At 65.3% G+C, this 114065-nt stretch carries 97 protein-coding genes and 2 pseudogenes; 38 read left to right on the top strand and 61 right to left on the bottom strand.

The genetic code is table 11. The annotated features are described in order from the left end of the window. Positions 1–188 precede the first annotated feature (188 nt). Together QTI04_RS00955 and QTI04_RS00950 are read right to left on the bottom strand one after the other, a co-directional pair. Complete coding sequence (locus tag QTI04_RS00955; RefSeq protein WP_286613821.1) at positions 189–1511, bottom strand: DUF1254 domain-containing protein; 1323 nt, start codon at positions 1509–1511, stop codon at positions 189–191. 361 nt (positions 1512–1872) lie between these two features. Continuing rightward, the gene (locus tag QTI04_RS00950; protein ID WP_286613820.1) at positions 1873–2946 is read right to left on the bottom strand and encodes an AraC family transcriptional regulator; all 1074 of its coding nucleotides are present in this window, start codon (positions 2944–2946) and stop codon (positions 1873–1875) included. A gap of 162 nt (positions 2947–3108) precedes the next feature. On the opposite strand from QTI04_RS00950, the gene QTI04_RS00945 reads away from it, so the two are divergent. The 5 genes from QTI04_RS00945 to QTI04_RS00925 are packed head-to-tail and all read left to right on the top strand — an operon-like array spanning position 3109 to position 8911. Continuing rightward, positions 3109–4059, top strand: coding sequence for a fatty acid desaturase (locus QTI04_RS00945; RefSeq protein ID WP_286613819.1), 951 nt, complete (start codon positions 3109–3111; stop codon positions 4057–4059). Between the two features lie 21 nt (positions 4060–4080). Continuing rightward, positions 4081–4245: a rubredoxin gene (locus QTI04_RS00940; protein WP_286613818.1), complete on the top strand. Its 165-nt coding sequence runs from the start codon at positions 4081–4083 to the stop codon at positions 4243–4245. 31 nt (positions 4246–4276) lie between these two features. Beyond that, positions 4277–5866 (top strand): hypothetical protein, encoded by a 1590-nt coding sequence (locus tag QTI04_RS00935; RefSeq protein WP_286613817.1) that lies wholly within the window; start codon positions 4277–4279, stop codon positions 5864–5866. Between the two features lie 12 nt (positions 5867–5878). Further along, complete coding sequence (locus tag QTI04_RS00930; protein ID WP_286613816.1) at positions 5879–7477, top strand: GMC family oxidoreductase; 1599 nt, start codon at positions 5879–5881, stop codon at positions 7475–7477. Positions 7478–7516: 39 nt separating this feature from the next. Next, entirely contained in the window at positions 7517–8911 is a 1395-nt protein-coding gene (locus tag QTI04_RS00925) for an AMP-binding protein (RefSeq protein WP_286613815.1), read from the top strand. 747 nt (positions 8912–9658) lie between these two features. Here QTI04_RS00925 and QTI04_RS00920 read toward each other — a convergent pair. Further along, positions 9659–11089: pseudogene (locus QTI04_RS00920) on the bottom strand (arylsulfatase); the annotation flags it as partial. 449 nt (positions 11090–11538) lie between these two features. Between QTI04_RS00920 and QTI04_RS00915 the strand changes: the two are divergent. Beyond that, positions 11539–12003, top strand: coding sequence for a hypothetical protein (locus QTI04_RS00915; RefSeq protein ID WP_286613814.1), 465 nt, complete (start codon positions 11539–11541; stop codon positions 12001–12003). 139 nt (positions 12004–12142) lie between these two features. Here the strand turns inward: QTI04_RS00915 and QTI04_RS00910 are convergent, their stop codons facing one another. The 6 genes from QTI04_RS00910 to QTI04_RS00885 form a co-directional block, all read right to left on the bottom strand. Next, on the bottom strand, positions 12143–13171 hold the full coding sequence (locus QTI04_RS00910) for a YeiH family protein (RefSeq protein WP_286613813.1): 1029 nt from the start codon (positions 13169–13171) through the stop codon (positions 12143–12145). An 834-nt stretch (positions 13172–14005) separates the two neighbouring features. Continuing rightward, positions 14006–16852, bottom strand: a complete 2847-nt coding sequence (locus QTI04_RS00905) for an ATP-dependent Clp protease ATP-binding subunit (RefSeq protein WP_286613812.1) — start codon at positions 16850–16852, stop codon at positions 14006–14008. A 13-nt stretch (positions 16853–16865) separates the two neighbouring features. After that, entirely contained in the window at positions 16866–17318 is a 453-nt protein-coding gene (locus tag QTI04_RS00900; protein WP_286613811.1) for a PRC-barrel domain-containing protein, read from the bottom strand. 30 nt (positions 17319–17348) lie between these two features. Then, positions 17349–17912: an Hsp20/alpha crystallin family protein gene (locus tag QTI04_RS00895; RefSeq protein WP_286613810.1), complete on the bottom strand. Its 564-nt coding sequence runs from the start codon at positions 17910–17912 to the stop codon at positions 17349–17351. A gap of 28 nt (positions 17913–17940) precedes the next feature. Then, the gene (locus QTI04_RS00890; protein ID WP_286613809.1) at positions 17941–18558 is read right to left on the bottom strand and encodes an HdeD family acid-resistance protein; all 618 of its coding nucleotides are present in this window, start codon (positions 18556–18558) and stop codon (positions 17941–17943) included. Positions 18559–18665: 107 nt separating this feature from the next. Then, the gene (locus QTI04_RS00885) at positions 18666–19337 is read right to left on the bottom strand and encodes a BON domain-containing protein (protein ID WP_286613808.1); all 672 of its coding nucleotides are present in this window, start codon (positions 19335–19337) and stop codon (positions 18666–18668) included. A gap of 573 nt (positions 19338–19910) precedes the next feature. Here QTI04_RS00885 and htpX point away from each other — a divergent pair. From htpX to trxA, 4 genes are all read left to right on the top strand, one after another. Then, positions 19911–20816: a protease HtpX gene (gene htpX / locus QTI04_RS00880; RefSeq protein ID WP_286613807.1), complete on the top strand. Its 906-nt coding sequence runs from the start codon at positions 19911–19913 to the stop codon at positions 20814–20816. A gap of 10 nt (positions 20817–20826) precedes the next feature. Further along, positions 20827–22113 (top strand): NAD(P)/FAD-dependent oxidoreductase, encoded by a 1287-nt coding sequence (locus QTI04_RS00875; RefSeq protein ID WP_286613806.1) that lies wholly within the window; start codon positions 20827–20829, stop codon positions 22111–22113. A gap of 279 nt (positions 22114–22392) precedes the next feature. After that, complete coding sequence (locus tag QTI04_RS00870) at positions 22393–23232, top strand: universal stress protein (protein WP_286613805.1); 840 nt, start codon at positions 22393–22395, stop codon at positions 23230–23232. Positions 23233–23246: 14 nt separating this feature from the next. Continuing rightward, a complete protein-coding gene (trxA, locus tag QTI04_RS00865; RefSeq protein WP_286613804.1) occupies positions 23247–23630 on the top strand; it encodes a thioredoxin in 384 nt (127 codons plus the stop codon). Positions 23631–23658: 28 nt separating this feature from the next. Here the strand turns inward: trxA and QTI04_RS00860 are convergent, their stop codons facing one another. Continuing rightward, entirely contained in the window at positions 23659–24324 is a 666-nt protein-coding gene (locus tag QTI04_RS00860; RefSeq protein ID WP_286613803.1) for an MEDS domain-containing protein, read from the bottom strand. 170 nt (positions 24325–24494) lie between these two features. Between QTI04_RS00860 and QTI04_RS00855 the strand changes: the two genes are divergently transcribed. The 3 genes from QTI04_RS00855 to QTI04_RS00845 all read left to right on the top strand — a co-directional run bounded on the left by QTI04_RS00855 (position 24495) and on the right by QTI04_RS00845 (position 27420). Beyond that, positions 24495–26000: a sigma-54-dependent Fis family transcriptional regulator gene (locus QTI04_RS00855; RefSeq protein WP_286613802.1), complete on the top strand. Its 1506-nt coding sequence runs from the start codon at positions 24495–24497 to the stop codon at positions 25998–26000. A 321-nt stretch (positions 26001–26321) separates the two neighbouring features. Further along, on the top strand, positions 26322–27164 hold the full coding sequence (locus QTI04_RS00850) for a helix-turn-helix transcriptional regulator (protein ID WP_286613801.1): 843 nt from the start codon (positions 26322–26324) through the stop codon (positions 27162–27164). Then, the gene (locus QTI04_RS00845; protein ID WP_286613800.1) at positions 27154–27420 is read left to right on the top strand and encodes a hypothetical protein; all 267 of its coding nucleotides are present in this window, start codon (positions 27154–27156) and stop codon (positions 27418–27420) included. The genes QTI04_RS00850 and QTI04_RS00845 overlap by 11 nt, the downstream gene beginning before the upstream one ends. 323 nt (positions 27421–27743) lie before the next feature. Here QTI04_RS00845 and QTI04_RS00840 read toward each other — a convergent pair whose 3' ends face one another. Continuing rightward, positions 27744–29372 carry an EAL and HDOD domain-containing protein gene (locus QTI04_RS00840; protein ID WP_286613799.1) on the bottom strand — a complete coding sequence of 543 codons (1629 nt, stop codon included), beginning with the start codon at positions 29370–29372 and terminating at the stop codon, positions 27744–27746. Between QTI04_RS00840 and QTI04_RS00835 the strand changes: the two genes are divergently transcribed. Continuing rightward, the gene (locus tag QTI04_RS00835; RefSeq protein ID WP_286613798.1) at positions 29326–29601 is read left to right on the top strand and encodes a hypothetical protein; all 276 of its coding nucleotides are present in this window, start codon (positions 29326–29328) and stop codon (positions 29599–29601) included. The genes QTI04_RS00840 and QTI04_RS00835 overlap by 47 nt on opposite strands. Before the next feature lie 526 nt (positions 29602–30127). Here QTI04_RS00835 and QTI04_RS00830 read toward each other — a convergent pair. Beyond that, on the bottom strand, positions 30128–30559 hold the full coding sequence (locus QTI04_RS00830; protein WP_286613797.1) for a hypothetical protein: 432 nt from the start codon (positions 30557–30559) through the stop codon (positions 30128–30130). A 272-nt stretch (positions 30560–30831) separates the two neighbouring features. Further along, a complete protein-coding gene (locus QTI04_RS00825; RefSeq protein ID WP_286613796.1) occupies positions 30832–31875 on the bottom strand; it encodes an LLM class oxidoreductase in 1044 nt (347 codons plus the stop codon). 202 nt (positions 31876–32077) lie between these two features. Here QTI04_RS00825 and QTI04_RS00820 point away from each other — a divergent pair, with 202 nt between their 5' ends. Then, the gene (locus QTI04_RS00820) at positions 32078–33499 is read left to right on the top strand and encodes a PLP-dependent aminotransferase family protein (RefSeq protein WP_286613795.1); all 1422 of its coding nucleotides are present in this window, start codon (positions 32078–32080) and stop codon (positions 33497–33499) included. A 476-nt stretch (positions 33500–33975) separates the two neighbouring features. Continuing rightward, the gene (locus QTI04_RS00815; protein ID WP_286613794.1) at positions 33976–34479 is read left to right on the top strand and encodes a hemerythrin domain-containing protein; all 504 of its coding nucleotides are present in this window, start codon (positions 33976–33978) and stop codon (positions 34477–34479) included. A gap of 128 nt (positions 34480–34607) precedes the next feature. Here QTI04_RS00815 and QTI04_RS34230 read toward each other — a convergent pair whose 3' ends face one another. Both QTI04_RS34230 and QTI04_RS00810 read right to left on the bottom strand, forming a co-directional pair. Next, on the bottom strand, positions 34608–34820 hold the full coding sequence (locus QTI04_RS34230; protein WP_353506167.1) for an FAD-dependent oxidoreductase: 213 nt from the start codon (positions 34818–34820) through the stop codon (positions 34608–34610). A gap of 126 nt (positions 34821–34946) precedes the next feature. Further along, positions 34947–36167 (bottom strand): alkene reductase, encoded by a 1221-nt coding sequence (locus QTI04_RS00810; protein ID WP_286613793.1) that lies wholly within the window; start codon positions 36165–36167, stop codon positions 34947–34949. Positions 36168–36325: 158 nt separating this feature from the next. Between QTI04_RS00810 and QTI04_RS00805 the strand changes: the two genes are divergently transcribed. From QTI04_RS00805 to QTI04_RS00795, 3 genes are all read left to right on the top strand, one after another. Then, positions 36326–36859: a DsbA family protein gene (locus tag QTI04_RS00805; protein ID WP_286613792.1), complete on the top strand. Its 534-nt coding sequence runs from the start codon at positions 36326–36328 to the stop codon at positions 36857–36859. A gap of 201 nt (positions 36860–37060) precedes the next feature. After that, a complete protein-coding gene (locus tag QTI04_RS00800; RefSeq protein WP_286613791.1) occupies positions 37061–37285 on the top strand; it encodes an Hsp20/alpha crystallin family protein in 225 nt (74 codons plus the stop codon). Positions 37286–37386: 101 nt separating this feature from the next. Further along, positions 37387–38517 carry a low temperature requirement protein A gene (locus tag QTI04_RS00795; RefSeq protein WP_286613789.1) on the top strand — a complete coding sequence of 377 codons (1131 nt, stop codon included), beginning with the start codon at positions 37387–37389 and terminating at the stop codon, positions 38515–38517. A gap of 1121 nt (positions 38518–39638) precedes the next feature. Here QTI04_RS00795 and QTI04_RS00790 read toward each other — a convergent pair. The 3 genes and pseudogenes from QTI04_RS00790 to QTI04_RS00780 all read right to left on the bottom strand — a co-directional run bounded on the left by QTI04_RS00790 (position 39639) and on the right by QTI04_RS00780 (position 41998). Next, positions 39639–39797, bottom strand: coding sequence for a hypothetical protein (locus QTI04_RS00790; protein ID WP_286614140.1), 159 nt, complete (start codon positions 39795–39797; stop codon positions 39639–39641). 14 nt (positions 39798–39811) lie between these two features. Then, positions 39812–39946: pseudogene (locus QTI04_RS00785) on the bottom strand (integrase); the annotation flags it as partial. A gap of 834 nt (positions 39947–40780) precedes the next feature. Next, a complete protein-coding gene (locus QTI04_RS00780) occupies positions 40781–41998 on the bottom strand; it encodes an RtcB family protein (protein ID WP_286613787.1) in 1218 nt (405 codons plus the stop codon). Between the two features lie 552 nt (positions 41999–42550). On the opposite strand from QTI04_RS00780, the gene QTI04_RS00775 reads away from it, so the two are divergent. The 4 genes from QTI04_RS00775 (at position 42551) to QTI04_RS00760 (ending at position 48470) form a co-directional block, all read left to right on the top strand. Further along, positions 42551–43783, top strand: a complete 1233-nt coding sequence (locus QTI04_RS00775; RefSeq protein WP_286613785.1) for an alpha/beta fold hydrolase — start codon at positions 42551–42553, stop codon at positions 43781–43783. Positions 43784–44067: 284 nt separating this feature from the next. Next, positions 44068–46071 (top strand): AAA family ATPase, encoded by a 2004-nt coding sequence (locus QTI04_RS00770; protein WP_286613784.1) that lies wholly within the window; start codon positions 44068–44070, stop codon positions 46069–46071. A 90-nt stretch (positions 46072–46161) separates the two neighbouring features. Beyond that, positions 46162–47148, top strand: a complete 987-nt coding sequence (locus QTI04_RS00765) for a tripartite tricarboxylate transporter substrate binding protein (protein WP_286613783.1) — start codon at positions 46162–46164, stop codon at positions 47146–47148. Between the two features lie 8 nt (positions 47149–47156). Next, the gene (locus QTI04_RS00760) at positions 47157–48470 is read left to right on the top strand and encodes an NAD(P)/FAD-dependent oxidoreductase (RefSeq protein WP_286613781.1); all 1314 of its coding nucleotides are present in this window, start codon (positions 47157–47159) and stop codon (positions 48468–48470) included. Positions 48471–48735: 265 nt separating this feature from the next. On the opposite strand, the gene QTI04_RS00755 is transcribed toward QTI04_RS00760, so the two are convergent. The 6 genes from QTI04_RS00755 to QTI04_RS00730 form a co-directional block, all read right to left on the bottom strand. Further along, positions 48736–49719 (bottom strand): hypothetical protein, encoded by a 984-nt coding sequence (locus QTI04_RS00755; protein WP_286613779.1) that lies wholly within the window; start codon positions 49717–49719, stop codon positions 48736–48738. Between the two features lie 100 nt (positions 49720–49819). Further along, a complete protein-coding gene (locus QTI04_RS00750; protein WP_286602621.1) occupies positions 49820–50062 on the bottom strand; it encodes a hypothetical protein in 243 nt (80 codons plus the stop codon). Between the two features lie 287 nt (positions 50063–50349). Further along, positions 50350–50679, bottom strand: a complete 330-nt coding sequence (locus tag QTI04_RS00745; protein WP_286613778.1) for an XRE family transcriptional regulator — start codon at positions 50677–50679, stop codon at positions 50350–50352. 437 nt (positions 50680–51116) lie between these two features. Continuing rightward, positions 51117–51440, bottom strand: a complete 324-nt coding sequence (locus QTI04_RS00740; RefSeq protein ID WP_286613777.1) for a hypothetical protein — start codon at positions 51438–51440, stop codon at positions 51117–51119. After that, a complete protein-coding gene (locus tag QTI04_RS00735; protein WP_286613775.1) occupies positions 51437–51784 on the bottom strand; it encodes a hypothetical protein in 348 nt (115 codons plus the stop codon). Before QTI04_RS00735 ends, QTI04_RS00740 begins: the two co-directional genes overlap by 4 nt. Before the next feature lie 265 nt (positions 51785–52049). Further along, a complete protein-coding gene (locus tag QTI04_RS00730; RefSeq protein WP_286613773.1) occupies positions 52050–52262 on the bottom strand; it encodes a hypothetical protein in 213 nt (70 codons plus the stop codon). 22 nt (positions 52263–52284) lie between these two features. Between QTI04_RS00730 and QTI04_RS00725 the strand changes: the two genes are divergently transcribed. The 3 genes from QTI04_RS00725 to QTI04_RS00715 all read left to right on the top strand — a co-directional run bounded on the left by QTI04_RS00725 (position 52285) and on the right by QTI04_RS00715 (position 54764). Continuing rightward, on the top strand, positions 52285–53253 hold the full coding sequence (locus QTI04_RS00725) for a LysR substrate-binding domain-containing protein (protein WP_286602615.1): 969 nt from the start codon (positions 52285–52287) through the stop codon (positions 53251–53253). A gap of 108 nt (positions 53254–53361) precedes the next feature. After that, positions 53362–53934, top strand: a complete 573-nt coding sequence (locus QTI04_RS00720) for a carboxymuconolactone decarboxylase family protein (RefSeq protein ID WP_286602614.1) — start codon at positions 53362–53364, stop codon at positions 53932–53934. Further along, the gene (locus QTI04_RS00715) at positions 53931–54764 is read left to right on the top strand and encodes an amidohydrolase (protein WP_286613772.1); all 834 of its coding nucleotides are present in this window, start codon (positions 53931–53933) and stop codon (positions 54762–54764) included. Before QTI04_RS00720 ends, QTI04_RS00715 begins: the two co-directional genes overlap by 4 nt. A 70-nt stretch (positions 54765–54834) precedes the next feature. On the opposite strand, the gene QTI04_RS00710 is transcribed toward QTI04_RS00715, so the two are convergent. From QTI04_RS00710 to QTI04_RS00695, 4 genes are read right to left on the bottom strand one after another with little or no spacing between them, the layout of a single operon-like run. Further along, positions 54835–55620 carry an enoyl-CoA hydratase-related protein gene (locus QTI04_RS00710; RefSeq protein ID WP_286613770.1) on the bottom strand — a complete coding sequence of 262 codons (786 nt, stop codon included), beginning with the start codon at positions 55618–55620 and terminating at the stop codon, positions 54835–54837. Continuing rightward, positions 55617–57149: a 3-hydroxyacyl-CoA dehydrogenase gene (locus tag QTI04_RS00705; RefSeq protein ID WP_286613767.1), complete on the bottom strand. Its 1533-nt coding sequence runs from the start codon at positions 57147–57149 to the stop codon at positions 55617–55619. Before QTI04_RS00705 ends, QTI04_RS00710 begins: the two co-directional genes overlap by 4 nt. After that, complete coding sequence (locus QTI04_RS00700) at positions 57142–57759, bottom strand: glutathione S-transferase family protein (RefSeq protein ID WP_286613765.1); 618 nt, start codon at positions 57757–57759, stop codon at positions 57142–57144. Before QTI04_RS00700 ends, QTI04_RS00705 begins: the two co-directional genes overlap by 8 nt. Next, entirely contained in the window at positions 57759–58988 is a 1230-nt protein-coding gene (locus QTI04_RS00695) for a CaiB/BaiF CoA-transferase family protein (protein WP_286613764.1), read from the bottom strand. Before QTI04_RS00695 ends, QTI04_RS00700 begins: the two co-directional genes overlap by 1 nt. 202 nt (positions 58989–59190) lie before the next feature. Here QTI04_RS00695 and QTI04_RS00690 point away from each other — a divergent pair, with 202 nt between their 5' ends. Beyond that, positions 59191–60159, top strand: a complete 969-nt coding sequence (locus QTI04_RS00690) for a tripartite tricarboxylate transporter substrate binding protein (RefSeq protein ID WP_286613763.1) — start codon at positions 59191–59193, stop codon at positions 60157–60159. Positions 60160–60241: 82 nt separating this feature from the next. Here the strand turns inward: QTI04_RS00690 and QTI04_RS00685 are convergent, their stop codons facing one another. The 4 genes from QTI04_RS00685 to QTI04_RS00670 form a co-directional block, all read right to left on the bottom strand. Further along, positions 60242–61468, bottom strand: a complete 1227-nt coding sequence (locus QTI04_RS00685; protein ID WP_286613761.1) for an acyl-CoA dehydrogenase family protein — start codon at positions 61466–61468, stop codon at positions 60242–60244. Positions 61469–61585: 117 nt separating this feature from the next. Then, positions 61586–62605, bottom strand: coding sequence for a tripartite tricarboxylate transporter substrate binding protein (locus QTI04_RS00680; protein WP_286613759.1), 1020 nt, complete (start codon positions 62603–62605; stop codon positions 61586–61588). Between the two features lie 3 nt (positions 62606–62608). Then, on the bottom strand, positions 62609–63385 hold the full coding sequence (locus tag QTI04_RS00675; RefSeq protein WP_286602602.1) for an enoyl-CoA hydratase/isomerase family protein: 777 nt from the start codon (positions 63383–63385) through the stop codon (positions 62609–62611). A gap of 371 nt (positions 63386–63756) precedes the next feature. Further along, the gene (locus tag QTI04_RS00670) at positions 63757–66615 is read right to left on the bottom strand and encodes a winged helix-turn-helix domain-containing protein (RefSeq protein WP_286613757.1); all 2859 of its coding nucleotides are present in this window, start codon (positions 66613–66615) and stop codon (positions 63757–63759) included. A gap of 171 nt (positions 66616–66786) precedes the next feature. Between QTI04_RS00670 and QTI04_RS00665 the strand changes: the two genes are divergently transcribed. The 4 genes from QTI04_RS00665 to QTI04_RS00650 all read left to right on the top strand — a co-directional run bounded on the left by QTI04_RS00665 (position 66787) and on the right by QTI04_RS00650 (position 70158). Then, a complete protein-coding gene (locus QTI04_RS00665; RefSeq protein WP_286613755.1) occupies positions 66787–67608 on the top strand; it encodes an alpha/beta fold hydrolase in 822 nt (273 codons plus the stop codon). Positions 67609–67625: 17 nt separating this feature from the next. Then, positions 67626–68147, top strand: a complete 522-nt coding sequence (locus tag QTI04_RS00660) for a hypothetical protein (protein ID WP_286613754.1) — start codon at positions 67626–67628, stop codon at positions 68145–68147. Next, positions 68144–69229, top strand: coding sequence for a hypothetical protein (locus tag QTI04_RS00655; RefSeq protein WP_286613753.1), 1086 nt, complete (start codon positions 68144–68146; stop codon positions 69227–69229). The genes QTI04_RS00660 and QTI04_RS00655 overlap by 4 nt, the downstream gene beginning before the upstream one ends. 107 nt (positions 69230–69336) lie before the next feature. Further along, the gene (locus QTI04_RS00650; protein WP_286613752.1) at positions 69337–70158 is read left to right on the top strand and encodes an alpha/beta fold hydrolase; all 822 of its coding nucleotides are present in this window, start codon (positions 69337–69339) and stop codon (positions 70156–70158) included. A gap of 391 nt (positions 70159–70549) precedes the next feature. On the opposite strand, the gene QTI04_RS00645 is transcribed toward QTI04_RS00650, so the two are convergent. From QTI04_RS00645 to QTI04_RS00630, 4 genes are read right to left on the bottom strand one after another with little or no spacing between them, the layout of a single operon-like run. Then, entirely contained in the window at positions 70550–72286 is a 1737-nt protein-coding gene (locus tag QTI04_RS00645; RefSeq protein WP_286613750.1) for a biotin carboxylase N-terminal domain-containing protein, read from the bottom strand. Then, positions 72283–73866 (bottom strand): urea amidolyase family protein, encoded by a 1584-nt coding sequence (locus QTI04_RS00640; protein WP_286614139.1) that lies wholly within the window; start codon positions 73864–73866, stop codon positions 72283–72285. The genes QTI04_RS00645 and QTI04_RS00640 overlap by 4 nt, the downstream gene beginning before the upstream one ends. After that, positions 73866–74642, bottom strand: a complete 777-nt coding sequence (locus tag QTI04_RS00635) for a LamB/YcsF family protein (RefSeq protein ID WP_286613748.1) — start codon at positions 74640–74642, stop codon at positions 73866–73868. Before QTI04_RS00635 ends, QTI04_RS00640 begins: the two co-directional genes overlap by 1 nt. A 24-nt stretch (positions 74643–74666) precedes the next feature. Next, complete coding sequence (locus QTI04_RS00630; RefSeq protein WP_286613747.1) at positions 74667–75644, bottom strand: tripartite tricarboxylate transporter substrate binding protein; 978 nt, start codon at positions 75642–75644, stop codon at positions 74667–74669. A gap of 191 nt (positions 75645–75835) precedes the next feature. On the opposite strand from QTI04_RS00630, the gene QTI04_RS00625 reads away from it, so the two are divergent. Continuing rightward, on the top strand, positions 75836–76525 hold the full coding sequence (locus tag QTI04_RS00625; RefSeq protein WP_286602590.1) for a GntR family transcriptional regulator: 690 nt from the start codon (positions 75836–75838) through the stop codon (positions 76523–76525). A gap of 157 nt (positions 76526–76682) precedes the next feature. Here the strand turns inward: QTI04_RS00625 and QTI04_RS00620 are convergent, their stop codons facing one another. The 4 genes from QTI04_RS00620 to QTI04_RS00605 all read right to left on the bottom strand — a co-directional run bounded on the left by QTI04_RS00620 (position 76683) and on the right by QTI04_RS00605 (position 79118). Then, positions 76683–77222, bottom strand: a complete 540-nt coding sequence (locus tag QTI04_RS00620) for a VOC family protein (RefSeq protein ID WP_286613745.1) — start codon at positions 77220–77222, stop codon at positions 76683–76685. 14 nt (positions 77223–77236) lie between these two features. Further along, positions 77237–77554, bottom strand: a complete 318-nt coding sequence (locus QTI04_RS00615) for a hypothetical protein (protein WP_286613744.1) — start codon at positions 77552–77554, stop codon at positions 77237–77239. A gap of 576 nt (positions 77555–78130) precedes the next feature. Then, positions 78131–78712 (bottom strand): hemerythrin domain-containing protein, encoded by a 582-nt coding sequence (locus QTI04_RS00610; RefSeq protein WP_286613741.1) that lies wholly within the window; start codon positions 78710–78712, stop codon positions 78131–78133. 217 nt (positions 78713–78929) lie between these two features. Continuing rightward, a complete protein-coding gene (locus QTI04_RS00605) occupies positions 78930–79118 on the bottom strand; it encodes a hypothetical protein (protein ID WP_286613739.1) in 189 nt (62 codons plus the stop codon). A 345-nt stretch (positions 79119–79463) separates the two neighbouring features. On the opposite strand from QTI04_RS00605, the gene adhP reads away from it, so the two are divergent. The 3 genes from adhP (at position 79464) to QTI04_RS00590 (ending at position 85529) form a co-directional block, all read left to right on the top strand. After that, a complete protein-coding gene (adhP, locus tag QTI04_RS00600; RefSeq protein ID WP_286613737.1) occupies positions 79464–80495 on the top strand; it encodes an alcohol dehydrogenase AdhP in 1032 nt (343 codons plus the stop codon). Positions 80496–80643: 148 nt separating this feature from the next. Then, positions 80644–83043, top strand: a complete 2400-nt coding sequence (locus tag QTI04_RS00595; RefSeq protein WP_286613736.1) for a phosphoketolase — start codon at positions 80644–80646, stop codon at positions 83041–83043. Between the two features lie 17 nt (positions 83044–83060). Continuing rightward, entirely contained in the window at positions 83061–85529 is a 2469-nt protein-coding gene (locus QTI04_RS00590) for a glycogen/starch/alpha-glucan phosphorylase (RefSeq protein WP_286613735.1), read from the top strand. Positions 85530–85711: 182 nt separating this feature from the next. On the opposite strand, the gene QTI04_RS00585 is transcribed toward QTI04_RS00590, so the two are convergent. Both QTI04_RS00585 and QTI04_RS00580 read right to left on the bottom strand, forming a co-directional pair. Further along, the gene (locus QTI04_RS00585; RefSeq protein WP_286613733.1) at positions 85712–86626 is read right to left on the bottom strand and encodes a DUF2950 domain-containing protein; all 915 of its coding nucleotides are present in this window, start codon (positions 86624–86626) and stop codon (positions 85712–85714) included. 24 nt (positions 86627–86650) lie between these two features. Further along, entirely contained in the window at positions 86651–88141 is a 1491-nt protein-coding gene (locus QTI04_RS00580) for a DUF3300 domain-containing protein (RefSeq protein ID WP_286613732.1), read from the bottom strand. A 345-nt stretch (positions 88142–88486) separates the two neighbouring features. Between QTI04_RS00580 and QTI04_RS00575 the strand changes: the two genes are divergently transcribed. After that, on the top strand, positions 88487–89509 hold the full coding sequence (locus tag QTI04_RS00575; RefSeq protein WP_286613731.1) for a hypothetical protein: 1023 nt from the start codon (positions 88487–88489) through the stop codon (positions 89507–89509). Between the two features lie 38 nt (positions 89510–89547). On the opposite strand, the gene QTI04_RS00570 is transcribed toward QTI04_RS00575, so the two are convergent. From QTI04_RS00570 to QTI04_RS00545, 6 genes are read right to left on the bottom strand one after another with little or no spacing between them, the layout of a single operon-like run. After that, positions 89548–90357, bottom strand: a complete 810-nt coding sequence (locus QTI04_RS00570) for a c-type cytochrome (RefSeq protein ID WP_286602569.1) — start codon at positions 90355–90357, stop codon at positions 89548–89550. After that, positions 90357–91979, bottom strand: coding sequence for a cbb3-type cytochrome c oxidase subunit I (locus tag QTI04_RS00565; protein WP_286613730.1), 1623 nt, complete (start codon positions 91977–91979; stop codon positions 90357–90359). The genes QTI04_RS00570 and QTI04_RS00565 overlap by 1 nt, the downstream gene beginning before the upstream one ends. Then, positions 91966–92526 carry a cytochrome C oxidase subunit II gene (locus QTI04_RS00560; protein ID WP_286602667.1) on the bottom strand — a complete coding sequence of 187 codons (561 nt, stop codon included), beginning with the start codon at positions 92524–92526 and terminating at the stop codon, positions 91966–91968. The genes QTI04_RS00565 and QTI04_RS00560 overlap by 14 nt, the downstream gene beginning before the upstream one ends. A gap of 8 nt (positions 92527–92534) precedes the next feature. Further along, positions 92535–92714: a hypothetical protein gene (locus QTI04_RS00555; RefSeq protein WP_286602565.1), complete on the bottom strand. Its 180-nt coding sequence runs from the start codon at positions 92712–92714 to the stop codon at positions 92535–92537. 12 nt (positions 92715–92726) lie between these two features. After that, positions 92727–94019, bottom strand: a complete 1293-nt coding sequence (locus QTI04_RS00550; RefSeq protein ID WP_286602564.1) for a cytochrome c — start codon at positions 94017–94019, stop codon at positions 92727–92729. Positions 94020–94024: 5 nt separating this feature from the next. Then, complete coding sequence (locus QTI04_RS00545) at positions 94025–94633, bottom strand: c-type cytochrome (protein WP_286614138.1); 609 nt, start codon at positions 94631–94633, stop codon at positions 94025–94027. Between the two features lie 902 nt (positions 94634–95535). On the opposite strand from QTI04_RS00545, the gene QTI04_RS00540 reads away from it, so the two are divergent. Continuing rightward, positions 95536–96138: a hypothetical protein gene (locus QTI04_RS00540; protein WP_286602562.1), complete on the top strand. Its 603-nt coding sequence runs from the start codon at positions 95536–95538 to the stop codon at positions 96136–96138. Between the two features lie 340 nt (positions 96139–96478). Here the strand turns inward: QTI04_RS00540 and QTI04_RS00535 are convergent, their stop codons facing one another. The 3 genes from QTI04_RS00535 to QTI04_RS00525 all read right to left on the bottom strand — a co-directional run bounded on the left by QTI04_RS00535 (position 96479) and on the right by QTI04_RS00525 (position 100885). Next, a complete protein-coding gene (locus QTI04_RS00535) occupies positions 96479–97768 on the bottom strand; it encodes a porin (protein ID WP_286613728.1) in 1290 nt (429 codons plus the stop codon). A 119-nt stretch (positions 97769–97887) separates the two neighbouring features. Next, positions 97888–99912 carry a 4-oxalomesaconate tautomerase gene (locus tag QTI04_RS00530; RefSeq protein ID WP_286613718.1) on the bottom strand — a complete coding sequence of 675 codons (2025 nt, stop codon included), beginning with the start codon at positions 99910–99912 and terminating at the stop codon, positions 97888–97890. A 1-nt stretch (position 99913) separates the two neighbouring features. Next, a complete protein-coding gene (locus QTI04_RS00525) occupies positions 99914–100885 on the bottom strand; it encodes a tripartite tricarboxylate transporter substrate binding protein (RefSeq protein WP_286613716.1) in 972 nt (323 codons plus the stop codon). Between the two features lie 167 nt (positions 100886–101052). On the opposite strand from QTI04_RS00525, the gene QTI04_RS00520 reads away from it, so the two are divergent. Then, positions 101053–101982, top strand: coding sequence for a LysR family transcriptional regulator (locus QTI04_RS00520; RefSeq protein WP_286602555.1), 930 nt, complete (start codon positions 101053–101055; stop codon positions 101980–101982). A 40-nt stretch (positions 101983–102022) separates the two neighbouring features. On the opposite strand, the gene dctA is transcribed toward QTI04_RS00520, so the two are convergent. The 10 genes from dctA to QTI04_RS00470 all read right to left on the bottom strand — a co-directional run bounded on the left by dctA (position 102023) and on the right by QTI04_RS00470 (position 114019). Continuing rightward, positions 102023–103357 carry a C4-dicarboxylate transporter DctA gene (dctA, locus tag QTI04_RS00515; protein ID WP_286602553.1) on the bottom strand — a complete coding sequence of 445 codons (1335 nt, stop codon included), beginning with the start codon at positions 103355–103357 and terminating at the stop codon, positions 102023–102025. An 80-nt stretch (positions 103358–103437) separates the two neighbouring features. Continuing rightward, positions 103438–104784: a 3-carboxy-cis,cis-muconate cycloisomerase gene (pcaB, locus tag QTI04_RS00510; RefSeq protein ID WP_286613715.1), complete on the bottom strand. Its 1347-nt coding sequence runs from the start codon at positions 104782–104784 to the stop codon at positions 103438–103440. A gap of 45 nt (positions 104785–104829) precedes the next feature. After that, complete coding sequence (locus tag QTI04_RS00505) at positions 104830–105660, bottom strand: CoA ester lyase (protein WP_286613713.1); 831 nt, start codon at positions 105658–105660, stop codon at positions 104830–104832. 10 nt (positions 105661–105670) lie between these two features. Further along, positions 105671–106861: a CaiB/BaiF CoA-transferase family protein gene (locus QTI04_RS00500; protein ID WP_286613712.1), complete on the bottom strand. Its 1191-nt coding sequence runs from the start codon at positions 106859–106861 to the stop codon at positions 105671–105673. A 36-nt stretch (positions 106862–106897) separates the two neighbouring features. Continuing rightward, a complete protein-coding gene (locus QTI04_RS00495) occupies positions 106898–107758 on the bottom strand; it encodes a MaoC family dehydratase N-terminal domain-containing protein (RefSeq protein ID WP_286613711.1) in 861 nt (286 codons plus the stop codon). A 735-nt stretch (positions 107759–108493) separates the two neighbouring features. Next, a complete protein-coding gene (locus QTI04_RS00490; protein ID WP_286613710.1) occupies positions 108494–109582 on the bottom strand; it encodes a hydroxyacid dehydrogenase in 1089 nt (362 codons plus the stop codon). 13 nt (positions 109583–109595) lie between these two features. After that, entirely contained in the window at positions 109596–110390 is a 795-nt protein-coding gene (locus QTI04_RS00485; protein WP_286613709.1) for a crotonase/enoyl-CoA hydratase family protein, read from the bottom strand. Next, positions 110387–111277: an amidohydrolase gene (locus QTI04_RS00480; protein ID WP_286613708.1), complete on the bottom strand. Its 891-nt coding sequence runs from the start codon at positions 111275–111277 to the stop codon at positions 110387–110389. Before QTI04_RS00480 ends, QTI04_RS00485 begins: the two co-directional genes overlap by 4 nt. Before the next feature lie 27 nt (positions 111278–111304). Further along, on the bottom strand, positions 111305–112819 hold the full coding sequence (locus QTI04_RS00475; RefSeq protein ID WP_286613707.1) for a class I adenylate-forming enzyme family protein: 1515 nt from the start codon (positions 112817–112819) through the stop codon (positions 111305–111307). 39 nt (positions 112820–112858) lie between these two features. After that, complete coding sequence (locus tag QTI04_RS00470; RefSeq protein ID WP_286613706.1) at positions 112859–114019, bottom strand: acyl-CoA dehydrogenase family protein; 1161 nt, start codon at positions 114017–114019, stop codon at positions 112859–112861. Positions 114020–114065: the final 46 nt, after the last annotated feature.

Raw genomic sequence — 114065 nt, 5'->3', positions numbered from 1 at the left:
CGTGTTGATCAACGGCATCGCCCAGAGGTAGGTCTGCGTCGCCCGTTGGAAGAGGAGTTCTTCACGAAGTGTCTGCGCGGTCTCCTCCGTGGGCCGGCCTTCCGCGAATGGAAGGTCGGCTAGTTCGTCGATGCGAGATGTCTGCGCGTATTTGGTTGCCATGGCTATTCCCCATTCCGCTCAACTACTCACTTCACCTTCTCGACCTGCGGCGGCTGCCATGTGCCGTCGAGGATGGCCTTGTCAGCCCAATAGGCGCGGATGTAGAGCGAGAACGTACCGCTCGGCGCAGGCAGCCAGTTGCTTTCCTTGTCCTTGCCGGGCGACTTGGCGCCGGCATAGAGCGTTAGCGACCCGTCCGCGTTGTATTTGAGATCCTTGCTCTTCGTGCCCAGCGACTGGCGCTTCAGCGGATTGGGGTGGAAGAGATGCAGATCGTTGTACAGGGTGAGCGACCAGAAGCCCTTGACCGGCGGCGTCTGCCCTTTGGCAAAGGTGAGGGCGTAAGCGTTCTGTCCGTTGAGTTGCTCGCCTTGGCTGTCGTCGTCCCGGTAGATGTATTTGGTTTCCTCCGGGCGGTTTTCATACATATTCGACTTGGCGGTGGCCGTGCGATTGAGGTAGTCGGTGCCCCACTTCGCATTGTTCACCGGCGAATTCCAACCGTTGCCGGCGGGACGACCGTTGTAGCGCCACTGGAAGAACGGTGAAATCATTTCAACCTCGGCGGCAACGGCGCTTTCCATGAGCGTCTGCTTGATCTCCGGGTCCTTGGCGGCCGCATCCAGCACGCTGCCGATCCATTTGTAGAGAGCCTCTTCGCCCGGCAGCGGCGGCACGCTCTTCATCACCGCCGGTAACTGATCGAAGAAGGTCTCCGGGTTCACCCATTTGGTCTCGCCTTTGCTCGCAGGCGCCGGGAAATGCGGCAGCTTGCTCCAGTCCTTGGTCTTCATCTTGCCGTCGAACTCCGACACGGGGTAGAAGACGACCTGATTGAGCGCCGACTGGATGGCCGCGTGATCCGCCGCCGTGTCATCCATGAAAACGCGGGGCGCGGTAAAGGCCGACGACGTGGACGATCGCACCACCGCAGTGATCCCGGCGGGCATCTCGCCCTTCCAGTCCGGGCCGACGATCATGTAAAAGCCCGGCTTTGTGCCGTAGGCCTTGCCGATCTCGGAAAACTCGTCGGTGCGCACGTCATAAAGTGCATAGACCCAGAAGCGATCGCCGAACTCTGGCACTTGAAAGACGATCGGTTCCTTGTCCAGCGTGAAGTAGCCGGCGCCATACACGACGTCCTGGTTTGGGCAGGTGACGAAATGCTCATCCGGGCTGATGTAGCCGGTCAGCATGGCGTTCCGGTTGAATCCCACCGGCACAACGCCGCCCAGCAAACCGGGTTCCGGTGCCTTGGAGAAAGCGTCGGCGCGGTTGGCCGCATTGACGAGCGGCCAACCCCAAAGGTAGGCCATTCGCCCCACCGTCTGCACATAGGCCTTGGTCATGGCCGTGCCGAGTGGTGGTCCGGGAACTTCGGCTGCGGCAAGGAGGTCGAGTTCGCGCGTGGTTTCCATGGTCGCGTCCTTTCAGTCGTCAAGTGGGATCGACATGCCTCAGTTCGCCATGGCGCGGGCTACCGCTTCCACCAGCGCCTCACTGGCAAACGGCTTCAACAGGTAACCCCGCGGGCGCCCCGGGCGACAGTGTGCTCCGACCTTCGGCTAGAGTTCAATGGTCGTAGAAGGCGAATGTGTCGGGCCAGCAGGCATGGTCGGCATTGATGCGCTGGTCGGCGCAAGCTGCCTGCAAGCATGAATTCCTGTTGGTCTGCTGGACGGCAACCCCGTGCCTTGGCACGAACTTTGTTCAGGGCTGCGCTTCTTTATCGGGCGAAGCGCCGGCTCTGAAGCAGAGTCGGTACTGGCTCGGGGCCAATCCCTGCCACCGGCGAAAGCCTCGGCTGAAGTTCCCCTGGTCGCTAAAGCCGACCTTCTCGGCAATCACGTTCAGCGATTGCCCGGTATGGCGCAGGTACCAGCACGCGAGTTCGTTGCGGGTCTCGTCGAGCAGGTAGTTGTAGCTCAGGCCCTCGTCCTCCAATCGGCGCACGAGCGTGCGGCGCGACAGCCCCAGCATCCCGGCCATGGCCACCAGGCTCGGCCAGTCGGGCTGGCTGCGATGAAACAGGTGCCGCACTTTCGCGCCCACGCTCCCTGACAGCTTGGTCAGTTCCTCGTCGCCGGCGCTGCACACCCGGCGATGCACCTCCGGGTCCCAACTTGCCAGCGGGTGGTCCGCCACGCTGGTCGCAAATCGGATCGCCAGCATCTTCGCTCGGTACTGCGTGGACCAGACCGCTTGCGGCAATTCCCCGGTCTGCGTGGAGCGCGGCCATGGCAGGCACAAGGCGCACTGGCTGAGTGCCTGTTCGTCGGCGATGCCGCGAAAAATGTTGAAGATCGCGTGCAGCGATGCGTATCGCAAGAAGTGGCCGTAGTCGCCAAAGTCCAGCCGGTCGCTGATTTCCAGCGACACATGGCGTTCATCGCGCACGCAGCGGTATTCGAACATGCGGTTGCGCACCGGCGCATAGCGGGCCACGGTTTCCATGGCGTGCGCGATGCTCCTGCTCGACATGGCAGCCAGGCCCATGGGACCGTGGGCCGCGCCCTGGATGGCCCAGCCCAGGGTGGCGCCGACGTCGGGCTTGTGCAGCGCGTCAACTGCATCAAGCAGCGGCAGGAAGTCCAGCAGCGGCAGCAGGCGCGCCTGCCCGGTGAAAGGACGCGGCGGCGCCTGGCTCAGTGCCGCCGTCAACCTGCTGAAGATCAGGTAGTAGGCCGAGTGCACGCTCGGCTCGAACCAGACGCTGCGCAGCCGGCTGCCGCTGTCGTTGCCGGCCCGTTGGACGCGGCCCAAAGCGCCTGTGGATGTGCTCATTCTGGCACTTTAGGACAAATCCATGGCGCGCTGAACAATGGCTTGCCCGAGGCTGCAATTCGACAATTCGAGACATCGGTGCCCAGGGTGCGGCACCGGCCACAACGGAGACCCACCATGTCGAATTCAACACGCTGCTTGCGTGCGGGGGAGCGCTGAGCCATGTCCTCCAACGCTTCTTCCAAGAACCCGGTGCCCGTGCCGGCGGCCAAGAAGGCCGAACTCTATCGCCTGACCAATCCGGCGAAGGTGGCCTGGCCCACGGTGGCCCTGATGCTCTACATCGTCGTCGGCGTGCTCGCGACCTACGCCGCAGCGCTGACCGGCTTCATCCCGCTTTGGGCCGGCACGCTGCTGAACATCGTGTTCATGTGGCCGGTCTTCCATGTGGCACATGACGCGCTGCACCGCTCGGCATCGAGCAACGTCGACCTGAACGACTGGATCGGCCGCATTGGCCTGGGCATGGTCGTGCCGCATGTGTCGCTGGGCGTGTTCCGCTACTCGCACATGATCCACCACCGCTTCACCAACGACCCGCAGGACCCGGACCATTTCGTCCATGGTTCCTGGTGGACGCTGCCGCTGCGCTGGATGTTCTTCGATGTGTACTACGCCTGGTACAACCTCAAGAGCGGCGACCCGCGCGGCCGCAAGTCGGTCAACGAGACCCTGCCCTACGTGGTCGTCACCATCGCCGTCGCCCTGGGCCTGACCTGGCTCGGCTACGGCCGCGAGGTGCTGATGCTGTGGCTGATCCCGTCGCGCATCACGCTGGGCCTGATCGCCTTCACCTTCCTGTGGCTGCCGCACCTGGACGGCGACGAACACGGCGAACTCCAGCACATCACGACCTCGGCCTCGACCACCAACAACCTGACGGCCGGCACCACCATGCGGATGGGCCACGAGAGCTTGCTCAGGCCGCTAATGCAGTGGCACAACTACCACCTGATCCACCACCTCTGGCCGACCACTCCCTCGTACAACCACGAGAAGGTCTGGCAACTGATGGAGCCCGAACTGCGCTCGCGCGACCTGCGCATCCAGCATGGCTTCGACCTCATCCCCACTCTGCACCCCGGCGGCACCACGGCCGTTGGCGCGTCCTGAACAACCAAAAGGAGACCCGCGATGAAGAAATACCGCTGCGCCTACTGCGCCCATGTGTACGACGAAGCCCAGGGCGACCCCGACTCGGGCATCGCGCCTGGCACCCTCTTCGAAGACATCCCCGAAGACTGGTGCTGCCTCGAGTGCGGCGCCATGAAGTCGGACTACCACCTGATCGAAGGCTGATCACGCCAAGAAGAACCATCGGAGACACGACTTGAAGAAGCTTCTCAAATCACTGCTCATCCTGCTGATCGTGCTGGCCGCCCTGGTCGGCATCGTGATCGCATGGACCGCCCACCGCCTGTCCAAGGACCAGCCGGCCGCGCCGCGCACCCAGTACAGCAAGTACGAGATGGGCGACGGCGCCGCCGACGGCAGCCCCAAGCCGGACGCGACCGGCTATGTGGTCGACAAGGCCGGTCGCGGCCGCATCCTGCCGCCGATGCCGCCGGAAAAGCCCATGGACGTGCACACCGCGGCCAACTATCGCAAGAACTTCTCGCTCAAGTCTTGCTTCTGGCCGGGCCCGCGCGCGCGCAGCGGCGTGTTCACCAACGACAGCAGTTCCTTCGCGATGGAGAACCAATTCCCGGACACGGCGACGACCTATATCCCCACCGCCTTCCGGCTGCCCGAGGGCGCAAAGCTGGTGATCTCGGGCGACTACCCGCACATGCGGCACTGGAACTTCAACACCTACAACGCCAAGGGCGAGCCGCAGAATGCGCTGAGCGACGTGGACATCGACCCGGATGCCGGCTCGTCCAACCCGTTCCGCCCCGGCGTGGCGCGTGACGTGCAGGCTCGCCGCTACACCTTCTCCATCGTCAATGGCACCGTGCCTGCGCAGCGCGCGAAGAACACGCTCTACACGATGGGCCCGGCCGGCCAGGACATCTTCCTGTGGATGCGCAACTACGTGCCCGACGGCAGCGTCGACTATCTCGGCGGCGTGGCCTTTCCCGAGGTCGAGCTGCACCTGGCCGACGGCAAGGTGCTCAAGGGCGACGAGGCCTGCCAAGGCTCCACCAGCCCGATGCGCGGCAAGCAACTGGCCAACTCGGTGGATCCGCGCGCCTGGGTGGCCCTGACGAGTCTGCCTTGGGTGGACACGGCCAACGTCGGCGCCAGGAACGTGCCGGCGCTGCCTTTGCAGGCCTTTTTCAACCGCAAGCAGGTGGTGACGGACCTCTTCCTGCCGGCGCTCAAGCAGGCCGATCCGCCGCAGCTTGGTGGCTGGTGGAGCAACCTGGCCTCGCGCTACGGCTATGCGTACATGAGCCGCAACTACGGCACGGTCTACGTGATGACGGCCAAGATGCCGCGCGTTCCCAAGACCTGGCATGGCGAGGCGCAGAACGCCGCCAACGTCGACATGCGCTACATGTCGGTGTGCACGGCCACGGCGCTGACGGCAGCCATGACGCCCGACTGCATCTACGACGAGCAGCTGCTGCCCACGGTGGACGACACCGGCCGCTACGCCGTCGCGATCTCGCGCGGCGAAGACCGCCCCAAGAACGCGACCCTGGAATGCGGCGTGGCCTGGATCGATGCCGGCAACGGCGACGGCATGGTCAGCGGCTCGCCCGACTACATGATGGTGATCAACCGCAACACGCTGGTCAATCCCGAGTTCAAGCAGAGCTGGTTCGCCGTGACCAAGCCCGGCACCGAGCGCGAGGCCATGGGCGACTACCTGCCCTACATGCTCAACCTCAAAAACAAGGCCAATTTCGAGGCCCTGGGCTGCCCGGTGAACAAGCGCAAGCTGTACGCCATGCTGCCGCGCGCGATCGACTGAACGGAGAGCAGCATGAACATCGGTGAGGTGGACTACCTCGTGGTAGGCGGCGGCTCGGCCGGCTCGGTACTGGCGGCCCGCCTGAGCGAGGACCCGGGCACCCGCGTGGGCCTACTGGAGGCCGGCGGCAGCGGCGACAGCCAGCTGGTCAAGGTCCCTATGGGCGTGGTGGGCATGCTGCCGACCAAGATCAACAACTATGCGCTCGAGACCGTGCCCCAGGCTGGCCTCAACGGGCGTCGCGGATACCAGCCGCGCGGCAAGGGACTGGGCGGCTCCTCGGCGATCAACGCCATGGTCTATGTGCGCGGTCACCGCAGCGACTACGACCACTGGGCCGCGCTGGGCAACAGCGGCTGGTCCTATGACGATCTGCTGCCCTACTTCCTTCGCAGCGAGGACAACGCCTCGCTGCGCAACGAGCACCACGGCCAGGGCGGTCCGCTGCACGTGACCGACCTGCGTACGGGCAACCCCTTCCAGAAGATCTACCTGGAGGCGGGGCGCCAGGCCGGCTTCAAGCTCAACGCCGACTTCAACGGCGCCGAGCAGGAGGGCGTGGGCTTCTACCAGGTGACGCAGCAGAACGGCGAGCGCTGGAGCGCCGCGCGCGGCTACCTGCACCCGCACATGGGCCGCCGCGCCAACCTGCAGGTCGGGACCGGCGTGCAGGTCAAGCGCATCCTGTTCGAGGGCCGGCGCGCCATCGGCGTGATGTGCAGCCAGGGCGGGCAGGAGCACACCATCAAGGCGCGCAAGGAAATCCTTCTCAGCGCCGGCGCCTTCCACACGCCGCAGCTGCTCATGGTGTCGGGCGTCGGGCCGGCCGAGCACCTGCGCCAGCGCGGCATTCAGGTGGTGCAGGCGCTGCCCGGCGTGGGCCAGAACCTGCAGGACCATCCGGACTTCATCTTCGGCTACGCCGCGCGCAGCACCGATTTGATGGGCATCTCGGTGGGCGGCTCGCTGCGCATGACGCGCGAGATCCTGCGCTACCTGCGCAAGCGCGAAGGCATGCTGACCAGCAACTTCGCCGAATGCGGCGGCTTCCTGAAGACCGACCCCGCGCTCGCCGCGCCGGACCTGCAACTGCACTTTGTCATCAGCCTCGTCGAGGACCATGCGCGCAAGCTCCACTTGGCGCATGGTTACTCCTGCCACTTCTGCCTGCTGCGCCCGAAGAGCCGCGGCCAGGTCACGCTGGCCAGCGCCGACATGCGCGACCCGCCGCTCATCGACCCGGCCTTCCTGGCCGACGAGCGCGACCTGGAGGACATGGTCAAGGGCTTCAAGACGACGCGCCGCCTGATGGACGCGCCGGCCCTCGCCAGCCAGCGCCACAAGGACCTGTTCACCGCCGACGTGAAGACCGACGATGACATCCGCGCGGTGCTGCGCCAGCGCGTGGACACCGTCTACCACCCGGTGGGCAGCTGCAAGATGGGAGCGGACGACATGGCCGTGGTCGACCCGCAGCTGCGTGTGCGCGGCATGCAGGGCCTGCGCGTGATCGACGCCTCGGTGATGCCCACGCTGATTGGGGGCAACACCAATGCTCCCACCATCGCGATCGCCGAGAAGGCGGTCGACATGATCCGCGCCGCCGCCTGAATAACTTGATTGAACGATTTTTTCTAAGAAGACAAAACCATGAGCAGCAACCGCAAGCCCTGGCTGGCCAGCTACGGCAGCATGCCCGCCGAGATCGACGCCGACGTGGCGCCCTCGGTAGTCGCCCTCGCCGAAGCGGCAATGACCCAGTTCGCCGACAAGACGGCCTTCCAATGCCTGGGCCAGTCGCTCAGCTACGCCGAGGTCGATCGCCAGTCGCGCGCCTTCGCCGCCTGGCTGCAGAACAAGCTGGGCGTGAAGAAGGGCGACCGCATCGCCGTGATGACGCCCAACTTCATCGCCTTCCCGGTGGCCTTCCTGGGCATCGCCCGGGCCGGCGCCGTGCAGGTCAACGTCAATCCGCTGTACACGCCGCGCGAGCTGGAGCACCAGTTGCGTGACGCCGGTGCACGCGCAATGCTGGTGTTCAGCGGCGTCAGCGCCACCGTGGCCGACATCATCGGCAAGCCCGGCATCGCGCTGGAGGCCGTGCTGACCATCGCGCCCGGCGACGGCACGAGGGCCCAGGTCCCCAGCCCGCCGGTGGACGCCCGCCTGCAGAACACCGTGGCCTTCGCCGACGCGCTGCGCGAGGGCGACGACCTGCTGTTCCTGCAGTACACCGGCGGCACCACCGGCCTGTCCAAGGGCGCGTCCCTGTCGCACCGCAATCTCGTGGCCAACATCCAGCAGTACAAGGCCATTGCCGCCAACACCCTGCGCCCGGGCGAGGAAGTGGTGGTCACGGCGATTCCGCTGTACCACATCTTCGCGCTGATGGTGAACTTCATCACCTACTTCACGGTCGGCGCCGAGAACTGGCTGGTGCCCAATCCGCGCGACATGGACGGCTTCGTCAACGTGCTGCAGGCCGCTCGCCCGACGGTCTTCACCGGCGTCAACACCCTATACGCCGGCCTGGTGGCCCACCCCAAGATCGGCGAGGTCGATTTCTCCCGCCTGCGCCAGGCCGCCGGCGGCGGCGCGGCCGTCATCGAGGCCACCTCGGAGCGCTGGCTGAAGATCACCGGCCGCTTCATCCGTGAAGGCTATGGCCTGTCCGAGACCAGCCCGATCCTGAGCTTCAATCCGGAAAACATCAGCGCCTTCAACGGCACCACCGGCCTGCCCTTGCCCTCGACCGACATCCGCCTGATCCGCGAAGACGGAACCGACGCGCCGCTGGGCGAGTCCGGCGAAGTCTGCGCGAAGGGCCCGCTTCCACCGAAGCGAAGCGGCAGGTGCGTCTCACCGGACCTCCAGGCTCACCTTCTCGATCGTCCCAGTGAATCGGCTCTTGATGCCCGCCACGTAGTCGCCCGAGACGGGCGTGTCATCGTCCTCGCCAACGTCAGCGCCCTCGTCGGGCGAGATGATGAAGGGAATGGTTTTTTCGATCCGACCTTCGGCCACCTTCTGCCCGCCGACCGATAGTGAAGCCGTACCACCTTTGCCGGGGCCGCCGCCGTCATACGCGAAGTCCAGCTTGATGGTTGCTTTGCCGGGTGGAAGCGCCTGGGGAGAGGCCACCGAGTAACGTTCGAGGCCGACCCAGTTGTAGGTGTACGTGGGCCTGCCGTCCTTCAGGTACAAGCTGAAGCCGCCGAAACGCCCGCCTTGCGCGAAGACCACCCCCTCCGCGCCGCCCTGTGGAACGTCGATCTCGGCGGTGATCGTGCTAGATCGGTTCTTCACGTTGATGAACGTGTTCTCCATCATGCCTGTCATGCCGGGGTAGAGCGTGATCGAAGTACGCGATCCCATCAGATCGGGCCGCCCGGCGATCGCCGCATTGAAGCGCTCGACGCTGCGGTCGTCGATCGGAAGCACGTTGTACTTCGCCGCCTCTTTCAGGAAGACGGTCTGCATCTGCTTCAGTTTCGCCGGCTGCGCCGCAGCGAGATCGGTGGCAAGGCTGTAGTCGTTGCGCGCATCGAAGAGCTCCCACGTGTCCTTGTCGAGCGTCGCGCGCGGCTTGGGCTCCCACGGCGCCCTGTGCACCGTGCGCGCAAGCCAGCCGTCGTGGTAGATGCCCCGGTTGCCGAGGATCTCGAAATACTGCGTGGTCCGTCGGCTCGTGGCTTTCGCGTCGTTGAGCGTGTAGGCCATGCTCACGCCCTCGAAGGGCTTCTGGACCGTGCCGTTGACAGATTTCGGAAACGGCAACCGTGCCGCTTCGAGCACCGTCGGCGCGAGGTCGGTGATGTAGTGCCACTGCGTACGAATTTCTCCCTTCGTCTTGATCCCCTTGGGCCAGTGCACGACCATGCCGGTCTTGGTGCCGCCGTAGTCGCCCGCCACCTGCTTCGACCAGGCGAATGGCGCGTCTCCGGCGATGGCCCAGCCGGCGGCATAGTGCGGGTAGGTTTCCGGGCCGCCCCACTTGTCCAGGTTCTGCAACTGGTCTTCAACGGCCTCCGGGACGCTATTGAAGAAGGTGATTTCATTGAACAGACCCGTTGCACCACCCTCGGCGCTCGCACCGTTGTCTCCAGCGACGTAGATGAAAAGCGTGTTGTCCATCGCGCCCAGGTCCTCGATCGCCTTCACCAGCCGCCCGATCTCGTAGTCGGCCTGTTCGGCAAATCCGGCGAAGACTTCCATCTGGCGTGCAAACAGTCGTCGCTCGTCGGGCGTCAGCTTGTCCCAATCCTTGATGCCGGCGGGTTTGGGCGCGAGCTTCGTTCCAACCGGCACGATGCCGAGCTTGATCTGCCGGGCCAGCGTGTCCTCGCGGTACTTGTCCCAGCCCTCATCGAATTTGCCCTTGTATTTATCGGCCCATTCCTTCGGCACATGGTGCGGCGCATGGGTCGCGCCAGGGGCGAAGTACATGAAGAACGGCCGGTCGGGTGTCATCGACTGCTGGAACCGTGTCCAGGCGATGGCCTGGTTCGTCATGTCGGTCATGAAGTGGTAGTTCGGATCGGCGGGCAACTCGACCCGGGCCACCCCGTCGTACAAGAGCGGCGACCATTGGTTGGTCTCTCCGCCAAGAAAGCCGTAGAACTTCTCGAAGCCCGACTGGGTAGGCCAAGTTGTGTAGGGGCCGGAGATGCTGGTTTCCCAGGTCGGCGTCAGATGCCACTTGCCGAATGCAGCCGTGTTGTAGCCATTCAGGCGCAGCATGTCCGGCAGAGGCGCGACGCTCGCTGGACGGATGCCAGTGTTGCCCTCGAACGCGGTCGCGAGCTCCTGGATGGCGCCGGTGTTGTTAGTGTGATGATTGCGGCCCGTGATCAACGCCGCCCGCGTGGGCGAGCACAACGCAGCGACGTGCATGCTGTTGTAGCGCAAGCCCCCGGCGGCGAGCCGGTCGAGCGTCGGCATGGCAATCGCACCACCGAAGGTGCTCGGATGCCCGAACCCCATGTCGTCGAGCAGAACGATCACGACGTTCGGCGCGCCCTTCGGGGCTTTCACCTCGAAACGGGGCGGCGCCTTTGCGTTGCGCACGTCGACTTGGGTGATGGGCGTGCGCCGTGGCTCGGCGATCGGAAGGACCGCCCGGTCGAACGCGCCCGGTGACGCCTTCTGTGCCGCAGCGATGCCCGCGAGGCTGAGGCCCAGCGCGAATGCTGTCAACGCGCAACGCAGGCTGTCCCGTTTCATCGGTGTACGGCCCCCGGAAAAATCGTCATTCGACTTTCTCATGGTGCTTCCTCCAAGTTCGGTCGTGTTGCCGGCCGATGTGGCGTTCCGCGAACTACTTGCGGACGACTGCCGCGCCATTGAATGAGCACGGTCCGTTCATGATGAGTTCCTCTCCAGAAGCCGGTCTTTTGCAATCGACCGGCACAGCTTTTTGAACAAACTCACCCTCGGCTAGACGATCGCCGAGGTCAGCACGGATAACTGTAGACCTTGCGCGCACAGAGCGCACCATTCCCTTGCGGGTAGTAGACGGCGAGCATTCCGAAGTCCATAGTGGATGCGAGAGATAACCGTGCTCTCGAGCCATCGTCGCCATCGTCGCTGACGAATTCAGTTGCGGTTCGGGTGAAGTCGAGCGGCGGCACTGACGTGACGCGCTTCGCCCTGATTGATAGGAGGTACACGAAATGAAGCAACGAACCCTGTGCTGCCTGGCGTTGGCAGGTCTGTTAATTTCCGCAGCCAGCGCACAACAGTACGTGTACCCGGCCAAGGGCCAGAGCCCGCAGCAACAGAAGAGTGACGAGGCCGCCTGCTATTCGTGGGCGGTCAAGCAGTCCGGCTTTGATCCAGCCAAACCACCTCCGCCCGCGCCCACGGCCAAGCCGCCGACTACAGCGACTGGGACGACTCCGGGGGCAGGTGCTCGCGGCGCATTGCGCGGTGCTGCTGTCGGCGAGATCGCCGGCGGAGACGCCAGCGCCGGCGCGGCGGCGGGTGCGGTGGCGGCGCGCGGGCAAAGCCGCCGGCAGAATGTGGCGGCAGCGAATTCGGCCCAGCAGCAGCAGGCGTCGGCCACGCAGCAAAAGCAGGCTTCGTTTGCCAAAGCTCGCGCCGCATGCCTAGAGGGTCGTGGCTACACGGTCAAGTAAGGCGCGGCTCAGGTTGAGGCATTCGACCAACCATGCTGATGTGATGCGGGCGCAAAACGTTGGGCGCGTCCGCACGCGCCTCGCGGCGCCGATTGCCAAGCTTCAGCCGCGGGCACATGCCCCAGCAAGACCTGCACCGTCAGTGGTAAAGGATCATGAACCCGACCACAAGCATCGCAAGGAACAGCGTTTCGCTAACCATCAGCAGGATGGGCCTCAAGCCCACGGTGGCGAAGTCCTTTAGATGCGACTTCATGCCGATCGCGGCCATCGAGATCACCAGCAGCCAGGTCGACAGCGTCTGGAGTGCGTGTTGCAAGGCCGACGGGATCCACCCGGCGCTGTTGACGGCGACAAGCAGCGCGAAGGCCACAACAAACCAAGGCAGCAACGGCGGCTTCTTTGCGCCCGCCGGTCCTTCGACACGGTGCGAGCGGTACGACAGCGTGATGACGAGGATCACCGGCAGCAGCATCGCGACGCGTAGGAGTTTGACGATCGTCGCGACGTCGCCGGTTTCCTTGGAGATGCCGTAGCCCGCGCCCACCACTTGCGCCACGTCATGGATGGTGCCGCCGAGAAAAACGCCGGCCTGCGCGCTGCCGAGGCCGAGCGCAGACACGATCATCGGATAGAGCACCATGGCCGCCGTGGATAGCGTGCTGACACCAATCACCGTGAAGATCGTGGCGCGCTCCTTGAAGTTGTCCTCCGGATTCGTGGGCATGACGGCTGCGATCGCCATAGCCGCCGAAGCACCGCAGATGGCTACTGCACCGCCCGTCAGCACGCCGAACCTGGTGCGGTAGCCGAGCAGCCGTGCCACGGCGATTCCGAAGCCGATAGTTAATACCACCGACAGCACGACCATGGCGACCGGCATCGCGCCCAGGGCCGTGATCTGCGCCAACGTGATGCGCACGCCGAGCAGCGCCACGCCGATGCGCAGCAGCGTGCTGGCGGAAAACCGGATGCCCGGGACGCATCGCCCCTCGGAGGAGAGGAAATTCAGCGCCATGCCGAGCAGCAAGGCGAAGAGCATCGCCGAGGCGCCGTAATGTTCGGCGAGCGACATGGCGGCCACCGCGACAACCACTGACATCAGGATGCCGTGGAAATTCGTGCTGGCGGGCGCCCGCCAACCAGCCAGCGTCGGGAATGCATTCATCCGAAATACCTCGTAGAGGGATTGCCGCCGCCGCTGGCGGACCGCCTGTGTGCATGGACCTTCGACGGCCTGTGCATTCGAATATCAGGCGTCTTGCGAGTCCGCCTTGGAACTGCGCATGAGCGACTCGTAGGAGAGTGCCAGCGCTTTTTTCGAAGGCCTCAAGCGCTCGTCAATCTGCCTTGACCTGCTGGACGCCGGTCGGCGGAGTCAAGGTGAGGAACTTCCGCTATGCAGTCCCGCCCGGTCGTATCGGGGAGGGGCGCGACTGGCGGCTCATGGCCGGTTGCTCCGGTTCGACAAGCCCACGCAGATGTCTGCAACGGGCACGATGCAGCGGTTCCGTCCTGCCCTCGCCATCGGCTGCTATCGCTGCGGAGCCGGCGTCGTCAAGATCGTCTCGCTTGGCGGCACGGTTCCTTTGCGGTCTTTCAGCCGCGACGCTTCAGTTGGATGTCTCAGCGTTTGCGGTCATACAACATTGACCATCGAATGACTGCTGCGCCGTCGAGAGCGACTTCAGGAAGGGACCTGGTTAAAGGGAACTAGGCGGACAGCCGCTGGCGCGCCAATTCGGCGAAGTAGCGTGCCCCAACGGGCAAGATGGTCGTGGTGGAGCACGACATGCGGGTCGTGGCGGCGTGCGATTGGGCGGCCGGAACGCCTGCGCATGTGGCCGATTCGACAAGCAGCCTCACGGCGCGCTACCTCGCGCCGGTGCTGCACGGTCGGTCGTGAAAGCTAGCAGATCGCTCGACGACAGCGCGGCACCGCACGCGTTCACCATAGTTGTGTGCAGCATGCGCTTAACTACGCCGTTCCAGCCGTCGTCGCTCAGGCCGTCACCGTACCAGCCTCCGTACCGGCCTCCGCCCCCGCTTCCGCCTCTGCTTGCGCTTTCGTCTTCGTCGCGTCGGCACGCCGCTTCGCGCCCGGTACCGTCCCGTCGGACACCTTGTCGATGCGAAGCGCCTTCTGAACCGGGTCGTAGCCGAGCTTCACGCTCTGGCCCGCCGACACTTCGCCCTTGAGCATGGCGGTTGCCAGCCGCGATTCGACCTCCGAGCGCAGCTTGCGCTTGAGCATGCGGGCGCCGAACTCGGGGTCATAGCCGATCTCCGCCAGGTGGTCGACCAGCGAGTCGTCGAACTCCAGCTGCACGTTCTGCGCGGCCGCCGTGCGCGCCACACGCTGCAGCTGCAGCCCGACGATGGCATGAATCTCCGGCCGGCCCAGCGCGTGGAAGACCACGACCTCGTCGACTCGGTTCAGGAACTCGGGCCGGAAGTGGTGGCGCAGCAGTTCCATCAACCGGTCGCGCAGCGCCGGGTACTCGAGAACTTCGCGATCTTCGGCCTTGAGGTTGCGCTGGATCACGTCCGACCCGAGGTTGCTGGTGGCGATGACGATGGTGTTGGTGAAGTCGATCACCCGTCCCTTGCCGTCAGTGAGGCGCCCCTCGTCGAACAGCTGCAGCAGGATGTTGTGTACCTCGGAATGCGCCTTCTCGATCTCGTCGAGCAGCACGACGCTGTAGGGCCGGCGCCGCACGCGCTCGGTGAGCTGGCCACCCTCCTCGTAGCCCACGTAGCCCGGCGGCGCGCCGACCAGCCGGGCGACCGTGTGCCGCTCGGAATACTCGCTCATGTCGATGCGCACCAGCGACTCCTCGCTGCCGAAGACAGTCGCTGCCAGGGCCTTGGCCAGCTCGGTCTTGCCGACGCCGGTGGGGCCGAGGAAGAGAAAGGTCGCGGTCGGCTTGCCTGCTTCGCCCAGGCCGGCTCGCGCCAGGCGCACGGCTTCGCTGACTGCATGCACCGCCTCCTCCTGGCCGACCACGCGTTCCCGCAGCCGGTCTTCGAGCTGGAGCAGCTTCTCGCGGTCCTCGGTCGTCAGCTCGGACACCGGCACGCCGGTCAGCGCCGAGACGATCTGCGCCACATCCTCCACGCTCACTTCGGAAGAGCTGGTGCCACGCCGCTTCTTCCAGGCCGCAGTGGCGTCGGCGAGCTTCTTCTCGTCGCCCTTGATGCGGTCGCCCAGGTCCTTGGCCTTGTCATATTGCTTGGCCGCACCTGCGGCGTCCTGCTCCTGCCGCAGCTTGCGAACGTTGGCCTCGATGTGCTGCAGCTCCTGCGGCCGCGAGCTGGCATAGATGCGCACCCGCGCCGCAGCCTGGTCGATCAGGTCGATCGCCTTGTCAGGCAGGAAGCGCGCGGCGATGTAGCGTGCCGAGAGCTTGGCGGCCGCCTCGATCGCGCCTTCGCTGATCTTCACCTTGTGGTGCGCCTCCAGTCGGTCGCGCAGGCCGCGCAGGATCTCGATCGTGTCCTCGATGCTGGGCTCCGGCACCATCACCGGCTGGAAGCGCCGCTCCAGCGCTGCATCCTTCTCAATGTACTTCTGGTACTCATTGAGGGTGGTCGCGCCGATCAGGTGAAGCTCGCCGCGCGCCAGCGAGGGCTTGAACACGTTGGCGATGTCCAGTCCGCCCTCGCCGCCGCCGGCACCCGCGCCGACGATGGTGTGCAGCTCGTCGATGAAGATGATCAGCTCGTCCTGCCTGTCGATGATCTCGTCGAGCACCTGCTTGACGCGCTCCTCGAATTCGCCGCGGTACTTGGCGCCCGCGACCATGCTGTTGACGTTGAGCTCCATCACCCGCTTGCCGCGCAGCACGTCGGGCACCTGGTCCTGCACGATGCGCTGCGCCAGGCCCTCGACGATCGCGGTCTTCCCGACACCGGGTTCTCCGATCAGCACTGGGTTGTTTTTCTTGCGGCGCGCCAGCACCTCGATCGTCGTTTCGATCTCCTGGGCGCGGCCGATCACCGGGTCGAGCTTGCCCTGTCGGGCCAGTTCGCTCAGGTCGCGGCCGTACTTGTCGAGCGTCGGCGTGCCGCTGCGCTGCTTGAGCTTGCCTTCCTCGGCACCCTTGCCGACGACCTTGACGACCTTCTGGCGCAGCGACTGCGAATTGAGGCCGAGTTTGCGCAGCAGTTCGCCGGCAAAGCCGTCTTCTTCTTCCACGAGGCCGATCAGGATGTGCTCCGGCCCGACATAGCTGTGGCCAAGTTCGCGCGACGCGATCATGGCCTGCTCAAGGGCGCTCTTGGCGCGCGGCGACACACCGATCTGCGGCGTCTCGCCCTTCACGACCTTGCGCTCGCCGCGGGGCGCGTTCTCTTCGATGTTCGACCGAAAATCCGCCTCCGACAGTTTGTAATCGCGCAGGATCTCCTGAACGATTTCGTTGTCGAGCAGCGCCAGCAGCAGGTGCTCGGTGTCGACCTCGTCCTTGCCGTACTCCAGCGCCTTCTCGGCTGCGACCTGGAGCCGATCCATCGCCGCTTCGTTCAGGAAGCTGCGCAGGTCCACCGCCTCGCGCGAGCGCTGGCGCCGCGGCGCGCCGGCATGTGGCCGCGCCTTGTCGCCGCCTGCGCCGCGTGCGCCGCCGGCGCCTGGCGACTCGCCGAACAGCGATCCGCGATCGCCGAAGAAGCTCTGGAACTCGTCGAACAGACCGCCGCCGAACAACGACTCGAGCGGCGAGCGCCCGAGGGCGCTGCCCATCGTCTCCGCATAATGTTCGTCGCAAAGTGCGACCTGGCGGGTCTTGCCGCCTTCGCGCAGGGTCAGTTGGGTGGAGGCGGGGCGTCCGCACACGTCGCACTTGGCCATGACTGCTCCTTCTTCAGGCGGTGTATTCGAACTTCGGCAGGGCCTTCAGTTCGTCCTTGCTCGCCTTGGGCAGCACGGCCTTCGGCGCGATGTGCGTGAACTGACGCACCGGAATCGCAACCAGGTGCTTACCCATGCCGAGAAAGCCGCCGACGTTCACGATCGCGGTCGAGAGGTTGCCGTCGGTCGAGACCACGAGGTCGTCAACCTTGCCGATCTTTTCGCCCTTCTCGTTGTAGACATCTTGGTGAAGCAGCTTCGAGGCGCGGTAGCCGGTGGCGACCAACTGGGTTTCGGCGATGGTCACGCCAATCGTGGCCTTCGCAGCCACCGGTGCCGGGGCTGCCTTGATGACCGCTTCCTTCGGCGCCGCGGGGTCAGGGGCTGCCTGGCCGCCGGCGAGTTGCGTCAGGCCGAGGCCGAGCATTGCACAAGCGATGGTGGTGCGAAGAAGTTTCGTGTCCATGATGTTTTACTCCGTAGGGGTTGAAGGGAATCACTTGATCTCGAGCTTGCGCGAAGCCTTGGTGTCGCCGGCCTTCTTTGGCAGTCGCAGCGTCAGCACGCCCTGGTCGAAGCGTGCCTCGGCGTGCTCCAGGTCCACGCCATCGTGCAGCGGCAGCACGCGCTGGAAACTGCCGAAAGCCCGCTCGAGCGGATAGCAGGCCTGCCCGACCCGCTTGGCATCCACGCGCTTCTCGCCGCGCAACACTAGGATGTTGTCTTCGACGTCTATTTCCAGGTCCTTCTTTTCCATGCCTGGCAGCTCGGCCGTGAGGCGCAATGCGTCGCCGTCGTCGAAGATGTCGATGCGCGGCTCGAACACGGCCGGGCCGAAGTCGCCGAACCACCCGCTTGTCCCGCCGAATGCGCCGCGCAACGGGCCCGGCAGCATGTTGAAGGGGTCCAGCGCCTGCAGCAGCTTCGTCGGTGCGGGCCACTCGGTGGACGAGCGCGCCTGCGACGAAGCCTCGCCGGTGGCGCCGCTGTCGGCAGGCCGCTCGGCGGCGCCGCTTCGGTTGAACTTGAAGGGAAACCACTTCTGTGAATCGAGTGTCATGTTCGAGCTCCTTGTTGAGACTGAAGACTCAATGGCTGCCCACTGCGAGCGGCGCGTGCGTCGCGGGTTCTTTTGCTGCCCGTCGGATGTGCAGGCCCATGCCGAGCAAGAGCACGCCGGTGAGCACCGCATGCAGGCTGATCAGCCACACGAGGGTCAGCGCGCCAGCCCCGGGCGCCGCGATGACCAGCGCGCCGAACACCAGCGAGACGATGCCGCTCAGCACCAGTGGCCACCTGGCGCGCAGCACGCGGCGCAGGCGGATCGCAAGCGCGATGTCGAGCGCACCGGTCAATACCGCGTTGACGCCCATGATCAGCACCAGCACGAGGGCGGTCAGCGCGGGATAGACCAGCGTATAGACGCCGGCCCCGACGCTCACGCTGCCCAGCAGCAGAAGCAGCCACCATTGCCGATCGCTGCGCCGCCTCACGAAGGCGGCCGCCACCGAGGAAAACCCGCCCACCAGCGTGTAGGCCGCGAACATCGCCAGGAGCAGGATCAGCGTCAGGCCCGGCCACGCGATCGCGAGCACCCCGAAAAGGATCGCGAATGCGCCGCGCAAGATCAACATCCAGGACGCCGCGCCGTCGGCTTGCGTATTCGATGACTCGTCATTCGCCCCAGGATCTGCATTGGTCGACATCTGAATGCTCCTTCGTATAAGTCGGTGGGAGGATCGAGGCTAGAGCGCCGGCGACGGCCTGTCTTGCCCGATCCTGCCGTTCGTACCGCAAAGGTGCGGAGCCAGACTCAAAGACCGATCGTGATGCGGTTCTCGACCGCGCTGACGCCCGGCGCCTTCCAGGCCGCGCGCTCCGCTTCCTCGCGCTCGGCCCAGGCGCGCACCCTGCCCTTGAGGGTCACCTTGCCACCGTCCACCTCGACCGTGATCCGCGCAGCGTCGGTCTGCGCACTGCGTACCAGTGCCTCCTCGACCTGCTTCTTGATGTCCGAAGGTTGCGCCTTGGGCTTCATCTCGATCAGGTTGCTGACGCCCTTCACGCCGGCGAGATTGCGCACTACCCGCTCGGCCTGCTGCTTCTTGTATTGCCAATCGACCGTGCCCTTCAGCGTGACCCAGCCCTTGGAGACGGTGACGTCGATCTTTTCCCGCTCCAGCAGAATGTCCCATTGCAGGGCGCGCGCTGCGGCGGCGGCAATATCCGAGTCGGTGCGCTCGTAGCTGGAACCCAGCCGGACCTCGATGTCGTTGGCCACAGCCTTCACTCCGCGCACGCGATGCGAAGCCTCTTCCGCGGCCCAGCGCTTGGTGTAGGAATCGACATAGCCGGTCAGCGTGACGACGCCTTCTTTTACGGCCACGCCGATCTCGTTGGATTGCACGCGTGGTTCCCATTTCAGTTCGGCCAGCACCTCGTTCTGAATATCGACGTCGGTGCGGGCAGCGGTAGCAACAGTCATGATTGATCCTCTATCTGTTCATCCAGCGCCCGCTAGGGAAAAGCGACTTCCATCCGACAACCACACGCGGGCGCAATGGCGCGAAAGTCGGTTGCTTGAAGAATAGGTCGGCAGAACGGCCCGGTCTTGCTCAGACCTGCGCAGCTATGTCGCGGGACTGCGCGCAACGAATCAAGCCACTGCCGCGCATTCATCCTGAAGCTGCGCGGCGTGAGGCCGGTATGGCCGCCTGCCCGTTAGAGATGCCGGGGCTGCCGGTCGCTGCTTGATCATGCGGACGCAATGGAAGGGGCTCATCGACCTCTTGATGCCGAGGCCTCGCTCGGTGACCTGCCATGCGGCCTTCGCTCGCGATGCCATGTGCTTGAAATGCGACGCACTGCCCAGCGCCGGACTTCGCCAGCATGCGCAGGAATCCGGAAGACGACTGCGGCCACTGCGCCTTACGCTGACCCGTCGAGAGTCAATCATTGGAGATGAGGAGCAGGCATGCCGAGCCGACGATTCTCGAATCCGACGAGACCCTCGCTTCGCAGTACCGAATGCGCCGAACCCCACTCAAGGAGAAGCCCGATGAAGCGTCTGTTCCTCTTCCTCGCCACCAACCTCGCGGTGATGATGGTGATGTCGGTCACCGTGCGGCTGCTGGGCGTGGACCGCTTTCTGACTGCCGCTGGGTTGGACGTCGGCACGCTGATGATCTTCTCGCTGGTGATCGGCTTCGGCGGTTCGTTCATCTCGCTGCTGATGTCCAAGCAGATCGCGAAATGGTCCACCGGCGCTCGGATCATCGAGCAGCCGCAGAGCACCGACGAGGTCTGGCTGCGCGACACCGTGCACGCGCTGGCGCGGCGCGCGGGCATCGGCCAACCGGAGGTCGCGATCTACCCGGGTGCGCCCAACGCCTTCGCGACCGGTGCCTTTCGCAACGCATCGCTCGTGGCCGTGTCGACCGGCCTGATGCAAAGCATGAACCGCGCGGAGATCGAGGCGGTGCTGGGCCACGAGGTGTCCCACGTGGCCAACGGCGACATGGTGACCATGACCCTGGTCCAGGGCGTGGTCAACACCTTCGTGGTGTTCTTCGCGCGCATGGTCGGCTACCTGGTCGACAGGCTCGTGCTTCGCCGCGACGATGACGAACACGCCGGCGGCGGGATCGGCTATTACGCGACGGTGTTCGCCTGCGAGATCGTGTTCGGCATAGCGGCTTCACTGATCGTGGCGTGGTTCTCGCGCCACCGCGAGTTCCGCGCCGACGCGGGGTCGGCACGCCTCTTGGGAACACCGGAGCCGATGATCCGCGCGCTGGGCCGTCTTGGCGGCATCGAAGCCGGTGAGCTGCCGCAGTCGCTGCGGACGCTGGGCTTCGCCGGCCTGCCGTCGTGGATGCATCTGTTCGCCAGCCATCCGCCGCTGGAGCAGCGCATCGCAGCGCTGCAGGTCAGACATGGAAGCCCCGTGCCGTGGGCGAACTGAGGCTTCGATCATGGCCTTCAACGATTTCAGAGCCCCGCCGTCGCCGGCGGGGCCGGCGCTGGTGAGGATTTACGGACGGCTGGGCAATGCCGCCGCCTGGGCTATACGCGACTTCCTGCATCGCAGCGACGTGCCCTTCGAATGGATCCCTCTGCCGAGCGACGACAGTGCACGCAGCAAAGCGCAGGTCGACCACCTGCACGATGCGCGCCTGCCGGTCTGCCTCTTCCCCGACGGCACACGCATGGAATGCCCGACGATCCGGCAGATCACCGAAAAGCTCGGCTGGTTCAGGAATCCGTCGCGCTCGGAATACGACCTGGCCATCTACGGCGCCGGGCCGGCCGGCCTGAGCGCCGCGGTGTACGCCGGGGCCGACGGCCTGTCGACCGTTCTGGTCGAGCGCCTGGCGGTCGGCGGCCAGGCCGGCAGTAGTTCGAAGATCGAGAACTACCTGGGATTTCCGCAGGGCATCAGCGGCATGGACCTCGCGGAGCGCGCCCGCGAGCAGGCGTGCAAGTTCGGCGTCGAGATCCTGCTCGCCCGCGAAGGCGTGCGCGCAGAACTGGAGCCCGGACGCGGCGTGGGCGTGCTCGAGGACGGCACTCGAATCGTCGCGCGCGCCGCGATCTGTGCCACCGGCGTGGCCTACCGGCGGCTCGGACTGCCCAACGAGGATCAGTTGATGGGCTCCGGCCTCTACTACGGCGCCGGCGCCAGCGAGGCACCGCTGGCGCGCGGCCAGCATGTGTTCATCGTCGGCGGCGGCAACTCGGCCGGCCAGGCGGCGATGCATTTCGCGCCGCACGCGAGCCGCGTCAGTGTGGTGATCCGGGACGCATCGCTGAAGGGCACCCTGTCGCGCTACCTGATCGACCGCATTACCGCCAGTGCCAACATCGAGGTCCTTCCGCGCACGGAGGTGAGTGCGCTGCACGGCGATGCCGCGCTGCGCGAGATCACGTTGCGCGACATCGCCACCGGCGCCGAACGCCGCGTTGCGACGCAATGGCTCTTCGTGTGCATCGGCGGCGAGCCGCAAACCCATTGGGCGGAATCGATCGGCATGGAGCGCGACGAGGCAGGCTACATCCTCACCGGCCCTGATCTGCTGCAAGGTCGCCGGCGCCCGCCGCGGTGGCCGCTGGACCGCGAGCCGTACTTTCTAGAGACCAGCACCCCAGGCGTTTTTGCGGCCGGCGACGTGCGGCACAACGCGGTGCGCCGCGTCGCGTCGGCGGTGGGCGAAGGCGCGATGGCGGTGGCCTTTGTGCACCGCCATCTCGACGCCAGCTGAATGTCGCCTTCTTCACGCGTCATCAGCTGCCAATAGGCCCGCCGCAGTCGTCACCCCCGAAATTGGACACGAATCGCAGGCCGCAGGAAGACGCGGCGCAGGTGCGATTCCTATGCTCGACCCATCACATCTTTGACCTGCACTCTCAAGGAGACCCGATGAAGACAATTTCCTTCGTCGTCGCGCTGGCCCTCGCCCCGTGCGCACAGACAGATACCAGGACCTCATCCATGGATACGGACGATGTGCCCGTCGCGGCAGCGCACCGGGAGCAATGACATGGACGGCTACCAATCCATCCTGGTTCACCTGGATGCCTCGCCGCGCTGCGCGGAGCGGCTCGCGATGGCGCGCAGGATCGCGCCGGCCCACGGCGCGGCGACCCTGATCGCGCTGCTGGCCGTCGAGCCGCGCTTGTTGCCCTTGCCGCTGCGCGTCGATGTCGAGGCCCTGGCCGTGCCGATCGTGCCCCAGATCGACCCCGAGCATCGCGACTTCGCCCGCACCCTGTTCAACGGCGCCCTGGCCTCCGGCGATCCGGCCATGACCTGGGCGGAGGTGCCGGGCGATCCGCCCGTCTGGGGCACGGCGCAGGCCTCGCTCTATGTCGATCTGATGGTGCTGGGCCAGCATGATCCCGAAGAGCCGCGAACGCGGGACGTGCCGAGGGACTTCGTCGAATCGGTCGTGATGGAAAGCGGTAAGCCGGCCCTGGTGATTCCGTATGTCGGGCGTTATCCGGCCGTCGGCCAGAACGTGCTCATCGCATGGAAGCCCACGCGCGAATGCGCCCGCGCCGTTGCCGGCGCGCTGCCGCTGATACGGCGCGCCAAGCGCGTGCACGTGGTGTCCTGGGGACCGGACAACTACGGCCCGGCGGAGACCACCTTCGGCATCGTGCGCGCGCTGCGCTGGCATGGCGTCGAGGCGTCCGCGAACCGCTACCCCGACGAGCCGAGTGAGCTGGGCGAGCTGCTGCTGTCCCACGCCGCGGATCAGGCCAGCGACCTGCTGGTGATGGGCTGCTACGGTCACCATCGCATCCACGAACTGCTGCTCGGCGGCGTGACGCGGACCGTGCTGCGCTCGATGACGCTGCCCGTGCTGATGGCGCATTGAAAGAGGGAGGCCAGATGTCAGCAGTAATCCATGCAGGCGAACGCGATTTCGAATCGACGCTCGCCGCGCAGCAGAATCCGGTGCTGGTCGATTTTTCGGCCTCCTGGTGCGGACCGTGCCAGGCCATGGCGCCGGCGCTGGAGTCCTTCGCGGAGCGCCGGCGTCAGGAACTGGCCGTCGTCAAGGTCGACATCGACGAGGCGCCGTCCATCGCGGCGAAGTATGCGATCCGTTCGGTGCCCACGCTGATGCTGTTCCACCAGAGCCAGAAGCTGGCCATGCAGCCGGGGATGATGAGCGAGTCCCAGCTCGCCGCCTTCGTGGACCGGCACCTACCGCGCAGACCTGCCGTGGTGCAACAGGATCCAGGGCGCCCGCAGATCGACCTGGACTGGTGACGAGCCTGCTGCGCCGGAAGGCGGGCCGTCAGGACGCTTCCTTGCGCGCACGAAGTTCGGTGATGAATTGGTCCGCAGGTGTGAAGAAGGGGTTCTCGTGCAGCACGCCACCGAGGATGATGACGGGGTGCGTGCGCAGGACGTCTGCCATCAGCGCCGCACTGGTCTTCGAAAGGTCGTACATGCACACCACGGTATCGCGCCCTTCCGGCACCACGTCGTTGAGGCGGGCTTCGTACTCGAGGAAGTCTTCCACGCCCGGCCAGTCTTCGCCAGCCCATTCGGCGTGTCCGGTGATCCGCGAGATCGGGGTCTGCGCATCGCCCGAGATATGCTGCTGGATGAAGCTGAGCATGCGGGGAACGTCGAAGTGCCCGTCACGCAGGTACATGTCGAACACCGAGTGGACCTCGAGCTTCCCCTCGCGCTCCTTCTGCGCGACGTCGATGCCGGCCGCATAGAGCTGCCGCAGATGTTCGTCGCGAAGCAACGGGTCGACGATCTGGCAGGCCCGATCGCCCCGCTCGAGCCCTTCCCTGATGAAGGGCATCATGATGTGATTTTCCTCCTCGGCGGTGCGGAAGAAGGCGCAGATGTGGCGGTACTTGCCCAGTGTCGAGCCTGCGATTTCCATGGCGACCTGTTCGCCCTGACCGGACGACGAAGCCACGAGGCCTGTGAAACTTGAATCCATGATATTTCGTCCGGGTTTTCTTCGACATTGGCAACGTACTTCAAACGGGGCGCCGGCGCGAACGGTCGGACGCGGATCCTCGAAATCTTTTAGCACGTTTCTATAAAAGAAAGTGCACTTTCCGGGGTCAATCCATGCCACGCTCGCTGGTTGCCCTTGGCTCGCAGACCATGGATGAAACCGCCATTGAAATCCGCCGCCTCCAGGACTGCATCAGCGGACTGATGAGTTTGCTCGCGCTGCCGTCCCTGTGGGACAGCCGCGATCCGATGTCCATCCTGCGAACGTTACTCGAGATGCTGGCGCGCATGCTGGACTTGGACTTGGCGTACGCGCGGCTGGACGGCGAGGCGACTCCGATGCTCGAGCTCGCACGCAGCGAGCATCTGCCCGACATCGCCCGACGTGCGGACGAGGTTGGCGCAGTCATCGAACCGTGGCTTCTGGCACAGCACCCCGGCATGCCCTATGTGGTGCCGAATCCGTTCCAGCAAGGCGATCTCCGCGTCACGCACCTATGGCTCGGGGTCAAGAAAGAGGTCGGAGTGATGCTGGCCGCCTCCCGGCGCCCCGGATTTCCAAGCGCCACCGAAACGCTGCTGCTGCGGGTGGCTGCGAACCAGGCGGTCGTCGAACTGCAGCGGGCACAACTGGCGGCCACCCGACAGCGCGCCGAGGCTGCGGAACGGCTCAACGACGAGATCAAGGCGCACAACGCCTACCTGCGCCAGGAAACCGAACAGCCTTGGGGCGAGATCGTCGGTCGCAGCAAGTCGCTCGCAGAGGCACTGACGCTGGTGGAGCGCGTTGCACCGACCAACGCATGCGTCCTCGTCCAGGGCGAGACCGGGACCGGCAAGGAGTTGATCGCGCATGCCATCCATCGGCTCAGCCGCCGCAGGCAATATCCCTTTGTCCGGCTCAACTGCGCGGCCATCCCCACCGGGCTGATCGAAGCCGAGTTGTTCGGACATGAAAAAGGTGCCTTCACCGGAGCCGTCGGCAAACGCATCGGGCGCTTCGAACTGGCCGACAAGGGCACCATCTTCCTCGACGAAGTCGGCGAGATTCCGCTCGAACTGCAGGCCAAGCTGTTGCGCGTGCTGCAGGAACACGAGTTCGAACGCCTGGGAAGCGCCCACACGCAGAAGACCGACGTGCGCCTGATCGCGGCGTCCAACCGCGACCTGGCGCAAATGGTCGCCGCCCGCACCTTTCGCGACGATCTCTACTACCGCCTGAAGGTATTCCCGATCGAAACGCCGCCGTTGCGTCATCGCGTGGACGACATCCCCGTGCTGGCCCAGCACTTTCTGCAGGTCCACGCGCGCGCCAACAACCGGTCAATCACCACCATTGCCCCCGAAAGCCTGGCGGCGCTCAGCCGGTATTCCTGGCCGGGCAACGTGCGTGAACTTTCCAACTTCATTGAGCGCTGCGTGATCCTCACGCAAGGCGCCACGCTGGAAGTTCCGGTCGGCGAATTGAAGCCTCGCCCCAATGCGGAAGATGCCTCGGACGAAAGTCTCGAACGCATGGAGCGCCAGCATATCCTGCGGGCCCTGGAAGAATGCAACTGGGTCATCGCCGGCCCCGCCGGTGCGGCCGCCAAGCTGGGCATGAAGCGCACCTCGCTGCAATCCAAGATGCAGAAGCTCGGCATCACGCGCAACTGACGAGCTGCCGGAATGCCGGCAGCGGTGACGGAGGGCCGGCAGCCGCGTGTCTCATCAAGCGAGTCGCGAGCGCGGTCCTGCTGGCCCAAACCCTTGTCACGCCTCGTGATTTTGCAAAGCAGCGCGTCATTCGCCCGCGCTTGCGACATCGGCACGTCCCTTGCGAGATGAACAACATGCCTGCCGTCGGCAGCGCAAGAAACAGATGCAAAAGGGGGCCCCATGCTTGCAGGAACCCACACCGAAAACGACGGCTCGTTGAGCGTCCATTTGCCGATGCGGCCGTATCCACCGCCGCCAGGAACTGTGTGCGAGCCGGTCATGCGCATTGCGCGTCTGGGTGCAGCGGACCTCGGCAGCGTGCGCACACGCAATTCTCTCGACATCCTCGTGCCGAAGGAAAGCGGGAATCTGTTCACCACCCATCGCATGGAGGCCGCGCGAGACCGAACCGCTTACGTCCGCGCGCCGCTGGTCGCTGTTGTTCCGCCGGCGCTCCCTCATTCGCTCGCAGACAGGCCCGGCTCCAACACGCTGATCCTCAGCATCGCAGAGCCCTTCTTCAACGAGACGGCCCGTGCCGCGCTGGGCAGCGACGAGTTCAGCTTTGTCGGACCCCATGCAGCGGCCGATTCGCTGATCCGCGAAGTCGCCGACGCTGTCGGCCGGGAATTCCCGAGCCTGGACCGGCTGACAGTGAGCTTCCTGAACGCATTGGCCGCTCTGCTGGCTGCGCACATCGCCAGGAACTACGTGGCTGCGGGACCTGCGAAGGCCACGTCCCCCGGCGGATTGGCGGCCCACAAGATGCGCTGCGTCCGCAGCTTCGTTGCCGAGCATCTGGGCGAGACGATCCACGTCGAACAGCTGGCCGCTGAAGTGAATCTGAGCCCCTTTCATTTCGCGCGGATGTTCAAGCAATCGACGGAACAGTCGCCGCACCTGTACATCCTTCTGCAGCGCATCAAACGCGCCAAGGAGCTCCTGGCCGGCACCGACTCGCCGATCATCGAAGTGGCCGCTGATGTGGGCTTTCGCACGCAAGGCCACTTCACCGGCGTCTTTCATCGCTACACCGGGTTCACGCCGAAGGTATTCCGGACGAGCGCGCGCGAGGCGTCGAGCCGGCCCACTGATCCATCAGGAGACAGCCATGACCAATGAAACTTCCATGCACAACGCCGTCGCGTTCGAGCTGCGGTTCCAGTCGCTGTACCAACTGGGCCGCGCGCTCGCGTTTCCCTGTGATTGCGTGGGCAATGTCGACCTCGATCATTTCAGCGAGCGCGTCAGGAACAACTACCTGTTCGCTAGGGCGATGATGGGGCGAGAGTACGGGTGGCCGCGAGTCACCCCCTGCCCGGGCACGCATGGCGCAAGCGATGACAACAGTGGCAAGGGCAGCGAGCCCTCGCCCTGACCGCCGGAGCTCGTCGAGTCGGCCGAAAGCTCGTGACGGCCTTTATCGTAGTGCCCCGGCGGTGCTCATCGCGCGATGGGAGAGTACGGCCGACCTTCGCACTGGCAGTCGCGCAGGGCCTCCTTGGCGTGCAGGGCGACTAGGCCGTAGAAGGTCAATTCGGGCCGAAGCGTCACTGGTATGAGCATGGGAACATGAATGTGAGCCCGATCGGGCGCTCCGCCAAGGGTCAGTTTGATCAACGTATTGCAGGCCAGGTACAGGCATTGCCCGGGCACGCGGCGCGCCTCACGGGGCCGAGCAGGTCAAAAAAAAGTTGGCCATTAGCAGGCTGATTCGACAGGGGCCACGTCCTGCGCCCATGCCAACGCCGACAGGTGCGCGGCGTTCACCTTCTCCGCGCTCATGAAGAGCGACTCAGACAAATGCGCCGCCTCGCTGCCGCCGACCTCGCAGGATTCAGCCAATGCGATAAACGGTCCATACACGCCCTCGCGCTTCAAGATCGCGAGCTGAACCGATTCGGAAAGCTGGACCTTTTCCAGGACCTCTTCCAGGGAGACACCGAGCAAGCGATCGATGAGTGAAAACATGCCGGCTACGAACAGGTTGTCGGCCTCGTCCCGTGGCACTATCCCCTGGCCCATCAGCTCGACAAACCGGCCGCGGATGATCGCTTTCTTTGTCATGAACGCCGCGCAGCCCTTGTTGCTCGTCGCCAGCAACACCGAAAGCCATCGGAACAGCGGCGAATAGCCGAACATGGCCACCGCGTGGCGGAGCGACTGGATCTGGACGCCGATTCCGATGCCGGGCGAATTGATGTGGCGCAGCAGGCGGTAGGTCAGCGCGGGGTCATGCTTGAGGGCGGCTTCGATGGTGCGCAAGTCTTCATTGCGTCGGATCGTCTGCATCAGGCGGACGATCAGCATGGATTCCGGCTGCAGGATTGCGCCCGCTTCCATTGTCGGGACGATCGCTTCCCTGCCCTGCACGAAGACATCCAGGCGGCGCGCGGCGCAAGCGTCGAAGTCCTGCCAGGTTGCCATGTGCGTGGCGATCGGCTGAATCATCGGCGTCCCCAGCGGCTGTTCGCGCCGGATGTTCGTGACGAGTTCGGGATGGCCGTCACCCACGTCCACGTAGGTGATGATGGAGCACAGCTCGAGGTCTTCAGGCAGCACCTCGGCGCCGCATAGCATGAAGCCATAGCCCTGCGTGCGAAGGTGCAGCAGCGTCGACCGGATGCCCACATCCATCAAGTCGTCGAGACCCATGCACAGGACGACGTTCTCCGGTGGCAAGGCCTGCAGCTCATTCAGCAACAGCCCGTCGACCGTCATGTCGAAGAAGAGGGCAAGCCTGCCAAGACCCCAACCGGTCTTGGGAGGATTGAGGTTCGTCGCGGCGCAGGAGAGGATCGCCCGCAAGCTCTCCAAAGCGTTCGGCTCGCCGTGGGGTAATGCCATGCGCCATGCCAGCTTGAAGCCCTTGACACGCTTCTGTGCGTCCAGCAGCAGGGCGTAGGTCACGAAGCCGCCTGACTCGACGTGCATGGCCTCGCTGGCGGCCGTCTCGTTCACCTCGACATCGCATGCTGCGGCCGCGCGTTGGCGCCTGAATAAATTGAATCGCATTGTCTTTGGTGTGAAGAAACCGTTCGATCGCCTGCGTTCCGATTGTTCGCAACCCGGCCTGCGCCGAACAGGGTCAGTCGGTGCTAGTTCGAGCGGGCCAGTCCCTCGGCGACCCGCCTCTCCCCCGAACTGGACCGCTCGAATGCGTTGGAACTGACCCTGTGCGGCCGGTGCCTGGTCGACAACACTTCCTTCCTTTGCGATTCGTTGCCGGGCGCTCCTGATTCGGCGTTGGAAGATTGGAATGAAAACCCCTGAAGTGATGGACATGGCGATCGCCCGCCAATTGATAGAAGTCATGCTCGACCGGTGCAAGAGCGACGATGCATTCGAATCGAATGTCACCGCGCAGGACCGGAGCGCGGTTCAGAAGAGCCTCGAGTCATCGAGGATGCTCATGGGCGTTGCGCATCAACTGATGGTCCAGCCCGAATCCTTGACGGCCAGGGATGGCGCAGAGCGTTTGAAGGCGTTACTCGAGGAAATCAAGATGGCGGCACGCATGGCCTACCAGGCGGGATTACTTTTGACGGGAAGGGACTGAGTGCGATGAAGAATTCTGTCAACACGCGAACCGCGGCGGTTTCAACACCGCAACGGCTCGACGAGCAGAGCCGTGCAGCGACTTCGTTTGCACGAATGGAGGAAGCGCTGCAATACGCAGCCAGCGAATTGAAAGCTGGCCGATGCGTCACGGTTTGGCCTGTTGACGCAGCCGGCTTCAGGTTGGTCGCATGGGACTTCGAGCAGCAGGTCGACGACGAGCACTTCGCGCCCACGGCGCCACTGGAGCTCGACCTCCCGGCCAAACGAGGGGGATCTATCTGAAGCTGAGTGACAGCGGCCGAGCCAATTCTTTGTGCCTCGCAATGGCCGCGCGTAGTCACCTCAAGTTCGATCTGGGAAATTCAAAGTCAGCTCGCGGCAAGTCGAACCGCCAACTCGCCCACTTTGCGGACTGCGGGGAGGAAGCGCCCGTCACCTCCATGACCTAGTTGATGCGCACGCAGTGGGTGAAGCGCCGGTCCGCAAATGCTCGATCGCGACCATTTCGCCCGCACCCGTTCGGCTCAAGCGTTCCTGCCGGCAGCTTGTTGCATTGCCCCATCGACGGCCCGGGCCGAGCCTGTATCCTGGCCCAGCAGCATCAATGCGGCCTGGTGGGCGGACCGCGCCCCGGCGCGGATTTCGTCCACCAGGTCGCTTAGCCGCCGGGCGTGATGCTCGGGCGACCGGTAGACGGGTTCGGTCATGAGGAGCTGTGTCACCGTCAGCAGCCTGGCGGCGGACGTCAGGCAGAAATGAATGGCTGCGCGCTCCTGGGATGCCTTGTTGGCCTCCTCGACCCTGCGGATGACGACCTCCTGCGCTGGCGGAGGCAGTTCGCCTAGATTGGTGGGGCCGGACCAGGGCGCAAATTCATGATCGCCGTAGCGGGCGGCCAGGATCAGTTCGATCGAGTGGAGTGCCCGTTCGAGCTCTAGCATTTCGGTTGTTTTCATCTGACGTATGACTGCCCGCGGCGGCGCGGCGGCCAGATGCCGCGCGAGTGTGTCGCCGCCTCGGGTCAGGCTTTCGATTCTCGGCAATCAAGCGCCCGGCGAACATGACCAGTTGCGGGCAATTCCGACCGGGCCAGATGGGCACTCCGCGTGCAACGGTCCTTGCCCCAACTGAGCCACCGACGGGATCGCCAGGGACCGCGCCGCGCCCCGAGCTTGGTGGCGAGGAAAACGAAGCTGCGCTTTATCGGTGGTCTCCTGAGGCGCACGCCTCAATGCTGCGGCGCGAGCGTTTCGTTGACCTCGGCATCGCTAGGTTCCAACTCGCCGCCAACAGGCTTGTCGCCCTGCGCGTCGGCCAAGGCCGGCAGCACCTCGGTGCCGATCTCCTCGAGCACCTCGGACGCCGGCCGCTCGCCGTACTTGAGGTTGAGGATGACGTGGTTGACGCCGACCACGCGTAGCGAGTCGAGAAAGCGCAGCAGGAAGTGCCGCCCGGCCTTGAACCCGAGATGGATGGGCGTCGGCGGCAGGTGCGGATCGTCGGCGAGATCGACGTAGAGCGATTGCACGAACGGCTTGAAGGCGCCCGGCTTGGCGGCATGGACCTCGCCGCGCCAGCGCGCCACCGTTTCGGCCTGGCGATCGATGCCGCGCGGATAGGTGATCCAGCCGTCGGCATGCCCGGCGATCCACGGCAGCGGCTGCCCGCTGTTTCCGGTGACGAGCATCGGCAGACGTCCGACCGGCTTGGGCACGAGGTCCGCGTTGGCGGCGAGCACCCCGGCCGTCGACGTCAACGTCGGGTACTCGCGCTCCAGCACGCGGCGGATCACCTCGAAGTATTCGCGGAACAGGGCGGCGCGCCGTTCGATGTCGACGCCGAAGGCCGGGAACTCCACCGGTCGGTCGCCCGACGCCACACCCAGCACCAGCCGGCCGCCCGACAGCCGGTCGACCGAGGCAGCGGCCTTGGCCACATGCAGCGGGTGCCGCAGCGGCAGCACGATGGAGCCCGTGGCCAGCGCGATCGTTTGCGTGTGTGCCGCAATCCAGCCGAGGTACACCCAGGGATCGTAGATCTGACCGAGGTCGCCGAAGCTCGGATCGCGCAGCGGCACGTCGCGCACCCACAGGGCGGCGTAGCCGAGCGCCTGGGCGCGCTGCGCAAGCCGCTCCTGGTCGTGCATCGACGCCTCATCGCCTGTGTAGGCCTCTATGGGGAAGAAGACGCCGAGCGTGAGGCGGCCCACGCGGAACATGCGACTAAAGCCTGGCGCTTCGTCGACCGTGGCCATCGAATTGACTTTCAGCATGCGCGCTCCTGTTTGATGGCGCAAGCGTACGCAGGGCGAGGGCGCCAGTATTCCCGATTGCTGCGAAAACTGCCCAAGGACAGCGACATGTGCGGGCGGACGCGAATTACTGTTGTCCGCACCGAAACATGTGGGTGCCTAATGCAGGCGACGCCTTGTGCAAATGGAGCAGCCCCCTTGGCTGACTCGCTTCCTTGAATTCATGAACCTCTATGAACGCTATGCGAACGAAATTGCTGAGCTGATCCGCTCCGGAATGCTGCGGCCGGGCGATCGACTTCCCTCGGTGCGGGCTGCGAGCGCAGCCCGCGGCCTCAGCCGGACGACCATATTTGAAGCCTACTATCTGCTCGAAACGCGCGGTCTGGTCGAGGCGCGCTCCCGCTCCGGTTACTACGTGAAAGGAGACCTTGCCCAGGCGGAAATAACGGCGCCCGACGATTCGAGGCCCAATGGACGAGCGAGGATGGTGGACACTGGCCAGCTGGTCTTCGAGTTGCTGGGTTCAATGAACCGCCGCGAGTTCGTACCGCTCGGCTCGGCGTTTCCGAGCCCGTCGCTGTGCCCGCTCACGCGACTGGCGCGACACCTCGGGAGCGAAATGCGTGACTTCGATCCATGGCGCTTGGTCGAGGACCTCGCTCCGGGCAACGAGGCGCTGCGCCGTCACATCGTATTGCGCTACGCGATGGACGGAATGGTCATCTCTCCCACCGAAGTCGTGCTGACCAATGGCGCGATGGAGGGGCTGAACCTGAGCCTGCAGGCGGTCACGAGGCCGGGGAGCGTGGTGGTGGTGGAGTCTCCGACGTTTTACGCCGCGCTGCAGGCGCTCGATCGACTGCAATTGCGCGCGCTTGAGGTCGCGACCTCGCCGGCTTGGGGCATCGACATTGACGCCCTGGCCGCAGCGCTGAAACGTCATAGCGTCGCGGCCTGTTGGCTCATGACGAACTTCCAGAATCCCCTGGGAAGTTTGATGCCCGATGATCGCAAGAAGGCGCTGGTTGCGCTGCTCGCAGAGCATGAGATTCCGCTGATCGAAGACGACGTCTATGCCGAGCTTTACTTCGGCGCAAAGAAGCCGCTGCCTGCCAAGGCGTTGGACGCCAAAGGCCTCGTGATCCATTGTGGCTCCTTCTCGAAGTGTTTGGCTCCCGGCTACCGCGTCGGCTGGGTTGCGGGCGGACGATTCGCCGCGAAGATTGAGCAGATGCGCCTCATGTACACACTTTCGCCGGCGATTCCTTCAGAGGCGGCCATCGCCGCCTACCTTGACCGTGGCGGCTATGACCGACACCTGCGGCGCATGCGCGCAGCGCTTGCCCGCTATTTGGCTGTCGCCATGGAGGCGGTACAGACCCACTTTCCCGCCGGAACGCGCATGTCAGCACCGCAGGGCGGCTATTTTCTCTGGCTCGAATTGCCCGAGAGCGTGGACACGACCAAATTGCACGCGCTGGCGCGTGAGCGCGGCATCAGCCTGGCGCCGGGGCCGCTGTTTTCCGCCAACAGGCGCTTCACGCATTGCCTGCGCCTGAACTATGGCCACGGCGGCGATCCGCGCTTTACGTCGGCGATGCAAACTGTCGGCCAACTCGCGACATCCCTGATGCAAGGGTGACGGGGCTCAACTCAAAGCCCAGCCAGTCCGGTCGTCCGAAACTTCGATGCTCGCGAGCTCAGCGTTCGAGCTCGACGGGCCCAGTCCAAGCCGCGCTCCGCACCTCGCCAGCAGCCATGCAGGCGCATCCTGCAGTGCTTGAGGTCGCAGAAAGCGATCCGTTGCCTCATGGCAGACCGAGGTGGCGAATGGGGCAGTCGAAGAACGGAATGGAGGAGGACAACTGCGGAGGTCTTCCACCAGATCACGGCCTGAACGTCCACTGGCGCCGCGAAGGCGCAGTGCTTGGCATCGAGGTGGAGGGCAGCAATGGGCCCATCCGATGCCATCTGCAGCCTGTGTTCCAAACACCCTGTCAAGAACAACTCCCATTCCTCAATCGACGGCGGCGATCGGCGACACCCCCAACTGAAATCATGTTGCGGCGCTGCGCCGGACGCAGTAGAAGTACCTCATTGCTCTAAGGGGACAAAGACATGTTGGCAGCTGAGTGTGCATGGGCAGTGTTGCGTGTCGAGCACGCGCGCTTGCGTGAATTGCTCAACCTCGTCGACGACGCCCTGAACGACGGAGCTTGGGCCTGCAGCGGCCCTCAAGCGGAGGCGCTTTCCGCGCTTATCGAACGCTTGCAAGCATTCGACCACACCACGCATCGGCCCAAAGGCGTCGTTCTGGTGCAAACGCTGCGCGGCAGATCGGTGCAGGCCGACGCACTGCTGATCCGCCTCGAATCCACACGCGATTGCTGCGATGACCTGCTTCTGCAGGCCAAGACGAGATTGAAGGCCGCGGCCTCCGGCCCGGCCGGCGTAGGTGACGGCGTTGAAGCGCTGCTGCATGAGCACCGCCGATTGATGCTCGTCCATTTAGACGAAGAAGACTCTCTGCTGCATTCGCAGACAGCGACGCATCTGACGCGCGAGGAATGGGCCGCGGTGGCATCCTCGATCTCGGTGGCTATGGGGCAGGCCAAGGCTTGATCGCAGGTGCTGGTGCCGGTCCCTCGCGTATTTGCGAACCACCCGCTCGCTATGGCCTAGCCCAGAGAACCCGTTGCTCAAATTCTGCATGAGCGCGCGCGACGCTTGCTCTGAGCCTGAACCAGCAGTCAGTGCTCCTCGACGAGGTCCAGGCACATGGCCGCCGCGGTCCCCGCCGCCTCGCCCATGACAGCGCAGGTGGCCATCACCCGCGTAGCGCCAAGCCTGCATGACTCGCACTGATGTTGCGGCCAGCAAAGAGCAGATTGTCGTGCTTGCCATTCGCACCGATGCCATCGGCATCGAGCCTCCTGCGTGCGGGGAATCCCACGCAGGTCCACGCGTGTGACAACGGGAACGCCGCTCGGCTCGCGTTAGGGCCCGGTGCCCTCGAGCGATCCGCGGTCAGACCTTTCCTGCTCTCCGGATGCGCAGGACATCTGGCGCGCCAATCCGCTCGGCTGAGCCTAACGCCAGCTCTCGTCCACGCAAGCCTTGGGCGCCTCGCCGCGCTCCTGCGCTAGGCTGGGGTAGTCCGTGTAGCCCTTCTCGCCGCCGCCGTAGTACGTGGACCTGTCGTCCGCATTCAAAGGCGCGTACGCGCGCAGCCGTTCCGGAAGATCCGGGTTGGCGATGAAGTTGCGGCCGAAGGCAATCAGGTCGGCCCGGCCCTCCCTCAGCCATTGTTCGGCCGTCTCGGCGTCGAATCCGCCAGCGAGCATGAGCGAGCCGCTCCAGGCCTGGCGAATGCGCTGCAGCATCTGCATGGCCGCCGCACTGGGAGGCGTCTTGCTCTCCAGCGCGGCCATGGCCGGGTTGACGACGTGCAGGTAGGCCAGCTTGCGGGAGTTCAGCTCGCACGTGGCATAGGTGAAGGTGGTCAGGGGATCGTCGTCGTGGATGTCGTTTGCCGTTGCCATCGGCGACAGGCGCACGCCCACCGCGTCGGCGTCCCAGACCTGCGTTACCGCGTCGACGACTTCCAGCAGCAGGCGCGCGCGGTTCTCGACCGGACCACCGTACGCGTCGGTTCGGCGGTTGGTGCCGCTGCACAAGAACTGGTCGAGCAGGTAGCCGTTGGCACCGTGGACCTCCACGCCGTCGAAACCGGCCTTGATCGCGTTGCGCGCCGCGCGCTCGTACTGGCGCACGAGGTAAGGCATTTCCTCGGACTGCAGCGCTCGCGGCGTCACGAAGGGCGTCAGCTCGCCTTCGCCCTTGTCGTTCTCGATGAAGGCCATCCCCTCCGGCCGGATGGGAGAGGGCGCGACCGGTGGCATGCAATCGGGTTGCAGCGAGGGATGGGAGATCCGGCCCACATGCCACATCTGCAGGACGATGCGGCCGCCGGCTTCGTGCACCGCATCGGTGACCAGGCGCCACCCCTCTACCTGCTCACGGCTGTGGATGCCCGGAGTCCAGGCGTAGCCCTGCCCCTGCATCGAGACCTGCGTCGCCTCGGAAATGAGCAGCGCGGCCGAGGCGCGCTGCTGGTAGTAGCAGGCGTTCAGCGCCCACGGCACGTTCCCCGGTTGGCGTGCACGCGACCGGGTCAGCGGTGCCATGACGATGCGGTGCGGCAACTGGAAGCGACCGACTCTGATGGACTGGAACAACAGCCGCTGCTCCGCGTCCTGGGGCTCAGCGGCCTGGTTTGTCGCGGCGGGCGACTCGATGGTGGCAGACATAAAGGACTCCTTCTTTCGGGCATGACGAGCCGAAGTGTCGACCCTGGCCGGCGGCGAAACCGGACGCCGCGTGTCCAGGCTTCAAATGTCAGCCGGCCGCCGCCATGGACAGCAGGAAACCGAAATAAACGTCGGCGGCGCGCGGCTAACTTCGGTCCATGAACAAATTCACTGCTCCCATCAACGAGCGCGACCATCTGCGCGGTTCACCGGACGCACCGGTGGTGCTGGTCGAATACGGCGATTTCGAGTGCCCGTACTGCAGTGCGGCCTACGGGGTCGTGAAGAAGCTGGAGCAGGACCTGCCGGACACGCTGGCCGTCGTGTTCCGCCAGTTCCCGCTGGTCAACGTGCACCCGCACGCGCAGCTCGCGGCCGAGGCCGCGGAAGCGGCGGGGGCCCAGGGCCGGTTTTGGACGATGCACGACCTGCTCTTCGAGCACCAGGACGCACTGGCGCCCGCCGACCTGATGAAGTACGCCGCCGCCCTGCACCTGGACCTGAAGCGGTTCGCCAGCGACCTCTCCGGCCACGTGTTCCTGTCCAAGGTCCAGGACGACATGAAGGGTGGGCTGCAAAGCGGCGTCAAGGGAACGCCGGCCTTCTTCATCAACGGCGTGCTCCACCGGGGCGGGTACGACGAGGCTTCCCTGCTCGCCTCGATCATGCTGGTCGCGGCGGGAGCTTCCTGAGCTCCGTTCCCATGGCGCGCGAAAGGGATGCCAGCGGCTGGATGGGGGCGCAGGCCTGCGACCTGATGGACCAACCGAGCGGGTGCACCGCCAGTTCTTCCGTCCCGCGGCGGTGCAGCAGGCCCAGGTGGTCTGGGAGCCGCCGGTGGACCTGTTCGAAAACGAGCGCGAGATCGTCCTTGTTTGGGCGCCATGCCGGGCGTGAGCGCCGAACGCATCCAGGTGATTGGCGAGCCTGGCGCCATCGTAGTGCGCGGAACGCGCCCGGTACCGCTGGTGCCGAGCCTGTCGATGCGGCGGCTGGAGATCCCGTACGGCATCTTCGAGCGGCGCATCCTCCTGCCCTCCTCCGGCATGGAGCTCGAGCCGCCCGAAGTGGAGAAAGCCTTCCTGATCGTGCGCCTGCGCAAGGTGGGAGGAACATGAGCGAAGCGCCGCGCCCTGCATGCCCTCCACCTTGCCTCGGCAAGACGGGGCCTGCACTGGCGCCCTACGCGCAGGGCCGGGCTCCAGGCCTAGGATGACCTATGAAGGACCTGCGATATTTCGACCCTCACCGGCGCGCGACGTGGCTGGAGCTGTTCTTCGACCTGATCTTCGTCGTTGCCATTGGCGACGCCGGCGAGATTCTGAGCGAAGCGCATGAGGGCCACATCGGGGCGCATCAGATCCTGCGCTTCGTGCTGGTGTTCCTGCCGCTGTGGTGGATCTGGGCGGGCCACACCATCTACGCCAATCGCTTTGACACCGACAGCCGCCAGCACAGGCTGTCCACCCTGCTGATCATGTTCCTGCTGATCGTGATCTCGGCGCAGATCTCGGCCGGCCTCCAGGAACACTACGCGCTGGCCGTAGCCTGTTACTGCGGGGCGAGGCTGATCATCGCCGTGATGTACTTCGTCTCCAGGCGCAAGCACCACGACCGTGGTGGCTTCGCGTCGACGGTGGGCACCGTGTTCGCCGTCGGCGCCGCGATCAGCCTTTCCTCGGTCATGCTGAAGCCACCGTGGAGCTACCTGGTCTTCTATGCCGGGATCGTGTTCGACATGGCGGCCCTTTTGCTGCTGAGCCGGAGGTTGCACGTCGTGCCGGCGCATGGGGCACACCTGGTCGAACGAGTCGGTTGCCTGACCATCATCATGCTGGGCGAATCGGTGATCAGCATCTCCGCGGCGCTGGCGGACATCACCTGGATCCGATCCAACGTCATCGCCGCAGTCAGCGGATTCGTCATGGTGTCGGCCATCTGGTGGATCTACTACGACAGCTTCCACTTGCTGGAACACCGCAAGTTGGCGACCGGGCACTCGATCCTCTATTCGCACTTCTTCCTGTTCATCGGCCTGGCGATCCTGGCCTCGCTGATCCGGCATGCGATCCTGGACGATCTCGACCCGGGTGACTTCCGTCAGCTGGCCGCGGTCGGTACGGTGCTGTTCTTCCTGGGCAAGCAATACGGCTACTACATGGAGGTGCCCGAACTGCGGCCTTACCTGCTGTCCAACACCGCGGCCGTGTGCGCCCTGACGGCACTCGTGCTGATGTTGCCGCTCGGGCTCGGCGCCATACTGGTGGGCCTCACGGCGACCATGATCTGCTACGTGCTGCTCAACCTGCGCTACCGCCATCTAGTGCGCGCCAGGCAGGCGGCGGCCTGAGCCGCTACGTGCGCAGCTTGAGGGAGGAGAAGCAGACTTGGGCTGGCCGTAGTTGTGCTGATTTTGTAAAGGTGCACAGCGTTGCTGCAGCGGGCCCTCAAGCGTCCCTGTGTCCGGCCGAAGCGTCGCCGCAGGACCTCGACAGCGTCTGGGGGTTAATGCATTTCGCCCCTGCATTGCTCCCGATCCCGGCCGACGATCTCATCTAATGGGCCCGGCTCGACGCCTCTCGCGCGTTCAACCGGAATACCTTCGGCGTGAACCCGGTGTAGCGATGAAAGGCGCCGGTGAAGTGGCCTTGGGTGTACGGCATGCTCCGAAGTGGCTATTCGTTGCACATCGAAACGCCCTTCGGCGTGCGTGCTTGCCAAAGTCGGTCTCCGCACCATCGCGTGGTCGTTCTGACCAACTATCCCACGCCCCAGATGCGCCGTCGGTGTCTTGATTTGGACGCGGATACGGTCTTCGACAAATCTGGCGAGTTGGAGGCGTTCTTCGACTACTGCAATGCGACGCCACGAGCCGGATGACTTGCCGGCACGCGGGCGCTGGGCGCCGGGTCGGGCGCTCCGGACCTGCAGAGGTTGTCGTATGCCCGACGCAAAGGTCGGCTTCGGGGCAAATTGGACCAAGTCTGCGAATGGCGGGTTGCTCCGGTTCGACAAGCCCACGCAGATGTCTGCAACGGGCACGAACCAGCACATCCCCCACGCCCTCCCTTTCGTCTGCTCACGCTGGAGCCTGTGTGAGAACGGCCGTCATGGCGGTCACCCGCGCCAGTAGACGATCGCCGGCCATGGTGGTCGTCCAGTAGTACGGCGAGGCCGAGATGCTTACTTGAGGTGGAAAGGGCCGTTTACGAATCCCAAGGACCTTCCGGGCGTTTCCAACGATGGAGCACGATCTCGAGCCCATCACCGGACACAAAGGAGCAGTGCCATGGAACAGGTTTGTCGAAATTCCACTCTGTCACATCGAAGCCCTTCGATGCCCGAGGGGCCCCGCCACCGAAAAAGGGCGGTGTCCATACCATCTCGGCCCGTTGCTACCTATGGCGTTTCGAAGGTGAGTGACCGCAATGCAGGGCGAAGCGCCAGTTGTCGAGGCGCGCTCGACGCCGATCAGCCACCAACAGCCGTATTCCAGAAGGCGTTAGCAGCCTTCCCCAAAAGCTCGCTGTCGCGGTAGAGCCTGATTTCCAGAGGGACAGCCCACTCGCTAGTGGCCGCTGCGACCAGGCGCCCCTGGCCAATGTCATCCTCTACAAGCGTCTGCGGCAGCCACGCGATGCCCCTAGGTCGCGCACACGCTTGCTCATTTGCAGATGAGTTCGAATGGCCCAGATCTCCTTCGCTTTCAATGGGGCCTTCTGCCCAACCAGCTTTCCCTTGTTCCACGGGCAATGGTTTGAAGTGACGTGCGCTTCCATGATGCGCTCCTTCCTTGACGGACGGCGTTGGCCGTCCCTCCGTCATGGCCGCGGCCACCCACGGCTGCACGTTGGAGCTTTCAACCACTTCAATCGTAGATCCCGGGAGCGAGCGCCTGTGCGGCCTGGCAGCGGATGCGGTCCTTCCCTACCGCAGGGTGAAGTCGCGCTGTAAGCCGACTCCGGTCGCTCATCAGCGAAGAGCACATTGGCATCAACTGCCGGTCCCAAGGTATTGCAGTCGTACTCCGCTTGCATTCTCCGTGCGACTCCGCTATCGCAAGGTCGAACGACTGCCTTCTTAGCCACCCAAATGGAGGTCAGGGCCCCTTCGGCGACATTCAGCATCGCGAATTTCGCGCCTCTAAGCAGTCGCTCCGCGAGAGTCCCGCGAGAGCCAGGGTGCCGGCCGGCGCCCGAACTCGGTTCGAGCTCGGCGCGATCGACGCCCCACTGCTTAAGGTCTTCAGCACGTCCCACAGACGCCCCCTCAAACCGCGTGGCGACCTGAGGCATGCCTCGGTTTCAACGACCTCGATCTACCTACACAGCGATGAGGTCAAGCGGGCTCGGCAAATGGATGCAGCATTCGCCGTGCCAACCGCGCGATAGCGAAGCAAGACTACGTCGTGCGCAATTGGAACGAGGTGGGTACTCGTCCTGAAAAACGTACCGATGCATGAAAAGGACGATCACTCTGCAGATGAGTTGGACGTCGTGGTCGGCATCGGCGCAGGCAGTCGAGGATCGGCGCGCGCGTGGCGGGCGCGACAACGCTTCATTCTCCATGACCCTCTCCCTCACAAGTGACCAGCAATGAGCGCCACTCGGCGCTCACCCCTTCACACACACCACCTGCTTCAAGGTGTGGACGACTTCAACCAGGTCCTTCTGCGCCTCCATCACCGCATCGATGTTCTTGTACGCGGCCGGAGTTTCGTCGATCACGTCCCTGTCCTTGCGACATTCAACGCCTTCAGTCGCGGCGCGGTGGTCAGCCAGGGTGAAGCGGCGCTTGGCCTCGCTACGGCTCATCACTCGGCCCGCGCCGTGGGAGCAGCTCTCGAAACTGTCTGCATTGCCCTTGCCGCGCACGATGTAGCTGCGCGCGCCCATGCTTCCGGGGATGATGCCCAGCTCCCCGGCCTTCGCGCTGACGGCGCCCTTGCGGGTGATGTACACGTCTTCGCCGAAGTGGTGTTCCTTCTGCACGTAGTTGTGGTGGCAGTTCACCGCCTCGATGTGACTCTGGAAGTTTTTGCGGATCACCGTCTTCGCGGCCTCGATCACGCGCTTCATCATCACCTCCCGGTTGATGGCTGCGAACTCCTGCGCCCAGCCGATCGCGCGCACGTAGTCGCCGAAGTGGCGGCTGCCCTCCTCGAAATAGGCCAGGTCGCGGTCGGGCAGGTTGGCCTGGTGGCGCGTCGCGTCCTGCTTGGCCAGTTCGATGAACATCGTGCCGATGTAGTTGCCCACGCCGCGCGAGCCGGAGTGCAGCATGAACCACACGAACCCTGCTTCATCCAGGCAGACCTCGATGAAATGGTTGCCCGTGCCCAGCGTGCCCAGGTGCTGGATATGGTTGGTCTTCGCCAGCTTCGGGTAGTCGCGGCACAGCGCGGTAAATCCCGGCTCGAGCTGCGCCCATGCGGTGTTGACCGCGCCCGGCGCCTTTTGCCACGCGCCCGAGTCGCGCGCGCCCGGCGAGCGGCCGTGCGGCACTGCGCGCTCGATGGCCGAGCGCAGCGGGCCCAGGTTGTCCGGCAGGTCTTCGGCCACCAGCGTGGTCTTGCAGGCGATCATCCCGCAGCCGATGTCCACGCCCACTGCTGCCGGGATGATTGCACGAATGGTCGGGATCACAGAGCCCACGGTGGCGCCGATACCAAAATGCACGTCGGGCATGGCCGCGATGTGCCGGAAGACGATGGGCAGGCGCGCCGCATTGGTCAGCTGGCGCTTGGCCGCGTCTTCGACCGGCACGCCGCGCGTCCACATCTTGATGGGCACGCCGCCGGGCACGTCATCGTGGAGGTAGTTGGTTTCCATGGTCTTCTCGCATTGTTGAGCACGATGGGGCTCGAGCCCGTGTCACTGCGACGAGCAGGGGCTTGATCGCCGAAGGCGCTGGCGGGCGGTCTGCCATGTCTTCACCCAACCTCACCCGGCATTGGGCCGGGCGTGAGCTGGTGAAATAGGATTTACCCGCGGAATCACGGCGTGAGCCATCCCGGAGACCCCGGGTGCAGGCCAATCGGGCAGCCCTTGAAGTCGTGACGATCGGGCGGCCGAAGTTGGGCTCTTGCGTGCGCACGTGCCGCCGCAGGTCCGTGCCGCGCGCATCGCCGACGAATACAACGGTCGGGTCAACCGACCTCTGCCTCTGGAGGACAAGTCTCAGTGGCCAATCGTGGGCTGGCATGCTGAGACGGCACACGGCTCTCAAACAGACGTGAAGTACGAGCCGTCTCAGTGACTCGCTCGCTACTCGTTGCTGCACCGCACTTTCAGCGCTACCCGAATCGAGAATGGGCCGCCGCAGGCAATCGGGTAGTCGGGTCGCGCCGGAGGCAGGCATACGTTCGGGTTCTAATGCGAGCCATGAGTACGACCTACCGCATGCCCGGGGCAGTTTTGAGCGAGCGCGAGCACTCGGTTCCCTTGGTTCACGGCGACCCGCTGCGTGGCACGATCAGCGTGTTCACTCGCGAGCTTGCTGCACCAGACGGTCTTGATCGCCCCTACCTCGTGTTCCTTCAGGGCGGCCCAGGCTTCGAGGCGGCTCGCCCGACGAGCCCGCCCTCAGGGTGGATGGCGCGTGCCCTTACCGACTTCCGGGTCCTGCTGCTTGACCAGCGCGGCACAGGGCGCTCCACGCCCGTCGGGCCAGTCATCCCAGGGGCAGCGCCTGCCGACCAAGCCGAGTACCTCACGCATTTCCGCGCCGACTCGATCGTGCGCGACCTCGAACTGATCCGCGCTGAACTCGGCGTCGAGCGCTGGAGTCTGCTCGGTCAGAGCTTCGGGGGATTCACCTCGCTCACCTATCTGTCGCTGGCGCCCGAGGGCCTGCGGGAGGTACTGATCACCGGCGGCCTCGCGCCGATCACGAATCGGCCGGTCGACGAGGTCTACGCGGCGACATGGGCGCGCGTGTGCGAGGCGAACCAGCGCTATCACGCGCGATACCCAGGAGACCTCGATCGATTGCGGACGATCCTGCGCCGGCTCGACGAGGAAGATGTCCGCTTGCCCAACGGCGACCGTCTCACATCGCGTCGGTTTCGGCAGACCGGAATGTGGCTCGGCGACAGCGCCGGGTTCGAACGGCTGCACCACCTGCTCGAGCTGCCCTTCGGCTCGGCCGCATTCATGGTCGACGCGCACATGGCGTCATCTTGGGAGCGCAATCCGATCTACGCGACGCTCCATGAGTCCTCGTACGCCGACGGGGGTGCCACCCGCTGGTCGGCACACCGGCTCGCGCCCGAGGAGGCGATGACCGGCGACCTCCTCGGCGCAGAGCACGTCTTCCCTTGGATGTGGGACGACTACTCGGGCTTACGCGCGCACCGCGAGGTGGCGCAGCTTCTGGCCCAGCATCCATGGCCGCGCCTGTACGACGCTGACCGCCTCGCCCGCAATGAGGTCCCCGTGGCAGCGACCGTGTACGTCGACGATGTCTACGTGGAGCGATCATTTGCCGAGGAGACGGCTCGTGGCGTTCGTGGGTTGCGGGCCTGGGTTACCAACGAGTACGCCCACAACGGCCTGCGGGCCGATGGCGAGCGCATCGTGGGTCGCCTGCTCGACATGGCCCGCGGCCGGGCGTGAACCGATGGACGTGGCCTTCGCGTGCCCGGCAAAGGAATGTCTGCAGAGCGCTGGCTAGCGGTCTTCCGTGCTTGCCTTCCTGAAGGGCCGCTGCCGCTGCACTCCTGCCGGACGGCGATCAATGGAGTGGTCTTGGGCATTCCCGGGCTTTTGCTGTATGACGGGCCCTGAACCGTCGACGACGGATTCCGTGCGGGCCGGGCCCCCTTCGGCGTACCCGACCGGCTCGACGTGGACAACGCGGTCTTGCGCCGCATCGCTCACCTCATGGCTACGATAGCGGGATGCAAAGTGCAGCGGGCTCTATCGGCGAGCGGCTGGTCAGTGCCGCCGCGCGCTCCTTCGTTGGCCGCGAGGGCGAGATCCGGCAGTTCGAGAGCCTGCTGCAGGCAGCCCTGCCGCCACAGGCATTGCTGTGGTTGCACGGTCCGGGCGGCATCGGCAAGAGCACGCTTCTGATCCAGTTGCGCGACCATGCCGCTGCGTTCGGACGACGCACGGTTTGGCTTGATGCGGCGTTGATCGAGCCGCAGCAGGCCGCCTTTGTCACGGCACTTGGACTTGACGATCCGCGCGGCCCGGCGGGGGACGATCCCGGTGTGCTTTTCATCGATACCGCCGAGCGGCTGGAACCTTTGCTCGCCTGGTTGCGAGATGCGTTCCTTCCCGCGTTGCCGGGGCATTGGCTGGTCGTGTGCGCGGGCCGCCAGGCGCCTGCTGCCGACTGGCGCACCGATTCCCGGTGGGCAGCGTTGATGCAGGTCACGCGGCTGGAGCCGCTGGACGAATCCAGCGCCCGCTCCTTGCTGACGGCGCGTGGTGTCGACATCGCATTGCATGACGAAGCCCTCGCTTTTGCCCGTGGAAATCCGCTCGCGCTGGCACTGCTGGCCGACCTGCTGGTCCATCCAGGTGCCCCGGCCTCGGTGGTGCCCGCGGAAGGCGAAGTCGTGCAGGCCTTGGTTCAGCGCTTCACGCGCGACGCGGCAACCGGGCGCCAGCGCGACGCGCTTCGCGTGGCTGCCTTTGCGCGCCACACCACGCTGCCGATGCTGTCCGCGGTCATCGGCCCCGACGCTGCAAGCCCGCTTTTTGAATGGCTGCGCGGACTGTCCTTTATGCGGGCCGGTCCGCACGGATTGGTGCCGCACGACTTGGTGCGCGAGGTACTGGTCGCTGATGCACTTTGGCGCGACGCGGCGGGCAGCGAGGCGCTGCGCCGCGCCATCAACCGCCACTGCTACGAATGCATCGCCGCCAGCACGGGCAGCGACAGGTTGCATCAACAGGCCGAGGTGCTCTACGTGCAGCGTCACCAGCCGTTCAAGCAGCCCTTCTTCGACTGGGAGGCGCTTGGGCAGCACCGCGTCGAGCCGGCCCGCGATGCGGACCTCCTCGGCATCGAGGCCTTGGTGGCGTGCCACGAGGGCGATGCGTCGCTGGCGTGGCTGCGGCACTGGTGGCAACGCCAGCGCGATGGCTTTCGACTGTTCTGGAACGCCCAGGGCGGCTGCGACGGCTTCCTGCTGATGCTGCGGTTCACGGCCGACACGCCGGCCTTGGATCGTGCAGACCCGGCCGTCCGGGCAGCCTGGGCATTCGTCGACAGCGAGCGGCCGCTGGCCGGCGAAGACCAACTGGTATTGCTGCGCTACTGGATGCACGCGCAGGCGTACCAGGCTGTGAGCGCCGCCATCAATCTCACCGCCATGCACGTGGTCTCGCACCTGATCACGCATCCGGAGGCCGCTTGGAGCGTCGTCTACATGGCAGACCCGATCTTCTGGCAGCCCCATTTCGCCGGCGTCAATTTCTCGCGTTGTCCGGCAGCGGACTTCCGGGCGGGCGAGCATTGCTTCGGGGCCTTCGTCCATGACTGGCGCTTCGAGCCCGCGGAGCGCTGGACTGCGGGCGACTACACACCCATGCCGTTTGCGCGCGTGCCCGCCGCACGCGCGCCAGGCGCGTTGGCAGAAGCTGACTTCATCGACGCCGTGCGCCAGGCGCTGCGCGATCTCAACGACGACGCGGCTCTGCAGCGCGGCCCGCTTGCGGCTGAGCTGGGCCTCACGGGGGTGGCGCTCCACGAGCGCCTGCGCGAGGCGGTGCAACGCCTGGGCGCACAGCCGCGCGATGTGAGGTTTCGAGATGCGCTATGGCGGACCTACATCGAGCCCGCGTTCAAGCAGGAACAGGCAGCGGCCGAACTCGGCGTTCCCTTTGCGACCTATCGGTACCGGCTTCAGCAGGGCATCGAGCGGGTGGCGGCCATGCTCAGGACCCCCTGAGGATTTCATCAGCGATTCAACCGCGCTTCATCTGGCCGGCGCTGACGACCGCACGTAGCCTTGTCTCGTCGACAACGACGGGAGATCGCCATGAAGCCCGCATTCCCCTCACGCCGCCGCGCGATGGGCGCACTCGCCGCACTGGCCCTGTTGCCGCGTGCGGGCAGCGCCAACACGCTGCACCAGAGGCCGCTTCGCGTGGTGTTCCCCTACCCGCCCGGTAGCCCCGGCGATGTGGTGCTGCGCGCAGTGGCGATGCGGTGGCAGGCACAGACCGGCCAACCATTGCTCGTCGAGCATCGCAGCGGCGCCTCCGGAACGCTGGGCGCCGAGGCAGTGCTGCAGTCCGCGCCAGATGGCCACACCCTGCTCTTTGCCACCAGTGACATCCTGGTGAATAACACGGCGCTGTTTCGCAACCTGCGATACGACGCGCGGCGCGACTTCAAGCCCCTGGCGCAAGTCGGTCCGGTGCCGCTTGTGCTAGCGGTGCCAGTGCATCTGCAGGCGGATGACCTCGTCGCATTCACGGCATGGGCCAGCGCGCGAACCATTGCGTATGGCTCCTGGGGCGAGGGCAGCCATGCGCACATCGTCGGCGAGGCGCTGATGCGCCGACTTGGACTGCGCGCGGTCCATGTGCCCTACCGCGGGCTGGCACCGATGCTGCAGGACCTGATAGGCGCACAGATCAACGCCGGATTCGGCGTGCCGCCGAGCGTTGCGCCGCTCGTCGCGGGTGGCCGGTTGCGAGCGCTGGCCGTCACTGGCGAGGCGCGCAGCGTCGCCATGCCAGGCGTTCCGACCCTGCTGGAATCGGGTTACCCGGAACCCGCGTTCCGCCTGCGCCAATGGGCTGCGTTCATGGCCCGGTCCAGCGTGCCGCAGGGATTGTTGACGCAACTGGAGTTCGAACTGGCCGCCGCCCTCGCGCACGAGAACACGCGCACGGTACTCCTGTCGGCAGGCTTCGAATCCGCACGCGCCGCAGGGCCCGCGCAAGCGCAAGCGTTGATTGATTCCGACCTCGCCGTGGTCCCCGCGTTGATCCGGGAACTCGGCGTCCTGCCGCAGTGAGGCGCGTGATGAAGCCCGCATTTGGCACGGTTGCCGTGGCAGGCGCAAGCATGGCGGGCTTGCTCGCCGCGTGGGTGCTCGCCGCGCATGCGCGCGAGGTGTTGTTGATCGAGCGCGATGCCGTCCGCGACCAACCTCCGCTGCCGCGCAAGGGCGTGCCGCAGGGCCGGCATGCCCATGCGCTGCTGGCCAGTGGCCAGCGCGTACTGGAAGGGATGTTTCCGGGACTCACCGAAGAATTGGCGGAGGCCGGCGCTGCGGTGGGCGGCGGCGCCTTCTTCACCGCCGGCGGCTACCTCGAAGCGGACGCTCGCCAAGGCAGTCTCTACGCCAGCCGCGGCCTGCTGGAAGCAGAGGTCCGGCTGCGCGTGTTGGCGCTTCCAAACGTAACGCTGCACGAGAACTGTCAGGCCGAGCCGCCGCAGCTTGTTCGTGGACGGGTGGAGGGCATGCGAATCACGCGTCTCGATGGCGGTGGCACGGCGGAGTATTGCTGCGAGTTGGTTGTCGACGCCAGCGGTCGCGGCTCACGCATGCCGGCGTGGCTGACGGCATGCGGTTATGCAGCGCCACCCATCCAGCGCGTCGAGGTCGGCATGCGTTACGCAACGCGGCACTTTCGCCGCACGCCCGGCGAACTGGGCGGGCGCAGCTTCCTCAGCGTCTCGCCGACACCGGCACTTCCGCGCGCTTGCGGCGTTCTGGCTCAGGAGGGCGAGCGCTGGATCGTCACGTTGATCGGGTACTTTGGCGACCAGCCGCCAGCCGACGACGCGGGCTTTCTCGCCTTCGCACGCAGTTTGCCGGCATCCGACGCAGCGGTGCTGATCGAAGGCGCCGAGCCGCTGGATGCCATTCACACTTATGCCTTTCCGGCCAACGTGCGCGTGAGCTATGGGCGAATGGCGCGCCGCCCCGCCGGGCTGTTGGTGATCGGCGACGCACTGGCCAGTTTCAGCCCGGTCTACGGGCAAGGCATGAGTGTGGCAGCGCTCGAGGCGCAGGCCTTGAAGTGCTGCCTGGAGGCTGGCATCAAAGGACTCGAAGAGCGCTACTTCAACGCCGCCGCGGGGGTGATCGAAGCCCCGTGGACCATCACCGTCGGCAATGACCGGCAATTGGCGCCGGGTGGCCCCCATGGAAGCATGCCGCAGCGTCTGCGCTGGCGCTGGGTGCAGCACGTGCTTCGCGCCGGTCATCGCGACCGTCACATCGCCGACGCCTTCTTGCGCGTTGCGCGCCTGCTCGACCCGCCGACGGCATTGCTGCGCCCGGCATTGGTGGCGCGGGTCATTGCAGTTGCGGGGGTCATGCGGACTTGAGAATGCGGGTCTCGACGCCGGTGAAAACGCTGTGGGCACGCGGGGGTGGAGCGTTCCCTTCTCACTGGCAGTCAAACGGCCCCATCGCTTATCCTGCCGTCATTCGCAGCACGAGGCGGGCAACCGGCATCAGTCCGTTTGGCGGGGTCAACACAGCATGGACACGAGCTTGCGGAGCAGTCCCGCGAGACGCCGCGAAAAGGAATGGACGAAAAAAAGCCGCCAGGCTGTGACGCGCGGGCGGCCTTCGGAAAGCACCAGGGCTTTAGAACACGACCTTGTCGCCGATCACGATCGACTTCACCCAGGCCTTCTTGTTGGTGACCGTTTCCGAGTCGCCCAGGTTGAAGTCCAGCGCGGGCGTGATGCCGCCAGGAACCTGCGTGGTCGGGTTCTGGAAGTTCCAGATGCAGGCCTTCGGGAAGGCGCCCAGGAACGCGTCCAGGGCCATCGCCGGGCCATGCGGCTGCAACTGGTTGAGCACGCCGTTCAGCAGCACCGGGCCGCCCGACACCGGGTAGGTGTTGGCGCCCGTGCGATACCACTTAGCCTCGCCCGGCTTCACCGAGTAGCGGAAGTAGCCGTCGGCGGTGGGTTGCGGCTCCATGTCGCGGATCAGCGTGATGAGGTTGATGTAGCTCAAGCCATCGCAGTTCGGGCTCACGGTCGTGGTGACGTACAGGTCATCCTCGATGGTGGTGTCGCCGCCCGCCGAGGTGTTGAGCTTCGCCTCGAAGGCGATGCCCGGGTAGTCGGCCAGCGCGAGCTTGTGCAGGAACGAGATGCCGTAGACGGCCTTGTTGCCAAACACACCGTTGTTCAAGCTGCGGCTGGTGGCCTTTGCCTTGGCGATCGATTCGAGCTGCACCGCGTCGACGACACCGCCCTCGCTGACGACCGTCACGGTGGAGTTGTTGTCGGAGAAGTCCACCGAGCAGGCCGTCAGGGTCAGGCCGGTGCGCGAGCAGTCGGCATCCTTCCAGGTCTTGGGTACCGGCGGCGCAGGCGGCTCGACCGGCGCAGGTGCGGGTGCCGGTGCAGGCGGCGAGACGCCATCGTCGGGTGCGGGTGGTGGCGGCGGCAGCTCGTCGGCCAGCACGGGAGTCGGCGCGGGCGCTTGGGCCACAGGGGCAGCAGCAGGAGCAGGCGCTGCCGCGATCGGGAAGGCGCCACCGCCTCCACCACCACCGCCGCAGGCCGCGAGCGACAGCAGGAGCGCCGTCGCCAGGAGAGGTTTTGTAGTTTGCATGTTCATCGTTTTGGGAAGCCCGGGGAAAAGCCCGCCGGAGCAAACCGACACGGGCACGCTCGCGCGCGCCAGGACCGGCTAGAGCCGTGAGCCTTCGTCGTTAGCAGTCGGCGAAGTCCAGTTCGTGGATTTCTTCGGTGGGGTGAAAGCTGCGGCGGCGCGCGTTCAGGAACTCGGCGGTGTCCACGGCCTGCTTGCGCGAGGCGAAGGCCTCGACGGCCGGGCTGGTGCTCAGCCGGTTGGAGAGCCGCTCGATGCGGTCAGCATGGGGATAACGCTCCAGGCAGAAAGCGCTAGGGATCGTCGGATGCGGCATCGGTTGCCAATGAATCGGGGCGGGCAAGAGAAACTCCAGGGAATCAAAAAGTAGTAAGACGGGCTGAGAATGGGCGAAGGGATCGCGCCGGCCAGCGCACGGGCCACCATGCGCTAGCCGGGAAGTGGCACTCGTTCACGAATCGGTCATAGGCGCGGTCCATCGGCAGCCATAGGCGCACGCAAGCAATCGCGGCGAGAGTCGCGGGTTTCACGGTTCAAATTTGTCCAAGACGGGCAACATCGCCCACGCATGCACTCAGCTGTGGTGCATGCGTCGGTGTCTGTCGTGGTGCCCCTGCCGGGGCTCAAGCCTCAGGAGGCTTCGTTGCGCTGGCGGTAGCGCGGCTCGGGCCGCGGCGGTGGCTCGGCGTCCATGTTCCAGCGCGCGCCGAAGCTCGCCATGTACGCCACCACGCGCTCGATCTCTTCATCGCTGAGCACCTGGAATGCCGCCATGAAGAACGCTCGCGTCGTACTGATCTCGCGCGGAGTCTGTCCGCCCGTGTGCTTTCGCCACTGCTCCGGTTGCACCGCGAACAGGCGCGCCATCTCGTAAGCCGAGAGTCCGAACTGCTCCTTGAGCTCCTGGAGGTCTCTCGGCGTCGGCGCACGGTAATCAGTGACCGGGGGCGTGATCCGCATGGGCTTCGCCTGGTCGTCGCTGGAAGCCGTCACTTTGGCTGTGTAGCGCGGGCTGTTGGATTCATCGGTGTACGTCCTTGAAGGGTTGAGGGCGCTGCGTTCACGCTGCACCACAGCATGAATTTTACCGACCCTTTCGGTCGCACACGGGAGTAGTCGACCAAAGTACTACGTGCACTATTTCACGTTGGCGTTGGTTGCATGCGCGCAAGGCGCGTCGCCGCGGCTACGCACCATGCGGGAGAGCTGCTGGCCGATCTTCTGGGCGATCTGCCGACCACGAGTACAGCGCCGGCAGGCAGCTGCATGGGATTGCGGTACTGGGTTGAATGGAGCTCGAACACGCCCCCGCCAAGTGGAGGTGTCGCACGCGGAACTTGATAGGGGGCCGTATCAGCCCAACGCGGCGAAGACAGAGGCTAAGCGGGCGGGCGCGTTCATTCGGGCCTCACATCAAAGTCATCATCTTCATAGATGTGCATGAGCTCAGGGCGCCGCATTTGTCGGCCCTTGGACAGCCTGGCGCGCTCACCCTTCCTGGAGTACTTCGACAGTGCCGCAAGACGAGCGAGTTCCTCGGTGGATTCCTTCACGGTCCCGATGTATCCAACATCGCAAGCGTGTACGAATACCCACCATTCACGCGGTGGAATGCTCATGGCTTGGTGGCGGTTGGGGACGGCTTGCGCATAGCTGAAATCAAAAGCAGAAAGTGCTCGCGAGCGTGCACTCCTTGTCTGGGAATGGCGATCGACGCTCACGATGGCACTGAATTTTGGCGCGAGGAACACCCGGGCGCCCCCTCCTTGACGGGGGGGGCACCTGCGATCGGGCGGTAGATTTGCAGCGGCGGCGTGATCGCTGGATTGGCCGGGTCGTACGACGGCCGCTGACTCATGGGGACTTGGTTCATGAAATTGCCTGCATCGATGGCTGTACCGAAGAGCGCGGAAGGAGTGGGTGCGATACGAACTCTGACAATCGAGGTCTTCTTCGATTTCGTCTGCCGTGGTGCCTCATCGGCAAGCGGCATTTGGACGCCGCTGCGCGCAAACTTGCCGAACTGCGGCAGGACGTGCGTCTCGATGTCTTCTGGCGGTCGCATGCCTTGCTTCCCGACACCCCAGAAGGCGGCGTGCCTTATCAAGCCTTCTACGTGGCACGTCTGGGCAGTTCCAAAGCCGTCATCAGGCGCCGCGCCCAAATGCAGCAGGTCGGCAACGCTGCGGGAGTCCAGTTTGCCCCTGTTCGCCAAACTCCCCTAGCAGTCGTTGGCCAACCGGGAGATCACGCCGAAGGTCAGCTGTCAGGCACGGCCGCGAATTGGTGCTCGCGGCCCTGAACCGACATACGTGGCGTGAATTCCAAAGTCAGCTTCCGCCCGCATTGCTGCCGCGATCGGCAAGGCCGCTCAAGAGCGGCAAGGTGGCATCGTTGGATGGCTTCGTGCCCGGCAGCGCCACTTGATCGAAATTGGCCACCGCCGCCACGTTATGGCTGGCCTCCTCAGAGAAGCAAATCACGGCGCTCTGAGGGAAAGCCGGCATTCGCCCCCCGCTCAAGCGCAGGACAATCGCTCGCATCCCACGCTGCGAGCAAAGTCCCATGCACTCCGGCAAAGCCACCCAGATCCAACTCGACATCACGTCCGATCTTCAGAAGTGGCGCGCGTTTCTCGCCATCGCCGAACTCGGCAGCCTGACGCGCGCGGCACTTTTCTTGGACAGCAACCAGTCGCTACTGAGTCGTCATCTGAATGCGCTGGAACGGGAATGCAAAGCTCGCCTCTTCAACCGCACCGGCCGCGGCGTGGCGCTGTCGGATGTGGGGCAACGCATCTTCCCTCTGGTGAAGGCACTGCTTTCGGATGCGGAGCAACTCGAGCTGGAAATCCACGGTGAGGCGCGTGAGCCCTCCGGCCGGGTCACCATCGGATCACTGCCCTCGATCACCAATCCGATCGTCGGCCGCCTTTTCAAGCAGTTGCGCGATCGTCATCCCGGGATCCAACTCAAGATCCTCGAGGGCTCCAGTGGACAGGTGGAGGAATGGCTGGCCGATGCGCGCGTGGACATCGCCATCCTCTATCGTTACGGCAGCGCGCTGCACGAGCTGGAGCAAGCGCTGGCCACCGTCGACAGCTACCTGATCGGTCCGGCAGGCGACCGGCTGACGAAGGCACCCGAGATCTCCTTCTCGTCGCTGCACGAGTTACCGTTCATCTTGCCGAGCGCGCCCAACGGACTGCGGACAGCGCTCGACGCCATGGCGCGTCAGGAGCACATCACTCTCGCGCCGGCTCTGGAGGCCGATTCGCTTCCGCTCATGCGATCGACGGTCGCCGAAGCCAGGCTCTACACCGTCTTGCCCATTCACGCCGTTTGGACGGAGGTGCAGGAAGGCCGATTGCAAGCCGCCAGGATCGTCTCGCCACCGCTGCAACGGATCGTTTCCATGGCATTGGCGCGCACGAAGGGGCCTGGCCGGGCCGTGTCGGCTGTCGCCTCGGAGATCGTCAGCATCGTGGAAGACAGCGCACGCACCGGCATGTGGCATTTCGGCGGTCCTGCGTAGCCGCCGCCTTGCAAGCGCGCGCATAACAGCGTTGCGGTGCGCGCAGATGCGCCGCCTGCGCTTGTCCCCTAAGCTCGTCGGCAACGATCGATCACTGGAGACACCCGCATGCCAAGAATTTCCCTGCCCGCGCCTGAAACGATGAATCCCGAGCAGCGCGCCGTCTACGACAAGATCATTTCCGGCCCGCGCGGGCGCATCCAGGGTCCACTTCGGGCCGCCCTCCACAACCCGGAACTCGCGGACAAATGGCAGGCAATCGGCGCCCTGCTGCGCTACGGCACCACCCTGCCGCCGCGGCTGTCCGAGATCGCAATCCTCGTCACCGGGCGCGCCTGCAATTCGCCTTTCGAGTGGTACGCCCATCGCGCCGAGGCAGAAAAGGCCGGCATCGAGCCCCCGATCATCGAAGCGCTGCTCGCGCAGACCGAACCGCCGGGCATGTCGGCAGACGACGCCGCCGTCTACCACTACGCGGTCGAGCTCAACCGCCACAATTCGGTTTCTGATGCGACCTACGCGGTCGCCCTTGCACGCTTCGGCGAGCGGACCGTCGTTGAACTGACGGCCCTGGTCGGCTACTACACGATGGTCGCGATGACGCTCAATTGCCACGAGATTCCGCTGCCGGAAGGCGTGGCGCCAGCGTTCCCGTTGCCTCAGAAGGCAGCGCTGCAATGAGCGACGCGGCAAGCGCGCGGCGTGCTGCCGAGGGGTGGGATTGCCACGCCCACCTGTTCGGTCCGTACGATCGCTTTCCGTTGACGGCCGAGCGAAGCTACACGCCACCTGAAGCCATCGAGTCGGCGTATATGGACCTGCTCGCACGACTCGGCCTGGGCCAAGGCGTGCTGGTGCATCCAAGTGCCTATGGCAAGGACCATTCGCTGCTGTTGCACGTGCTGGCCGCGCAGCCCGCCCTGCGCGGCGTGGTCGTGGTGCAACCTGGTGATCCACTGGCGCTTGGCGGCTTGCGTGAGCGCGGCGTGCGTGGCGCACGCTTCAGCCATCGCAGCGGCCCTGGCACCAACTTCGCGGGCAGCGCGTCATTCGACGACCTGTGCGAGTTGGCCCCTGCACTGGCGGATGCCGGCCTGCATGCGGAACTCTGGACAGACTGCAAGGCCTTGCCGGCCATTGCATCGCAGTTGCGGGGATTGCCCGTCCCCATCGTGATCGACCATATGGGAGGCTTCGACGTGAACGCTGGCGTCGACGATGCAGGGTTCCGCACACTGCTCGACCTGCTGGCAACCGGCAAGGTCTGGGTCAAGCTTTGCGCCTACCGCAACCTGCTCGGTTCATCCGACTGGCAAGGGGGCCAGCCGTTCCAGCAGAAGATGATCGAAGCCAACCCCGAGCGTTTGGTGTGGGGCAGCGACTGGCCCCACCTGCGCGTGACGCCCATTCCCGATACCGAGCAATTGCTTTCGATGTTCAAAGCGTGGGCGGGGAGCGAAGCTGTCGCGGACAGGGTACTGCGCATCAACCCGGAAGGCCTTTACCGATGAAAACGCCCACCGCGGCGAGACAGCTTCCACGGGCCGGGCTGTCGGCCCTCGCCGGCCGCGGGAGCCCAGATCAGCGCCCCTCGTAGCGCGGAGCGCGCTTTTCGAGAAACGCGCGCATGCCTTCCTTCTGGTCATCGCTGTCGAACAGCCGTTCGAAGTAGCGGCGCTCGAGCGCAAGCGCGGTCTCCATCGGCACGTCCGCACCGAGACGCACCGCGTCGCGAATGGACTGAACCGCCAGCGGCGGCATGGCGGCGATCTGTCCAGCCAATTCGATGGCCCGCGCAAGCGCTTGCCCAGTCGGAACCAACTCGCTCACGACATTGGCCATGTAGGCGTCGCCGGCCGGGATCGTGTCGCCGGTCAGGCTCCACAGCAGCGTCTTGTAGCGCCCCGCGGCGCGCAGCAGTCGCTGCGTGCCGCCTGCACCGGGCATGATTCCGACCCGTATTTCGGGCTGGCCGAACTTGGCGTCCTCCGCCGCGATGATGATGTCGCAGGCCAGCGCCAGTTCGCAGCCACCACCCAGCGCGTAGCCTTCCACTGCGGCGATCACTGGCTTCGAGAGTTGCCGCACCACGTGGAAGACCCGGTCGGTGTCCAGGCGCACATGGTCGTTCGGCCGCATGGTCGACATCTCGCCGATGTCGGTGCCAGCGACGAAATAACTCTCGCTGCCGGTCAGCACCACGGCGGCAACGTCATCGTCGCTCGCCAGCGCCTCCAGCTGCCCGACCAGGTCGCGCTTGACCTGGAGATTCAGGGCATTGCGACGCTCCGGCCAGTCGATGGTCACGATGCCGACACGGCCTCTGCGCTCGCAGCGCACCACGGGACAAAGGGTCTCGGCATTCATGAGGCGGCCTGCACTTCGCGCTGCAGCCACACCGAACCACGGTAGCGATCCTCACCATAGCTTGCGCCCAGATTGCGAACCGTTCGAAGCACCGTTGCCAGACCGATGTCGCGGCCCCATGCCATCGGACCGACGGGGTAGTTGACGCCCTTTCTCATCGCTGCGTCGACGCTGTCGGCGGAGGCGATGCCTTGGTACACGGCTTCAGCGCCTTCGTTGACCAGCATGGCCACCGTGCGCATCACCAACATGCCGGGCACGTCCGCGAGCTGCGAGACACGCTTGCCCAATGCGCCGAACAAGCCCGCGGCCTTGAGGACGTCGGCGGCGCTTGCCTGGGCCGCCGCGGCGATGGCAATTCGGCCACAGGTGGCGAAATCAAGGGCGAGGTCGAACAGCACCACGGCCTCACCCAGCGTGGCGGCGCGCTCGGTCGCGGTGCGGCCATCGGTCAACGCAAGTACGAGCCCGTCGATGCGCAAGTGGCCATCGCCTGCCGTCCGCTCCAGGCGAATGTCGTCAAGCGTCGCCAACAGATCGACCAGCGGTCGCGCCGGGCCGAGGTCGCCCTCGACACGAACGACCGATGGCTTCCTGTCGGTCGCGAGCTCGTCGATCACGACAGGGCTTGCACCGTCGCGGTAGTCGAAAAAGCCCTGGCCCGACTTGCGCCCCAGCCAGCCGGCATCGACGAGATCCTTCTGCATCAGCGACGGCTTGTAGCGCGGATCGTCGAAGAAGGCTTGGTATACCGAACGCGTGACTGCGAAGTTGACGTCGTGGCCGATCAAGTCCATGAGTTCGCACGGCCCCATGCGGAAGCCGCCGGACTCGCGCATCACGGCATCGAGGGTCGCGGGCGAGGCCACCTGCTCCTGCAACAGCCGCAGGGCCTCGCCATAGAACGGGCGCGCGACCCGGTTGACGATGAAACCCGGCGTCGAGCGGCAGTGCACCGGCGTCTTGCCCCAGGCCAGCGCCGTCGCAAAGATCGTCTGCGCCACGTCGGGCGCGGTGACGTGGCCGCTGACAACTTCGACCAGCGGCAGCACGGTGGCCGGGTTGAAGAAATGCATGCCGACGACGCGCTCCGGTCGCTTCAATCGACCGGCCAGCGCGGTGACCGACAGTGAGGAGGTGTTGGTGGCGACGATGGCATCGACAGGCAACTGGCTTTCCAGCGCCGAGAGCGCGTTGACCTTGGCTTCGAGGTCTTCGTAAATGACCTCGATCACGAGACCGACCTCGGCCATTGCGCCGTCGGGCAGTGTGGATTGAACGCGCTTCAGCACTTCGTCGCGCGCCGCGCCGTCGAGCTTGCCGCGCGCCACCCGCTTGTCCAGGCTCGCGCGGATCATGCCGAGGCCCCGCTCGGCTGCCGCGTCGCTGGCGTCGCGCAGGTAGACCGTGTGCCCGGCGGCGGCGGCTACCTCCGCGATGCCGCTTCCCATGGTGCCGGCACCGACCACGATGACGCTCTTCGTCAGCGGCAAAGCATCGCCGCAGCTTGAGGTGTGTTGATCAGCCATCGACAGGCTCCGTGGACTGGAAGGACGGGCGCGCCCGCAAAGTTGCAAACCAGGCGGCGAGACGGGGCGCCAGCGCGCGCCAGCCCAGGGAGTCGAAGCGGTAGTCGAGATACCCGAGGGCGCAGCCAAGCGTCACGTGGCCGATGGAGAACGGCGCGCCGCCGATCGGGTCGGCCTCTGCGTCGAGCAATTTCAACGCAGCGCGGGTCTTGAGCTCGAAGGCATCCGTCAGCGCCTGCAACGGATGCTCGCGTTCGCGCTCGTTGCGCCACAGGATCAGCACATCGAGCAGGCCATCCCCCAGCGCATGCCAGCGCAACGCCTGCCATCGTGCCTCGCCCTGCACCGGGAACAGCGAACCGCCGGCCTGATCGTTCAGGTATTCGCAGATCACGATCGAATCGAAAAGCGTCGAGCCGTCTTCGCGCACCAGCGTCGGAATCTTCGACAACGGGTTGTCCACCATGAGGGCCGCGTTGGGTTTGAGCATGGCCGCCACCGAGCGCACGAGCTCGAGGTTGTGCACGACGTCGAGTTCGTGCGCGCAGATCATCACCTTTCGCACATAGGGCGACTTGGGTGACCAGTGCAGTTTCATCTTTTCCGTCATCAGATCGCTCCCGCGGCTCGCAGGGAATCGATGCATCCCGGGCTGTAGCCCAGCTCCGCGAGGATGTCGTCGCTGTGCTGGCCGAGCAGGGGCGGTGCGGACTGTGTCTGCAGCGGCGACTCGGCAAAGCGCATCGGGCTGACCACCTGGGGCACGTCGACGCCGCTCGGGTGCGGCACGTAGCGCAGCATCTCGCGCGCCTTGACTTGCGGTTCCTTGAACACATCCGCCACGGTGTTGATGGGGCCGCAAGGCACGCCCGCCTTGTCGAGGGCTGCAATCAGCCGGTCGCGCTCCCACTCGGCGAAGACGTCGCGCAACATGCCCGAGAGTTCGCCGATATTGCGCACCCGCTGTGCGTTGGTGGCAAAGCGCTCGTCGACGATCCAGTCGGGCCGCCCGAACACCTCGCACAGCTTCGCGAACTGGCCGTCGTTGCCCACCACCAGGATCACATCGCCGTCCGCACAGCCATACACGTCCTGCGGCTGGATGTTGGGATGCGCGTTGCCGTTGCGGCGCGGCACCTTGCCCGAGACCAGATAGTTCATGGCCTGATTGGACAGGGTGGCGACCTGCACGTCGAGCATCGCAATGTCGATGTTGTCGCCGACGCCCGTTTCGTTGCGCCGTGCCAAAGCGGCCAGCACTGAGACGGCGGTGTACATGCCGGTCATCAGGTCGACCATCGGGATGCCGACCTTCTGCGGTCCGCCGCCCGGGCGACCGTCCTTCTCGCCGGTCACGCTCATCAGGCCGCCCATGGCCTGGATGAGGAAGTCGTACGCGGGCTGGTCGCGCCGCGGTCCCGTCTGGCCGAAGCCGGTGACCGAGCAGTAGATGAGGCGCGGGTTGATCTCGCGCAGCGAAGCCTCGTCGAGCCCGTAGCGCTTGAGGGTGCCGGCCTTGTAGTTCTCCAGCACGATGTCCGCCTTTGCGGCCAACGCCTTGACGATCTTCTGCCCTTCGGGCTTTTCGAGGCTCACGGTGATCGAGCGCTTGCCGCGATTGACGGCGAGGTAATAGCCGGCTTCCTTGGTGTCCTTGCCCTCGGCGTCCTTCAGGAACGGAGGGCCCCAGGTGCGGGTGTCGTCGCCAGCGCCCGGCCGTTCGACCTTGATGACGTCGGCGCCGAGGTCGGCGAGGATCTGGCTGGCCCAGGGGGCGGCGAGGATGCGGCTCAGATCAAGCACCTTGACGTGCGAGAGGGGGCCCTTGGCGGTGGTCATGTGAAGTCTCCTTTGGATGGAGACAATTCTGGAAGTGCGATGCGTTCGGGGCTACGCCCTCGGCGGCAACGCTGTGATGCGCCGCGGCGCATACCGGCGGCCTGCACTGTACCGGTCCGCATAGCAGGTTTGCGCGGAAGACCGGTGCCACACGACGGCCATGTTCCTAAAGTCCATTCATCACGAACCGGAGACATTGACCATGAATCGACTTTTCAGATCCGCCGCGACTCTTGCCTTCGCATTGGCCGCAACTTCAGGATGGGCGCAGGCCTACCCGACCAAACCGATCCGCGTGATCGTGCCCTTCCCCGCAGGCGGTCCTGTCGACCAGACAGCGCGTGCGCTGGGCTCCCGGCTGGGTACGTCGCTTGGCCAGTCCATCATCATCGACAACAAGGGTGGTGCGGGCGGCCTGCTCGGCGCCGACGCCGTTGCCAAATCGGCGGCGGATGGCTATACGCTGCTGTTCTCCTCTGCCGGCGCACTGGCCATCGTTCCGCACATCGTGCCGTCGATGCCCTACAACCCGCAGAAGGACCTGGTGGCCGTCACCCAGGCACTCAAGGTGCCTGCAGTGCTGGTCGTGGCTGCCAACTCGAAGTTCAAGACATTCGCCGACTTGAAGGCCGCTGCCACGGGCGATGCCAGCAAGATCAACTACGCTTCGGCTGGCAGCGGCACCACGCCGCACCTGCAAGCCGAGTTGCTCAAGCGCGAAGCGAAGCTCAACATGAACCACATTCCCTATCGGGGTGCGGCACCCGCGCTGACGGACCTCATGGGCGGGCAGGTGGACATGATGATGGTCGACATCCCGGTGGTGCTGCCCTTCATCCAGTCGGGCAAGCTGCGCGCGCTGGCGGTGACCAATGCCAAGCGAATCCCGGTGCTCAAGGATGTGCCCACTGTCGGCGAGCTGGGCTTGCCCAAAGCCGAGGCCTACAACTGGTACGGAATGCTCGCCCCGGCTCGCACACCGCCCGAGATCATCAACAAGCTGTACACCTCCGTCGGTGCCGCTTTGCGCTCGCCGGAACTGAAGCAGCAATTCGATCAGCAAGGCGTGGAAGTCGTCGGCAGCAAGCCGGAGGAATTCGGAGCATTCATCTCCGCGGAGTCGGAACGCTGGGGCTCGCTGGCAAAGGCGGTGGGCGCCAAGCTGGAATAGCGCGGCGGCCGAAGGCATCGGCCGAGTCGGCCGGTCGAATTACAGACTTCAGCGCTCGTGCGGGCGCTGAAGTCTTTTCCCTTTACGCTGCTGCCGGCCTCTTGGACAACTCCAGCTTGGCGATGGCATTGCGGTGCACTTCATCCGGGCCGTCGACGATGCGCACAGTGCGCTGGTGCGCATAAGCCTCGGCCAGCCAGAAGTCCTGGCTGACGCCGGCCGCACCATGCGCCTGGATCGCCCAGTCGACCACCTTGCACGACGTGTTGGGCGCGACCACCTTGATCATGGCGATCTCCGCACGCGCTTCCTTGTTGCCGACCGTGTCCATCTTGTGGGCAGCATTCAGCGTCAGCAATCGCGCCTGGTCGATCAGGCAGCGCGACTCGGCGATGCGTTCATGCCAGACGGATTGCTCGGCCAGCGGCTTGCCGAAGGCGATGCGCGAACGAAGGCGGTCGCACATCATCTCCAGCGCGCGCTCGGCGGCGCCGATGGAACGCATGCAGTGGTGGATGCGTCCAGGGCCAAGGCGGCCCTGGGCGATCTCGAAGCCACGGCCTTCGCCCAGGAGGATGTTGCCGACCGGGACGCGGACGTTTTCCAGCAGAACTTCCATGTGGCCGTGCGGTGCGTCGTCATAGCCGAACACCGACAGGTGGCGCAACACGCTCACGCCGGGCGTGTCGCGCGGCACCAGCACCATCGACTGTTGCGCATGGCGCGGCGCGTCAGGGTCGGTCTTTCCCATCACGATGAAGATCTTGCAACGCGGGCTGCCCGCGCCGGACGAGAACCACTTGCGGCCGTTGATGACGTACTCGTCGCCCTCGCGCGTGATGGTGCACTGGATGTTGGTGGCGTCCGAAGAGGCAACGGCCGGCTCGGTCATCAGGAAGCCGGAGCGGATCTGGCCGGCGAGCAGCGGCTCGAGCCACTGGTCCTTCTGCGCCTCGGTGCCGTAGCGCTCGATGGTTTCCATGTTGCCCGTGTCGGGCGCCGAGCAGTTGAACACCTCGCCGGACCAGGAGACACGGCCCATCACTTCGCACAGAGGTGCGTAGTCCAGGTTCGAAATACCTGGCACGCCGCGATACTCGTGCGGCAGGAACATGTTCCAGAGGCCGGCGGCGCGCGCGAGCGGCTTGAGCTCCTCGATCAACGGCGACACCTGCCAGGCATTGCCCGAGCGACGGAATGCACCCATCTCCTCGTAGTAGCGTCCCTCGTTGGGATAGATGTGCTGGTCGAAGAACTGCCGCATCCGCTGCAGCAGGTCCTGTGTCTTGGGGGAGGGTTCGGCAAACATGGTGTGTCCTTCAGTCTTGAGGGCCGCGTCCGGTCCTGACGCTTGCTGTTCAAGATTAGAACGCTGCCGATGGAAAAAAGCCGTCTCGCGTGTGACGAGGCGGCTGGCGATCGGAAATCAGTCGAGGCGCACGCCCGAGCGCTTCACCACCTCCGACCACTTCGCTGTATCCGCGCGAATCAGTGCCGCGAATTCCTTCGACGTGCTGAGACGAACTTCGATGCCGGCATCGGCCATCTGCCGGACGATGTCAGGCGACGACATGGCCGCGCCGATCTCGTCATGCAACTTCGCGACGATGTTGCTGGGCGTGCCGGCCGGCGCGAGCACGCCGAGCCAGAGCGACATTTCGTAGCCGGCCATGCCCGGTGTTTCCGAGATGGTTGGCACGTTCGGCATGGTCGGCAGGCGCTTGCGGCCGGTGAGCCCGAGCGGGCGCACTTTCCCGGTCTTGACGTATTCGACGAAGTTCGACGCAGTGTCGAACATCATCGAAGTGCGGCCGCCGAGGAAGTCGGTCATCGCGGGCGCGCTCCCCTTGTAGGGGACGTGCGTCAGGTCGACCTTGGCCAGGCTCTTGAAGAGCTCGCCGGACAGGTGGCTGGTCGTGCCGTTGCCCGCCGATGCAAAGGTCAGCTCCCCGGGCTTTTTGCGCGCAAGCTCGATGAGGTCGGCCACCGACTTGGCGGGCACGTCCGGATTGACCACGAGCAGGTTCGACGTGTTGTGGGTCAGCGTGATGGGCTCGAAGCTCTTGGCCGGGTCATAGCGCAGGTTCTTGTACAGGCTAGGGTTGATGGTGAGCGAACCCATGGTGGCGAACAGCAGTGTGTAGCCATCCGGTGCCGCAGTCGCCACGGCTTCGGCGCCGATGCCGCCGCCAGCACCGGCGCGGTTGTCGATGATCACGGCCTGGCCGAGTCGTTCTGCCAACTTCTGACCCATGGTGCGTGCCATCAGGTCGGTCGCGCCACCTGCGGGGAACGGCACCACGAGGCGGATCGGCTTGTCCGGATACCCGGTCGCATGGGCAGGCAGGCCCAGCGCCGAGAGCCCGAACAACCCGCAGGCCAGCAGCATCCCGCGTCGCGTCGGGTGCAGGTTGCCCGGACGTGAGCGTGAGTCAGCGGGCGCCATGGCTCAGCGTCCCGTGAAGACCGGCGCGCGCTTTTCCGCAAACGCCCGCTGCGCTTCCTTCGCGTCGTCGGTCTTGCCGATCAGCGCCGTCATGTCCTGTTCGTAGCGATAGCCATCGCGCAGGCTCATGTCCTCGATCACGTTCAGCGTGTGCTTGCCCATGCGTGTCGACACCGGGCTCTTGGACGCGATGGTGGCCGCGATCTCCAGCGCCTTCGGCATCAAATCCTCCGGTGACGTGCACTCTTCGATGATGCCGAGGCGATAGAGCTCGGCCCCTGGTACGCGCATGCCGGTCAACATCATCCGACGCAAGCGGGAGTGGCTGAAGAGCCGCATCGCGTGGCGGCAGCCCCCGAGCAGCCCCACGTCGACTTCGGGCAGGCCGAGCGATGCTTTTTCCGATGCGATCAGGATGTCGCTGGAGGCGGCCATCGCGACACCGGAGCCGAGCGCAGCGCCGTTGATCGCACAGATCACCGGCTTGGCGCATTCTCGGATCGCATGGAAACATTCGCGTGTTCGCCTCGAATGCGCGGGCAGGTCGCCCGGGCCCTTGATGACCGAAGCGCGGCCCTTGAGGTCGGCGCCGGCACAGAACACCTTGCCCGCGCCGGTCAGCACGACGACGCGCACTTCGTCCATCTCCGAGATCCGATCGAGGGCCAGCGTGAGTTCGTCGTTGAGCGTGCGCGTGAGCGCATTCACTGGCGGGCTGTTGAGCGTGAGGGTGGCTACGAAGTTGTTCAGCTCGTAGTTGAGTTGGGTCAGGTCGTCCATGGTCTCCATTTCCGGCGCGAAACGCGCTCGTCTTGTTCGGTGTTGCCAGTCTAGTGACGGGACTCCCTCGACGAAGCCATCCCTCCCACAGAGCTGGTATGCACTTTTCGGCAAGTCGCTTGAGCGGAAACGGAGAGCTCATCGCTCAAAGCTGGCTGTCCAAATTTGGGGTACTGCCAGGCATGTACGACAGCAAACGGCGTTGCGACCGGTTGAATCCGCAGCCATGAGCCGTCGCTCAAGCAGCCTGTACATCAGCTTCAGGACTGATTGCGAACCGTGCGCGAAGGGTGTCGGCACCGCTTTCGAGTCCGTCACCTCGAAATCCGGCCTTTGCCAGCTATTGGGCAAAACTTGAATTGACTTCGCCGCTAGCGCATCGCCTCGAGCAGACGCCTGGCCGCCCGCAGGTCACGCGTGTCGAATCCCTCCGAGAAGTCTTCGTACACCGGCTGCAACAAGCTGCGCGCATCCTCCTGCCGGCCGTCCTTCATCCACACGCCCGCCAGGCCCGTCGCGCATCGAAGCCGCCAGGCCAGGGCATCGTGCTGCCGGGATGTCTCCACTGCTTCGACCAGCAGGGCTTCGGCCAAGTGGCTTGTCTCGGGCCTCCGGCCCATGAGGTTCGCTTTCGCGCGCAGTAACTCCGACAAGGAGCACCGATCCTCGAAGCGCCGGGCGCGCTCGATGCCTGCCGTGGCCAGTTCAATCCCCTCGTCTTCGCGATCGATAAGGCCCAGGGCCTCGCAGACCGCCGAGACGAAACCGGTGTAGTGCAGCACGTAGAGCGCTTCGCCGATCTCGTCGAAGGCTGGACGCAGGTCACGCTCGTAGGCCAGGCCGTCGCCGGCGCCCAGCGCGAGCAGGCCGTTCCACAAGCGTCCGCGGGCCTTCCAGGTCGAGATGCCGTGGCGGCGCGTGGCCGCGACGGCCGCTGCGGCCGCATCCCCCAGCGCGGACGCGCCTCCGGTCAGGACGGTGATAGCGCACAGCCCCTCGGTGAGGGCATAGCAAATCGAAGGCGCGTGGTCGAGTGTGCGTGCGGTTTCCACCGCCTGCCGCGCCGCACGCATGGCCTGATCCGCAAAGCCCTGCAGCCACAGCGTATGCGCCAGCGAGCTCAGCGCAATCGTCTTCTGCTCGTAGATGAAGCGGGTCTGGTGCGAGCGGTAAACCGGCGCCTCATAGCGCTCGGCCACGCGTTGCAGCCCGCTGCGGGCCTCGCCCAAGCGTCCCTGGCAGAGCAGCGACATGCCTGTCATTCGGCTGCCGACAAGGCGGTCGGCCTTGTGAGGCCGCGCGTCGGCCAGTGCCGAGAAGCGCCGGGCCAGCGCCAGGGCGGCCTCGTAGTTGCCGTTGAGGTATGTGACGCTCCACGTCCCCCAGATCGCGCGCAGCCGGTACTCATCGTCGCCCAGCCTCTCTGCGTAGTCGAGCGCGCGCCTGAAGGCGGCGCCGGTCTCCGAGCCGACGCCCTGGTACAGCAGGGAGGCGCCCTTCGCGGCATACAGCTTCATCCGCGATCGGCTGTCCACCACCTCCTCGTCGTCGAGGTGGGCCAAGGCCTGGTTCACACGCGCCAGGCATTCTTCGAGCAACCCGGACAGCATCCACAGCGGTACGGCGCTCGTGGTCAGCGCAACGCCGAGCGAGGGGTCGCCTTCCGGCGAAAAGCTCCAGTTGACCGCTGTCCGCAGACCCTCGAGATGGCCGGCGTACAGGGCGACCCATTCGGCCGTGGGCAGGGTCTCCCACTCGATCTCGGCGCGCACGAAGAGGTCGCGGTGGTGTTGCGCGTGGCGCAGCGAATACTCCCGCAGGACGCCCCGAGCCTGCATCTTCTCTCGCGCATAGACTTGGGTAGTCTCCAGCAGGCGGTACTTCGCGCGGGCCGCACCATCCACCGTGATGAGCGACTTCTCCACCAGTTGCGAGAGATACTCGACCACTGCGGCTGACGGAATGTCCGCTGAGGAAGCAACGGCCGAGGCCGACTCCATGGAGAACGAACCGAAGAAGACGCCCAACCTGCCGAGGACTTCGCGCTCCTGCGCAGACAGGAGTTCGTAGCTCCAGTCCAAGGCGGCGCGCAGCGTCTTCTGCCGCGGCAGGGCGGTCCGGACGCCGCCGGTGAGCAAATTGAACCGGTCGTCGATGCGGTCGGCAACGCCCTCGAGTCCAAAGACCCGCACGCGTGCCGCGGCCAGCTCGATGGCAAGCGGAATGCCGTCGAGATGCCGGCAGATGCGCGCCTTGAGCTCGGCAGCCTGCGCCTTGCCGGCCGACTCTTCGCCACCGGCGGAAGCGGCGCGGGCATCGAAAAGCTGCAGGGCGCCGTAGGCCAGCAGTTCGTCGACGTCGCGGACCTCCTCGCCGGGCACATCGAGCGACGCGACCCGGTAGACGTACTCGCCGTCGACCTTGAGCGCCTCGCGACTCGTGGAGATGACGCTGACGAACGGCCCGGCGCGCAACAGCTTCTCGGTGATCTGCGCCGCGGCGTCGACCAGGTGCTCGCAGTTGTCCAGCACGAGCAGCATGCGTCGATGGCTGATCGCCGAGGCGATGCGGTCCAGCGAAGGGGTACCTGCGCCCTGCGGAAAGCCGAGCGCCTCCGCCACGGTGGCGGGAAGAAACTCCGCCGCCGAAACGGGCCCCAACTCGGCGATCGACACGCCATCGGGAAAGCCGGCTGCCAGGCTACGGGCGGCCTCGATGGCAAGCCGCGTCTTGCCGACACCGCCGGCTCCCACGAGGGTAATCAGCCGGCTGCTCGCGGCCAGCTCGACGATCTCCCGCAGCGCGGCCTCGCGCCCGATCAGAGGCGTCACGCTCACCGGCAGCGCACGCATAGCCGAAGCGACGGTAGACACGGCCTGCAGGCCCTCGGCCTCCGGCACGCCGAGCCCGTCCGCGATCTCGGCGACGAACTGGTAGCCGCGGCCGGCGACGGTTCGGATCACCATCCGGTCATCACCCAGCGCGCGGCGCAGCGCCGAGATCTGCGCCTCCAGCGTGTTCTCCTCGACGATCCGGCCGGGCCAGGCCTGCAGCATCAGCTCGTCCTTGGTGACCACGGCGCCTCGACCTTCGACGAGGGCGATCAGGATGTCGAAAGCTCTGCCGCCCAGGCTGACGGGGCGGCCTTCGCGCAGCAGCTCACGCCGCTGGACAGATACCTGGCAGCGGCCGAATGCAAACGACGGGCTCGGGTAAGCGGCGAGTTTCATCCTAAGAGGGGCGGGGCTGCGCAGCCGGGTGGGCGGAGTTTAAGGGGCGTTGGTGCCCGGGGTGAATGCACAAGGTTTCAGGTGTTTTCAGGTTTCGCCAGCGCGCATCCGGGACACCCAGGAGGTGCGCCGGTACCTTTGCGCCATCGCCCGCTGGATCAGGAGCACGCCATGAGCTACGTCACTTCCCGGGACGGAACAAGGATCTTCTACAAGGACTGGGGCTCGGGCCGGCCCGTCGTTTTCTCCCATGGCTGGCCGCTCGACGCGGATGCCTGGGACGCGCAGATGCTGTTCCTGCTGCACAACGGCTACCGCGTGATCGCGCACGACCGCCGCGGGCACGGGCGCTCGGACCAGCCGGCGGGCGGCCACGACATGAACACCTTCGCGGACGACCTCTCGACCCTGATCGAAGCACTCGACCTGACGTCCGCCGCCTTGGTCGGACACTCGACCGGAGGAGGCGAGGTGGCCCGCTACGTCGGCCGCCACGGCACCCGGCGGATCGGGCGGATCGTGCTTATCGGTGCGGTGCCTCCGCTCATGCTGAAGACGGCCGCGAACCCGGAGGGGCTGCCGATCGACGTGTTCGACGGCATCCGGGCCGGCGTTGCGGCCGACCGACCGCAGTTCTTCCAGGATCTCGCCAAGGCGTTCCATGGCTACAACCGGCCCGGCGCGACGCCTTCGCACGGGGTGATCGATTCGTTCTGCCTGCTAGGCATGCGGGGCGGCATCCGGCCCGAATACGACTGCATCGAGGCCTTCTCAGAGACGGACTTCAACGACGACCTCAGGAAGTTCAATGTACCGACGCTGTTCATTCACGGCGACGACGATCAGATCGTGCCCTTCGTCGCTTCCGCCTCGGCAGCATCGAAGCGCGTCCGGAACTCGACGCTCAAGGTGTACGCGGGCGGCTCGCACGGCATTTGCACGACGCAGGCAGATCGGGTCAATGCCGACCTCCTGGCTTTCTTGGAAGACTGAACTCAAAGGAGAACACCATGCTTGGACTGACATCCCTGGGCGCGATCCACACGGCCATCAGCCTCGTGGCGCTGGCATCGGGCGTACTTGCGCTCGTGCGCCATCTTGAGATCTCGCCCGCCACGGGGCTCGGGCGCGTCTACCTCTGGACCACGGTGCTGACCTGTCTCACCGGCTTCGGCATCTTCCAGCATGGCGGCTTTGGCAAGCCGCACGCGCTGGGCGTTGTCACGCTGCTGGTGCTGGGGCTCGCAGGGCTGGCGACAAGGCGGCGCGTCTTCGGCAACGCCTCGCCCTACGTGGCGACCGTCGGCTACAGCGCAACCTTGTTCTTCCACATGATTCCGGGACTGACCGAGACCTTCACCCGCTTGCCACTCGGTGCCCCCTTGTTCTCCGGCCCCGAGGATCCGGCCCTACAGAAAGCCGTCGGAGCCTGCTTCGTCCTGTTCGTCGCCGGGGCCGCCTTGCAGGTTCGCCGCCTCTTCGGACTTCGCTCGCAAGCCTCGATGCCGGCCGGGCAGGGTGCACAGCCATGAACCCGTTCAGCTGCTTCCTTGCATCCGCCCTGGTGCTGCTCGGCTTGGCCGGCGTGGCGCAGGCGGCCGATCAGGGTCCGGTCCGCATCAGGGTGGAGCCCTTCATCAGCCTTCCCGACAACGTCCGCCATCCCGAAGGACTGGCCTCCAACCCGGTGACCCGTGAGATCTACGTCGCGACCTTCGATGCGCGCATGCCCGAGGCGGCGCGCAACAACCAAATTCTTCGCTACTCGCAGGAGGGTCGGCTGCTGGCCCAGAAGAGCTTCGGGGCCACCCCCCTGACCGGCATCGAGTATGCCGACGGCAAGCTCTACATCCTGAACTTCGGTGCGTCGAAGCTGCAGCGCATCGACGCCGACTTCACCGCCTCGACTCCGGTCGAGGACCTGGTCGAGTTCAAGGCGCTGACGCCGCCTGCACCGTCGCCGAGATCGATCTCGAACCCCGACGGCAGCAAGGACGTCATCACCTTCGGGTCGAGCGGCTTCGCGGCACCCAACGGCATGGTCTTCGACAAGGCGCGCAACCTCTACATCTCCGACTCGTTCCAGGGCGCGATCTACCGCATCGAGCGAGCGACGAGTTGCGCACCATGCGCGCTGCAGCTGCTGTCGCGAGATCCGCTGCTGGCCACTGCCGGCGCCTTGCCCTTCGGCGCCAACGGGCTGGCCTTCAATACCGACGAGAGCGCCCTCTACGTCAACAACGCCGGAGACGGCCGGCTGCTGCGCTTGAAGCCTTCCACCGGCGCTATCGAGATCGTCGCGGAAAGCGTGTTCGGCGCCGACGGCCTGCTGTTCTACAAGGGACTTCTGTGGATCGCGTCCAACCAGGCGGACGTCGTGCTCGGACTGGACGAAAAGGGCCGGACCCTGGTTCGTGCCGGCGAGTTCGAAGGCATCGGCCATGACGGTGCGCCGCGAGGCCTGCTGTTTCCCGCCACCACCGCCGTGCAGGGCGACTGGATGGTGGTCACCAACCTGGCCTTGCCGCTGACCGCTGCCGAGGGCGACGAGTGGGAAGAGCGGGTGACCCGGTGGAACCTGGTCCGCTTCAGGATCCCCGGCGCCATGCACTGACTGCGCGTGGCTTGAAAGCGAAACCGATTTCCCCGCCTCGGCCGCCGAATCCGCGCGCGGCGTCCAAGAGGCTTTCGCGCGGCGACACACCATTGGAAAGGAACATCATGAGCACGATCACGACCAAGGACGGCACAGAGATCTTCTACAAGGACTGGGGCCAGGGCCAGCCGATCGTCTTCTCCCACGGCTGGCCGCTGTCGGCGGACGACTGGGACAACCAGATGCTGTTCTTCCTGGCGCAAGGCTACCGCGTGATCGCGCACGACCGGCGCGGCCACGGCCGCTCGACGCAGACGTGGACCGGCAATGAAATGGACACCTACGCCGACGATCTCGCCGCGCTCACCGCCGCGCTGGACCTGAAGGACGCCATCCACGTCGGGCACTCCACCGGCGGCGGCGAAGTGGCGCGTTATCTCGGCCGCCACGGCACGAAGCGTGTCGCCAAGGCCGTGCTGATCGGCGCGGTGCCACCGATCATGGTGAAGTCGGAAACCAATCCAGGCGGCCTGCCTATCGACGTGTTCGACGGCATCCGCGCCGGCGTCGCCGGCAACCGAGCCGAGTTCTACCGCGACATCACCCTGCCCTTCTATGGCTACAACCGCCCCGGCGCCAAGATCTCCGAAGGCATCCGCCAGCACTGGTGGCTGCAGGGGATGATCGGCGGCATCAAGGCGCACTACGACTGCGTCAAGGCGTTCTCGGAAACGGACTTCACCGAAGACCTGAAGAAGATCGACGTGCCGACCTTTGTGATGCACGGGGACGATGACCAGATCGTGCCGATCAGCGCTTCGGGGTTGGTGTCGGCCGAACTGGTGAAAGGCGCCAAGCTCAAGGTCTATCCCGGCCTGCCGCATGGCATGTGCGCGACGCACCCCGACGTGATCAACGCCGACCTGCTCGCGTTCATCAAAGACTGATCTCCGCGCGTCCGGGGCCAATCATGAAGGCCTTCAAGCTCTCCGTGGCCGCAGTGCTCGGCCTCTTGAGCTCATGGTGCCGCCTGCCGGCGCGGCGGGGCCCAGCTCGCCCACCACCACCGCTCCCACGCTGCGCATCAATGTCGACGGGCAGGAGATTGCGTATCGCGTCATTGGGGCCGAACTGGCGCGCCCCTGCTGCTGCTTAATCGCTTTCGAGGCACCATGGACCAAGGCTGCGATCTGGCTGTTGGAGCTTCCGAACAGCATGTCGCATTCTCAGTGACCAGGCACCGCCTGATCTTCAACCGCGGCCCGACGATCACTGATCGAGATCTCGTCAACGATTCTTCCGTGGGCTTCCGTCTTCGGCCGCACCCGGCGCCGTCGATCAATGGATCTCGGCAACCGCTGCCCCCGCGAGCAGATACGCCCCTTGCTCAGCCTTCAGCGCAATGCGCCCTGCGCGATGTGCCGGCACCAGCATTTCCATCTTCATGGCCTCCATCGTCGCGATGGCGTCGCCCTGGGCGACAGTGTCGCCGTCGGCCACCTTCCACGCTTGCAGCGTTCCGGCGATCGGTGCGGCAACCGATGCGGGGTCTGCAGCCACCGGTGTTTGCGCCGCGGCTGGCGATGCAGAACCGCCCGCCATGGACTGCAAGCCGCGCAGGAGTTCGGTCGGGAGCCCAAGCGCCATGCGGCGCCCGTCGATCTCGATCACGGTGCGCACCAGGGCTGCATCGGGCGCGGGCAGCTCGCTGCGCACGGCGGCGGCCAGGATGTTGGCGAAGTCGGTCTCGATCCAGCGCGTGTGCACCTTGAACGCATCGTCCGATGTGAAGTCCGGCTGCTCCATCACCGCGCGGTGGAACGGCAGCACCGAGGCCACGCCCTCGATGCGGAACTCCTTGAGCGCCCGCCGCGCGCGGGCAATGGCCTGCGCGCGCGTTGCGCCGGTGACGATGAGCTTGGCCATCAGCGAGTCGAAAGTGCCGGGCACCACGGAACCCGACAGCACGCCGGTGTCCACGCGCACGCCTGGGCCCGAAGGCGCCTCGAACAGGCGCACCTGGCCGGGCGTCGGCAGAAAGCCGCGGCCCACGTCTTCGGCGTTGATCCGAAACTCGAAGGCGTGGCCACGCGGCACCGGCGTGTCGGAAATCGACAGCGGCAGGCCATCGGCCACCCGAAGTTGCTCCACCACCAGGTCGATGCCCGAGGTTTCCTCGGTCACGGGGTGCTCAACCTGCAGGCGGGTGTTGACCTCGAGGAACGAGATCGCGCCCGTGCCGCTGAGCAAGAACTCCACGGTCCCGGCGCCGACATAGCCGGCCCTGGCGCACACGTCGCGCGCCGACTGGTGGATGCGCGCGCGCTGCTCGTCGGTCAGGAAGGGCGCAGGCGCCTCTTCGACCAGCTTCTGGTTGCGCCGCTGCAGCGAGCAGTCGCGCGTGCCGAGCACCACCACGTGGCCGTGGGTGTCGGCGATCACTTGCGCCTCGATGTGGCGCGGCCGGTCGAGGAACTGCTCGACAAAACACTCGCCGCGGCCGAAGGCGGTGACAGCCTCGCGCACCGCCGATTCGTAAAGGTCGGCCACCTCATCCATGCGCCAGGCCACCTTGAGACCGCGCCCTCCTCCACCGAAGGCGGCCTTGATGGCAATGGGCAGACCGTGCTGTTCGGCGAAGGCGAGCACTTCCCGCGCGTCGTTCACTGGCCCGGGCGTGCCCGCGACCAGCGGCGCCCCGACCTCCAGGGCGATCTTGCGCGCCTGCACCTTGTCCCCCAGCGCATCGATGGCCTCTGGCGGCGGGCCGATCCAGGCGAGACCGGCCGCGATGACGGCGCGCGCAAAGCCTGCGTTCTCCGACAGGAAGCCGTAGCCCGGGTGCACAGCGTCGGCGCCGCTGCGCGCCGCCACGGCCAACAGCTTGTCGATGTTCAGGTAGGTGTCGGCGGGGCGCTGGCCGTCCAGGCCATAGGCCTCATCGGCCATGCGCACGTGCAACGCGTCCAGGTCGGCGTCGGCATACACGGCGACCGACTTCACGCCGTAATCTGCGCAGGCGCGCACGATGCGCACGGCGATCTCGCCGCGATTTGCAATCAGGACTTTTTTCATGGGGTACCGAATGGGTGGATGGGGTTGAAGCGCAGGCTGGCGCCGATGGGAACCTGCCCCGCGAGGTCGAGGTGGTAGCTGGCAACGGCGCCGATCACCGGGTAGCCGCCCGTGAGCGGGTGGTCTGCCATGAACAGCACGGGCTGCCCGCTCGGCGGCACCTGCAAGGCGCCGAGGGTTGTCCCTTCGCTGGGCAACTCGGCTGCGTTGGCGCGGGTCAATGGCTGTTCGCCGGCCAAGCGCAGGCCGACGCGGTTGGACTGCGGCGTGACCTTCCACACCTGGCTGGACAGCAGCGCCACCGCCTCGGGCGTGAACCAGTCAGTGCGCGGGCCCATCACCACGTCGAGCGTGATGGTCTCGTCCATCGTGGGCAGGTCGGCGGGCGGCTGCTCGTGCAGGCCCACGATGGCGCCGCGCACCACCGTACGTATGGGCAACACGTCACCGGTTGCAATGGCTGCCGGCCCGACACGGGCCAGCGTGTCGGTCGAGCAACTGCCCAGCACCGGCGCGATGGCGAACCCGCCTCGCACCGCAAGGTACGAGCGCATGCCCGCGTGCGGCTTGCCCAGCATGAGGCTGTCGCCGTCGGACAGCGCGATCGCCTGGTAGCCAGGCGCGGACCAGGACGCACCACCGGCGCTGGTGATGACAAGGGGTGCATCGGCACCGGTGAAGGCCACCACCGCTTCGCCGCGGCAGACGAACTCGAAGCCGCCGTAGGCAATCTCCACGCAGGCCATATCGCTGGCATTGCCGACCAGCCTGTTGGCCGCGCGCAATGCCCCCTGGTCCACCGCCCCCGAAGCCGACACGCCCTGCCCCGCCTGACCAGTGCGGCCCGTGTCCTGGAACAGGGCCTGCAGTCCGGTACTGCGGATCTCCAGCGCAGCGCCATGGGGCTCGACAGTGACGGATGCTGCGGGCGGCTGGGTCGCCAACGCGGCCGACGGGCGCGCGGGCCGACTGGCCATGTCGATGAAGCGAACGCGGAATCCCGGTTGCAGCAGCGCCGGCACCTCGCGCCCCAGGTCCCACATCGGCGTGGCCGTCACGCCAATGATCTGCCAGCCGCCCGGGCTCGCCTGCGGATAGACGCCGCTGAAAGGCCCCGCCAGCCCCACCGCACCGGCCGGGATGCGCGTGCGCGGTGTGGTGCGACGCGGCACGTTCAGGTTCGGGTCGCCGCCGCTCAGGTAGGCAAAGCCCGGTGCAAAGCCGGTGAAGGCGACGGTGTATTCGCTCGCCGTGTGACGACGGATCACCTCGTCACGCGAAAGGCCCAGCATCTGCGCGACCTCGTCGAGGTCTTCACCGGTGTAGTCGACGGGAATCTCGATCAGCGTGGCCGCGCGCTCGACCTGCGCCGTGAGGCTGCGCGCGCCGATGCGCTCGACCAGCGCCGCGTGCGATAGCTTCTCGGGGCGATGGCGAACGAGTAGTGTGCGCGCGGCCGGCACCAATTCCTCGATGCCGTCGATGGGCTCCGCCTGCAGTGAAGCCAGGAGCGCCAGGGTCTGCGGCAGGTCGTCGAGTTCGACCAGCATGGCATCGAGGTTGACCGGAAGAAAGCGCATCATCGAAGTGCCTCCGAAGGCGCCGCATCGACAAAGGACTGCACGCGCACACCCGAGCGCTCGAGCAGCGCGCGCACTTCCCGCGCCATCTGGACTGCGCCGGGGCTGTCCCCATGCACGCAAAGCGATTCGGCCTCGATGCGCACCGTGCTGCCGTCGATGGCCGTGACGACACCCTCGGTCGCCAGGCGCAGCATGCGCGCCGCCACCTCGGGCGCGTCGTGCAGCACGGCGCCCTTCTCGCGCCGCGAGACCAGCGTGCCTTGCGGCGTGTAGGCGCGGTCGGCAAAAGCCTCGGCCACGGTGCGCAAGCCGCTGGCCTGCGCCCAGTCCAGCAACGGCGAGCCGGCGAGCCCGACGAGATACAGGCTGGGATCGATGGCATGGATCGCAGCGATCACGTCGCGCGCTTGCCGCTCGTCATGGGCGATCGTGTTGTAGAGCGCGCCGTGCGGCTTGACGTAGCGCACCCTGGTACCCGCCGCGGTGGCCAGCCCCTGGAGTGCACCGATCTGGTAGATCACGTCGGCCATCAGGTCGGCGCTGGCCACGTCCATGTGGCGCCGGCCGAAGCCGGCCAGGTCGGGGTAGGACACGTGCGCGCCGACGACCACGCCCTGGTCGGCCGCGCGGCGCAAGGTCTGCAGGATGCCGGCCGAGTCGCCGGCATGGAAACCGCAGGCCACGTTGGCGCTGCTCACGATGGCCAGCATGGCGTCGTCGTCGCCCATGCGCCAGGCCCCCAGGCTCTCGCCGAGATCGCTGTTCAAATCCATGGTGGTGCTTGCCGGTGCCAGGATTCAGTCGACCTTGATACCCGCGTCGTCGATCACCTTCTTCCACTTGGCGGAATCGTTCTTGATGAGTTCGGTCACCTTCGTCGGCGGGCCGCCGACCACGTCGAGACTCATCTCGTCCAGCCGGGAACGGACTTCCTTCTCGGCCAGGATGCTGTCGATCGCCTGGTTCAGCGTGGTCACGATCTCGGCGGGCGTGGCGGCCGGTGCCATGAAGGCGTACCAGAAGGTCATGTCGAAGTCCTTGCCGCCCGACTCCGACACGGTCGGCAATTCGGGATAGGCGGCCAGGCGCTTGGTGGTCGTCACCGCCAGCGCGCGCATGCGTCCGCTCTTGACCATCGGCATCGCTTCGGGCACGAGCGCCATCATCAACTGCACCTGCCCGCCCATCACCTCCTGCAATGCCGGGGCGCCTCCCTTGTAGGGCACATGCACTGGGTCGAATCCGTTCGCCTTCTTGTAGTACTCCATACCGAGATGGCTGGGGGTCCCTGGTCCGGCCGAGGCATAGCTGACTGCGCCGGGCTTGCTCTTGAGGTACGCGCCCAGCTCCGTCATGTTTTTCGCTGGCACCGACGGGTGCACCACCACCACGCTGGGCACGGTGGCCGCCAGCACGATGGGCGTGAGGTCCTTCTGCGGGTTGTAGGGCAGCCGCGCACCGTAAAGACCCGGATTGACCGCCAACCCGCTGAGTGTGGACAGCAGGATCGTGTAGCCGTCGGGCGCGGCCTTGGTGACGCTGGCGATGGCGATCTGCTCGCTGGCGCCCGGCTTGTTCTCGACCACCACCGCCTGCCCGAGGCGCTTGCCCAGCCGCTCTGCGACCACTCGCGCCAGGGTGTCGGTGGAGCCACCGGCCGCGTACGGCACAACGATCTTGATCGGCTTGGTCGGATAGTCGGCGGACCAGGCCGGCTGGGCACCGGCGACCAGCAGCGCGACAGCAGCTAGAGCATTCAGAGAGGAAAGAGTCATCGGGCGCTCCAGTTGGGTTGGGTGTATGACTCGACCGATCGGAATATCTGGTTGAATCATCGAGAACGAATTGTTGAACAATTCAATCCAGAACGAAAGGCATGTCTGGGGGCAATTTCTAAGTGAATACCCTGTTTTTGTTGAACAATCATGCGACTATGTGCAGCAGGATCTGCTACAAACCCACCCCAATGACTCCGCCCGACACCCCCTCCCCCGCAGCCCAGACGCTGAGCGAACGCATGGCCGAGCAGGTGCGGCAGAAGATCACGCAGGGCGAGTTCTTGCCCGGCCAGCGCCTGTCCGAGCAGGCCCTGAGCGAGAGCCTGGGCATTTCGCGCAACACGCTGCGCGAGGTCTTCCGCATGCTGACCAAGGACGGGCTGGTCAAGCACGCGCCGAACCGAGGCGTGTTCGTGGCGATCCCGAGCATCGCGTCGATCATCGACATCTACCGAGTTCGCCGCCTGATCGAGTCTCAGGCACTGTTGCAGGCCTACCCGCGCCACCCGGCCAAGAGGAAGATGCGCGAGGCGGTGGAAGCCCAGCTTCGCTGCCGGGACAGCGGCGACTGGGTCGGCGTGGGGACCGCCAACATGGCATTTCACATGGCCATCGTCGAGCTGGCCGACAGCGAACGGCTCAACCTGTTGTTCGCCCCGGTGTTGGCCGAGCTGCGCCTGGCCTTCGGCTTCTTGCGCGACGCCGAATTCCTGCACGCGCCCTACGTCGACATGAACCTGAAGATCCTCGAACTTGCTGAAGCCGGCAACTTTGCCGGTGCAGCTGCCGCGCTCAACGAGTACCTGGTGCAATCCGAGCGCATCGTGCTGGCGGTCTACGCCAGGCACGTGTCCGAGTCGGCGGCCACTCGCACATGAGCCAGGCGGCGGCCCAGGGCTCCGGCGGTGCGCCAAAGTGGAGCTGCACCGTCCTCGGTTGACTTTCACCCACCGTTCGTCAAGGTCGGCTGTTCTGTGGGCGAAGGAGCCTGTTGCAAGGTCGAGCACCCTACCGCTTGTCGCGGGTTGCCCGAACTCATTGCTTGAACTCCCGCTCGTGCAGGAAGGAAGCGTGCTTGGGCGCGCGCTTGGTCTTCGACCACTCCTCCAGCATGTCCCACTTCACCGCGTCCAGCCGCCGGATCATGCTCTCCTCCTCGGGGTCGGGGCAGGCCAGTTCGACTCGATGTCCGTTGGGATCGAAAAAGTAGATCGAATGGAAGGCGCCATGGTCAGTGACGCCAAGCACTTCGACCCCGTTGGCATGCAGGTGGTCTCTGAATTCCAGCAACTCCGCGCGGTCCTTGACCCGGAAGGCGATGTGCTGCACCCATTCGGGGGTATTGGGATCGCGGCCCATGGGCGGTTTGGTTGGCAGCTCGAAGAACGCCAGCACATTGCCGTGGCCCGCGTCGAGGAACACGTGCATGTACGGATCAGGCTCCCTGGTGGAAGGGACCTGATCCTCCGCGATAGCCAACACGAAATCCATCTTCAGCATCTGGTGGTACCAGAGCACGGTTTCCTTGGCGTCCATGCAACGGTATGCGACGTGGTGGACGCGATCGATTTTCATCAAAGAATCTCCGTTCAAGAATCGTTCGCGCTTGGTACGCGATTGACGATACCCAATCGATCCAATTCGGGCGTCGGCCTGTTCGCACTCGACGCCTGCATGCCGACCCCGCCATCGTCGCCAAGCTCCACGTCGAGATCACCCGCATCCTCAAGCTGCCCGAAGCCACGGAGAAGCTGGGAGCGATGGGCAGGGACGTGGTCGGCTGCAGCCCCGAGCAGTTCACGCAGACCATCAGAGACGACGCGGTGAAGCTGGGCGCTGTCACAAAGGCCGCGGGCATCAAGCTCGATCGAAGCTACGGCGTGCCAGTTGGAGATGCCAAAGCGCAACTCGACATCGACCTCTGCAAAAGCCCGAAGGAATTCTTCGACTTGAGGTGTTGATCAGGGACAGCGGCTGAGCGGCAACGTCTCAATCCCGGTGCGAACGCTTCCCTTCAAGATCTTCGACGCCCGGTGTCCACCCGCTTGGCTCTCTGAGCGGACGCCGAGAGTCCGAGTTCGGAGGTCGGCCATGGGCGGCCCAAAGCTCCGATTGGCGACTTGCGGGAGCTGTCGTTCGGGGGCTGGCCGCACGAATATACGGAGAAGCGATCCGCACCGAGATGAGTGAGACAAGCCTGGGCCAGGATGCTTCGCAATGAATTGCGTTGCGAAACAAGGATCACCACGATCCGTCCTGCGGCCAGCAAAGCCCTCGTTGGGAAAAATATGACCGACCCCTCGCGTAACGCCGGCAACGGAGCGTCCACAAGGGGCGCCACATGGGCCGATTCCTAGGGGAAACACCAAGCCAGCGCCCGTCGCCGCGACACTCGGCTCAGCGCTTATCCGAGCGGTGATCTCATCGCGACGTTCAGCGCCCCGGGATTCATGCCACACTCGTCACTCCGGCCCCAGCCCCGCTCAGCCGCCCGCGGCCGAATCCTGCTTCCTCTCGCCCGAGGACCGCGCTGCGATCATCCCGGCCAGCCTCAGATAAGTTCGCGTCGGCGTGTCTCCGAACAGTGGGTCCGGGCACGAGGGCGCGGCTCTGGCGACGACCTCCCAGTCCTGCGCAGTCAACAGCAGCCGCGCATGCGGCAGGATCTGTCTTTCCTCCGCGGCAAGGTGATGCCGGTAGTAGGCCAGGTAGAGTGCTGCCGCCGCTTCCACCGTCGCGCTGCGCACATAGGTCTCGCTGATGACTTGGTTCAGGCGCGCGACCAGCTCTTCGCCCGCGACGGCGAGGACACGATGATCCTGATGCAGACGGCTGATCGGCAATTGCATCCGCGGATCGTGCGTCGCGAGGATCGTGAACGCTGCATCTTCGCGTGGATGGTGAAAGCAATCGCCGAACTCGCGCAGGTACGAAACGATCTCAAGCATCAGGGGGTAGTCCGGGCTCTCGCCGTCTCGAAATCTGGCAACCTGCTCCTCAAGGAAGCTGAGGAGCAAGGAAAAATTCCCGTGCTCGGCATGCCATTGCGCGATCTGGCTGGTCATGTTGAACCTCCAAAACTGATGAGCCTGAACGGACACTCTACGCCGCTTGACCGACAGATTCTTCGATCTGCATTCGCGCCAATGCCCGACGCTTGAGCGTCTCGCCACCGGGCCCGAGGCAGCGCCCCGCGACAGTCGCGAAGCCCGGGCCTGCGCTCGCTGGATCCGACGATCGCATCGCTGCGGCACCCGACCGCAGCTTCATCGGAGGGTCGTCCTATCCGGGTATCCCGAACATGACCAATTGGGTCATCGCGTCCACAAGCTCCTCGTTCCTCGGCGAGCCGTCTGGGTTGGCCTCGATCAATTGCCGAGCACGAGTGAGTGCTCTCCTCGCTTCCTGCACGTGGATGCTGTCCTGCTTGCGGTCCAGCTCGGCCAGCATGTCGCCGATAGCGGAAGTCACAGATGCCCGATCCATAAAGGGCTCCCGGCGCGCTCAGTCAGGCGCTCGACAATAGTTACGGCTTCACTTCCAGCCTGGCCAGCGCCAGTACAAGGCGGCGAAGAGCGGCATCGGCAGGCAGCGACCCGTGTCAGCACGACATGCAGGGCGACCGGCATGACCCCATTGTGCGCGGATGTCGCCGTTTCAGTCACTGGCGAGTCGTGCGGAACCTGGCTCCTCGGCCGCCTTTGTACTCAAATGCAACGCTGGCATTTGCCCTGGTCCGCCTGTTGTGCCGCGCGGTGCCGCGATCGACAATTTGATCTTGGCTGCGCTGTTGCCCACAACGTATCGGAGGTCGCAATGCAGATGATGAAAGCTGCAGTGGTCCACGAGTTTGGCAAACCGCTCGTGATCGAAGAAGTGCCGGTGCCGAAGGTGGTACCGGGTCAGGTGCTGGTGAAGGTGGCGGCCTCGGGCGTCTGCCACACCGACCTGCACGCCGCCGATGGCGACTGGCCGGTCAAACCATCGCCGCCCTTCATTCCCGGCCACGAAGGAGTGGGCCATGTGGCCGCCGTGGGCGCTGGCGTGAAGCATGTGAAGGAAGGTGACCGCGTCGGCGTGCCTTGGCTGCATACCGCCTGCGGCCATTGCGAGCACTGCATCACGGGCTGGGAAACCTTGTGTGAAGGGCAGCAAATGACGGGTTACACCGTCGACGGAGGCTATGCAGAATACGTGCTGGCCGATCCGGGCTACGTCGGACATCTGCCCGCGAATCGAGGTTTCTCTGAGCTCGCGCCCATTCTTTGCGCGGGGGTCACTGTCTACAAGGGCCTCAAGGTGCTCGACTGCCAACCCGGCGACTGGGTTGCGATCTCGGGTGTCGGCGGGTTGGGCCATCTGGCAGTGCAGTACGCCAAGGCCATGGGCTTTCATGTGGCGGCGGTGGACATTGACGATGCCAAGCTCCAATTGGCCAAACAGGTCGGCGCGGACATGGTCGTCAACGCCGCCAGCGCCGATCCAGCCAAGGAGCTTCAGCGCGATCTCAAGGGGGCGCACGGCGTACTCGTCACGGCGGCCTCGCGCGCCGCCTTCTCGCAAGCACTGGGCATGTTGCACAAGCGGGGAACCATGTCGATGGTCGGACTGCCGCCGGGCGACTTCGGCCTGCCGATTTTCGATATGGTGCTGAACGCAAAGACTGTGCGCGGCTCGATCGTGGGCACTCGCAAGGACCTGCAAGAAGCGCTGGCCTTCGCCGGCGAGGGCAAGGTGCATACCGTGTACAGCGAAGACCGCATCGAGAACATCAACCCAATCTTCGATCGCATGCGCAAGGGCGAGATCGAGGGCCGGGTGGTTCTGCGGCTCACCGACGAGGCGTAGCGGGCGACCAAGGCAGTTCGCTCGATTCGCTGAATTCACCGGGGCCGGCCACAGGCGCGGCCGCCCACCAGCCCGGAAAAGCGCCGACGCAGCGCGCCCGGCGCTTCCCTCCCCGCCTCTGGCGACCCTGCATGACAGGAGACGCACCATGACCAAGCAAGCCTCTTCGCGTGCCACGACGCAGCAGAGCCCGCTGGACAAGGACGAACTGCGACGCATCGATGCCTGGTGGCGCGCGTGCAACTATCTTTCGGTCGGGATGATTTATCTGCGGGACAACCCGCTGCTGCGCGAGCCGCTGAAGGTCGAGCACGTGAAGCACCGCTTGCTCGGACATTGGGGCGCGAGCCCGGCGCTCTCATTCGTATGGACGCATCTGAACCGTGTGATCAAGCGCGACGATCAGGACATGATCTTCATGGCCGGGCCGGGGCATGGCGCCCCTGGCGTACTCGGCCCCGCTTACCTCGAAGGCACCTACTCCGAGGTGTATCCGGACAAAAGCGAAGATGCCGAGGGCATGGGGAAGTTCTTCAAGCAGTTCTCGTTCCCGGGCCATATCGGCTCGCATGTCACGCCCGAAACGCCCGGGTCGATCCACGAAGGTGGCGAACTGGGTTACAGCCTCTCGCATGCCTACGGCGCCGCGCTCGACAACCCTGACCTCGTCGTGGCCTGCGTGGTCGGCGACGGCGAGGCCGAGACCGGCCCGCTCGCAACGGCCTGGCATTCGAACAAGTTCATCAATCCGGCTCGAGACGGCGCGGTGCTGCCCATCCTGAACCTGAACGGCTACAAGATCGCCAACCCGACCATCCTCGCGCGCATCAGCCACGAGGAGCTGGAGGCGCTCTTCGTGGGCTATGGCTACAAGCCGTATTTCGTCGAGGGATCGGACCCCGCCGAGATGCACCAGAAGATGGCCGCAACGCTCGATACGATCTTCGCCGAGCTCCGCGACATCAGGGAGAAGGCGGGCGTGAGCGGCCGCGCCGAGCGGCCGCGCTGGCCGATGATCGTGCTGCGCACGCCCAAGGGCTGGAGCGGGCCGAAGGAAATCCGGGGCCACAAGGTCGAAGGCTCCTGGCGCTCGCACCAGGTGCCTTTCTCCGACGTGCGCGAGAACCCCGCGAGCCTGGAACTGCTCGAGAGCTGGATGCGCGGCTACAGGCCCGAGGAACTGTTCGATGCCGGCGGGCGGCTGGTCCCCGAGTTCAGGGCCCTCGCACCCTTGGGGCCGCGGCGCATCAGCGCCAACCCGATCGCCAATGGCGGCCTGCTGCGCCGGGAGCTGAAGCTGCCCGACTTCCGCGACTACGCGGTGGACGTGCACGAGGCCGGCAAGGTGCTGCACGAGAACACCCGGCCGCTGGGTGAATTTCTGCGCGACACGATGCGCAACAACATGAGCAGCTTCCGGGTGTTCGGCCCCGACGAGACCGCGTCCAACCGTCTGCAGGCGGTCTACGAGGTCAGCAAGAAGGTGTGGATGGCCGACCTGCTGCCCGAGGACGCGGACGGCGGTGAGCTCGCCCGCGACGGCCGCGTGATGGAGATGCTCTCCGAACACACCTTGATGGGATGGCTCGAAGGCTATCTGCTCTCGGGCCGTCACGGCTTCTTTCACACCTACGAGGCCTTCGCCCACGTCGTGGACTCGATGTTCAACCAGCACGCAAAGTGGCTGGACATCTGCAAGAACCATGTGCCGTGGCGCGCGTCGGTGGCCTCGGAGAACATCCTGCTGTCGTCCACCGTCTGGCGCCAGGACCACAACGGCTTCTCCCATCAGGACCCCGGCTTCATCGACCTGGTGACCAACAAGAGCCCGTCGGTCACGCGCGTCTACCTTCCGCCGGATGCCAACACGCTGCTGGCGGTGGCAGACGCCTGCCTGCGCTCCACCGACTGCATCAACGTGATCGTGGCCGACAAGCAGAAGCACCTGCAGTTCATGTCCATCGACGAGGCGATTGCGCACTGCGCCAAGGGCGTGGGCATCTGGCGGCGCGCGAGCAGCGACGAGGGCGACGAGCCGGACGTGGTGATGGCCGCGTGCGGCGACGTTGCGACCCAAGAAGCACTGGCGGCGACGGCGATCCTGCGCGAGCGGGTGCCCGACCTCAAGCTGCGCTTCGTGAACGTGGTGGACCTGTTCAAGATGCAGCCGGCCAGCGAGCATCCGCACGGCTCGACCGATCGCGAGTTCGACAGCCTGTTCACGCGCGACAAGCCGGTGATCTTCAACTTTCACGGCTACCCCTGGCTGATCCACAAGCTGGCCTACCGCTTCTGCAACCACGAGCACCTGCACGTGCGCGGCTACAAGGAGAAGGGCAACATCAACACGCCGATGGAGCTCGCCATCCTGAACCAGGTCGACCGCTTCAACCTCGTGATCGACGTCCTCGACCGCGTGCCGCGCCTGCAGAGCCGCGCAGCGCACCTGCGGGAAGACATGAAGAACGCCATCATCGACAACCTGAACTACGCGCACACCCACGGCACCGACCGCGCGGAGATCGCGAACTGGGTGTGGCCGGGCTGAGTCCGAGGGGATGAAGCATGGCCAACAGCCCTACCCCGAACACGATCCAAGACAACGCCGGAGCCCCCCGGCGCGGCCTGGATGCCGATGCACTGCAGCGCGACGTGGTAGACAACCTCGTGTGCCTGCAGGCGCGCTTTCCGGCCATCGCCACCCCGCACGACTGGTACATGGCGCTGGCCTACACCGTGCGCGACCGCCTGCTGGCGCGCTGGGTCGACACGATGCAAACCGATCGCGCGCGTGACGCGCGGGTCGTCTGCTACCTGTCCGCCGAATTCCTGATCGGACCACAACTCGGCAACAACCTGATCAACCTCGGCATCGAGGAGCAGGCGCGTGCAGCCATGAGCGCGCTCGGCCAGGACCTGGATGCAGTGATGGCCCTCGAGGAAGAGCCGGGCTTGGGCAACGGCGGCCTCGGCCGGCTCGCGGCCTGCTACATGGACTCGCTCGCGACGCTCGAGAAAACGGCCATCGGCTACGGCATCCGCTACGAGTTCGGCATCTTTCGTCAGGCGATCCGCGATGGCTGGCAGGTGGAGGAAACCGACAAGTGGCTGCAACAAGGCAACCCGTGGGAGATCGTGCGGCCGGATGTCGCCTTCTACGTTCACTTCGGCGGGCACACCGAATCCGCGACCGACGCGCAGGGGCAGTATCGCGTGCGCTGGATCGCGGCCAGGCAGGTCAAAGGGGTGGCATGCGACACGCCGGTGTCGGGCTATCGGGTCCATCGCTGCAACACGCTGCGGCTGTGGAAGAGCGAGGCCGTCGAGTCATTCGACCTGGCCGACTTCAATGTCGGCGACTACTACGGCGCGGTGGAGCAGAAGGTGGTTTCCGAGACGCTCTCGAAGGTGCTCTATCCGAACGACGAGCCCGAGATCGGCAAGCGCCTGCGGCTCGCCCAGCAGTACTTCTTCGTGTCCTGCTCGCTGCAGGACATGCTGCGCTTGCTTGATCTCAAAGGCGAGCCGATCGCACGCTTTGCCGACGTGTTCGCGGCGCAGCTCAACGACACCCATCCTTCGATCGCGGTCGCCGAGCTGATGCGGCTTTTCGTGGACGAGCGCAGGCTGCCGTGGGACCAGGCCTGGGACATCACCTGCCGCACCCTCGCCTATACCAACCACACGCTGCTGCCCGAGGCGCTGGAAACCTGGCCGCTGCCACTCTTCCAAAGCCTTCTGCCACGACCGCTGGAGATCATCCTGGAGATCAACCGGCGCTTCCTGGAGACGGTGCGACAGCGTCTACCGGGCGACGAATCGCGCGTGGCCCGCATGTCCCTGATCGATGAGTCCGGCGTTCGACGCATCCGCATGGCGCACCTGGCGACTGTCGGCAGCCATGCCATCAACGGCGTCGCGGCGCTGCATTCGACGCTGCTGCGAGAGACGGTGCTGCGGGACTTTGCCGAGCTGTGGCCCGACCGCTTCCACAACGTCACCAATGGGGTCACGCCGCGGCGCTTCCTGACCCTGTGCAACCCCGGCCTTGCGCGGCTGTTGGACGAGACCGTGAGCGAGGGGTGGATGACGGACCTCACGCGCTTGCGGCGTCTCGAGGCGCATGCCGACGACGCGGCGTTCCAGGAGCGATGGCGCCAGATCAAGCGTGCGAACAAGGAAGTGCTGGCGCAGCGCATTCGCAGCGCCACCGGCATCGTCGTCGATCCGGGCGCGCTCTTCGACATCCAAGTCAAGCGCATCCACGAGTACAAGCGCCAGCACCTGAACGCGCTGTACATCGTTGCCCTATACCAGCGTCTGCGCCGCAATCCGCAACTCGCCCTCGCGCCGCGATGTTTCGTCTTCGGCGGCAAGGCGGCGCCCGGTTATGCGATGGCCAAGCTGATCATCCGCCTGATCAACGGCATCGCAGAAGCGATTGACGACGATCCAGCCGTTGAAGGACGGCTGAAGGTGGTCTTCTTCCCGAACTTCAATGTCACGAATGCCCATCACATCTATCCGGCTGCGGACCTGTCCGAGCAGATCTCGACTGCGGGCAAGGAGGCATCGGGCACCGGCAACATGAAGTTCATGATGAACGGCGCACTGACCATCGGCACGCTGGACGGGGCGAACGTCGAGATCCTCGAGGAGGTGGGTGCGGACAACTTCTTCCTCTTTGGCCTGCGCGCGGAGCAGGTGCAGCGTGTGCAGCGTGAGGGCTATCGCCCTGCGGACCATGTTGCAGCCAGCGACGAGTTGCGCGACGCGCTGGACCTCATCGGCTCGGGGCATTTCTCGCACGGCGACCGCGATGTGTTCCGCCCACTGGTGGAGAACCTGATGCAGTGGGATCACTTCCTCGTGCTCGCGGACTTTGCCGACTACATGGCATGCCAGACCCGCGTGGACGCCGCCTGGCAGGAGCCGGCACGCTGGACCCGCATGTCCATCCTCAACACCGCGCGATCTGGCAAGTTCTCGTCCGATCGGGCGATCCGCGAGTACGGCGAGCGCATCTGGGCCTGAGGGTCCTCCTGATTGCCCGTGCCGGGACGATGAGAGTCAACGAAGACAAATGCTCGGCACCTTGCGCCGCATCCAAGCCGATGCACGAGGCTCGCGGCAGACGAAACGACGCTCCGCGCCCCTTCCGAGTTCGCGCGCCTGCTGGCAACCGCTCAAGCAGAATGGCCGAAAGCTCCCCTTCCCTACGGGCGTCCCCCTGAAGGCGCATCCACTTTGCTCCAGGTCGAATCCGGGTCGAAGACCTTCATGTCCCGCGCGATCGTTGCGCCCTTCGGTCCCAGGTCCTTCTGGTAGAGCACCCCGTCGTGACTGATCATGAAGCTGGTCACGCCGGTGTCCCCATACTGGATCGGCCAGGCGATCAAGGCGAAGCCGGCGCGCATGCGATTGCCGATGATGTAGTCGTAGGCCCCGCCCGGTGCATCCTTGCCCTGCGCCGTCAGAATCTTGTAGTGGTAGCCGTGGTAGCCCTCGCCCGGCTTCACGCCGCCGAAAAGCGGTCCCAACGGACTCTCGCCCTGTGCGTCGTCGGGCCAGTACAGGCCATCGCGCTGGCCCGGCGTACTGGCGAACCTGCGCGCGTACGAGAGCACGCCGTCGCCGTCGCGGTCACGCTGCGCATATTCCTTTTGTGCGTCGAAATAGGCCAGCACCGCCTGCATGGTGGCAAGCTCATTGCGGCCGATGCGCCGAGTGCGCATCTCGTCGGCGCCCGCTCGCGGGTCGAAGCGCCAGCTACCGGCCTTCATGACCAGCGGAATGGGCAATGTCCAGCCACTGTCGCCGACGGCCAGCACGGCCTTGTCCTGGCCGGTCGTCACGACCTTGTGTGCCTTGTCCCAGGCGGCGAGAAAAGCCTGCAGGTCGGCCTTGCCGATGTCGTCGGCCGGCAGGAAGCGCTTCCAGTCGGCGCCCAGGACCTTGCGCAGCGCGGCGGGGTCGTTGCCGGATACGGCGTCGCGGAAGGCCTGGGCGGCTGCCTCGGCGCTGGGATAGGGCTGCTGCGCCCCCGCGAGGCTGGGGACGACCAAGGTAACGACGGCGATCATCGCGGCGGCAGCGAGCCGGGCAGCAGATCGGCAGATGGGCATGTGCATGGCGTGCTCCTGTGCTTGTTTTGGTTACCGGCGTCCACCACCCCCGCGGCCGCCGCCGCGCACTCCGCCGCCGGCGCGGCCCCCACCCCCGCCGTAGCCACCGCTGTAGCCACCACGCGCCCCTCCACCGCTGTAACCGCCGCCCCCATAGCCGCCTCGGCCGCCGGTGTGCTGCTGTGACATCTGCCGGCTGGCATTGCCGCGGTCCATCTGCTGGCGCGCCTGCCCGGCATTGCCGGCGCCGCTGAAGGCGTTGTCACCGCGTGCTCCGCCTTGCGCGCCGACGCGTGACAGCCCGTCGTTGCCGCCGAACCCTCCCTGCCCTCGTGCGGCTGCGTCAGCGCGCTGGCGAGTGGCCGGATCGTTGCGCAACTGCTCACGCCCAGCTCCCGGATCCATGCCGCGCTGCTGCAGCGACGACTGTGCCTGCTGTCGCTGTGCGTCGCGACCGCGGAAGTCGCCGCGGTTCTCCCCGCCCGGCACGTTCTTGCCGAACTGCTGCTGGCTGCGGCTGTCGCGGTAAGGCACGCCGCGCCGGTTCTGGGCGTTGTGCTGGAAGCGATTCTGATTGGCGTTGATTTGCCGGTTGGTGTTGATGCTGTTGTAGCGGTTCGTGTTGATATTGACGTCGCCACCGCCCCAATTGCAATTGCCCCAAAGCGCACCGACGGCCGCCACCCCGACCCCGAAGGCGATGCCCGTGGCCAGCGCCGCGCCAGGGTAGTAGCCTGGGTAGTACATCGCCGGCGGGTACCAGTAGTACGGCGGGTAGGCCGGATAGGGCCAGGTGCCATACACCACCGTCGGGTTGTAGAGGGGCACGTAGACCGTCTGCGGGTTGGCCGGCTCGATGGTGATCGCCTCTTGCTGCACGGTCACGGTCTGCTGCTCGGTCGTCTTTAGGTTGCCGCTGTCGCGCGCGCGGGCACGCAGCCGTTGCGCGGAGTCAAGCACGTCCTTCGATGACGCGAGGAAGGCGTCGCCCAGGTTCTGCACCCAGTCGGGCTTCTCGCCCATGGTCTGCAGCACCTGCGGAAAGGCCACCAGCGACTTCACGCTCGGATCCCATGGCTGGTTCTCGACCGCGCGCACGGCCGCGTCGCCGGACTGCTGGGGATTCGCCTTCGACCACTTCGCGGCGTCGGCCACGTCGGCCGGGTAGGTCGACGCCATCAGCACCTGCGACAAGAGCGAGTCCGGATACAGGGCGATGGGCGCCATCATCTGGTCGATCTGGGCCTGGTTGAAAGTGCCGTCCGCCGCAGGCGCCGTAGGCACCCCGGCAGCGGAACCGGCCGGCATCGGTGTGCTGGTGGTCGTGGTGGTGGTGGTGACGCGCGCCGGTTGCTGCACCGCCACCGGCACGGGATAGGCACACCCACCAAGCATCACGGCGAGCGCGATCGCGGACGCTGGCACGTGCGCAGGGTACCGGCGCATCCCAGTGCGCGCAGCTGCTACAGGGGGCGCCAGGGTGACAGGAAGCTCGGGGGGGCCGGGCAGTCCAATCTTCATGTCCGAATCTCCTCATCGTTGGGTGGCAACTTGGGGCAAGTGTCGCGTTGTACCCTCGCATCTCAGGTTCGTCGAGGCTTGGCATCTCGACGGCATGGCGGCACTCGGTTCCAATCGGGGCAATTCAACGCAGAGACGACACCGCCTCCATCCGGACATTCAACGATGCGCTGGTTGCCGCCCGCCCTGCTTCATGTGCTTGCCATGGGCGCATCGGCGGGCGTCGGCGCCCAGCCCTCGCCCGAACCGCTGCGGAACGAGGGGGGGATACCTCGTGAGGCGATGAAGGAGCCCGCGCCGCGACTGCGCGACCGGTTCTTAGATCCCCAGGATGGACAGCTCGACTTGAGCAGCTTCCTCGAGAACCCCCGGGGCTTCCTGCCGATCCCGATCGTCGTGACCGAGCCAGCCGTCGGCTACGGCGGCGGCGCCGCCGGCATGTTCCTGCGGCCGCGCAAGGAAGCGGGAGACGAAGGGTGGGCGCGCCCTGACATCTCGGGCATCGGAGCATTCGCCACGGAGAACGGGACGAAGGGTGCATTTGCGGGCGACGCCAGTCGCTGGATGGACGGTCGCTTGCGCACCTTGATCGGCGCCGCGACCGGACAGGTCAATCTCGATTTCTACGGCCTGGGCCCCGGGCTGCCATCGTTGGACCAGAAGGTGCGCTACTCGCTGCAGTTCGCAGCCGCCGTCGCGCAGGTCAACTGGCAACTCGCACCGAAGTCCCCGTGGGCGATCGGAATGCGATACGTCTTCGCCGACGTCGACCCGAAGCTGCGGGAGGAGCCCCAGCCTTCCGGTCTCGCCGACAGTGCCCGCGTGCAGATCTCCGCACCGACCGCCATCCTCGAATACGACACGCGGGACAACGTCTTCACGCCAACCCGCGGCGTCTATGCCGAAACGTCCTGGCTGGCCTCGCGCAAGGCCTTGGGGTCGACCGATGATTTCGAGCGATTCCAGCAGATCGTGATGGGCTGGCAGCCACTGGCGCATGGCGTCACGCTGGGCGCACGTGGAAGCTATGCCTGGTCGTCCGACGGCACCCCCTTCTTCCTGCGGCCGTTCGTCCAACTGCGTGGCGTCCCCGCGATGCGATACCAGGGCGACCAGGTCGCCTCCCTCGAAGTGGAAGCACGCTGGCGATTCTTTGGCCGCTGGAGCGGTGTCGTGTTCGCCGGGGGCGGAACGACACGTACCACTGTCGACAATTTTTCCGCCACGCAGAACGTGGGCAGTGGCGGTTTCGGCTTTCGCTACGAGCTGGCACGCAAGTTCGGTCTGGACGTGGGCATCGATGTGGCACACAGCCCCGGAACGACGGCGGTGTATCTGGTGGTAGGTAATAGCTGGTTCCGGCCTTGAGGCGAGCATCGGTCGCCGAGTTGTCCTGGCCTGGCCGTTCAATCTCGCTGGCCGGCACTGGCCTTGCGGGCATAGAACTCCGCGACTTCGGCAATTTCCTGCTCCGACATCGGTCGCGACATGTTGCGCATCTGGCCCAGCGAGTCGTTGCGTCGAGCACCTGTCTTGAAGGCCTTCAACTGCTCGACCAGATAGTCTTTGGGCATTCCCTCGATCCACGGTGCGCCGAGCTTCTGGTCGACACCGCCATGGCATGAGATGCACGGCGCGATGTTGCGCAGCGGGTCGCCCACGCGCACCAGCGCGGGCAGCGATTCGTCGTAGGTGGTGGGTGCCGTCCGGGCCTTTGGAAGGTAGGCGTAGTAGGCCGCGAGATCCTCGATGTCGCGCTGGGACATGTTGCGTGCCAGCGTCTCCATCAGGGTGTGCGAGCGCCGGCCTGCCTTGTAGTCGAGCAACTGCTTGATGACGACTTCGGGGTATTGGCCCGAGAGGTTGGGTGCGTTGGAGGTGCTCATGCCCTGCGCCCCGTGGCACATCGTGCAGTTCAGCGCGAGCGTCGCGCCTCGGCCCACTGCGGCAGTGTCGGTCGTGCGGACCATGCGCCGCTCGAGAACGACGTCCGTCGATGCGGGCCCGGCCTTCACATCCGATTCGCTGGACCAGTGGGCCGGAACGCCCGCCGCCCTGCAGATCGCGTCCCACAGGTTTTGCGCCGTGAAGTCCTTGTGGACCGACGGCAGCCAGACGAAGCCCACCAGCACGCACAGGACGGTGAACACGACCAGAGACACCACCGACCAGCGGAACCAGGCGTTGCGCCAGGAGTAGACGGCCGGGTCGCGCATCACCGGCTCCCGATGGGGATGACGGGCACCGAAGCCTCCTTCAGCACCGCTAGCTGAAAGATCGGGTACCCATAGTTGACGATAGTCAGGCCGATCATCATGGCCACCCACAGCCCGAAGCGGTTCAGCAGCGCCGGCGTATGCGTTATCGGGTGCGTCGTGCGGCTGAAGCTATAGGGTTGGACCGCGGCATCCCTGCGCTTGTGCGCGGTGGCGAGAATGTAGACCAGCAGGATGCCAGAGGCCAGCAGCACGAACCCGCCGATGGCTGACACGGTCACGGTCCAGGCCTGCGGCTGAATGTCCGGGTGGGTGTAGTCGTAGTACGCCATGCGCCTGGGCATGCCGAGCAGGCCCACCAGGTGCCAAGGCATCGACAGCACCATCATCCCGACGAACCAGGTCCACACCTGCCATTTGATGAGCTTCGCGGACAGCGGCGCGCATCCCGTGAGCTGGGGCCAGAGATCGTAGGCCACCATGAAGTACATCAGCACGATGGCGCCGGCAAATATCAGGTGGAAGTGGCCCGTGACCCACTGGGTGTTGTGCACCGTTTCGTTGAGCTGGTAGCTCATGTTGATGATGCCGCCGGCGCCGCCGAAGCCCAGCATCACGAAGGAGAAGGTGACGGCCAGCATCCAGGGGTTGTCCCAGGGCAATGCCTTCACCCAGCCGAAGAGGCCCTGGCCACCACGCAGGCGCCCGGCGATCTCCACCGACGCGACGATGGTGAAGACGGTCAGCAGAGTCGGAACGGAGACCATCGCGGTCATGGCCGCATGAACGAACTTGAAGCCTGCTCCCACCTGCGGATCGGCGAACAGGTGATGGATCCCGATGGGCATCGAGAACACCAGGAAGAGCACGAACGCGACGCGTCCCATGGTGTCGCTGTACAGGCGCCCACCAATGGCTCGAGGCACGATCGTGTAGAAGGCGATGTAGGCGGGCATCAGCCAGAAGTAGACGATGGCGTGCAGCGTCCAGGAGAAGAAGACGCGCGCGAGTCCAGCGTTGATGGTGTCCGTCAGGCCGAGCGAGGCCGGGAGGATGAGGATCAGCACCTCGAGCGCGGCCCCCAGGGACGTCCAGGCCCAGAGGTAGGCGCCGGCGACATTGCCGAACATCGCAAGCGGCACCGACTCGCCGGGCTGTTCCTTGCGCCAGGCATGCAGGTTGATGGACATGAGCGCGACCCATACCCACGACCCCACGACGACAAGCACCACGCCGAAGTAGTAGAAGGGGCTGGCGATCATCGGCGGATAGAAGGTATAGAGCACCGACGCCTTGCCGAGTGCCATCGTCACCGCCGCCATCATGGTGCCGGCGATGACCAGCCAGAAGCCAGCCCAGGCCCACCGAACTCCGACGAGGGGCCGCTTGAGCGCAAGCTCCGAGATGGCGTAGCCGAAGCCCATCGCCACGAGCGTCGGCAATACATAGGCCATCACCGTGCCGTGGGCAGTGACGGAGCGGTAGTAGTGCTCCGGGTTGTTGACCCAGGTGGCAAGGGGGCTGCGGATGTACATCTGCCACGCACCCAGGGCTAGTGCGCCCAGGAACGCGACGAACGCGACCCCGAAATGGGCGAGAACGAGTTTCCTAGCGTGAAACACAGTCCAGCCTTTCTCCCGCTTGCGCCTTGGCCAGGAACTCCTGGGGTGGCAGCACCTTCACGCGCGCCCACATCGCCTCGTGGCCGGTGCCGCAGTATTCATGGCAGGGCATCAACTGCTCGCCAGTCCTGGAGAAGCGCGTCGTGAAGGTGGCGACGAAGCCTGGAATGAGCATCGTGTTGGCATTCGTCCGGCCGACGATGAAACCGTGGATGGCGTCCGTGGCTGTCCCTCGGAAGGTCACCGGCATGTCCGCGGGAACGACGATGCACTGAGGAACGAAGGAGTATTGCTGCGCAACGAGGCGCACGGTGACCTTGCCGTCCGGTCCCAGCGCGGTCCCGAGATTGCTCTCGACGAACTCGCCCTTCAGGTGAACCGTATTCACGTCGATGGTCTCCACGCGGGACGGAGGCATCGCCGCCCAATGCAGCCCCGTGACGACCATCATCGCCAGGAGGATCACGATGATGGCTGCGACGACGAAGGTCCAGCGCTTCTCCGCCGCCAGCGCAATGGCCTCGGATGTGCCGTCTTCGGAGGACATCGCTGCCGTCACTGCACTGCTCCTCGCGGCAGGTAGGCGAAGATGTAGAAGATGAAATAGATGGCGACCACGATGGCGGTCGCCACACCGGCGACAGCGAAGGTACCGGAAGGCCCTCGTCTCACGATCTCGTCGACGCGACGGTCTTCGTCGTCGAAGCGCTCTTCCTGCCTTCCCGCTGATGTCATTTCCGCCTCCTCCTATTCGGGTATGAGCTTGCGCAGGTCATTGACCTGGGCAGGTGACACCGGGGTGCCACTGTTCTCCCAGGCGACGCGGATGTAGGTAACGACGGCGGCCGCCTCGTCGTCGTTGAGGATGTGATTGAAGGGAGGCATCCCGTACGGCCTCGGGTTCTTCCGGGTCCCGGGCGCGTAGCCGCCGTTGAGCACCATGCGGATCGAATTGACGGGCGACGCCATGGTGATGGACTGGTTGCCGGCAAGCGGCGGCAGGCCCGGCGGATGGCCCTTGCCCTCTTCGCCGTGACACATCGCGCATTGCTGAGCGTAGACCTTGCGGCCCAGCTCCATGACGTTCGGCGCCACCAGGCGCGCCTGGCTCGTGGGCGGCGGCTCGGAGTCGCGCTGCGGCAGTGCCTTTAAGTAGACGGCCATTGCCTCCACGTCCTCGTCGCTCAAGTACTGAAGGCTGTTGTAGGTGACCTCGGCCATCGGCCCGTAGACGGTCCCGCGGTGCGAGACGCCGGCCTGGAGCAGATCCTTGATGTCCTGAAGGCTCCAGTTGCCCAGCCCGGCTTCCCGGTTCGAGGTCAGCGATGGCGCGTACCAGTTCTGGTTCGGGATCATCCCTCCCTCGAACGCCTTCGATTCGCTCGAACCGCCCAGGGGATTCACGGCCGTGTGGCACATGGCGCAATGGCCCAGGCCCAGTACGAGGTAGGCTCCGCGGTTCCACTGGGCGGATTGCTTCGGGTCGGGTTGGTACTCGCCTTCGTTGAAATACAAGGCGCGCCAACCGACCAGTAGCTCCCGCTTGTTGTAGGGGAAGCGCAGCTCGTGCGGCCGGTTGGGCTGCTTCACCGGCGGCACCGACATCAGGTAGGCAAAGATGGCGTCCGAGTCCTCGCGCGTCACCTTGGTGTAGGAGGCGAAGGGCATTGCGGGGTACAGCAACGTACCGTCGCGGGACACGCCTTTGTGCATCATGCGATAGAACTCCTCGGGAGACCACGCGCCGATGCCCGTTTCCTCGTCCGGTGTGATGTTCGGAACATAGAGGTTGCCGAACGGTGTCGGCATGGCGCGGCCGCCGGCGAACTCCTGACCGCCCGGATGGGTATGGCACGCGACGCAGTCACCGGCTCGCGCGAGGTACTCGCCCTTGTTGATGACTTGCGTCGTGGCGTTGGGCGTCGTCGCTACCCCCTGGGTGGGGCGCAGCTCGCCGGGAAGCAAGTAGTACATCGCGGCAACGCCGATCACCCCGATCACCACGACCGCGCCAAGGAAGGTGATCCAGGGCCGACGCATGGCGACTACCGTTGGCTGCCACATGCCAGCGGCATGCGAACGAGGTTCGAGGACTCGGGTGAGGGGTCTCTGGGAGGATCTTGCTGCCCCAGCCAGGCGGCCACCGCGTTCACATCGATCTCCGTGAGGCGCACTGCAATCCTCTTCATGCAGTCGGGGTCGGCCGCATGCCGGTCGCCGACCCGCCAACGGGTGAGCTGCGCCGCGATGTAGCTTGACCGAAGCCCCACCAGTCCGGGAATGCCCGGGTTCATGCCAGTCAGCCCCGCGCCGTGGCAGGCAATGCACGCGGGGATTCCCTTCTGCGGGTCCCCTGCCGTCACCAGCGCCTTCCCTCGCGCCAGCGCGGCTGCATCGGCGCCGGCGTCTTCACGTGCGGCGAATGGTGGGCGCTGCTTGGCGAAATGGTCTGCGATCTCCTTGAGATAGGAATCCGGCAGATACGCGACGAGATAGTTCATCGGCGGGTAGCGCCGGGTGCCGTCGCGAAACGCCACGAGCTGGTTGTAGAGGTAGCCGGCCGGCTTCCCGGCGATTCGCGGGAAGTAGCCGTTGCTGGTCCCTTGCCCGCTCTGGCCATGGCAGGTCACGCAACCTTGAACTCTCGCTTCCATCGAGTCGAGTTCCTTGAATGCGGGCAGTGCGTCCTGCTGACCGAGTCCAAGGCTCGGCAACGCGACCGCGAAGCCGGCGAGGCATGCCTGCGCAAATCGACGTGAGTTGGTCACTTGGGGGGTCGCCAGCGATCGTTCGTGGGGCACTCGCGCGCAAGCATGCCGTACTCGGGCGCGCGCGTCCATCGAATTGTTGCGGCGTTCGCAGCGTGCTGGCCACCACGCGCTCGCGCACGTCACGCCGACACCCGTGCCGCTTTGACCCACGCTCACTTGCTGTGCCGTGGCATTGGTGGCCTGGATGAGCGCCGGATTCGAGACATCGAGGTTGGCGGTGATCCCGCTGCGGGAACCAGGCCGTTGAGCCAGTTGCCTTGCGAGAACCAGTCGGAGGAGACCGCGCCCGTCCAGTTGGACTGGGCCTGTACGAGGCCGAATCCGCCAGTGGTCAACAGCGCCGCGACAAGACCCAGGGTCGCGCGGTGGAGTGCCGGGCTGCTTTCGTCGTCCTCCTCGAAAGTGGACCCTTCGACGGCGGTTCGCGTCCTCACTTCGTAGTGAACGTGCTTTCGGCGCCGCCTTGAGCTTGCTCAATGCAGATCCAATCAAAAGTCGGGATGGGAACATCGACGCTGACGGCAGTCGAACGATCAGGCCTTGGAGTTGTAAAGCGCCTGAATCAGCCCCGAACGCCAGACAGTTCAACGCAATGTCATTTGCTGAATGTGACCCCCAATCGGAGGTCAAGTTTCGAGCTACCTGTCGTGCACCGGGTAGGGTCCTGGTGCTCCATGGTATGGGCAGAAGGCATGGCAGCGATGGTCTCCCGACCGTCGGTTGGCGCACAATGACACGAACTCATTGATGCCTGCCCTACTCCCCTCGCTCCTCAGGAATTCAACATGAAACATCGTTGTTGGATGGTGTTGCTGCCCGTCCTGCTATCGGCCTGCGCCACAGGATCCACGCATGGCGATAGCTCCGTGCAGCCCACGCTGTCGCCTGCCGATGTCCCCAGAGTCAAGGCGGAGATTCTCGCCATGCGCGACAAGACGCTCGACGAGCTCTTTGCGCAAAAGCCCGAGACCCGCGATGAAGTGAAGAAGGCGGTCGGCTACGCAGTGTTCGATTCCTCGCAGATCAACGTCCTGCTCTTCGTCGGGGCGCGCGGCACAGGGGTGCTGGTCGACAACTCAACGCAGGCGAACACCTTCATGCTTGCAACGCGCGCCGGCACCGGGCCGGGCATTGGATACAAGGATTTCCGCCAAGTTATGGTTTTCAAGAACAAGGAAGTGTTCGACCAATTTCGCAGGCTCGGCGCCGACGTCGCTGCGTCGGCCGACGCAACCATGAAGCTGCGCACCGCGGGATCATCGGCGGACATGTCCATGTCCTTCAATCCCTACGTGTCCACCTACCAGTTCACCGACAAGGGCGTCTTGCTGCAGGCCAATTGGGGCGGCGCCGCGTTCGTGCCCTACGCCCAGCTGAATCAGCCCTAGCGCCTTGCGCGGCGTCCCGACGATCCGCGAATTAGGCTGCACCGAGGTGCAATTGCCCCTCCGACCCTCCGTCCTATCTTTGCGATGCCAGGTCACGGCGCCGTGCACGAGGCCTTAACAACCGCCGGAGCCTGCATGACGAAGAAGAAGTCTCCTAGTCCTGTCGAGTCCGCCAAGGCCGGCGACCAGGAGCGGCAGATCATTCGCGGCCAGTAGCAGCCTTCGGCGCCCGCGCGAGCGATGACCGCTTCGGGTCGAATAGCTGACCGTCGGCATCACACTCGACCGAATCCGAAACATTGCATTCGGATATGGGGAGTTCGGCCCCGGCCTCGTTGCATCAGAACGTGTGGCGCAATCCGAAATCGTAGCCAGTGGCACTGCGCGGAGCAAAGCCCGAGGTAGCGGAGCCCGCTGGCAGATATGCAAGGCCACCAGCAGAAACACCCATGATCGCGGGATTGTTCTGACCATCGTTGACCCGAACCCGCGCCATGGTCGCGTAGAGTGCGGTCCGTTTGGAGAGGTTGTAAACATACCCGACCGCAAGCTTGCTTACGGAAGCATCTCGCTCTGGCGAACCCGGTGGCACCACTCCCAAGTCGTTGTCGAAATCCACACGTGCGATCGAGGCTTTGAACATCCCCGCGCCCAAAGGCACAGTCATCCCAATCATCGCGCCGTTGTAGTTGTCGTTCTCCTTGACCGCAGGGGGTCTGATGAGGCCCCGCCCCGGTCCCACTCGGTTTGTCCTGTCGCGCACTTGGGAGACTTCCCCCATGAGCTTCAGGATGCCGAAGTCATATGAGGCGCCCAGATTGACCGTTCGCAGGCTCTCCGAGAGCCAACCGCCGGTCGGAACGCCGGCGGCGGTCAAGGTCGCGGCGTCGGCGGCACTGCTTTCACCGTAGGCGACGGCAATATCCAAAGGGCCGCTGGCGTAGCCGAAGCGACCGCCATAGTAGCGGCCCTTCGTCGAGGGGCTGCCTGCAACGTTGCTGGAATCCACGTTCTCCGGTAGCGCATACATCAGCTGGCCGTAGAAGCCACCAAGATTTCGCGGAAGGAAGTATCCAACGCTGTTTGACGCGCGAACCGCGTTGTCGGTCGAAGACACTGGCGAGCCCGGTCCCCGAGCGATTGCGATAGCGCCGCTCACTGTCTTGATCAGGTTCTCGCCTACGCCAACCGCGCCCATGGGATCGAACACGCTTTCGTTCCAATAGGTTGGCACATAGTCGCGACCAAGACGAACTTCACCGAAGTTGTTGCTCGACAGGCTGACCGTGGACCGCCGCGCAAAAGCCGCATTGGGGATGAGGCCCGTGTCCTGGTTGAAGCCGGCCTCCAGCCAGAAGCTGGCAGCCAATCCGCCTCCAAGATCTTCGGTACCACGGAACCCGAACCGGCTTGAGGCGTTCCCGCCACTGGAGAGGGCAGTTTGGGAAAGCTGCACCTCGGCCGGCGTCGCAATGGGAGGCAGCGAAGCGATCGGCGAAAAATACAGCACGCTCTTCGTGCTGTAGTAGCTGACGGCTGCATCGGCTACGCCGAAAAGCGTCACGGATGATTGCGCCATCGCGGTCCCCGAAGCGGCAAGCCCTGCGAGGGCGAGGATGGATTTGCTCATGTCTTGTGTCACCAATACAGTTCTAAAAGTGTCGCGTGGTCCCCCGGAGGGCCGCTGGTGGCGCGCCCTCGGAAGCGTTGGGAATCGGGACCTCGCGGAGGCAGGTGGAGGCGGCTCGATCAATCCAAAACAAGGACAGGTGAGTCCTGAGGGGCGAGCGCCCCCTCGGCCACGACACCCTGCCATCGGCTGAGATCGTCATGAACGCGCCGGCGAAGCGCTGCAGGAGGTCCGGCCTCGACCTTGGCGCCCTGGCTTTCGAACCGTTCGACGACCTCCGGATCGGTCAGTACTTCGTTGAGCGCGCGGTTGAGGCGATCAATGGCCGGCCCAGGTGTGCCAGCAGGGGCGAAGAGTCCATACCACTGAACGACGTCCACGCCCGGAACGCCCATCTCCGCGAGCGTCGGCACGGCGGGGAGTGCCTCCAGGCGCTTCGGCCCTGCGACGGCCAAAGCGCGCAGTCGTCCTGCCCTGATGAACGGGTACGCGGTAAAGAGGCTGGGAAACATGATCTGCGATCGCCCGCTGACCGTGTCGGCGATCGCAGGTCCCGCTCCTTCAAAGGTCGCGTTCGCCATTGACGTTCCACTACTGAGCTGAAAAAGTTCGGCTGCGAAGTGCGGAGGCGTCCCGTCGCCAGCAGATGCGTAGCTGAAACACCGAGGGGTGTCCCTGAGCAGGCCGATGAGCGTGTGCAGATCAGGGGCGCCTCTTTCCGGATGGGCCACCATCAAGGTCGATGAAGAACCGACGAGCCCAACCGGTTCAAAATCGCGGACCGGGTCATAGCCCAGCCTTTGCAGAGCTGGGTTCATCGCGTGCGTACCGACGTAGCCGAACATCAAGGTGTGGCCGTCCGGCGCGGCGCCCGCCACGTATTCGCTTGCGATGGCGCCATTCGCGCCCGCCCTGTTGTCGACCACAATTTCCTGGCCGAGCAGCGGTCGCAGTTTTGCGGCGATGATCCGTGCCATCGTGTCGTTGCCGCCACCGGCGCGCGTCGGGACGATGATTGTCAGGCTTCTACAGGGGAAGTCTGACGTCTCGGCGTCTTGTGCTCCTGGACGCGAAAATACGTAGTCAGGCAGATGCAGTTCGCCCTGCATGATCTTCCGGGCCGTTCGAACCAGGGCTGCTCGCTCGACCGTCGCAGCATCGCCGTGCCCCGCCAGTTCGACTTCAACATCAATCTGACCTGCGGGATGCAGCACGACGAGGCCATGCCGCCCCGGCTCGCGCGCCATGCCGCTCGCCACCGTCCCAGGCAGGGCAAATGCGCTGGCGACACCTATGGCTCCGGTTACCGCATGTGATGCGTGACACTTGCGCGGGGTGAAGTAGCGCGAGGTGATGCTGTCATTCGACGCGCCTGCGCTCACGAGCACCGGCTTGGGTATGACGCTGTTGGACACATCGCCGAGTCCCATCCTGCGGCCGGCCTCCAGGCGAAGGGTTTCCAACCGCTCGAGCAAGGGGACGTTTGCATCCAGCGCTGCTGGTTTGTCATCTCCTTTCACTCCCAGATCAGCCGCGCGCACGATCATCAGCGGCATCGCCGCATCGATGCAGGTCACCTCGATCCCGTCGATGGTGTCGATCCGTTTGCCGGTCGGGAAAACATGACCAGTGACTGCACCCCAAGCGTCAAGAAAGTTGAGAAGGATGGGTGCCGCCGTACCGGCTACGCCGTCGATGCGCGCGTCGCCTTCGTAGGTCACACGGCCGCCCGGCGTCCGAACGGTCACGTCGATGCGCGACCCGGTGTTGACGTTGTAGACACGAACGCTGGTGGTTCCGTTCGTCGCAGGAATCAAACCCTGCTCGATTGCGAAAGGCGCAACGCCCGAGAGCATGTTTCCGCAGTTGGGCCGCGTGTCGACCGACCGGTGCCCGACGCCTACCTGCGCGAAGAGATAGTCGATGTCGCAGCCCGGCTGCGACGAGCGCGACACGATGGCGACCTTGCTGTTCAAAGTGCTGCCGCCTCCCACACCGTCGAGCTGGAGCGGATCGGAGGCACCGATGGCGCCGATCAGCGCCTGGTCACGAGCCTCGTCGCCCTCGGGCAACCAGTCACGCAGAAAGAAGGGTCCGCGTGAAGTACCGGCGCGCATCAGCACGCAGGGGATCGATCGGTTCATCTCAATCCGCGGTGATCTTGGCGGCCTGGACCACCTTCTTCCACTTGACCTGCTCCTGCGCAACATAGGTGCGCATCTCGTCGGTCGTCATGGTGGAGACCTCGGCGCCGTGGTCCTCGAGGCGCTTGATCACGCTCTTGTCGGCCAGCACCTCATTGAGCACCTTGTTGAGCTGTTCGATCACTGGCTTGGGTGTCTTCGCCGGCGCGAAGATGCCGTACCACTGCGACACGTCGACGTCGGCGATCCCTTGCTCCTGAAGCGTGGGTACCTCCGGCATGAGCGCCGAGCGCTTGGGGCCTGCAACGGCCACCGCCTTCAGCTTGCCGGCCTTGACATACGGCATCGCTGTGAAAAGGCTCGGGAACATCACCTGCGTCTGTCCGCCGATGGTGTCGGTGATCGCCGGCGCGGACCCCTTGTACGGCACGTGCAGCATGCTCGTACCGGTCGAGAGCTTGAACATCTCGGCGGCGAAGTGTGGCGCGGTGCCGTTGCCTGCGGAGGCGTAGCTGGTCTTGTCCGGAGCGGCCTTAAGCATCGCCACGACTTCCTTCGCGTTGCCGGCTTTGACGGCGGGATTGAGCACCATCAGCGTCGCCGACGACCCGACCATGCCGACGGGCTCGAAGTCCTTGACCGGGTCGTAACGAAGCTTCTGCAGGGCGGGGTTCATCGCGTGCGTTGCGATGTAGCCCAGCATGAGCGTGTAGCCGTCCGGGGCGGCTCGCATCACGTACTCGGTGGCAATCGCGCCGTTGGCGCCGGCCTTGTTGTCGACGATCACCGGTTGCTTGAGGATGGCCGACATCGCCTGCCCGATGACGCGGGCCATGGCGTCGTTGGCACCCCCTGCCGCTGTGGGAACCACGAGGGTGATCGACTTCTCAGGAAAGGCGGCTGCTGCGCTGCCGCAGGCCACGGACGCAGCCAGCGCGACAGCTGCTACGAGGCGAATCTTCTGGAACTTCAATTTGTCTACTCCGGTGGATGTCTTGGTACTGGGTCTGAAACGGGAGGCTTCTTGTTGTTTTGGCCTTGGGTGAATGTTCGGCTCATGGAAGACTTCTGTGAATTGCATGTTTAGGATCGATTGATGCACACTGTGGATCAGTGAGAGTGCTTCAGGAGGCAATGCGCATGGCCATCAACTTCAATCTCAACGACCTGCAGGCGTTCCGGGCGGTGGCCGAGCTCAACAGCTTTCGCAAGGCGGCCGAGGCGCTGCATGTATCGCAGCCGGCCTTCAGCCGGCGCATCGAAAAGCTTGAAGAAGCACTTGGGGTGCGGCTCCTCGACCGCACCACCCGGCGTGTGAGCCTGACCTCGGTAGGTCGCGACTTCGATCGCAAGGTGCAGCAGCTCCTGGACGACCTTGACCACACGCTGCTGGGCATCCGCGGTGTGGCAGCCACGCGCATGGGCGAGGTGACGATCGCCTGCGTGCCTTCGACCGTCTACTACTTCCTGTCGCAGGTGATCTCGCGCTACCACGAGCGCTACCCGAAGATCCGGGTCAAGGTCTTCGACGCCAGCGCGAACGAAGTGCTCTCCGCCGTATCGCGCGGTGAGGCTGACTTCGGACTGAACTTCGTTGGAGGCAAGGAGGCGGACATCGAGTTCAAGCCCTTGCTGGAGGAGCGTTTCGTTGCGGCTTGCCGGCGCGACCACCCGCTCGCGAAGAAGCGCCGCGTGAGCTGGACCGATCTGGGGCAGTACGACTACATCTCGGTCAGCAAGGCATCGGGGAACCGGCTGCTGCTGGATCAGGCGCTGTCAGGCCTGCCTGGCCGTCCACAGAGCATCTATGAGACCCAGCACGTCACCACAATGCTCGGGCTGGTGGAGGCGGGCCTGGGCGTGGCCGCGGTGCCCTCGATCGCCATGCCGGATGCGGACCATCCGCTGCTTGTGAGTGTTCCGCTCTACGACCCGGTGATCACCCGAAAGATCGGCCTCATCCGACGAAAAGGCCGGACCTTGTCCCCGGCAGCGCAGCAGCTCTATGCATTCTTCTCTGGCATGAAAGCAAAGCGCGGCAAGCCAGATGGCCGCCGCGCGGTGAATTGAGAAGCTGAAAGCGGGCCGTACCCGAAGCCCGCCCCCGGATTCAGTGGGCTGTGCCGGTGTGGCCGAGCGGCAACTGCAAGTCTCCGGACCCTTCTTCGAGCTCGTGCTCGGTGTTGGCGTAGTTCGCCGCCAGCTCGCGCTTCAGTACGTCTCGGTCGCAAGCGTTTTCCCAGATGGAGACCACGATACAGGCCACTGCGTTGCTGATGGTGCTGGTGAGCGCCCGAGCCTCGGACATGAAGCGATCGATCCCGACGATCAGCGCCACACCGGCCACTGGAAGATCAGGCATGACCGTGAGCGTGGCCACCAAGGCGACAAAGCCACTGCCCGTCACCCCCGCTGCGCCCTTGGAGGTGAGCAGCATGATGCCCAGCATCGAGCCGATCTGGAGCCACGACAGATGGATGTCGCAGGCCTGGGCGATGAACATCGACGCCAGCGTGAGGTAGATGGCCGTCCCGTCGAGATTGAACGAATAGCCTGTCGGAAGCACCAGCCCGACCACGCCCTTCTTGCATCCAAGCCGTTCGAGCTTGAGCAGGAGTCGGGGGAGGACAGGTTCGCTGGATGAGGTGCCGAGCACGACCAGCAACTCTTCCTTGATGTATCGCATCAGCTGCCACAGCTTGAAACCGTGCAGACGCGACAGCACGCCCAGCACCACGACGACAAAGAAGATGCAGGCCACATAGAAGGTGCCGATCAGCAGTCCGAGCGAGCCGATCGACTGGATGCCGTAGCGCCCCACTGTGAATGCCATCGCGCCGAAGGCGCCGATCGGTGCCAGCCGCATGATGATGCCGAAGGCCGCGAAGAGCATGTGCGAGAAGCCTTCGATGCCCTCGAGCACCGGCTTGGCCGCCGTCCCGATCTTCGTCAGACCGAATCCACAGAGCACTGCGAGCAGCAGTACCGGCAACACCTCGCCCTCAGCGAAGGCGCCGACGAACGCATTCGGGATGATGTGCATGACGAAGTCGGTGAAGCCGTGGATATGCACCTGGTTCGCGAAGCGGGTCGCCACGGAGGCGTCGAGGTTCTTCGGATCGATGTGCATCCCGGCGCCCGGCTGGATCAGCAGGACGGTGGCCAAGCCCGTGAGGAGCGCAATGATCGTCAGGGCGTAGAAGAGTCCCATCGCCTTGAGCAGGGTCTTGCCGATTTCCTTGGAGTCGCCCAGGGACGTGATGCCGCTCACGATGGTGCAGAACACCACCGGCGCGATCATCATCTTGACCAGCTTGACGAAGCCGTCGCCGAGCGGCTTGAGGGCGGCGCCGAACTCGGGCCAGTAGTGGCCCACGGTGATACCGAGGATCAGGCCGATCAGGACCTGTACGTAGAGAAGCTTTAATACTTTGCGGATGTTCACGACGTTGTCTCCAGATTCAGGGCGCACAGATGCGTACCGGTCTGCGCCGGCTTGGTCGACAGTGAAGGGCCAGGGTCTGGTCAGCCGCGCGCGGTGAGCACACGATCGACCATGACGCCGGCTTGGCCGAGGTTGTTGGCCGGGTCGCACATCGCATCGAGCTGGGCTCGCGTGACGTGCTTGTTGATCTCCGGGTGGGCGGCCAGGATCTCGATCAACGGACGGTTGTCGGAGAGTGCCTGACGGCACAGGTCATAGACCAGGTCGTGAGCGTATTCACGGCCAATGTACGGGCCCAACCCCATCATCACGGCCTCGGACATCACGAGCCCGTTGGTGATGTCGATATTGGCGCGCATGCGGGTGGCGTCGACCTCCAGGCCCTTGAGAATGAACTTGGTCTGCTTCAGCGCGCCTGACATCAGGCAAAAGATCTCCGGCAGCGACACCCACTCGATTTCCCAGGGGCCGGTCGAGCGCTCGTGGTCTGCCACCATCGCATCCATCAGCGCGGCCGCGTGCTGGCGCGCGACCGAGATGTTGGCGTGAATGTAGAGGCAGGAGATCGGGTTGCGCTTTTGCGGCATCGTCGACGACGAGCCGCGGCCCGGCGCGAAGGGCTCGAAGACCTCCGCCACTTCGGTCTGCATCATCAGCTTGACGTCCATCGCGATCTTGCCGAGCGAGCCGCCGACCAGCCCGAGGAAGGCACCGACCTCCGCGATGGTGTCGCGCACCGTGTGCCACGAGATCAGCGGCTGGGCCAGTCCCAGCTCCTTCATCAATCCGGCCTGGGTGTCCATGGCGCCCTTCTCCAGCGAGGACAAGGTGCCCGATGCGCCGCCGAACTCCCCCATGAGGACGCGCGGCTTGAGCTGCTGCAGGCGCTCGCGGTGACGATCGATGCCCGCCAGGATACTGGCCATCTTGTAGCCGAAGGTGATCGGCGTGGCCTGCTGAAGGTTGGAGCGGCCGATGACGGGCGTGTCGCGGTATTTCTTGGCGAGGGCCGCGAGCGCATCTCCGATCTCGTCCAGATCCTGCTCGACCAGCGCGAGGCCTTCGCGCATCTGAAGCACGGCGGCCGTGTCGGTGATGTCCTGCGTGGTGGCACCCCAGTGGCAGTACTCGCCGAGCTTGTCCCGGCAGTTCGCATTGATCTGGTTGACCACGGCAATGATGGGATAGCCGATCTGCTCGGTCTTGGCCTTGAGCTTGTCCCAGTCGATCTGCGACAGGTTGCAGTTGCGGACGATCTCATCGGCCGCTTCCTTCGGGATGATGCCGAGCTCGCCCTGGACTTTCGCAAGGGCGCGCTCGATGTCCAGGTACTTGGCGGTGCGGTTCTCGTCGGACCAGACGTCGCGCATACGCGAGTCGCTGAACATGTCGCCGAAGATGCGTGAGTCGATGATGGTGGAGGCCATGGTGTGTTGTCTCTTTCTGCGGTGGAAGTTGGTGAATGAGGTCTGTCAGCTGCGGGCCAGGGCCAGCGTGCGTTGCGCCTGGAGCACCACGGGACGGTCGACCATGCGGCCGTCGAGGCGGGCTGCGCCGGGCGATGCGGCATCGGCAACCAGGACGCGGTTGGCCCAGTCCAGTGCCTCCGCGGTCGGACGCAGTGCGGTGTGAATCGGCTGTACCTGGCGCGGGTGGATACAGAGCTTGGCGCCGAAGCCAAACCGTCTGGCCTCGGCCAGATCCGACATCAGCCGCGCCTCGTCGTCGAGCTGCGGCGTGACGCCGGCGACCGGTGCCGGCAGGCTCGCCAGGCGCGAGGCGATCGCGATCCGGCTGGCTGCATAGCCAAGGCCGGAGGCGTCCGTCGAGATGTCCATGTCGAGGTCCAGTGCGAAATCGAGCGTTCCGAACACCAGGCGTTGCGCGCCGGCGGCCGCAATGCGGTCGACTTCCGACACACCGCGTGCGCTTTCGATGAGCGCGAGGATGCCCGCGTCGGGCAAAGCCGCCTGGGTCTCTTCGATCTGCGCGGCCGACTCTGCCTTGGGCAAGAGCAAGCTGATCCCATGCGCGTCGCCCAACGCCGCAAGGTCCGCGGCAAACCAGGACGAGTTCGCGTCATTGATACGCACGACGACGCGCGACCGGTCTGCGGGCGTCGCATTCTGCAGCCATGTCGCGACAACGCCGCGTGCAGTGGCCTTGTCGTCGGCAGCCACGGCGTCCTCGAGGTCGAGAACGACCTTGTCGGCACCGCTGGCCAGCGCCTTGTCAAAACGTTCCGGGCGGGTGCCAGGCACGAAGAGGTAGGTGCGCGCAGGAGGCGGTAGTTCAGCGGGCATGGTGGCGACCTCAGACGGCTTTGGATGTGTGCAGTCCGGCGATCTCGGCCGCGCTGTAGCCGAGCTCACCCAGGATCGCGTCCGTGTGTTCGCCGAGCGCTGGCACGGGGTCCATGCGGGGACCGGTATCCCACGTGCCGGGAGGCAGCATGGCGGGAACCGGTCCCATCGCCGTCCCCACCTCGGTCCAGCGCCCACGTGCCTCGAGCTGCGGATGCGCCCAGACTTCCTTCATGGTGTTGACCTGTGCGTTGGCGATCTGCGCGAGCTCGAGCCGCTCGACCACCTGCCTGCCAGTCAGGGGCTGAAAGGCGTCCACGATGATCTGGCGCAACGCAACCCGCTCTGCCACACGCTTGAAGTTGGCGGTGAACCTCGGATCGTTCGCGAGATCGGGTTGCTCCAGCACCTTGTCGCAGAAGCTGACCCATTCGCGCTCGTTCTGCAGACCGAGCATGACGGTGGCGCCGTCGCCTGCCGGGAACGGACCGTAGGGATAGATCGTCGCATGGCTGGCGCCGGTGCGCGGCGGAGGCGCGGCGCCTTCGAATGCGTAGTAGAGCGGGTAGCTGGTCCATTCGGCGAGCGACTCCAGCATGGAGATGTCGATGCGTTGGCCCTTGCCGGTCTGGCCGCGCTGCAGTAGCGCCGCCAGGATGCTGCTGTACGCGTACATGCCGGCGGCGATGTCCGCGATCGAGGGGCCCGCCTTGCAGGGCTCTTCGGGCGTGCCTGTCACGGAGACAAAGCCGGCCTCGCTTTGGATCAAGAGGTCGTAGGCCTTCTTGTCCCGGTACGGGCCGGGATTGTGCGGGTCGTCCCCGTACCCAGAAATGTCGCAGACGATCAAGCCTGGTTTGACGCCGGCCAGCTTGTCGTAGCCCAAGCCGAGGCGCGTTGCAGCGCCCGGTGCCAGGTTCTGCACGACGACGTCGGCTTTCTCCATGACCAGGCGCTCGAGAATCGTGGCTGCCTCGGGGTGCTTCACGTCGAGCGTGAGACTTTCCTTGGAGCGGTTGGTCCAGACAAAGTGCGACGCCAGGCCGCGAACGCGTTCGTCGTAACCGCGGGCGAAGTCGCCCGAACCTGGGCGCTCGATCTTGATGACGCGGGCCCCGAGGTCAGCCAGTTGACGAGTGGCGAAGGGCGCCGCAATCGCGTGCTCCAGCGTGACGACGGTGATGCCATTGAGTGGCTGCATGAGTTTGTCTCTCTTGATGTTGTGGTTGGGGCGGGGTCAGCGCAGCACTGCGGTAGCGTCCATCGTCAGCCAGCCGTCGTGGTCCGAAGCCCACAGACGGATGGTCTTGCCGTCGGCCTGAGGTTGGCCGCTGACGTGGAAAGCGTTCAGGTCGAAAGTCGGGCGGACGGCCTTGAAGCGAAAGCTTGCGACGTCGGCTTCGGGCAGCTGGCGGCGCAGGAGGTCCATCAGAAGTGTCGCGATCAAGGGACCGTGAACGATCAGGCCTGGATAGCCTTCGACCTGAGTCACGTACTGGCGGTCGTAGTGGATACGGTGGCCATTGAAGGTGAGCGCCGAATAGCGAAACAGCAGCACGTCGTCCGGCACGATCTCGCGGCGCCAGGCAGCATCGGCCGGGGCGGCCTGGGGCGGTGGCACTACATCGTTCGGGCCCTGTGCTTCGCGGTAGACGATGTCGTGGAACTCGACCAGGGCCGGCTCGACGGCCTCGTTGCAACGTACTTCGTGACGCACCTTCACGAATACAAGCTTGCCGGTGCGGCCTTCCTTGGTCGTGACGTCATCGATGGTCGAGGTGCGTACGACACGGTCGCCTACGCGAATCGGAGAGCGGAACTCGAACTGGCTGCCGGCCCACATGCGTCGAGGCAACGGAACCGGCGGAAGGAAGCCGCCGCGCTTGGCATGGCCGTCAGCGCCGATTTCGCTCTGTCGATGCATCGGCAGGAAGTAGAGCCAATGCCAAAGTGGAGGAAGCGTGGTGCCCGCAATTGCCGGGATCGCCGGATGGTCCAACGTCGCCGTCAGTGCGACCATGGGGGTAGGGCTAATGGTGTCTTCGATTCTTTCGCTGCGTCCGACCCACGATTGCAGCTGATCTTGCTGTGCGTCCAATGTTGTCTCCTTTGCCAGCTGCACCAAATGGCAGCAGATCTGGGAGCAAGTGTGCGACGCAGGCTAACTTAAGGGAATTGCAATGTTTGGTCCTATTGATGCACGCGGCGCAATAAACGCCATGCTCCCGAGTGGCTAGGAAGGCTCGCATGCACCCTCTCGTGCTGAGCACTCGTCACACCAGCTCCTCGAGACTGAAAGTCCGCTCGCTTGTGCGATGCGGTCGTTCGCTCCCAAAGCCATGGGACCGGAATGGGCCCGGAGCTCCGATTCGCGACTTGCGGGAGCTGTCGGTCGCGCACGGTGTCGTCTTGATCGTCCGTTGCGACCCGTGCTGACTTCATCGACGATGTCGGCGAGATCAAGTTCCAATGTAGACCGGCCGTTCGTCAAGAAAAGGGCCAAGGTCGGGTTTCGGCGACCGCGGTCATTGGCAGCCAGATTCGAAGGGCAGCAGACAGTCTTTTTCTGCCGTAGGCCCTTGTGGTTCGGTCGGCGCTAACCGGCCATCAGTAGACCTTTGCGCCCTAACCCTTGGAGTACGGTCTGCAACCGCAAGCGGGCTTTCAAGCAACCATCCTGCGATTTCCGACCATCGGGTCACTGGACGAGGGAGAAATTCTGGACGCGCATGCCGTTGTCGACTTCACCGCAAAGAGATTGCCCTGGGAGTCGATGGCGACGACCGATTGAATCCGCAACTGCAAAGTAGGCGTTGGGCAGCCAACTGGCAAATCAATCCTCCAGCCCGCACCCCAAGGCCGCAAGGCGTGCACACGCGCGCGGCCACACAGCGGGGTTCACCAGTCGCTCGGGCCGCTGGCCGGTCGTGAGCAGTTGCTTGATCTGCGTAGCGGCAAGCGCGGCGTTGTTGCGCCGCGCCTCCTGCGTCACACCGGCGGTGTGGTACGTGGCCACTACGTTGGGTAAGGCCAGCAGCGGGTGAGTCGGAGGCGGAGGTTCCTGCTCCCACACGTCCAGCCCTGCTCCCGCCAAGTGGCCGTTGGCCAGGGCCTGGGCCAGCGCGACCTCGTCGTGGATGCCGCTGCGCGCGGTGCTGATGAAGATGGCACCCGGCTTCATGGCGGCGAAGCGCGCCGCGTTCATCAGGCCCAGCGTGTGCGCGTTGCGCGGGCAGTGCAGCGAGACGATGTCGGACTGCCGCAGGAGCTCGTCGAAGCTCACCGCCTCGGCGCCGCGCCGCGCCATCTCCTGCGCGTCCAGCCCCGGATCGCTGCCCAGCACGCGCATACCGAAGGCGCGGCCCAGCGCGGCGGTACAGCTGCCGATGGCGCTCATGCCCACCAGGCCCAACGTGCGGCCTCGCAGTTCACGGCCCATCAGATCCTCCCGGCTGAAGCCGCGTTCGTCGCTGCGCAGCCGGCGATCCGATTCAGCAATGCGGCGCAGCACCGACAGCATCAGGCCCAAGGCCATTTCGGCTACAGAATCGGCGTTGCCGCCCGCCTGGTTCAGCACCATCACGCCTGCCCGAGTACATGCGTCTATGTCGATGGTGTCGCAGCCCGAGCCATTGGCGGACACGGCCAGCAAGTGGGGACAGCGCTCCAGCAGCGCGGCGTTGGCGAACAGCTGTGGCGGCAGCTCATCCCTGGCGGAGTTGGTCTGCAGGACTTGCGCGTTGGCCAGCGCCGCCCCAAGCACGGCATCCGGGCTATCCATTGCGCAGGTCTGCAGCGCGATGGAAGGTTCGATGGACAGGATGCGGTCGAATTCAGGATCCATCCAGAAACCGAATCGCACGACGTTGTACGGGTGGGTGGCCATGTCTTGGCGGATGCATGAGTGTTGTACGGTGGGCATGACGCGCAGTCCATCAGCCGCCGAACTGCGGCGTGCGTTTTTCCAGGAAGGCCGACACCGCTTCACGGTGGTCCGCCGTCTGATGTGCCAGCGCCTGATGCGCGGCCGACAGCTCCAGCAGCGAAGCCAGGCTCATGTGCATGCCTTCGCGGATCAGCCTCTTGGTCATTCGCGTGACCTGGGGCGGATTGGCGGCGATCTCATCCGCCAGGCGGTTGGCTGCGGCGAGCAGTTCCTCGGGCGCCACCACTTGGGACACCAGGTTCCATTGCAGTGCGGTGGCGGCATCAATCGCCCGGCCGGTGAACGACAGTTCCGCCGCGCGCGCCAAGCCAATCACCCTCGGCAGCAGCCAGGCACCGCCATCTCCCGGCACGATGCCCATCTTCACGAAGCTTTCGGCGAAACGCGCGCTTTCCGACGCGATGCGCAGATCGCACATGCAGGCCAGATCGAGCCCCGCGCCGATGGCGGGGCCGTTGACGGCTGCGATCACCGGAACCTCCAGGTTGAACAGCGCCAGCGGCAGGCGCTGGATGCCCTGGCGGTAATCCTCGCGGATACGCATGCCGTCCACATCACCGGAGGACTGCTCCTTCATCTTGCGGATGTCGCCGCCGGCGCTGAAGGCCAGCCCTTCGCCCGTCAGGATCACCGCGCGCACGCCACGGTCGGCGCTGATCTTGTCCACCGCTGCCAGAAATTCCTCGACCGCCGTGTTGCCTGTCAACGGGTTGCGCTGCTCGGGCTGAGACATGGTCAGCGTGACCACGTGGCCACGCTGCTCGTACTTCAGGAATGTGCTCACGATGCGCTCCCTTCGGTCTTCGGAAAGTCGTACAACCGTGCCGGGTTGTCGACGAGGATCCGGTGGCGCTGCGCTGGGTCCGGCACCCAGGTTGCGAGCAGGTTGCGCAGCTCGCCGGCATCCGGCATTGGCGCGACCGCGACGTGCGGCCAATCGCTGCCCCACACGACCCGATCGGGCGCCGCCTCGACAAGCGCCTGCGCCCAGGGCGTCACATCGTCGTATGGCGCCGGCAATTCACTGATCCGGTACGCGCCGGAGAGCTTTGTCCACCAGCCGTGCTCGCGCAGAAGATGCTGGAGCGCCTGAAAGCCGGGATGCTGTCCACCGAAAGCCACTGGCATGTGGCCCATGTGATCGACGACGATCGGCACCGTCAGCTTCTGTAGGCGCGGCATCAACTCCGGCAGTTGCCGGGCGTCGAGCAGCAGTTGCAGGTGCCAGCCCATGTCCGTGATCTTCGCGGCCAGGGTTTGCGCCGCATCCAGCCCTACCCCGCCGCCATACAGCACGTTCAGGCGCAGCCCACGCACGCCCGCCTCATGCATCGCTGTCAGTTCGCGCTCCGACACGTCGGGCGAAACGACGCCGATGCCGCGCAACCGGTCCGGGTGACGGCGCAGCACTTCGAGCATGTAGCGGTTGTCCGTTCCGTAAACGCTGATCTGCACCAGCACGCCGCGATCCATCCCGGTAGCGTCGAGCATCGCGAGATAGTCGTCTTCAGGCGTGGGCACCGGCGTGTAGCTTCGGTTCGCCACCAGCGGATACGTGGACTCGTCTGCCGCGACGACGTGCGCATGCGTGTCGCACGCGTATTGAGGAATCTCATACGTTGCGGGGCGAAATGTCTTCGGCGGAGTGAGGCAGCTTGATTCGATCTTCATGATTTCGTCCGTTGAGAGCAACTTCGATCACGCCAACGCGTGGCGCCACAACACGGCTTGGTCCACCAGGCGGCGGCGCTGCACCTTGTTGACGCCGGTGTCGCGCGGCAGGGCTTCGATCCGCAATATCTCCACGGGCCGCATGATTCCGGGCAGAGACTTGATGACCGCCGTGGTGCGCGCCAGATCGAGGTTGGGGTCGGTCACGAACAGCACCGGGCGCTGGCCGCTGACGGCATCCGGCTTGCTCCAGAGCGCGAACTCGGAGAGACCTGCCTCGGTCTCCAGCTTGCGCTCCACGTAGTCGATGGGCACGTACTCGCCATTGACGCGGATCGCCTCGCTCAGGCGCTCGATGAAGACCAGGTTGCCATACTGATCGACGCGGCCCCGATCGCCGGTGCGGAACCAGCCTTGCTCGTCCAGCGACGGGTCGATCACACCGTCGCGCAGGTAGCCGGAAAACATGGTGTCCTTGGACAGTTCCCGCACCAGGATCTCGCCGTCGTCGGACAGCTTGGCATCCATGTCGAAGCGCACACGCCCGGCGTACTGCGTCGGTCCTTCCTCCGCGGGCTCCGCGTCGCCCGGGCGCAGTTGCCACAGGTGGCACAGGCCGCCCGCTTCCGTCGAACCGTACAGGGTGATGCCCGTCGGTACGTTGAACTTCGTCAGAAACTCCTCCGATGCGAAGAACACGGCGCGCAGTTGGTGGCCGTCGCTGTCCTGCGTGGTGGTGTCCCTGAGCAGCATCTTCAGCGGTGTGCCGTGCAGCACCACGGCCGATGCGCGGATGCGCTTCACGGTGCTCCAGAACTCCGCTGCGGAAAAGCGCCTCGTGCCCAGCGTGCTGGCCCCCGCGGTCAGGCCCGCCACCACGCCATAGCCCAACGGGTTGATGTGGAACATGGGCATGGGGGCGTAGACCACGTCGCGCCACGTGTAGCCCATCGAGTCGGCGATGAAGCGGCCGAGCCGGATGAAGTAGGTGTGGCTCTGCGCGCAGAACTTGGGGCGTCCCGAGGTGCCGGAGGTGTGCATATAGCTGGCGATGTCGCCGCCGGCGCACTGCGCGCCCCAATCGGCCGCGTCGCCCGCATCCGCCGTGCCCGATGCGCTGGCGCCTTCAGCGAGCGTCAGCGTCACCTGGCCGTCCCAGGCGCGGCGTGCGTCCAACTGCCCCCACGCCGGGCTGGCAGGCGCGGCGAAGGCGTCGTCGAAGCAGGCGGATGCGTCGGGCTTCAGGTCCATCAGCATGTCGCGCAGCAGTTCTTGCGGATAGTGCGGATTGATGAGCGCGGTGCGCACGCCCATGAGTTGAGCGGCCATCCACAGGATCAGGTAGTGCTCGCTGGTGGCGCCGATGAATGCCACGGTGGAGCCCCGGCGAAGTCCGGAGGCAGCCAGTTGCCGTGCCAGGTTGCGCGCCAGTTCCAGGGCATCGCACAAGGGCTTGGAAACCTGGTCCGTGCCATAGAGCGCCTGCGGGGAGCGCTTGGCCGCGCTGGTGATGAGTTGTGCAAGATTTTGATTGCTGAACATGGGAGTGCCAGTGAGGTGAATGAGGGAGTGGAAGCCGTGTCAGGCCACTGGCGAGGCCGCCAGTTGATCGAGATTCAGGCGCCCCAGATAGCGCCCGATCGTGTTCTTGAGCACCTCCATGGAGCCGCCGCCAATTTCGAAGGTCTTGGCGTCGCGCCAGTAGCGATTGAAGGGCGAATTGACCATCGTTCCGTAGGCGCCACACACCTGAATGGCCTTGGCCGTCACGCTGTTGGCCACGTTGCAGCACATCAGCTTGGCCTCGCTCGAATGGCGCTCCACGTCACGCTGTTCGTCAATCGCGTCCGCCGCCTCATACAGCAGCAGGCGCGCGGCATCGATCTGGGCCACCGATTCGGCGAAATACCACTGGATGCCCTGGAAGTCATAGACGAACTGGTCGAAGGCCTTGCGTTGTCGCACGTAGGCCAGCGACTCCTCGAAGGCCATGCGTGCCAGGCCGATCGACATGGCGGCATTCAGCGTGCGCGAATAGTTCAGATTGCGCACCACCACCTTCAGGCCTTGGCCCACCTCTCCGATCAGATGGTCGTGAGGGATCCGCACGCCTTGCAGCAGCAGTTCCACGTGCGGCCCGTTGCGAAGGCCAAAGGTCTCGCTGCGGTCGCTGGCGAAAGTGCTGACGCCCGGCGCGTTGCGCGGTACGGCGAACACGCCCAGGCCTTCGTCTGTTTGCGCCAGGATGATGAACAGATCGGCGCCCGTGCCGGAGGTGATGAAGGACTTCTGCCCGTTCAGTTCCCAGCACTCCGCGTCACGCACCGCGCGGGTGTCCAGCGTGCGGATGTCGCTGCCATGGTTGCGCTCCGTCAGCGCGTAGGACGCCTTGAGGCCTTGCGCGAATCGGGGCAGATAGCGCTCGCGCAGGCTTTCCGATCCCACGCGCAGGATCACGTTCTGCGCCTGGAAGTTCGAGTTCAGCGAGATGCCCACCGAAGCGCTGGCCGCCCCCACTTCCTCGAAGAACGAAACCACTCGGCGAAACGAGCAGCCGCCGCCACCGTACTGCTCGGGCACGATGAGTGCATTGAATCCATGCTCTGCCGCGCGCTGCACGACGTCGGCCGGATAGCGGTCATCGCGGTCGATCCCGGCAGCCACCGGCTGTACGTGCGTTCGGGCAAATTCCCGGAACGAATGGACGGTTGACGCGTCCTCGAACTCTTTCCAGAGCGTCATATTCATGTCTCCTGTATTGGTGACCAGCGCAAAGTGCGGGATCTCG

This window comes from Variovorax sp. J22R115 (genome assembly GCF_030317005.1).
Lineage (GTDB): Bacteria > Pseudomonadota > Gammaproteobacteria > Burkholderiales > Burkholderiaceae_C > Variovorax.
Note: the sequence above shows the minus strand (reverse complement) of the source record. Positions and strands in the feature narration are given on the sequence as shown.

What these genes read in the sequence shown, in the direction of transcription:
- QTI04_RS00870 (WP_286613805.1), top strand. Translation starts at nt 22,393, where the DNA reads ATGGACGGCTACCAATCCATCCTGGTTCACCTGGATGCCTCGCCGCGC.
- QTI04_RS00545 (WP_286614138.1), bottom strand. Translation starts at nt 94,633, where the DNA reads ATGGAAGCGAGAGTTCAAGGTTGCGTGACCTGCCATGGCCAGAGCGGG.
- QTI04_RS00625 (WP_286602590.1), top strand. Translation starts at nt 75,836, where the DNA reads ATGACTCCGCCCGACACCCCCTCCCCCGCAGCCCAGACGCTGAGCGAA.
- QTI04_RS00560 (WP_286602667.1), bottom strand. Translation starts at nt 92,526, where the DNA reads ATGTCCTCCGAAGACGGCACATCCGAGGCCATTGCGCTGGCGGCGGAG.
- QTI04_RS00680 (WP_286613759.1), bottom strand. Translation starts at nt 62,605, where the DNA reads ATGGCGCCCGCTGACTCACGCTCACGTCCGGGCAACCTGCACCCGACG.
- QTI04_RS00950 (WP_286613820.1), bottom strand. Translation starts at nt 2,946, where the DNA reads ATGAGCACATCCACAGGCGCTTTGGGCCGCGTCCAACGGGCCGGCAAC.
- QTI04_RS00700 (WP_286613765.1), bottom strand. Translation starts at nt 57,759, where the DNA reads ATGACGGAAAAGATGAAACTGCACTGGTCACCCAAGTCGCCCTATGTG.
- QTI04_RS00640 (WP_286614139.1), bottom strand. Translation starts at nt 73,866, where the DNA reads ATGCGCTTTCTTCCGGTCAACCTCGATGCCATGCTGGTCGAACTCGAC.
- QTI04_RS00875 (WP_286613806.1), top strand. Translation starts at nt 20,827, where the DNA reads ATGGCCTTCAACGATTTCAGAGCCCCGCCGTCGCCGGCGGGGCCGGCG.
- QTI04_RS00725 (WP_286602615.1), top strand. Translation starts at nt 52,285, where the DNA reads ATGCACTCCGGCAAAGCCACCCAGATCCAACTCGACATCACGTCCGAT.
- QTI04_RS00500 (WP_286613712.1), bottom strand. Translation starts at nt 106,861, where the DNA reads ATGCAGCCACTCAATGGCATCACCGTCGTCACGCTGGAGCACGCGATT.
- QTI04_RS00555 (WP_286602565.1), bottom strand. Translation starts at nt 92,714, where the DNA reads ATGACATCAGCGGGAAGGCAGGAAGAGCGCTTCGACGACGAAGACCGT.
- QTI04_RS00755 (WP_286613779.1), bottom strand. Translation starts at nt 49,719, where the DNA reads ATGCAAACTACAAAACCTCTCCTGGCGACGGCGCTCCTGCTGTCGCTC.
- QTI04_RS00890 (WP_286613809.1), bottom strand. Translation starts at nt 18,558, where the DNA reads ATGTCGACCAATGCAGATCCTGGGGCGAATGACGAGTCATCGAATACG.
- QTI04_RS00610 (WP_286613741.1), bottom strand. Translation starts at nt 78,712, where the DNA reads ATGACCAGCCAGATCGCGCAATGGCATGCCGAGCACGGGAATTTTTCC.
- QTI04_RS00885 (WP_286613808.1), bottom strand. Translation starts at nt 19,337, where the DNA reads ATGACTGTTGCTACCGCTGCCCGCACCGACGTCGATATTCAGAACGAG.
- QTI04_RS00910 (WP_286613813.1), bottom strand. Translation starts at nt 13,171, where the DNA reads ATGAATGCATTCCCGACGCTGGCTGGTTGGCGGGCGCCCGCCAGCACG.
- QTI04_RS00955 (WP_286613821.1), bottom strand. Translation starts at nt 1,511, where the DNA reads ATGACCAAGGCCTATGTGCAGACGGTGGGGCGAATGGCCTACCTTTGG.
- QTI04_RS00915 (WP_286613814.1), top strand. Translation starts at nt 11,539, where the DNA reads ATGAAGCAACGAACCCTGTGCTGCCTGGCGTTGGCAGGTCTGTTAATT.
- QTI04_RS00825 (WP_286613796.1), bottom strand. Translation starts at nt 31,875, where the DNA reads ATGCTGAAAGTCAATTCGATGGCCACGGTCGACGAAGCGCCAGGCTTT.
- QTI04_RS00535 (WP_286613728.1), bottom strand. Translation starts at nt 97,768, where the DNA reads ATGAGCAAATCCATCCTCGCCCTCGCAGGGCTTGCCGCTTCGGGGACC.
- QTI04_RS00660 (WP_286613754.1), top strand. Translation starts at nt 67,626, where the DNA reads ATGCTTGGACTGACATCCCTGGGCGCGATCCACACGGCCATCAGCCTC.
- QTI04_RS00925 (WP_286613815.1), top strand. Translation starts at nt 7,517, where the DNA reads ATGAGCAGCAACCGCAAGCCCTGGCTGGCCAGCTACGGCAGCATGCCC.
- QTI04_RS00655 (WP_286613753.1), top strand. Translation starts at nt 68,144, where the DNA reads ATGAACCCGTTCAGCTGCTTCCTTGCATCCGCCCTGGTGCTGCTCGGC.
- QTI04_RS00770 (WP_286613784.1), top strand. Translation starts at nt 44,068, where the DNA reads ATGCAAAGTGCAGCGGGCTCTATCGGCGAGCGGCTGGTCAGTGCCGCC.
- QTI04_RS00695 (WP_286613764.1), bottom strand. Translation starts at nt 58,988, where the DNA reads ATGACCACCGCCAAGGGCCCCCTCTCGCACGTCAAGGTGCTTGATCTG.
- QTI04_RS00675 (WP_286602602.1), bottom strand. Translation starts at nt 63,385, where the DNA reads ATGGACGACCTGACCCAACTCAACTACGAGCTGAACAACTTCGTAGCC.
- pcaB (WP_286613715.1), bottom strand. Translation starts at nt 104,784, where the DNA reads ATGGCCTCCACCATCATCGACTCACGCATCTTCGGCGACATGTTCAGC.
- QTI04_RS00850 (WP_286613801.1), top strand. Translation starts at nt 26,322, where the DNA reads ATGCGCATTGCGCGTCTGGGTGCAGCGGACCTCGGCAGCGTGCGCACA.
- QTI04_RS00730 (WP_286613773.1), bottom strand. Translation starts at nt 52,262, where the DNA reads ATGCGAGCGATTGTCCTGCGCTTGAGCGGGGGGCGAATGCCGGCTTTC.
- QTI04_RS00705 (WP_286613767.1), bottom strand. Translation starts at nt 57,149, where the DNA reads ATGGCTGATCAACACACCTCAAGCTGCGGCGATGCTTTGCCGCTGACG.
- QTI04_RS00620 (WP_286613745.1), bottom strand. Translation starts at nt 77,222, where the DNA reads ATGAAAATCGATCGCGTCCACCACGTCGCATACCGTTGCATGGACGCC.
- QTI04_RS00810 (WP_286613793.1), bottom strand. Translation starts at nt 36,167, where the DNA reads ATGTCTGCCACCATCGAGTCGCCCGCCGCGACAAACCAGGCCGCTGAG.
- QTI04_RS00550 (WP_286602564.1), bottom strand. Translation starts at nt 94,019, where the DNA reads ATGCGTCGGCCCTGGATCACCTTCCTTGGCGCGGTCGTGGTGATCGGG.
- QTI04_RS00830 (WP_286613797.1), bottom strand. Translation starts at nt 30,559, where the DNA reads ATGAAAACAACCGAAATGCTAGAGCTCGAACGGGCACTCCACTCGATC.
- QTI04_RS00645 (WP_286613750.1), bottom strand. Translation starts at nt 72,286, where the DNA reads ATGAAAAAAGTCCTGATTGCAAATCGCGGCGAGATCGCCGTGCGCATC.
- QTI04_RS00780 (WP_286613787.1), bottom strand. Translation starts at nt 41,998, where the DNA reads ATGGAAACCAACTACCTCCACGATGACGTGCCCGGCGGCGTGCCCATC.
- QTI04_RS00835 (WP_286613798.1), top strand. Translation starts at nt 29,326, where the DNA reads ATGGCGATCGCCCGCCAATTGATAGAAGTCATGCTCGACCGGTGCAAG.
- QTI04_RS00905 (WP_286613812.1), bottom strand. Translation starts at nt 16,852, where the DNA reads ATGGCCAAGTGCGACGTGTGCGGACGCCCCGCCTCCACCCAACTGACC.
- QTI04_RS00845 (WP_286613800.1), top strand. Translation starts at nt 27,154, where the DNA reads ATGACCAATGAAACTTCCATGCACAACGCCGTCGCGTTCGAGCTGCGG.
- QTI04_RS00595 (WP_286613736.1), top strand. Translation starts at nt 80,644, where the DNA reads ATGACCAAGCAAGCCTCTTCGCGTGCCACGACGCAGCAGAGCCCGCTG.
- QTI04_RS00745 (WP_286613778.1), bottom strand. Translation starts at nt 50,679, where the DNA reads ATGCGGATCACGCCCCCGGTCACTGATTACCGTGCGCCGACGCCGAGA.
- QTI04_RS00820 (WP_286613795.1), top strand. Translation starts at nt 32,078, where the DNA reads ATGAACCTCTATGAACGCTATGCGAACGAAATTGCTGAGCTGATCCGC.
- QTI04_RS00930 (WP_286613816.1), top strand. Translation starts at nt 5,879, where the DNA reads ATGAACATCGGTGAGGTGGACTACCTCGTGGTAGGCGGCGGCTCGGCC.
- QTI04_RS00765 (WP_286613783.1), top strand. Translation starts at nt 46,162, where the DNA reads ATGAAGCCCGCATTCCCCTCACGCCGCCGCGCGATGGGCGCACTCGCC.
- QTI04_RS00900 (WP_286613811.1), bottom strand. Translation starts at nt 17,318, where the DNA reads ATGGACACGAAACTTCTTCGCACCACCATCGCTTGTGCAATGCTCGGC.
- QTI04_RS00715 (WP_286613772.1), top strand. Translation starts at nt 53,931, where the DNA reads ATGAGCGACGCGGCAAGCGCGCGGCGTGCTGCCGAGGGGTGGGATTGC.
- QTI04_RS00540 (WP_286602562.1), top strand. Translation starts at nt 95,536, where the DNA reads ATGAAACATCGTTGTTGGATGGTGTTGCTGCCCGTCCTGCTATCGGCC.
- QTI04_RS00940 (WP_286613818.1), top strand. Translation starts at nt 4,081, where the DNA reads ATGAAGAAATACCGCTGCGCCTACTGCGCCCATGTGTACGACGAAGCC.
- QTI04_RS00635 (WP_286613748.1), bottom strand. Translation starts at nt 74,642, where the DNA reads ATGGATTTGAACAGCGATCTCGGCGAGAGCCTGGGGGCCTGGCGCATG.
- QTI04_RS00760 (WP_286613781.1), top strand. Translation starts at nt 47,157, where the DNA reads ATGAAGCCCGCATTTGGCACGGTTGCCGTGGCAGGCGCAAGCATGGCG.
- QTI04_RS00735 (WP_286613775.1), bottom strand. Translation starts at nt 51,784, where the DNA reads ATGCGACCGCCAGAAGACATCGAGACGCACGTCCTGCCGCAGTTCGGC.
- QTI04_RS00895 (WP_286613810.1), bottom strand. Translation starts at nt 17,912, where the DNA reads ATGACACTCGATTCACAGAAGTGGTTTCCCTTCAAGTTCAACCGAAGC.
- QTI04_RS00570 (WP_286602569.1), bottom strand. Translation starts at nt 90,357, where the DNA reads ATGCGCGACCCGGCCGTCTACTCCTGGCGCAACGCCTGGTTCCGCTGG.
- QTI04_RS00490 (WP_286613710.1), bottom strand. Translation starts at nt 109,582, where the DNA reads ATGCCCACCGTACAACACTCATGCATCCGCCAAGACATGGCCACCCAC.
- QTI04_RS00470 (WP_286613706.1), bottom strand. Translation starts at nt 114,019, where the DNA reads ATGACGCTCTGGAAAGAGTTCGAGGACGCGTCAACCGTCCATTCGTTC.
- QTI04_RS00720 (WP_286602614.1), top strand. Translation starts at nt 53,362, where the DNA reads ATGCCAAGAATTTCCCTGCCCGCGCCTGAAACGATGAATCCCGAGCAG.
- trxA (WP_286613804.1), top strand. Translation starts at nt 23,247, where the DNA reads ATGTCAGCAGTAATCCATGCAGGCGAACGCGATTTCGAATCGACGCTC.
- QTI04_RS00945 (WP_286613819.1), top strand. Translation starts at nt 3,109, where the DNA reads ATGTCCTCCAACGCTTCTTCCAAGAACCCGGTGCCCGTGCCGGCGGCC.
- QTI04_RS00630 (WP_286613747.1), bottom strand. Translation starts at nt 75,644, where the DNA reads ATGACTCTTTCCTCTCTGAATGCTCTAGCTGCTGTCGCGCTGCTGGTC.
- QTI04_RS00690 (WP_286613763.1), top strand. Translation starts at nt 59,191, where the DNA reads ATGAATCGACTTTTCAGATCCGCCGCGACTCTTGCCTTCGCATTGGCC.
- QTI04_RS00585 (WP_286613733.1), bottom strand. Translation starts at nt 86,626, where the DNA reads ATGCACATGCCCATCTGCCGATCTGCTGCCCGGCTCGCTGCCGCCGCG.
- QTI04_RS00665 (WP_286613755.1), top strand. Translation starts at nt 66,787, where the DNA reads ATGAGCTACGTCACTTCCCGGGACGGAACAAGGATCTTCTACAAGGAC.
- QTI04_RS00685 (WP_286613761.1), bottom strand. Translation starts at nt 61,468, where the DNA reads ATGTTTGCCGAACCCTCCCCCAAGACACAGGACCTGCTGCAGCGGATG.
- htpX (WP_286613807.1), top strand. Translation starts at nt 19,911, where the DNA reads ATGAAGCGTCTGTTCCTCTTCCTCGCCACCAACCTCGCGGTGATGATG.
- QTI04_RS00775 (WP_286613785.1), top strand. Translation starts at nt 42,551, where the DNA reads ATGAGTACGACCTACCGCATGCCCGGGGCAGTTTTGAGCGAGCGCGAG.
- QTI04_RS00475 (WP_286613707.1), bottom strand. Translation starts at nt 112,819, where the DNA reads ATGTTCAGCAATCAAAATCTTGCACAACTCATCACCAGCGCGGCCAAG.
- QTI04_RS00805 (WP_286613792.1), top strand. Translation starts at nt 36,326, where the DNA reads ATGAACAAATTCACTGCTCCCATCAACGAGCGCGACCATCTGCGCGGT.
- QTI04_RS00855 (WP_286613802.1), top strand. Translation starts at nt 24,495, where the DNA reads ATGGATGAAACCGCCATTGAAATCCGCCGCCTCCAGGACTGCATCAGC.
- QTI04_RS00480 (WP_286613708.1), bottom strand. Translation starts at nt 111,277, where the DNA reads ATGAAGATCGAATCAAGCTGCCTCACTCCGCCGAAGACATTTCGCCCC.
- QTI04_RS00670 (WP_286613757.1), bottom strand. Translation starts at nt 66,615, where the DNA reads ATGAAACTCGCCGCTTACCCGAGCCCGTCGTTTGCATTCGGCCGCTGC.
- QTI04_RS00590 (WP_286613735.1), top strand. Translation starts at nt 83,061, where the DNA reads ATGGCCAACAGCCCTACCCCGAACACGATCCAAGACAACGCCGGAGCC.
- QTI04_RS00505 (WP_286613713.1), bottom strand. Translation starts at nt 105,660, where the DNA reads ATGCCCGCTGAACTACCGCCTCCTGCGCGCACCTACCTCTTCGTGCCT.
- QTI04_RS00650 (WP_286613752.1), top strand. Translation starts at nt 69,337, where the DNA reads ATGAGCACGATCACGACCAAGGACGGCACAGAGATCTTCTACAAGGAC.
- QTI04_RS00530 (WP_286613718.1), bottom strand. Translation starts at nt 99,912, where the DNA reads ATGAACCGATCGATCCCCTGCGTGCTGATGCGCGCCGGTACTTCACGC.
- adhP (WP_286613737.1), top strand. Translation starts at nt 79,464, where the DNA reads ATGCAGATGATGAAAGCTGCAGTGGTCCACGAGTTTGGCAAACCGCTC.
- QTI04_RS00815 (WP_286613794.1), top strand. Translation starts at nt 33,976, where the DNA reads ATGTTGGCAGCTGAGTGTGCATGGGCAGTGTTGCGTGTCGAGCACGCG.
- QTI04_RS00710 (WP_286613770.1), bottom strand. Translation starts at nt 55,620, where the DNA reads ATGAATGCCGAGACCCTTTGTCCCGTGGTGCGCTGCGAGCGCAGAGGC.
- QTI04_RS00860 (WP_286613803.1), bottom strand. Translation starts at nt 24,324, where the DNA reads ATGGATTCAAGTTTCACAGGCCTCGTGGCTTCGTCGTCCGGTCAGGGC.
- QTI04_RS00795 (WP_286613789.1), top strand. Translation starts at nt 37,387, where the DNA reads ATGAAGGACCTGCGATATTTCGACCCTCACCGGCGCGCGACGTGGCTG.
- QTI04_RS00580 (WP_286613732.1), bottom strand. Translation starts at nt 88,141, where the DNA reads ATGAAGATTGGACTGCCCGGCCCCCCCGAGCTTCCTGTCACCCTGGCG.
- QTI04_RS00520 (WP_286602555.1), top strand. Translation starts at nt 101,053, where the DNA reads ATGGCCATCAACTTCAATCTCAACGACCTGCAGGCGTTCCGGGCGGTG.